The 110,522-nt window shown below is 62.5% G+C and carries 114 protein-coding genes and 2 tRNA genes (2 of these 116 running past the window's edge); 73 read left to right on the forward strand and 43 right to left on the reverse strand.

What is annotated here, in order from left to right; all coding sequences use genetic code 11:
- The 6 genes from purL to purC form a co-directional block, all read right to left on the reverse strand.
- On the reverse strand, positions 1–1,436 hold the 5' portion of the coding sequence (gene purL, locus ACX3P0_RS07585; protein ID WP_459087870.1) for a phosphoribosylformylglycinamidine synthase subunit PurL. The gene continues 790 nt to the left of window position 1, outside the view; only the first 1,436 of its 2,226 coding nucleotides appear in the window; it begins with the start codon at positions 1,434–1,436; its stop codon lies beyond the left edge, outside the window.
- Between the two features lie 115 nt (positions 1,437–1,551).
- A complete protein-coding gene (locus ACX3P0_RS07590; protein ID WP_459087681.1) occupies positions 1,552–2,082 on the reverse strand; it encodes a hypothetical protein in 531 nt (176 codons plus the stop codon).
- 194 nt (positions 2,083–2,276) lie between these two features.
- Positions 2,277–2,693, reverse strand: a complete 417-nt coding sequence (locus ACX3P0_RS07595; protein ID WP_459087683.1) for a hypothetical protein — start codon at positions 2,691–2,693, stop codon at positions 2,277–2,279.
- Between the two features lie 43 nt (positions 2,694–2,736).
- Positions 2,737–3,405, reverse strand: coding sequence for a phosphoribosylformylglycinamidine synthase subunit PurQ (gene purQ / locus ACX3P0_RS07600; protein WP_459087685.1), 669 nt, complete (start codon positions 3,403–3,405; stop codon positions 2,737–2,739).
- A gap of 1 nt (position 3,406) precedes the next feature.
- On the reverse strand, positions 3,407–3,649 hold the full coding sequence (gene purS / locus ACX3P0_RS07605) for a phosphoribosylformylglycinamidine synthase subunit PurS (RefSeq protein WP_459079768.1): 243 nt from the start codon (positions 3,647–3,649) through the stop codon (positions 3,407–3,409).
- Between the two features lie 37 nt (positions 3,650–3,686).
- A complete protein-coding gene (gene purC, locus ACX3P0_RS07610; protein ID WP_459079769.1) occupies positions 3,687–4,481 on the reverse strand; it encodes a phosphoribosylaminoimidazolesuccinocarboxamide synthase in 795 nt (264 codons plus the stop codon).
- A gap of 257 nt (positions 4,482–4,738) precedes the next feature.
- Here purC and ACX3P0_RS07615 point away from each other — a divergent pair, with 257 nt between their 5' ends.
- Positions 4,739–5,059, forward strand: a complete 321-nt coding sequence (locus ACX3P0_RS07615; RefSeq protein WP_459079770.1) for a DUF1476 domain-containing protein — start codon at positions 4,739–4,741, stop codon at positions 5,057–5,059.
- A 114-nt stretch (positions 5,060–5,173) separates the two neighbouring features.
- On the forward strand, positions 5,174–5,947 hold the full coding sequence (locus ACX3P0_RS07620) for an HpcH/HpaI aldolase family protein (protein WP_459087686.1): 774 nt from the start codon (positions 5,174–5,176) through the stop codon (positions 5,945–5,947).
- A gap of 217 nt (positions 5,948–6,164) precedes the next feature.
- Here ACX3P0_RS07620 and ACX3P0_RS07625 read toward each other — a convergent pair whose 3' ends face one another.
- Positions 6,165–6,713, reverse strand: coding sequence for an RBBP9/YdeN family alpha/beta hydrolase (locus tag ACX3P0_RS07625; RefSeq protein WP_459087688.1), 549 nt, complete (start codon positions 6,711–6,713; stop codon positions 6,165–6,167).
- Positions 6,710–6,961, reverse strand: coding sequence for a hypothetical protein (locus tag ACX3P0_RS07630; protein WP_459087690.1), 252 nt, complete (start codon positions 6,959–6,961; stop codon positions 6,710–6,712). The genes ACX3P0_RS07625 and ACX3P0_RS07630 overlap by 4 nt, the downstream gene beginning before the upstream one ends.
- Between ACX3P0_RS07630 and ACX3P0_RS07635 the strand changes: the two genes are divergently transcribed.
- A complete protein-coding gene (locus ACX3P0_RS07635; RefSeq protein WP_459087691.1) occupies positions 6,960–7,775 on the forward strand; it encodes a VOC family protein in 816 nt (271 codons plus the stop codon). The genes ACX3P0_RS07630 and ACX3P0_RS07635 overlap by 2 nt on opposite strands.
- Positions 7,776–7,854: 79 nt before the next feature.
- Here the strand turns inward: ACX3P0_RS07635 and purB are convergent, their stop codons facing one another.
- A complete protein-coding gene (purB, locus tag ACX3P0_RS07640) occupies positions 7,855–9,162 on the reverse strand; it encodes an adenylosuccinate lyase (protein ID WP_459087692.1) in 1,308 nt (435 codons plus the stop codon).
- A gap of 60 nt (positions 9,163–9,222) precedes the next feature.
- Positions 9,223–9,711, reverse strand: a complete 489-nt coding sequence (locus ACX3P0_RS07645) for a hypothetical protein (RefSeq protein WP_459087694.1) — start codon at positions 9,709–9,711, stop codon at positions 9,223–9,225.
- 125 nt (positions 9,712–9,836) lie between these two features.
- On the opposite strand from ACX3P0_RS07645, the gene ACX3P0_RS07650 reads away from it, so the two are divergent.
- Positions 9,837–10,094 (forward strand): DUF2171 domain-containing protein, encoded by a 258-nt coding sequence (locus ACX3P0_RS07650; RefSeq protein ID WP_459087696.1) that lies wholly within the window; start codon positions 9,837–9,839, stop codon positions 10,092–10,094.
- Between the two features lie 10 nt (positions 10,095–10,104).
- On the opposite strand, the gene ACX3P0_RS07655 is transcribed toward ACX3P0_RS07650, so the two are convergent.
- Both ACX3P0_RS07655 and ACX3P0_RS07660 read right to left on the reverse strand, forming a co-directional pair.
- Positions 10,105–11,136, reverse strand: coding sequence for a P1 family peptidase (locus ACX3P0_RS07655; RefSeq protein ID WP_459087697.1), 1,032 nt, complete (start codon positions 11,134–11,136; stop codon positions 10,105–10,107).
- Positions 11,136–12,209 (reverse strand): ABC transporter substrate-binding protein, encoded by a 1,074-nt coding sequence (locus ACX3P0_RS07660; protein WP_459087699.1) that lies wholly within the window; start codon positions 12,207–12,209, stop codon positions 11,136–11,138. The genes ACX3P0_RS07655 and ACX3P0_RS07660 overlap by 1 nt, the downstream gene beginning before the upstream one ends.
- 200 nt (positions 12,210–12,409) lie before the next feature.
- On the opposite strand from ACX3P0_RS07660, the gene ACX3P0_RS07665 reads away from it, so the two are divergent.
- From ACX3P0_RS07665 to ACX3P0_RS07695, 7 genes are all read left to right on the forward strand, one after another.
- Positions 12,410–12,904, forward strand: coding sequence for a flavin reductase (locus ACX3P0_RS07665; protein ID WP_459087700.1), 495 nt, complete (start codon positions 12,410–12,412; stop codon positions 12,902–12,904).
- Between the two features lie 20 nt (positions 12,905–12,924).
- Positions 12,925–13,854 (forward strand): AAA family ATPase, encoded by a 930-nt coding sequence (locus tag ACX3P0_RS07670; protein ID WP_459079780.1) that lies wholly within the window; start codon positions 12,925–12,927, stop codon positions 13,852–13,854.
- 2 nt (positions 13,855–13,856) lie between these two features.
- Positions 13,857–15,101 carry a vWA domain-containing protein gene (locus ACX3P0_RS07675; RefSeq protein ID WP_459087702.1) on the forward strand — a complete coding sequence of 415 codons (1,245 nt, stop codon included), beginning with the start codon at positions 13,857–13,859 and terminating at the stop codon, positions 15,099–15,101.
- Positions 15,102–15,119: 18 nt separating this feature from the next.
- Positions 15,120–15,452 (forward strand): XdhC family protein, encoded by a 333-nt coding sequence (locus ACX3P0_RS07680; protein WP_459079782.1) that lies wholly within the window; start codon positions 15,120–15,122, stop codon positions 15,450–15,452.
- 137 nt (positions 15,453–15,589) lie between these two features.
- Entirely contained in the window at positions 15,590–16,306 is a 717-nt protein-coding gene (locus ACX3P0_RS07685) for an XdhC family protein (RefSeq protein WP_459087704.1), read from the forward strand.
- Positions 16,303–17,916: an NTP transferase domain-containing protein gene (locus tag ACX3P0_RS07690; protein WP_459087706.1), complete on the forward strand. Its 1,614-nt coding sequence runs from the start codon at positions 16,303–16,305 to the stop codon at positions 17,914–17,916. The genes ACX3P0_RS07685 and ACX3P0_RS07690 overlap by 4 nt, the downstream gene beginning before the upstream one ends.
- Positions 17,916–18,827, forward strand: a complete 912-nt coding sequence (locus tag ACX3P0_RS07695) for an alpha/beta hydrolase family protein (protein WP_459087708.1) — start codon at positions 17,916–17,918, stop codon at positions 18,825–18,827. Before ACX3P0_RS07690 ends, ACX3P0_RS07695 begins: the two co-directional genes overlap by 1 nt.
- Positions 18,828–18,830: 3 nt before the next feature.
- Here the strand turns inward: ACX3P0_RS07695 and ACX3P0_RS07700 are convergent, their stop codons facing one another.
- A complete protein-coding gene (locus ACX3P0_RS07700) occupies positions 18,831–19,862 on the reverse strand; it encodes a DUF1176 domain-containing protein (protein WP_459087710.1) in 1,032 nt (343 codons plus the stop codon).
- Between the two features lie 47 nt (positions 19,863–19,909).
- Here ACX3P0_RS07700 and ACX3P0_RS07705 point away from each other — a divergent pair, with 47 nt between their 5' ends.
- Entirely contained in the window at positions 19,910–20,497 is a 588-nt protein-coding gene (locus ACX3P0_RS07705) for a DUF1993 domain-containing protein (RefSeq protein ID WP_459087711.1), read from the forward strand.
- Between the two features lie 7 nt (positions 20,498–20,504).
- Here ACX3P0_RS07705 and ACX3P0_RS07710 read toward each other — a convergent pair whose 3' ends face one another.
- Entirely contained in the window at positions 20,505–20,669 is a 165-nt protein-coding gene (locus tag ACX3P0_RS07710) for a hypothetical protein (RefSeq protein WP_459079787.1), read from the reverse strand.
- A 233-nt stretch (positions 20,670–20,902) separates the two neighbouring features.
- Between ACX3P0_RS07710 and ACX3P0_RS07715 the strand changes: the two genes are divergently transcribed.
- The 6 genes from ACX3P0_RS07715 to ACX3P0_RS07740 all read left to right on the forward strand — a co-directional run bounded on the left by ACX3P0_RS07715 (position 20,903) and on the right by ACX3P0_RS07740 (position 25,165).
- Complete coding sequence (locus ACX3P0_RS07715; RefSeq protein ID WP_459087713.1) at positions 20,903–21,364, forward strand: hypothetical protein; 462 nt, start codon at positions 20,903–20,905, stop codon at positions 21,362–21,364.
- Between the two features lie 239 nt (positions 21,365–21,603).
- Positions 21,604–21,852, forward strand: a complete 249-nt coding sequence (locus ACX3P0_RS07720) for a ParB N-terminal domain-containing protein (protein WP_459087715.1) — start codon at positions 21,604–21,606, stop codon at positions 21,850–21,852.
- Positions 21,853–21,879: 27 nt separating this feature from the next.
- Positions 21,880–22,257 carry a fluoride efflux transporter CrcB gene (gene crcB / locus ACX3P0_RS07725; protein WP_459087717.1) on the forward strand — a complete coding sequence of 126 codons (378 nt, stop codon included), beginning with the start codon at positions 21,880–21,882 and terminating at the stop codon, positions 22,255–22,257.
- A 37-nt stretch (positions 22,258–22,294) separates the two neighbouring features.
- The gene (locus tag ACX3P0_RS07730) at positions 22,295–23,281 is read left to right on the forward strand and encodes an RluA family pseudouridine synthase (RefSeq protein ID WP_459087719.1); all 987 of its coding nucleotides are present in this window, start codon (positions 22,295–22,297) and stop codon (positions 23,279–23,281) included.
- A 138-nt stretch (positions 23,282–23,419) separates the two neighbouring features.
- On the forward strand, positions 23,420–24,346 hold the full coding sequence (locus ACX3P0_RS07735; protein WP_459087720.1) for a DMT family transporter: 927 nt from the start codon (positions 23,420–23,422) through the stop codon (positions 24,344–24,346).
- A gap of 27 nt (positions 24,347–24,373) precedes the next feature.
- On the forward strand, positions 24,374–25,165 hold the full coding sequence (locus ACX3P0_RS07740) for an ATP12 family chaperone protein (protein WP_459087722.1): 792 nt from the start codon (positions 24,374–24,376) through the stop codon (positions 25,163–25,165).
- Between the two features lie 79 nt (positions 25,166–25,244).
- On the opposite strand, the gene glnA is transcribed toward ACX3P0_RS07740, so the two are convergent.
- Together glnA and ACX3P0_RS07750 are read right to left on the reverse strand one after the other, a co-directional pair.
- Entirely contained in the window at positions 25,245–26,654 is a 1,410-nt protein-coding gene (glnA, locus tag ACX3P0_RS07745; RefSeq protein ID WP_459079794.1) for a type I glutamate--ammonia ligase, read from the reverse strand.
- Positions 26,655–26,699: 45 nt separating this feature from the next.
- Positions 26,700–27,038, reverse strand: coding sequence for a P-II family nitrogen regulator (locus ACX3P0_RS07750; RefSeq protein WP_459079795.1), 339 nt, complete (start codon positions 27,036–27,038; stop codon positions 26,700–26,702).
- Positions 27,039–27,375: 337 nt separating this feature from the next.
- Between ACX3P0_RS07750 and ACX3P0_RS07755 the strand changes: the two genes are divergently transcribed.
- Entirely contained in the window at positions 27,376–28,896 is a 1,521-nt protein-coding gene (locus ACX3P0_RS07755; RefSeq protein WP_459087723.1) for an NAD(P)H-hydrate dehydratase, read from the forward strand.
- 64 nt (positions 28,897–28,960) lie between these two features.
- A complete protein-coding gene (locus tag ACX3P0_RS07760) occupies positions 28,961–31,867 on the forward strand; it encodes a valine--tRNA ligase (protein ID WP_459087725.1) in 2,907 nt (968 codons plus the stop codon).
- 158 nt (positions 31,868–32,025) lie between these two features.
- Here ACX3P0_RS07760 and ACX3P0_RS07765 read toward each other — a convergent pair whose 3' ends face one another.
- Positions 32,026–32,241 carry a hypothetical protein gene (locus ACX3P0_RS07765; protein WP_459087727.1) on the reverse strand — a complete coding sequence of 72 codons (216 nt, stop codon included), beginning with the start codon at positions 32,239–32,241 and terminating at the stop codon, positions 32,026–32,028.
- Between the two features lie 69 nt (positions 32,242–32,310).
- Here ACX3P0_RS07765 and ACX3P0_RS07770 point away from each other — a divergent pair, with 69 nt between their 5' ends.
- Together ACX3P0_RS07770 and ACX3P0_RS07775 are read left to right on the forward strand one after the other, a co-directional pair.
- Positions 32,311–33,528 carry an outer membrane protein transport protein gene (locus tag ACX3P0_RS07770; protein ID WP_459087729.1) on the forward strand — a complete coding sequence of 406 codons (1,218 nt, stop codon included), beginning with the start codon at positions 32,311–32,313 and terminating at the stop codon, positions 33,526–33,528.
- Positions 33,529–34,020: 492 nt separating this feature from the next.
- The gene (locus ACX3P0_RS07775; RefSeq protein ID WP_459079845.1) at positions 34,021–34,842 is read left to right on the forward strand and encodes a tetratricopeptide repeat protein; all 822 of its coding nucleotides are present in this window, start codon (positions 34,021–34,023) and stop codon (positions 34,840–34,842) included.
- 36 nt (positions 34,843–34,878) lie between these two features.
- On the opposite strand, the gene ACX3P0_RS07780 is transcribed toward ACX3P0_RS07775, so the two are convergent.
- Positions 34,879–35,178: a hypothetical protein gene (locus ACX3P0_RS07780; protein ID WP_459087731.1), complete on the reverse strand. Its 300-nt coding sequence runs from the start codon at positions 35,176–35,178 to the stop codon at positions 34,879–34,881.
- 16 nt (positions 35,179–35,194) lie between these two features.
- Positions 35,195–35,989, reverse strand: a complete 795-nt coding sequence (gene xth, locus ACX3P0_RS07785) for an exodeoxyribonuclease III (RefSeq protein WP_459087733.1) — start codon at positions 35,987–35,989, stop codon at positions 35,195–35,197.
- Between the two features lie 127 nt (positions 35,990–36,116).
- Here xth and ACX3P0_RS07790 point away from each other — a divergent pair, with 127 nt between their 5' ends.
- The gene (locus ACX3P0_RS07790) at positions 36,117–37,601 is read left to right on the forward strand and encodes a nucleobase:cation symporter-2 family protein (protein WP_459087735.1); all 1,485 of its coding nucleotides are present in this window, start codon (positions 36,117–36,119) and stop codon (positions 37,599–37,601) included.
- Positions 37,602–37,763: 162 nt separating this feature from the next.
- On the opposite strand, the gene erpA is transcribed toward ACX3P0_RS07790, so the two are convergent.
- On the reverse strand, positions 37,764–38,111 hold the full coding sequence (gene erpA / locus ACX3P0_RS07795; RefSeq protein ID WP_459087737.1) for an iron-sulfur cluster insertion protein ErpA: 348 nt from the start codon (positions 38,109–38,111) through the stop codon (positions 37,764–37,766).
- A 101-nt stretch (positions 38,112–38,212) separates the two neighbouring features.
- Here erpA and ACX3P0_RS07800 point away from each other — a divergent pair, with 101 nt between their 5' ends.
- The 4 genes from ACX3P0_RS07800 to ACX3P0_RS07815 all read left to right on the forward strand — a co-directional run bounded on the left by ACX3P0_RS07800 (position 38,213) and on the right by ACX3P0_RS07815 (position 44,689).
- Positions 38,213–38,623: a cupin domain-containing protein gene (locus tag ACX3P0_RS07800; protein ID WP_459087738.1), complete on the forward strand. Its 411-nt coding sequence runs from the start codon at positions 38,213–38,215 to the stop codon at positions 38,621–38,623.
- A 20-nt stretch (positions 38,624–38,643) separates the two neighbouring features.
- On the forward strand, positions 38,644–39,867 hold the full coding sequence (locus ACX3P0_RS07805; RefSeq protein ID WP_459087739.1) for a deoxyguanosinetriphosphate triphosphohydrolase: 1,224 nt from the start codon (positions 38,644–38,646) through the stop codon (positions 39,865–39,867).
- 84 nt (positions 39,868–39,951) lie between these two features.
- Positions 39,952–41,709 (forward strand): arginine--tRNA ligase, encoded by a 1,758-nt coding sequence (argS, locus tag ACX3P0_RS07810; RefSeq protein WP_459087741.1) that lies wholly within the window; start codon positions 39,952–39,954, stop codon positions 41,707–41,709.
- Between the two features lie 103 nt (positions 41,710–41,812).
- Positions 41,813–44,689: an SPOR domain-containing protein gene (locus ACX3P0_RS07815; protein WP_459087743.1), complete on the forward strand. Its 2,877-nt coding sequence runs from the start codon at positions 41,813–41,815 to the stop codon at positions 44,687–44,689.
- 70 nt (positions 44,690–44,759) lie between these two features.
- Here ACX3P0_RS07815 and ACX3P0_RS07820 read toward each other — a convergent pair whose 3' ends face one another.
- The gene (locus ACX3P0_RS07820; RefSeq protein WP_459087745.1) at positions 44,760–45,677 is read right to left on the reverse strand and encodes an acetamidase/formamidase family protein; all 918 of its coding nucleotides are present in this window, start codon (positions 45,675–45,677) and stop codon (positions 44,760–44,762) included.
- A gap of 85 nt (positions 45,678–45,762) precedes the next feature.
- Between ACX3P0_RS07820 and nagZ the strand changes: the two genes are divergently transcribed.
- From nagZ to ACX3P0_RS07870, 10 genes are all read left to right on the forward strand, one after another.
- Positions 45,763–46,785, forward strand: a complete 1,023-nt coding sequence (gene nagZ / locus ACX3P0_RS07825) for a beta-N-acetylhexosaminidase (protein WP_459087747.1) — start codon at positions 45,763–45,765, stop codon at positions 46,783–46,785.
- A 58-nt stretch (positions 46,786–46,843) separates the two neighbouring features.
- Positions 46,844–47,638 (forward strand): segregation and condensation protein A, encoded by a 795-nt coding sequence (locus ACX3P0_RS07830; RefSeq protein WP_459087749.1) that lies wholly within the window; start codon positions 46,844–46,846, stop codon positions 47,636–47,638.
- Complete coding sequence (scpB, locus tag ACX3P0_RS07835; RefSeq protein ID WP_459087750.1) at positions 47,635–48,363, forward strand: SMC-Scp complex subunit ScpB; 729 nt, start codon at positions 47,635–47,637, stop codon at positions 48,361–48,363. The genes ACX3P0_RS07830 and scpB overlap by 4 nt, the downstream gene beginning before the upstream one ends.
- A 166-nt stretch (positions 48,364–48,529) precedes the next feature.
- A complete protein-coding gene (locus ACX3P0_RS07840) occupies positions 48,530–48,769 on the forward strand; it encodes a twin-arginine translocase TatA/TatE family subunit (protein WP_459079809.1) in 240 nt (79 codons plus the stop codon).
- A gap of 32 nt (positions 48,770–48,801) precedes the next feature.
- On the forward strand, positions 48,802–49,545 hold the full coding sequence (gene tatB / locus ACX3P0_RS07845) for a Sec-independent protein translocase protein TatB (protein ID WP_459087752.1): 744 nt from the start codon (positions 48,802–48,804) through the stop codon (positions 49,543–49,545).
- Between the two features lie 44 nt (positions 49,546–49,589).
- Entirely contained in the window at positions 49,590–50,414 is an 825-nt protein-coding gene (gene tatC / locus ACX3P0_RS07850; RefSeq protein WP_459079848.1) for a twin-arginine translocase subunit TatC, read from the forward strand.
- 342 nt (positions 50,415–50,756) lie between these two features.
- Positions 50,757–52,343: a serine--tRNA ligase gene (gene serS / locus ACX3P0_RS07855; RefSeq protein WP_459087754.1), complete on the forward strand. Its 1,587-nt coding sequence runs from the start codon at positions 50,757–50,759 to the stop codon at positions 52,341–52,343.
- Positions 52,343–53,107 carry a 5'/3'-nucleotidase SurE gene (gene surE / locus ACX3P0_RS07860; protein ID WP_459087756.1) on the forward strand — a complete coding sequence of 255 codons (765 nt, stop codon included), beginning with the start codon at positions 52,343–52,345 and terminating at the stop codon, positions 53,105–53,107. Before serS ends, surE begins: the two co-directional genes overlap by 1 nt.
- Positions 53,108–53,110: 3 nt before the next feature.
- A complete protein-coding gene (locus ACX3P0_RS07865) occupies positions 53,111–53,764 on the forward strand; it encodes a protein-L-isoaspartate(D-aspartate) O-methyltransferase (protein ID WP_459079812.1) in 654 nt (217 codons plus the stop codon).
- Positions 53,765–53,860: 96 nt separating this feature from the next.
- Positions 53,861–55,372 (forward strand): peptidoglycan DD-metalloendopeptidase family protein, encoded by a 1,512-nt coding sequence (locus ACX3P0_RS07870; RefSeq protein ID WP_459087758.1) that lies wholly within the window; start codon positions 53,861–53,863, stop codon positions 55,370–55,372.
- 98 nt (positions 55,373–55,470) lie between these two features.
- Here ACX3P0_RS07870 and ACX3P0_RS07875 read toward each other — a convergent pair whose 3' ends face one another.
- Positions 55,471–56,340: an ATP-binding protein gene (locus tag ACX3P0_RS07875; protein ID WP_459087759.1), complete on the reverse strand. Its 870-nt coding sequence runs from the start codon at positions 56,338–56,340 to the stop codon at positions 55,471–55,473.
- Positions 56,341–56,513: 173 nt separating this feature from the next.
- On the opposite strand from ACX3P0_RS07875, the gene yajC reads away from it, so the two are divergent.
- The 4 genes from yajC to ACX3P0_RS07895 all read left to right on the forward strand — a co-directional run bounded on the left by yajC (position 56,514) and on the right by ACX3P0_RS07895 (position 60,935).
- A complete protein-coding gene (gene yajC / locus ACX3P0_RS07880; RefSeq protein WP_459079815.1) occupies positions 56,514–56,855 on the forward strand; it encodes a preprotein translocase subunit YajC in 342 nt (113 codons plus the stop codon).
- A gap of 150 nt (positions 56,856–57,005) precedes the next feature.
- Positions 57,006–59,543 carry a protein translocase subunit SecDF gene (gene secDF / locus ACX3P0_RS07885; RefSeq protein WP_459087761.1) on the forward strand — a complete coding sequence of 846 codons (2,538 nt, stop codon included), beginning with the start codon at positions 57,006–57,008 and terminating at the stop codon, positions 59,541–59,543.
- A complete protein-coding gene (locus ACX3P0_RS07890) occupies positions 59,543–59,932 on the forward strand; it encodes an Mth938-like domain-containing protein (RefSeq protein ID WP_459079817.1) in 390 nt (129 codons plus the stop codon). The genes secDF and ACX3P0_RS07890 overlap by 1 nt, the downstream gene beginning before the upstream one ends.
- Before the next feature lie 163 nt (positions 59,933–60,095).
- Positions 60,096–60,935: a phytoene/squalene synthase family protein gene (locus tag ACX3P0_RS07895; protein ID WP_459087762.1), complete on the forward strand. Its 840-nt coding sequence runs from the start codon at positions 60,096–60,098 to the stop codon at positions 60,933–60,935.
- A 4-nt stretch (positions 60,936–60,939) separates the two neighbouring features.
- Here ACX3P0_RS07895 and trmFO read toward each other — a convergent pair whose 3' ends face one another.
- From trmFO to ACX3P0_RS07910, 3 genes are all read right to left on the reverse strand, one after another.
- On the reverse strand, positions 60,940–62,370 hold the full coding sequence (trmFO, locus tag ACX3P0_RS07900; protein ID WP_459087764.1) for a methylenetetrahydrofolate--tRNA-(uracil(54)-C(5))-methyltransferase (FADH(2)-oxidizing) TrmFO: 1,431 nt from the start codon (positions 62,368–62,370) through the stop codon (positions 60,940–60,942).
- 368 nt (positions 62,371–62,738) lie between these two features.
- Positions 62,739–62,879, reverse strand: a complete 141-nt coding sequence (locus ACX3P0_RS07905) for a DUF1127 domain-containing protein (protein ID WP_459079820.1) — start codon at positions 62,877–62,879, stop codon at positions 62,739–62,741.
- A gap of 45 nt (positions 62,880–62,924) precedes the next feature.
- Positions 62,925–63,065, reverse strand: a complete 141-nt coding sequence (locus tag ACX3P0_RS07910; RefSeq protein WP_459079821.1) for a DUF1127 domain-containing protein — start codon at positions 63,063–63,065, stop codon at positions 62,925–62,927.
- 236 nt (positions 63,066–63,301) lie between these two features.
- Between ACX3P0_RS07910 and ACX3P0_RS07915 the strand changes: the two genes are divergently transcribed.
- Together ACX3P0_RS07915 and ACX3P0_RS07920 are read left to right on the forward strand one after the other, a co-directional pair.
- Positions 63,302–64,420, forward strand: a complete 1,119-nt coding sequence (locus ACX3P0_RS07915) for a DUF2157 domain-containing protein (protein WP_459087765.1) — start codon at positions 63,302–63,304, stop codon at positions 64,418–64,420.
- Positions 64,417–65,004 (forward strand): GDYXXLXY domain-containing protein, encoded by a 588-nt coding sequence (locus ACX3P0_RS07920; protein WP_459087766.1) that lies wholly within the window; start codon positions 64,417–64,419, stop codon positions 65,002–65,004. Before ACX3P0_RS07915 ends, ACX3P0_RS07920 begins: the two co-directional genes overlap by 4 nt.
- 124 nt (positions 65,005–65,128) lie before the next feature.
- Here ACX3P0_RS07920 and ACX3P0_RS07925 read toward each other — a convergent pair.
- A tRNA-Leu gene (locus ACX3P0_RS07925) sits at positions 65,129–65,213 on the reverse strand.
- Positions 65,214–65,545: 332 nt separating this feature from the next.
- Between ACX3P0_RS07925 and tig the strand changes: the two genes are divergently transcribed.
- From tig to ACX3P0_RS07940, 3 genes are all read left to right on the forward strand, one after another.
- A complete protein-coding gene (gene tig / locus ACX3P0_RS07930; RefSeq protein WP_459087768.1) occupies positions 65,546–67,021 on the forward strand; it encodes a trigger factor in 1,476 nt (491 codons plus the stop codon).
- A gap of 148 nt (positions 67,022–67,169) precedes the next feature.
- Positions 67,170–69,419, forward strand: a complete 2,250-nt coding sequence (gene parC, locus ACX3P0_RS07935) for a DNA topoisomerase IV subunit A (RefSeq protein WP_459087770.1) — start codon at positions 67,170–67,172, stop codon at positions 69,417–69,419.
- Positions 69,420–69,553: 134 nt separating this feature from the next.
- On the forward strand, positions 69,554–70,759 hold the full coding sequence (locus ACX3P0_RS07940) for an AI-2E family transporter (RefSeq protein WP_459087772.1): 1,206 nt from the start codon (positions 69,554–69,556) through the stop codon (positions 70,757–70,759).
- Here the strand turns inward: ACX3P0_RS07940 and ACX3P0_RS07945 are convergent.
- The 3 genes from ACX3P0_RS07945 to ACX3P0_RS07955 form a co-directional block, all read right to left on the reverse strand.
- Positions 70,747–71,670 (reverse strand): DMT family transporter, encoded by a 924-nt coding sequence (locus ACX3P0_RS07945; RefSeq protein ID WP_459087871.1) that lies wholly within the window; start codon positions 71,668–71,670, stop codon positions 70,747–70,749. The two genes, ACX3P0_RS07940 and ACX3P0_RS07945, sit on opposite strands and share 13 nt — an antisense overlap.
- A 29-nt stretch (positions 71,671–71,699) precedes the next feature.
- Entirely contained in the window at positions 71,700–72,455 is a 756-nt protein-coding gene (locus tag ACX3P0_RS07950; RefSeq protein WP_459078576.1) for an arginyltransferase, read from the reverse strand.
- A 143-nt stretch (positions 72,456–72,598) separates the two neighbouring features.
- Positions 72,599–73,069 (reverse strand): RDD family protein, encoded by a 471-nt coding sequence (locus ACX3P0_RS07955; protein WP_459078577.1) that lies wholly within the window; start codon positions 73,067–73,069, stop codon positions 72,599–72,601.
- A gap of 143 nt (positions 73,070–73,212) precedes the next feature.
- On the opposite strand from ACX3P0_RS07955, the gene ACX3P0_RS07960 reads away from it, so the two are divergent.
- Positions 73,213–73,446, forward strand: a complete 234-nt coding sequence (locus ACX3P0_RS07960; protein WP_459087774.1) for a DUF982 domain-containing protein — start codon at positions 73,213–73,215, stop codon at positions 73,444–73,446.
- Positions 73,447–73,518: 72 nt separating this feature from the next.
- Here the strand turns inward: ACX3P0_RS07960 and ACX3P0_RS07965 are convergent, their stop codons facing one another.
- The 5 genes from ACX3P0_RS07965 to hemB form a co-directional block, all read right to left on the reverse strand.
- Positions 73,519–73,668 carry a hypothetical protein gene (locus ACX3P0_RS07965; RefSeq protein WP_459078579.1) on the reverse strand — a complete coding sequence of 50 codons (150 nt, stop codon included), beginning with the start codon at positions 73,666–73,668 and terminating at the stop codon, positions 73,519–73,521.
- 76 nt (positions 73,669–73,744) lie between these two features.
- Positions 73,745–74,116 carry a DUF423 domain-containing protein gene (locus ACX3P0_RS07970; protein WP_459087872.1) on the reverse strand — a complete coding sequence of 124 codons (372 nt, stop codon included), beginning with the start codon at positions 74,114–74,116 and terminating at the stop codon, positions 73,745–73,747.
- Complete coding sequence (locus ACX3P0_RS07975) at positions 74,116–75,366, reverse strand: MFS transporter (protein WP_459087776.1); 1,251 nt, start codon at positions 75,364–75,366, stop codon at positions 74,116–74,118. Before ACX3P0_RS07975 ends, ACX3P0_RS07970 begins: the two co-directional genes overlap by 1 nt.
- A gap of 22 nt (positions 75,367–75,388) precedes the next feature.
- The gene (locus tag ACX3P0_RS07980) at positions 75,389–76,426 is read right to left on the reverse strand and encodes an aldo/keto reductase (protein WP_459087778.1); all 1,038 of its coding nucleotides are present in this window, start codon (positions 76,424–76,426) and stop codon (positions 75,389–75,391) included.
- Positions 76,427–76,538: 112 nt separating this feature from the next.
- On the reverse strand, positions 76,539–77,570 hold the full coding sequence (hemB, locus tag ACX3P0_RS07985; protein WP_459087780.1) for a porphobilinogen synthase: 1,032 nt from the start codon (positions 77,568–77,570) through the stop codon (positions 76,539–76,541).
- A gap of 196 nt (positions 77,571–77,766) precedes the next feature.
- Here hemB and ACX3P0_RS07990 point away from each other — a divergent pair, with 196 nt between their 5' ends.
- The 4 genes from ACX3P0_RS07990 (at position 77,767) to ACX3P0_RS08005 (ending at position 81,605) form a co-directional block, all read left to right on the forward strand.
- The gene (locus tag ACX3P0_RS07990) at positions 77,767–78,810 is read left to right on the forward strand and encodes an enoyl-CoA hydratase/isomerase family protein (RefSeq protein ID WP_459087782.1); all 1,044 of its coding nucleotides are present in this window, start codon (positions 77,767–77,769) and stop codon (positions 78,808–78,810) included.
- Between the two features lie 20 nt (positions 78,811–78,830).
- On the forward strand, positions 78,831–79,229 hold the full coding sequence (locus ACX3P0_RS07995; protein ID WP_459078790.1) for a DUF6163 family protein: 399 nt from the start codon (positions 78,831–78,833) through the stop codon (positions 79,227–79,229).
- A 242-nt stretch (positions 79,230–79,471) separates the two neighbouring features.
- Entirely contained in the window at positions 79,472–79,987 is a 516-nt protein-coding gene (gene ldtR, locus ACX3P0_RS08000) for a transcriptional regulator LdtR (protein ID WP_459078584.1), read from the forward strand.
- A 364-nt stretch (positions 79,988–80,351) separates the two neighbouring features.
- Positions 80,352–81,605 (forward strand): L,D-transpeptidase family protein, encoded by a 1,254-nt coding sequence (locus ACX3P0_RS08005; protein WP_459087784.1) that lies wholly within the window; start codon positions 80,352–80,354, stop codon positions 81,603–81,605.
- Between the two features lie 67 nt (positions 81,606–81,672).
- Here the strand turns inward: ACX3P0_RS08005 and ACX3P0_RS08010 are convergent, their stop codons facing one another.
- Complete coding sequence (locus ACX3P0_RS08010; RefSeq protein WP_459087786.1) at positions 81,673–82,857, reverse strand: GAF domain-containing sensor histidine kinase; 1,185 nt, start codon at positions 82,855–82,857, stop codon at positions 81,673–81,675.
- A 229-nt stretch (positions 82,858–83,086) separates the two neighbouring features.
- Between ACX3P0_RS08010 and glyA the strand changes: the two genes are divergently transcribed.
- The 10 genes from glyA to ACX3P0_RS08060 all read left to right on the forward strand — a co-directional run bounded on the left by glyA (position 83,087) and on the right by ACX3P0_RS08060 (position 92,046).
- Positions 83,087–84,397, forward strand: a complete 1,311-nt coding sequence (glyA, locus tag ACX3P0_RS08015; protein WP_459087787.1) for a serine hydroxymethyltransferase — start codon at positions 83,087–83,089, stop codon at positions 84,395–84,397.
- A 126-nt stretch (positions 84,398–84,523) separates the two neighbouring features.
- On the forward strand, positions 84,524–84,988 hold the full coding sequence (gene nrdR / locus ACX3P0_RS08020) for a transcriptional regulator NrdR (RefSeq protein WP_459078588.1): 465 nt from the start codon (positions 84,524–84,526) through the stop codon (positions 84,986–84,988).
- Positions 84,989–84,991: 3 nt separating this feature from the next.
- Positions 84,992–86,116: a bifunctional diaminohydroxyphosphoribosylaminopyrimidine deaminase/5-amino-6-(5-phosphoribosylamino)uracil reductase RibD gene (gene ribD / locus ACX3P0_RS08025; protein WP_459087788.1), complete on the forward strand. Its 1,125-nt coding sequence runs from the start codon at positions 84,992–84,994 to the stop codon at positions 86,114–86,116.
- Positions 86,116–86,733, forward strand: coding sequence for a riboflavin synthase (locus tag ACX3P0_RS08030; protein ID WP_459087789.1), 618 nt, complete (start codon positions 86,116–86,118; stop codon positions 86,731–86,733). Before ribD ends, ACX3P0_RS08030 begins: the two co-directional genes overlap by 1 nt.
- Positions 86,734–86,801: 68 nt before the next feature.
- The gene (locus tag ACX3P0_RS08035; protein ID WP_459087790.1) at positions 86,802–87,062 is read left to right on the forward strand and encodes a CopG family ribbon-helix-helix protein; all 261 of its coding nucleotides are present in this window, start codon (positions 86,802–86,804) and stop codon (positions 87,060–87,062) included.
- Positions 87,062–87,337: a type II toxin-antitoxin system RelE/ParE family toxin gene (locus tag ACX3P0_RS08040; protein WP_459087791.1), complete on the forward strand. Its 276-nt coding sequence runs from the start codon at positions 87,062–87,064 to the stop codon at positions 87,335–87,337. The genes ACX3P0_RS08035 and ACX3P0_RS08040 overlap by 1 nt, the downstream gene beginning before the upstream one ends.
- Positions 87,338–87,409: 72 nt before the next feature.
- Positions 87,410–87,904, forward strand: coding sequence for a 6,7-dimethyl-8-ribityllumazine synthase (locus tag ACX3P0_RS08045; protein WP_459087792.1), 495 nt, complete (start codon positions 87,410–87,412; stop codon positions 87,902–87,904).
- Positions 87,901–88,398, forward strand: a complete 498-nt coding sequence (gene nusB, locus ACX3P0_RS08050) for a transcription antitermination factor NusB (RefSeq protein WP_459078594.1) — start codon at positions 87,901–87,903, stop codon at positions 88,396–88,398. The genes ACX3P0_RS08045 and nusB overlap by 4 nt, the downstream gene beginning before the upstream one ends.
- Positions 88,399–88,415: 17 nt before the next feature.
- Positions 88,416–89,621, forward strand: a complete 1,206-nt coding sequence (locus tag ACX3P0_RS08055) for an MFS transporter (protein WP_459087873.1) — start codon at positions 88,416–88,418, stop codon at positions 89,619–89,621.
- 268 nt (positions 89,622–89,889) lie between these two features.
- On the forward strand, positions 89,890–92,046 hold the full coding sequence (locus ACX3P0_RS08060; RefSeq protein ID WP_459078595.1) for a sodium-translocating pyrophosphatase: 2,157 nt from the start codon (positions 89,890–89,892) through the stop codon (positions 92,044–92,046).
- Between the two features lie 103 nt (positions 92,047–92,149).
- Here ACX3P0_RS08060 and ACX3P0_RS08065 read toward each other — a convergent pair whose 3' ends face one another.
- Positions 92,150–92,695, reverse strand: coding sequence for an outer membrane protein assembly factor BamE (locus tag ACX3P0_RS08065; RefSeq protein ID WP_459078596.1), 546 nt, complete (start codon positions 92,693–92,695; stop codon positions 92,150–92,152).
- Between the two features lie 114 nt (positions 92,696–92,809).
- Here ACX3P0_RS08065 and ACX3P0_RS08070 point away from each other — a divergent pair, with 114 nt between their 5' ends.
- From ACX3P0_RS08070 to ACX3P0_RS08110, 9 genes are all read left to right on the forward strand, one after another.
- Positions 92,810–93,352, forward strand: coding sequence for a ubiquinol-cytochrome C chaperone family protein (locus ACX3P0_RS08070; protein WP_459087793.1), 543 nt, complete (start codon positions 92,810–92,812; stop codon positions 93,350–93,352).
- A 12-nt stretch (positions 93,353–93,364) separates the two neighbouring features.
- A complete protein-coding gene (locus ACX3P0_RS08075; protein ID WP_459087794.1) occupies positions 93,365–93,916 on the forward strand; it encodes a YceD family protein in 552 nt (183 codons plus the stop codon).
- 101 nt (positions 93,917–94,017) lie between these two features.
- Positions 94,018–95,088, forward strand: coding sequence for a phosphate acyltransferase PlsX (gene plsX, locus ACX3P0_RS08080; RefSeq protein WP_459087795.1), 1,071 nt, complete (start codon positions 94,018–94,020; stop codon positions 95,086–95,088).
- A 9-nt stretch (positions 95,089–95,097) separates the two neighbouring features.
- On the forward strand, positions 95,098–96,069 hold the full coding sequence (locus ACX3P0_RS08085; RefSeq protein WP_459087796.1) for a beta-ketoacyl-ACP synthase III: 972 nt from the start codon (positions 95,098–95,100) through the stop codon (positions 96,067–96,069).
- Positions 96,070–96,171: 102 nt separating this feature from the next.
- Positions 96,172–96,495: an integration host factor subunit alpha gene (locus ACX3P0_RS08090; protein ID WP_459078601.1), complete on the forward strand. Its 324-nt coding sequence runs from the start codon at positions 96,172–96,174 to the stop codon at positions 96,493–96,495.
- Positions 96,496–96,623: 128 nt separating this feature from the next.
- A complete protein-coding gene (locus ACX3P0_RS08095) occupies positions 96,624–97,166 on the forward strand; it encodes a MerR family transcriptional regulator (RefSeq protein ID WP_459078602.1) in 543 nt (180 codons plus the stop codon).
- Positions 97,167–97,307: 141 nt separating this feature from the next.
- Entirely contained in the window at positions 97,308–97,610 is a 303-nt protein-coding gene (locus tag ACX3P0_RS08100; RefSeq protein WP_459087797.1) for a hypothetical protein, read from the forward strand.
- A 209-nt stretch (positions 97,611–97,819) separates the two neighbouring features.
- The gene (gene purU / locus ACX3P0_RS08105; RefSeq protein ID WP_459078604.1) at positions 97,820–98,671 is read left to right on the forward strand and encodes a formyltetrahydrofolate deformylase; all 852 of its coding nucleotides are present in this window, start codon (positions 97,820–97,822) and stop codon (positions 98,669–98,671) included.
- A gap of 220 nt (positions 98,672–98,891) precedes the next feature.
- Positions 98,892–98,968, forward strand: a tRNA-Pro gene (locus ACX3P0_RS08110).
- Between the two features lie 51 nt (positions 98,969–99,019).
- On the opposite strand, the gene ACX3P0_RS08115 is transcribed toward ACX3P0_RS08110, so the two are convergent.
- The 4 genes from ACX3P0_RS08115 to ACX3P0_RS08130 all read right to left on the reverse strand — a co-directional run bounded on the left by ACX3P0_RS08115 (position 99,020) and on the right by ACX3P0_RS08130 (position 103,646).
- The gene (locus ACX3P0_RS08115) at positions 99,020–100,288 is read right to left on the reverse strand and encodes an O-antigen ligase family protein (protein WP_459087798.1); all 1,269 of its coding nucleotides are present in this window, start codon (positions 100,286–100,288) and stop codon (positions 99,020–99,022) included.
- Positions 100,285–101,820, reverse strand: a complete 1,536-nt coding sequence (locus ACX3P0_RS08120; protein ID WP_459087799.1) for an undecaprenyl-phosphate glucose phosphotransferase — start codon at positions 101,818–101,820, stop codon at positions 100,285–100,287. Before ACX3P0_RS08120 ends, ACX3P0_RS08115 begins: the two co-directional genes overlap by 4 nt.
- 101 nt (positions 101,821–101,921) lie before the next feature.
- Positions 101,922–103,070 carry a glycosyltransferase gene (locus ACX3P0_RS08125; protein WP_459087800.1) on the reverse strand — a complete coding sequence of 383 codons (1,149 nt, stop codon included), beginning with the start codon at positions 103,068–103,070 and terminating at the stop codon, positions 101,922–101,924.
- A 12-nt stretch (positions 103,071–103,082) separates the two neighbouring features.
- Complete coding sequence (locus ACX3P0_RS08130) at positions 103,083–103,646, reverse strand: polysaccharide biosynthesis/export family protein (protein WP_459078608.1); 564 nt, start codon at positions 103,644–103,646, stop codon at positions 103,083–103,085.
- 252 nt (positions 103,647–103,898) lie between these two features.
- Here ACX3P0_RS08130 and ACX3P0_RS08135 point away from each other — a divergent pair, with 252 nt between their 5' ends.
- Positions 103,899–106,157: a GumC family protein gene (locus tag ACX3P0_RS08135; protein WP_459087801.1), complete on the forward strand. Its 2,259-nt coding sequence runs from the start codon at positions 103,899–103,901 to the stop codon at positions 106,155–106,157.
- On the opposite strand, the gene ACX3P0_RS08140 is transcribed toward ACX3P0_RS08135, so the two are convergent.
- Entirely contained in the window at positions 106,154–107,362 is a 1,209-nt protein-coding gene (locus ACX3P0_RS08140) for a GNAT family N-acetyltransferase (RefSeq protein WP_459087802.1), read from the reverse strand. The two genes, ACX3P0_RS08135 and ACX3P0_RS08140, sit on opposite strands and share 4 nt — an antisense overlap.
- Before the next feature lie 74 nt (positions 107,363–107,436).
- Between ACX3P0_RS08140 and ACX3P0_RS08145 the strand changes: the two genes are divergently transcribed.
- A complete protein-coding gene (locus ACX3P0_RS08145) occupies positions 107,437–108,495 on the forward strand; it encodes a polysaccharide deacetylase family protein (RefSeq protein WP_459087803.1) in 1,059 nt (352 codons plus the stop codon).
- Here ACX3P0_RS08145 and ACX3P0_RS08150 read toward each other — a convergent pair.
- Complete coding sequence (locus ACX3P0_RS08150; protein WP_459087804.1) at positions 108,492–108,707, reverse strand: DUF2842 domain-containing protein; 216 nt, start codon at positions 108,705–108,707, stop codon at positions 108,492–108,494. The two genes, ACX3P0_RS08145 and ACX3P0_RS08150, sit on opposite strands and share 4 nt — an antisense overlap.
- Before the next feature lie 257 nt (positions 108,708–108,964).
- Between ACX3P0_RS08150 and ACX3P0_RS08155 the strand changes: the two genes are divergently transcribed.
- Complete coding sequence (locus ACX3P0_RS08155) at positions 108,965–110,056, forward strand: COX15/CtaA family protein (RefSeq protein WP_459087805.1); 1,092 nt, start codon at positions 108,965–108,967, stop codon at positions 110,054–110,056.
- Here ACX3P0_RS08155 and ACX3P0_RS08160 read toward each other — a convergent pair.
- Positions 110,046–110,522 carry the 3' portion of an aminoglycoside phosphotransferase family protein gene (locus ACX3P0_RS08160; RefSeq protein ID WP_459087874.1) on the reverse strand. It continues 366 nt past the right edge of the window, so only the last 477 of its 843 coding nucleotides appear in the window; its start codon lies off the right edge, out of view; the stop codon is at positions 110,046–110,048. The genes ACX3P0_RS08155 and ACX3P0_RS08160 overlap by 11 nt on opposite strands.

Raw genomic sequence — 110,522 nt, forward strand, 5'->3', positions numbered from 1 at the left:
CAGCATTCGGCCACCGCCTGCTTGCCGCCCTCAAACGGATCAGCCTCGCAATAGCGCGGCGTCACGTCGGAGGAGAAGGCCAGCGCCTTGGTCTGATGGCCCTCGACGCGCACCACGCCGGCGTCGCCGCCCGGCAGTTGCAGCGAATTGCCCTGGATCAGCGTGTCGTACTGCTCCCACACCCAGCGCCGCGAGGAGAGGTCCGGTCCGTTCAGCATTTTCAGCAGCGCGTCGGCAATGTCGGCCTGCGGAATGTCGTCAGCGGGGAGGGCGGCTGGCTTCTTCGGTTCGACCCATGGCCGGTCGTATTCGGGGGCCTTGTCGCCCAGATCCTTGATCGGCAGGTTCGCGACTTCATCGCCCTGATGCGTGACCCGAAAACGCAGATCGTCGGTGGTCTTGCCGACGATGGCGAAGTCCAGCCCCCATTTGACGAAGATCGCCTTGGCTTGCGCTTCCTTTTCGGGACGCAGCACCATCAGCATGCGTTCCTGGCTTTCGGAAAGCATCATCTCGTAGGCGGTCATGCGCTCTTCGCGCACCGGTACGGTGTCGAGATCGAGCAGGATACCGAGATCGCCTTTGGCCCCCATCTCCACCGCCGAGCAGGTCAGGCCGGCTGCCCCCATGTCCTGGATGGCGATGACCGCCCCCGACGCCATCAGTTCGAGGCTGGCTTCCAGCAGGCATTTTTCGGTGAAGGGATCGCCGACCTGCACGGTCGGGCGCTTCTCGTCGATCTTGTCGTCGAATTCGGCCGAAGCCATGGTCGCGCCGCCGACGCCGTCGCGGCCGGTTTTGGCGCCGAGATAGACCACCGGCAGGCCGACGCCCTTGGCTTCCGACAGGAAGATGGCGTTGGTCTTGGCGAGACCGGCCGCAAAGGCGTTGACCAAAATATTGCCGTTGTAGCGCGCGTCGAAATTGACCTCGCCGCCGACCGTCGGCACGCCAAACGCATTGCCGTAGCCGCCGACGCCGGAAACGACGCCCGCCACCAGATGTTTCGTCTTGGGATGATCGGGCTCACCAAAGCGCAGCGCGTTCATCGCCGCAATCGGCCGCGCGCCCATGGTGAACACGTCGCGCAAGATGCCGCCGACCCCGGTCGCCGCCCCCTGATAGGGCTCGATATAGGAGGGGTGGTTGTGGCTCTCCATCTTGAAGACGACGCAGTCACCGTCGCCGATATCGACCACGCCGGCATTCTCGCCCGGCCCCTGAATGACCACGTCGCCGGTGGTGGGCAGCGTGCGCAGCCATTTCTTGGATGATTTGTAGGAACAGTGCTCGTTCCACATGGCCGAAAAAATGCCAAGCTCGGTGTAGGTCGGCTCGCGTCCGACCAGATCGAGGATGCGCTGGTATTCGTCGGGTTTCAGCCCGTGCGCGGCGATCAGTTCGGGGGTGATCGGGAGAGTATTGGAAATCGTCATCGCAAGGGTCGCGTCCAGCTTGTGTGTCCGCGTCCTCATAGCGTATGCGCCGGGCGGATACACCCCCGATGGCTGGAGAAATGACTGAAACCGACCCGCAGGGGCGTTTGTCCCGTCATGTATTCCGGTGCATCCAGACGCCGAAGCACGCCAGATAGAAATAGGCGAAAAACTCCACCACTTCTTCCGTGCCCATCACGCCGTACCTTTCGCTGATCTCCGCGCTGATGAGGAGCAGGGCCGAAATCCAGATCGGCCAGAACACATGGATTCTCTGGATCGAGAACACGGCGAAAAAGTGCCGTCGTCTGATGAACAGCGCGATGGCCGCTATGGTCAAGAATAGCCCTATGGTAACGTTTTTCCATTGCTGATCGGGAAAGCACATGCCGCCATCGTAGAATGAACTGTCGCAGCGTGGTGTTTCGCGCACGATCGCGCTCGCCAAAACCAGGGCGATTGGAATGCACATCGTGCCGATCGGGTCGTTGGAACGTGCCGCGCGAAAGACGAACAACGCTGCCGCCGACGTCAGTGCGACCATCTCAAGCGTCTCGACCGGGCCGTTCTCGCTGAAAACGGTGGCGATGAGTTCAGGGTAAGGCTGATACCACCATCCGATCAGCAATCCGACGCCGAACAGCATTGCCCCGGCGGTCAGCCACGGCACAGCTTTCGGATGAATGGTCTGTTTGGACGCCACTTGCAAACCCTAACCAGCAAACCCCGATACAGATTTGCACTCAACAGCGTTGATTCGGGAAGTCGGCAAACGCCTTTTACGCTGGTAAAGCTGTTGCGGGCCGGTGCGCCGAAAGCATCAGGCCCGTGCGGAAAGAGCTATACGGCCGCACCGCAGTCACTGCTGCCGCTCTGCCAGCGGGCGATGTCGGAGCCGATGCGCCCGCCCAGCGGCTCGCTCATCAAGGGGCCGAACACCTCGACGCGGCTCGAACTACCGGTAGCCTGCACCACCAGCAGCGGCTTTCCGCCATAATGCTTGGCCGGCACCAGCAGGAAGCGCGGCGTGCCGCCGAAATTGTTCAGTTCGTTGGCCATGCTGTAGGCCTTGAAGGCGGGGTCCTTCGAGGCGATCCAACATCGGTGCGCGGCAATCGCCACCTGTTCCATGGCTTTCAGCGATGCGCTTTTGCCCGAACTGGCCGCAGGCGCCTTGGTGCCCGATTGGCACGAGGCCAGCGCCAGGCCGGCAACAGCCAGGAGCGCGGCGCGGGCGATGGCTGAAAGTGTATTCATGCGTCCGTACCGTCTCTTGAAGGGATGAATAGGGGCGATGCGGTCAGGCGGCGATGCCAAGCGCGCTTTCAAACAGCGCGCGTCCGTCCGAACCGCCATGGGCCGCCTCGATCAGGTTTTCCGGATGCGGCATCAGGCCAAGCACGTTGCCGCGCGCATTGACGATGCCGGCAATGTCGTTGATCGAGCCATTGGGGTTGGTGCCTTGCGCATAGCGGAACACCACCTGGCCTTCGCCTTCGATGCGGGCAAGCGTCTCGGCATCAGTGAAATAATTGCCGTCGTGATGCGCGACCGGGCAAGAGATGACCTGGCCCGGCTGGTAGTTGCGGGTAAAGGCGGTGTTGGCGTTGGCGATTTGCAGCTTCACCTGCCGGCAGACGAATTTAAGTGAGGCGTTGCGCATTAGCGCTCCGGGCAGCAGGCCGGCTTCGACCAGGATCTGGAAGCCATTGCAGACGCCGATGACCATGACGCCCTTGGCAGCCTTTTCGGCGACGGCCTTGAGCACCGGCATGCGCGCCGCAATCGCCCCGCAGCGCAAATAGTCGCCATAGGAGAAGCCGCCGGGAATGGCGATGAGGTCGACATCGGGAATTTCCGTGTCGGTCTGCCACACGGTGAGCGGCGGCGTGCCGGAAATCTTGGTCAGCGCCGCGATCAGGTCGCGGTCGCGGTTGAGGCCAGGGAGGAGGACAACGGCTGATTTCACCTCAGGCGATCTCCACCGCGTAATTCTCGATCACCGTATTGGCCAGCAGCTTGTCGCACATGGCTTTCAGGTCGGCTTCGGCCTTGGCCTTGTCGGTGGCGGCAAGCTCGAGGTCGAACACTTTGCCCTGCCGGACCTGGCCGACGCCGTCGAAGCCGAGACCGGACAGGGCATGCTCGATCGCCTTGCCTTGCGGGTCCAGCACGCCATTCTTGAGGGTTACGGTGACGCGGGCTTTTATCACTTGACGCGGTGCTCCTGCATTTTACGCGCAAAAATTATCAGTGCGGCTTGCCTTTCGGGCCGTCGGTCGAGGCGACCAGCACCGGCCCGCTCGGGCGCGGCGGCTCGTTCTCGTTCATGATGCCGAGGCGGCGCGCCACTTCCTGATAGGCTTCGACCAGCCCGCCCATGTCGCGGCGGAAGCGGTCCTTGTCGAGCTTGTCCTGCGTCGCCACGTCCCACAACCGGGCGCTGTCGGGCGAAATCTCGTCGGCCACGACGATGCGCATCATGTCGCCCTCGAACAGGCGGCCGCATTCGATCTTGAAATCGACGAGCTGGATGCCGACGCCCATGAACAGGCCGGAAAGGAAGTCGTTGACGCGGATGGCCAACGCCATGATGTCGTCCAGTTCCTGCGGCGAGGCCCAGCCGAAGGCGGTGATGTGCTCTTCGGAGACCATCGGGTCGTCCAGCGCATCGGCCTTGTAGTAGAACTCGATGATCGAGCGCGGCAGCACGGTGCCTTCCTCGATGCCCAGCCGCTTGGCCAGCGAGCCGGCGGCAACGTTGCGCACCACGACTTCCAGCGGGATGATCTCGACTTCCTTGATCAGCTGCTCGCGCATGTTGAGCCGGCGGATGAAGTGGGTCGGGATGCCCATGCGGTTGAGATGGTTGAAGATGTGCTCTGAGATGCGGTTGTTGAGCACGCCCTTGCCGTCGACGATTTCGTGCTTCTTGGCATTGAAGGCGGTCGCATCGTCCTTGAAGAACTGGATAAGGGTTCCCGGCTCCGGCCCTTCATAGAGGATCTTGGCCTTGCCTTCATAAATGCGGCGGCGATTTTTCATATGAATTTTCTCTGAAATCTGAGCGGGCACTCGGCAATCTGCGTAGCGCCCTGCATGAACTAAGGCTGCGGCGGAAAGTTTCAATCCGGGGTCTATCGCAAACGCGCCGTTTGCTCAATCGGCAAATCCGCTCGACCACCGCTTTCACGGCTTCTTGCTGACGGAACATATTGACCGATCGTTGCCCTTTTGGTTTGTGCATAAGGTACACATATCTATCGTCATCGAATCGGCATTTTGACCCGGAGGGCCACCCCATGAGCAACATGAAAGACCGTCAGGAAGGGTTCGAGCGCAAGTTCGCGCTGGACGAGGAGCAGAAATTCCGCGCCGTAGCACGCCGCAACAAGTTGCTTGGCCTGTGGGCCGCCGAAAAGCTCGGCAAGAGCGGGGCCGATGCTGATGCCTATGCCAAGGAAGTGATCAATTCCGACTTCGAGGAAGCCGGCGACCATGACGTGTTTCGCAAGGTCCGCAAGGATTTCGATGCAGCCGGCGTCGAACAGTCCGACCATCAGATCCGCCGTACCATGGACGAACTGATGGCAACCGCTGCCGAGCAGGTCAAGAACAGCTAAGGCCGCATAAGGCGCAATCGCTGGACCAATCGACCGTCCGCTTCTCGCGGACGGTTTTCTTTGCCTTTCCAGCGGTTTCCGGGTGATGCTGGAATCGATGAGCGAGGAATTGTCATGTCCCTGAAGGCCCGTCTGTCTGCCGATGAAACGCTATGCACGGCCTGGTCGGGCGTGCCGGATGCCTTGACGGTCGAGATCGTCGCCAGGCAAGGCTTCGATGCGGTCACGCTCGACATGCAGCATGGCGGCCACGGCGAGGACAGCGTCTTGCGCTGCATCGCGCCCATCCAGGCGGCAGGCAAGCCGGCGCTGGTGCGCATTCCCGTCGGCCGCTTCGACATGGCCAGCCGTGCGCTCGATTCCGGGGCCGAGGCGGTGATTGCGCCGATGGTGAATTCGGTCGCCGATGCTAAAGCCTTCGCGACGGCGATGAAATATCCGCCGCTTGGGCAGCGTTCGTGGGGGCCGACCTATGCCTTCCCGCGCCACGGCAAGGGAAGCCAAGCCGAATGGCTGCATGAAAGCAACCAGCGTACGCTGGCCTTCGCCATGATCGAGACCCGCGCGGCGCTGGATGCGCTCGACGGTATCCTCGACGTGCCCGGCATAGACGGGATTTTCGTCGGCCCCTCCGATTTCTCCATCGCCTGGACGAATGGCGGCCAGGTCGATTCGACGCTTGAGGACATGATGGGGGCGGTGCAGTCCATTGTCGAACGCACCCGCAAGGCCGACAAATACGCCGCGATCTACATCATGGACCCGGCGATTGCGGGACGCATGGTGAAGATGGGCTACCGGCTGCTTGCCTTCGGTTCCGAACACAGCCTGATCGCGGCCGGCGCGAAAAGCGCGCTCGCCAACGTGAGAGCGTCTATCGACGCGTAGTTCGTTGAGCGCGTGATGTTGCGCGCGCGCTCCGGCCAACACCCCTCATCCGCCGCCTGCGGCGCCACCTTCTCCCACAAGGGGAGAAGGAATAGAATCGCGCGCCAGTCTTGCCTTCTCCCCTTGTGGGGCCCGAAGGGCAGGCGAGGCCCGTGACTCGCCCAGGGTGGTGGATCGACGCGTAGCGGCGAGACGGATGAGGGGTGTTGGCTGAACCCTAAAGCTTGCTCAGAAAGCTGGCGAAGGTCATCGACCCTTCCGGCCATGGTCCGTGGCCGGAATCGGCGTTGATGTGGCCGGCTTCGCCCGCGTCGATCAGCAGCGATCCCCATGTTGAAGCAAGGTTTTCCGCTACGTCGAAGGCGCAGAACGGATCGTTGCGGCTGGCGATCAGCATGGATGGAAACGGCAGTTTTTCGAGCGGATAGGGGCCGAAGGTCATCAAATGCTTTGGCCGAAGTTTCGGATTGGCGACATCGGGGACCGCCACCAGGAATGCGCCAGCGATCGGCTTCACAAATTCCGGAATGGCCTGGATCACCGCCGGCACGCCAAGCGAGTGGGCGATGAGGACGACTGGCTTTTCCGCGGCGTTCACCGCCTTCGCCACATTGGCCACCCAGTCCGCGCGCACCGGCTTCGACCATTCGGCCTGTTCCACGCGCCGCGCGCTCGACAACCTGCCTTCCCAGCGGGTCTGCCAGTGGTCGGGGCCGGAATTAGTATAGCCCGGCACGATGAGGATATCTGCGTCCTTGACTTTCATGCTGCGCATGTAGCGAGCCACGCCGCCGCTTGCAACGGGCGAGGCACCAGCGTCGGTACTGAATTGTGAACACCATGTTCGATTTTTGCTGTCTTGTGTGAACGATGGCGATCACCGATCTTCAGGCAGACAAACGAGCGCTCGTTGCCAACGACGACAATGCGTTCGACACGACGAACAACCCCCGGCAGCGCCGGCTTTCCGATCACGGAAGCATAAGCGGGTGCCGCGCCAATGGAGCCTGACATGGACAAACTGCCTTTCGCCGCCACGACCCCGGTGAGCGTTTCACGCGTCGGCCTGAAAGCCCGCGACGCGGACGCGCTCGCCGCCTACTACCGCAGCGTCGTCGGTCTGCAGGAACTTTCCCGCGACGCCGGGTCTATCACGCTGGGCGCGGCCAACCGGCCGTTGCTGGTCATTGAAAACGACCCCGCCGCCAAGCCGGACGATCCGCGCAGCGCCGGCCTGTTCCACACCGCGTTCCTGCTGCCGGAGCGTGCCGATCTCGGCCGCTGGATCAACCAAGCCATCGCGGAAAAAATCCAGATCGAGGGCGCCTCGGACCATATCGTCAGCGAAGCGCTCTATTTGACCGACCCCGAAGGCAACGGCATCGAAATTTACGTCGACCGACCGCATGAAAGCTGGAAATGGACCGACGGGCAGGTCGCCATGGCGACCGACCGCATGGATATTCCGGGCGTCGTCGGCTCGGTCCCCGCCGGCGATGCCGGCTGGCAGGGCGCACCGGAAAACACGGTGGTTGGCCATGTGCATCTGCGCGTCGGCGACCCGCGCGCGGCGGAAAAATGGTGGCACGAGCAGTTCAACTTCGACACGGCGGCGAAATACGGCTCGCAGGCGGTGTTCCTGTCCTCGGGTGGTTATCATCACCACATCGGCGCCAACACCTGGCACAGCGCCGGCGCAGGACCGCGCGATGCAGGCCGAACCGGCCTGTCATGGGTCGAGATGCGCTCGGCCAACGCGACAAGCGCATCGACGTACCAGGACCCTTGGGGCATGGTTATTCGCACGGTGCCGGACAAGGTGGCTTGAGGTTTTACTCAAGCTGAATTTCCTGAGCCGGTTTTGCTGCCTTTGATGCCGCGACGCTTCCACCAAATGCGACGGAGGGCTACGCTTCCCCGAACACCCGCTTGAAAATCGTATCGACATGCTTGGTGTGATAGCCGAGGTCGAATTTCTCGCGGAGGTTGGCTTCGGGCAGGGCGGCCGTCACTTCCTTGTCGGCCAGCAGTTCCTCAAGGAAATCAGCGCCGTGCTCCCATACCTTCATGGCGTTGCGCTGCACCAGCCGGTAGGAATCCTCGCGGGAAACGCCGGCCTGCGTCAGCGCCAACAGCACGCGCTGCGAATGCACGAGGCCGCGGAACTTGTTCATGTTCTTCAGCATGTTGTCGGGATAGACCAGCAGTTTGTCGATGACGCTGGTCATCCGCGCCAGCGCGAAATCGAGCGTCACCGTCGCGTCCGGTCCGATCATGCGCTCGACCGAGGAATGCGAAATGTCGCGCTCGTGCCACAGCGCCACGTTTTCCATGGCCGGCAGGGCATAGGAGCGCACCATGCGGGCGAGGCCGGTCAGGTTTTCGGTCAGCACCGGGTTGCGCTTGTGCGGCATGGCCGACGAGCCTTTCTGGCCCGGCGCGAAATACTCTTCCGCCTCCAGCACCTCGGTACGTTGCAAATGGCGAACTTCGATGGAAAGCCGCTCGATGGAGGAGGCGATGACGCCGAGCGTGGCGAAGAACATGGCGTGGCGGTCGCGTGGGATCACCTGCGTCGATACCGGCTCCGGCTTCAGCCCAAGCTTGGCCGCGACATGCTCTTCGACATAGGGATCGATATTGGCGAAGGTGCCGACAGCCCCGGAAATCGCGCAGGTGGCGATGTCTTCGCGCGCGTGCACCAGCCGCTCACGGGCGCGGGAAAATTCCACATAGGCTTGCGCCAGTTTCACGCCGAAGGTGGTGGGCTCGGCATGAATGCCGTGGCTGCGGCCGATGGTGACGGTATCCTTGTGCTCGAAGGCGCGCCGCTTCAGCGCTGCCAGCAGGCCGTCGATGTCGGCCAGCAGCAGGTCGGCGGCCCGCGTCATCTGCACGGCGAGGCAAGTGTCGAGCACATCCGACGAGGTCATGCCCTGGTGGATGAAGCGCGAATCCGGCCCGACGAATTCGGCCAGATGCGTCAGGAAGGCGATGACGTCATGCTTGGTGACGCTTTCGATCTCGTCGATGCGCGCCACGTCGAAGGTGGCGGCATTGCCCTTTTCCCAGATGGTTTTGGCCGCTTCCTTGGGGATCACGCCCAGTTCGGCCAATGCGTCGCAGGCATGCGCCTCAATCTCGAACCAGATGCGGAAGCGCGTTTCCGGCGACCAGATGGCGACCATTTCGGGCCGCGAATAGCGAGGGATCATGGCGGGCGTGTCCTTGGTGGAGGGATCGTGGCCGCGTCCTATCAGAGGGGAGCAAAATGCTCAACGCGGCTGGCGCGCAAACCAGATGCCCGCCGCAAAAAGCGCGACGAAACCGACGGGGAAATACAGGCGAACGCCCAGGACAGCGAATTGAGCCGCTGCCGCCACGGCTGTGAATACCATCTCCAGGAACCAGACGAAGGAAAGCGTCGGCGCATGCCATTCGGCATAATAGAGGCGGTATTGCAGGGCATACAGGCCGCAGGTAATGGCCACGGTGCAGATCAGCAGCGACAGGAATGCTGCCGCGAAGGCGGTCTCGCTGCCTCTGCCGGCAGAGATCAGTCGTGCAAAAAACAGGCCGAATGGGAAGGCGAGCGCCCCGCCAGCCGCAAACAACAGCGCGAGAAAGCGGATACTCGCCAATGTCTGCCAGTCGTCCATCAGCAGGACGGTCAACGCGCTGGCGCCCATCGCGGCCGCCCATAGCACCGCGCCGAACAAGGCTGTGGAAAGCGAGGGCAGCGCCCGCCCTATCGCTGTTCGCAAGCGGCCGCGCCTGCCAGGCGCAAGGCGGGCTTCCCCGGCGGATCGAACTAGCGGTTCCACACTATTTCCATGCATCCAATTCCAGCATCATCCGTTGACTTGCGGAATTCCAACGGAGAACCATCATGACCGATACATCGAAAATCCGCGAGCATATGGAAGTAATCGGCGCCGACGGCGTCCATGTCGGCACCGTGGACCATATCGAGGGCGACAGGATCAAGCTGACGCGGCAAGACAGCGGGCAGGGCAGTCACAAGGGCCATCACCACTATATTCCAGCCAGTCTGATCGCAGAAGTCGAGGGCGACAAGGTACGCCTTTCTGCCAATTCCGATGTCGTGGCGAACGAGTTCGAGGAAGAAAAATCCGACCGGACCTGATCGGCCACGCTCACCGCGACGACCACACCGCAAACAAATCGTTTTCATCGGCCGTTGCGGAAAATACGCCGCGGCTGATGGCGCGCGCCATCGTGGCTCCGGCCTGCGCATAGAGGTCAATGGCATCGTTTTCCGATAGCACGATGCCGCTTTTGCCTGTCGCCAGCGCAAAGACCAGGTCGCCGTCGAACGGCGTGTGCGTTGGCCAGATGGCGCGCACGAACCCGTCATGGGCTGCCATGGCCAGCCGCTTGGCCGCCGCCTTGCTCAGCACGGCATCGGTGGCGATGACGGCAATCGTGGTATTGGCGCCCGATTGCGTCCCGGCTTGTGTGGTATCCCAGAATCGCTTGTCGCGGAATTTCAGGATCACGTTTTTCGCATCGTCAGGCATCGGCGACGGGTAGGAAAGCCCGCCGAATTCGGTGCCGATCTCAAAGGGCGCGGCCCAGAAATGCCGTGTTTTGCCGACCGTGACCGAGCCGACCGGGTTGACCGCGACCAGCGCCCCGATGGTAACACCGCCGGCAAGCACACTCGAAGCCGAACCCAGCCCGCCCTTGAGGCCGGCCGTCAGCGCGCCGGTGCCGGCACCCGCTGTTCCGATAGCAAAATCCGTGCTTGCATTGCACGCGGCCTCATACCCCAATTCGCGATAGGGCGGGTAGCGGCCCCATTCCTTGTCGCCGCCATTCTTGAGGTCGAACAGGATCGCCGCCGGCACGATCGGCACGCGAAAGCCGCCGACCTCGAAACCTACTCCCCGCTCGCGCAACCGCGCCTGAGCGCCCGACGCGGCATCGAGCCCGAATGCCGAACCGCCCGACAGCACGACGGCATGGATTGCCTCGACCGTGTTGTGCGGCTCCAACAGATCGGTTTCGCGCGTGCCCGGCGCGCCGCCCAGCACCTGAACGCCGGCCGTGGCCGGTTCGTCGCACAAAATGACGGTAACGCCCGACTTTAGCCGCTCATTGGAAGCGTTGCCGACCTGCAGGCCGGCAACGTCGGTTATGAGATTTCTGGGGCCGGCCCGAACCATCAGTTTGCCTCCACCGGCACGAAGCGCGTCCCGTCGAAGCGGAACAGCCGATAGGGGTTCTGCGACAGGTCGCCTTTTTCATTAAAGCGGATCGGCCCGATGGCGGTCGAAAAGTCCTGGCTGCCCAGCAAATCGGTGATTTTTCTGGCCGAGCCTTGCGCCGCTGCATCCGCCGCCACGGCGATCTGCACCGCGGCATAAGCCGGCAGCACGTAGCCTTCCGGGATAATATCGGCGGCGGCGAACGCGTCCAGCACGGGTTTGTCGGCCATTTCCGCCCATTCGGGCGGCGCGATCATCAGCGTGCCGGGCGCATAGGGCAAATCGTCGTGGTCGGCGCGCAGCGCCTCCGCGCCGGCGAACACTATGTTGGCGTCAAGCTTGGCTGCGTCGCGGCCCATCACCGCCACATCGGAGCCGTCGCCGCCGACGAACACGCGCGTCGCGCCCGCTTTCTTCAGCCGTCCGATCAACCCGATCTGGTTGTCCATCTGCGGTCGGAAATTATCCATGAACACCGGCTTCAGCGCGGCCTGTTCGGCAACGGCGCGCACCGTTTCGGCCAGTTCGCGGCCATAGATGGTGCCGTCATCGACGATGGCGAACAGTTCGCCGCTCCAAAATTTTGTCAGGAGTGCGGCAGTGGCGTTGCGCTCGTCGTCGCCCCGAGGCCCGAGCCGGAACACCGGCCAGCCGGTTTTTTCACGCCCATCGGTCAGGCTGTCGGTGCGCACGCCGACCGTGATGACCGGTATGCCGGCGTCCTTCAGCACGGGCAGGGCCGCTTCGATGGCTTCCGTGCACAGGAAGCCGACGACGACGCCGACCTTGGCCGCAACGAATTTTTTGGCGGCGTCCGTTCCGCCATCCGCCGAGCAGGCGGTATCGGCAACGGTAAGCGAAGCGCCGTTCGCCTTGGCTGCCAGCGTCGCTCCGGCCACGACCTGTTGGCCAAGCGGCGCGGATGAACCGGAAATTGGAGCGGCCACGCCGATGGCGAGCGGCTCAGCCTGCGCGCCCGCTGTCAGCAAAAATCCGGCTATGACAGCCAATGTGGGGATCGTTAATCGCATCCGGGTGTAAAAACCCTTTTCGCACCGGTGTTCATCCGCCTCGCCGCTTCATGCCGATAGCTGAATTCCGATCCAGCCCTAAAGGCTGGCTCGCCCTCGTGCAACACGGCAATGTTGCTTTACCATATGCGCAGTTTGCTTGCCGCCCGCGCCATCCGTCCATATATAGCGGTAGGGTTCGTGGCCTTGGGTAATTGTTGATGCTGAAAAAGAATGACATAGGGCCGCAGGCTTATCGCGACGCAATGAGCCTGTTTGCCGGCCACGTCCACATTGTGACGACCGATGGCCCGGCCGGAAAGCGCGGCACCACGGTGATCGCCGCCTGCTCGGTATCGGATGCGCCGCCGGCCATCCTTGTCTGCCTGAACCGCGAGAATGCCAAAAACGAGTTGTTCGTGCAGAACGGTTGCTTCGCGCTCAACACCTTGTCCTCGCACCACAAGGCGCTGTCGGTCGGCTTTTCGGGCATTACCGGCCTGTCGATGGAAGAGCGCTTCGCGCTCGGCAAATGGGACACCATTTCGACCGGCGTGCCCACCCTGGCTGACGCACTTGTCGCGTTCGACTGCGAAGTGATCGACACCAAGGACCTGGCGACTCATCGTGTGCTTTTTGGCAAGGTGACAGGCCTGCGCACCGGGGATAACCTCAAGCCGCTGATCTATCATGGCCGGGACTATCACGTCCTGTAGGACGGCGTCCGGGAGAAGAAATGACTGAATCCAGACCGCGTGGCGTACCGCAGTCGATCGACGAAACGCTCGCTCTTTTGACCGGCGCGGATTATGTGGCGGACCGCTCGCTGGCGACCGTTTTGTTCCTGTCGCTGCGCATGAAGCGGCCGCTATTTCTCGAAGGCGAGGCCGGCGTCGGCAAGACCGAGATCGCCAAGGTGCTGGCGCAGGCGCTTGGCCGCCGGCTGATTCGCCTGCAATGCTATGAAGGCCTCGACATCTCGTCGGCGGTCTATGAGTGGAACTACGCCGCGCAGATGATCGAGATTCGCATGGAGGAGGCCTCCGGCAAGGTCGAACGCTCGGCCATGGAACGCAATGTCTTTTCCGAAAAATACCTGATTCGCCGCCCCGTGCTGGATGCGCTGACCGGCAAGGCGGGCGAGGCGCCTGTCTTCCTCATCGACGAACTCGACCGCACCGATGAAGCCTTCGAGGCGTTTCTTCTGGAAATCCTATCCGATTTCCAGGTCACGGTGCCGGAACTGGGTACGATCAAGGCCGAAGAACCGCCCATCGTCATCATCACCACCAACCGCACCCGCGAAATCCACGACGCGCTGAAGCGCCGCTGCCTCTACCATTGGGTCGATTATCCCGACGCCCAGCGCGAACTGGAAATCGTGCGCACCAAGGTGCCGCAGGCCAACAGCCGGCTTTCGGCCGAAGTGGTTTCCTTCGTCCAGCGCTTGCGCCAGATCGACCTGTTCAAGGTGCCCGGCGTTGCCGAAACCATCGACTGGGCCGGCGCGCTGACCGAACTCGACAAGATCGCGCTCGACCCCGAAACCGTTTCCGACACGATCGGCGTGCTCTTGAAATACCAGGACGACATCGCCCGCATCGGACAAGGCGAAGGCCGGCGCATCCTCGACGAGGTCAAGGCCGAGCTTGCAGCGGCGGAATAGCCATGGCCGTGCAGGATCTTGATCCAAAGCAAGCCGCCCCCGACGGCCGCATCGCCGACAACATCGTCTATTTCGCGCGAGCGTTGCGCAAGGCCGGCATGCGGGTCGGCCCGGCTTCGGTCAAGGACGCCATCGAGGCGGTGCTGGCCGCCGGCATCGGCTCACGCGACGATTTCTACTGGACGCTGCACGCCGTGTTGGTGTCCCGCCACGAGGACCACGCCACCTTCGACGAGGCGTTTCGCCTGTACTGGAAGTCGCGAGAATTGATAGAAAAGATGCTGGCGATGTTTTCGCCAGTCGCTCCTGACAACCGCGAGCAGGTCAAGCCGCGCGCGGCGGAAAACCGCGTCAGCCAGGCGCTGTTCGAGGGCCATCAGAAGAATCAGCCCATTCGCGAAGTGCCCGAAATCGAGGTCGATGCGCGGCTGACTTTCTCCGGTAATGAGGTTTTGCGGGGCAAGGATTTCGCTCAGATGGATGCCGCCGAAATGGCGCAAGCCAGGAAGGCGATCTCGCAACTGCGCCTGCCGTTCGATCTGGTCGCGACGCGGCGTTTCAAGCCCGATCCGCATGGCCGCCGCATCGATCCGCGCGCCATGATGCGGGCGTCCGCGCGCACCGGCGGCGAACTGATCCTGCCGAAATTCCGCTCGGTGCGCGAGGTGCATCCGCCGCTGGTCGTGCTGGCCGATATTTCCGGCTCGATGAGTCAGTACACCCGCATCTTCCTGCATTTCCTGCATGCGCTGACCGAAAAGCGCCGGCGCGTCCATACCTTCGTCTTCGGCACGCGGTTGACCAATTTGACCCGCCAGATGCGCCACCGCGATCCCGACGACGCGCTGGCCGATTGTTCCGCGACGGTCAAGGACTGGTCGGGCGGCACCCGCATCGGTGACACGCTTTACGAGTTCAACCGGCTGTGGTCGCGCCGCGTGCTGGGGCAGGGCGCGGTGGTTCTGCTCATTACGGACGGGCTGGAGCGCGACGATGTCGGCGGCCTGTCGGAGGAGATGGAGCGCCTGCAAAAATCTTGCCGGCGGCTGATCTGGCTCAACCCGTTGCTGCGTTTTGACGGGTTCGAGCCAAAGGCGCGCGGCGTGCGCGCCATGCTGCCGCATGTCGACGAGTTCCGTTCGGTGCATAATCTCGATGCGCTGGCCGATCTGTGCGCCTCGCTGGACAAGAAGTCGGCGCGCTCCGTCGATCCGCGCCGCTGGATGGATACGAAGCGCGTCGCATAATTTTTGGAGTAGAAAAATATGGAAAACGCCCTGGATGAAGCCCGCGATCCGCTGGTGATCGCGGAAGGCTGGATGAACGCCGGCAAGCAGGTCGCCGTCGCCACCGTGGTGCAGACCTGGGGTTCCGCCCCACGCCCGGTCGGCTCCCATCTGGTCATCGACGCCGAAGGCAATTTCGAAGGCTCCGTCTCCGGCGGCTGCGTCGAGGGCGCGGTGGTGACGGAGGCGATGGAAGTGCTGGAAAGCGGCAAGCCGCGCATGCTGGAATTCGGCGTAGCCGACGAAACCGCCATCCAGGTCGGCTTGTCGTGCGGGGGAACGATCAAGGTTTATGTGGAGCGGGTGGGATGAGCAAAATGCGGGAGGGCGGACTGCAAATCGCGATATTCTGCGCTTCCGGTGCTCACGTACCCGAATGTACGCTCCGCTCCGGTTCTCGAATCTCCCGATTCTCGCCATGCCCTGACGTATTTTGAAATGGTGCCAAGATGGATATTTCCAAGCTGAAAACCCTCAACGCCGAGCGCCGATCCCGTCGCGCGGTCATGCTGGTTACCGACCTTGACGAGGGCAGCGACCGGATCGTGCACGAGGCCGACGCCATCGAAGGCGAGCTTGGCGAGGCCGTAAAAAAAGCGTTCCAGAGCGGCAAGTCGGGCACGGTCGAAGCCGACGGCAAAACCTATTTCCTCAATGCCCATTTGCCGCATGCGCGCCTGGTCATCATCGGCGCGGTGCATATCAGCCAGGCGCTGGCGCCGATGGCCAAGATCGCCGGTTATCCGGTGGAAATCATCGATCCGCGCACCGCCTTCGCCAGCCCGGAACGGTTTCCCGATATCACGCTGCATGCCGAATGGCCGCAGGATGTGCTGAAGCACAGGCCGCTCGACACCTTCACCGGACTGATTCTCGTTACGCACGATCCGAAGATCGACGATTTCGCGCTGAAGGCCGGGCTTGATGCCGGCTGCTTCTACATCGGTGCGCTTGGCAGCCGCAAGACGCACGCCAAGCGTGTCGTGCGCATGCTGGCGATGGGTGCCACGCCCGAACAGATCGAGCGCATCCACGCCCCGATCGGCCTCGATATCGGTGCGGCCAGCCCGGCTGAAATCGCGGTTGCCGTGCTGGCGCAGGCGATCCGGGCGCTGCGCACGCGCGGCCTCGACGGGCAGCGGCCGGCGAAGGGAGAGGCGGCATGAAATTCGGGCCGGTTGCCATCGGCGAGGCGGAAGGCTCGATCCTCGCGCATTCCACGGTTGCCGGCGAAAAGCGCTTCCGCAAGGCGCATCTCCTGACGGGCGAGGATGTCGAAATCCTGCGCGCAGCCGGCTTCGACGAAATCACCGTCGCCATTCTCGATGACAACGACGTCGAGGAGAACGCCGCCGCTGCCCACATTGCCGAGGCGTTGCGCTTTTCCGGGGCGACAGCCAAGCCGGCCGCCACCGGCCGCGTCAACATTTTTGCCGATGGCGACGGGGTCTTTACCGTCGACAGGGCGCTGGTCGATGCCGTCAACCGCGTCGATCCCGATGTGACGCTGGCGACGCTGGCCGAATTTGCGCCGGTGGTCGAGGGCCAGATGGTGGCGACGGTTAAGATCATCCCCTTTGCCGTCGCAAGACCGGTCATCGACACTATCCTCGATTTGGCCGGCAGCCGGCAGGCTTTTGCCGTCCACGCCTACAAGCCATTCTCCGTTGGCATCGTGCAGACCATGCTGCCCAGCCTCAAGATGAGCGTGCTCGACAAGACGCTGCGCGTGACCGAGGAGCGGCTGGCGCGCTCCGGCAGCACCGTTCTGGCCGAAATGCGCACGCCGCATGTCGCTGCCGACGTGGAAAAGGCCATCCGGGAACTCAGCCCCCAAAGCGACATGGTGCTGGTGTTCGGCGCTTCCGCCATGAGCGATCCCGACGACGACGTCATTCCCGCGGCCATCAAGGCCTCTGGCGGCCATGTCTATCGCTCGGGCATGCCGGTCGATCCGGGCAATCTGTTCGTGCTGGGCGAGCGCGACGGCAAGCCGGTGCTGGGCGCGCCGGGCTGTGCGCGCAGCCCCAAGGCCAACGGCTTCGACTGGGTGCTGGACCGCCTGATTTCCGGTATCGGCGTCACCGCCGACGATATTGCCGGCATGGGCGTCGGCGGGCTTTTGATGGAAATCCCGACCCGCCCGCAGCCGCGCGAACCGCTGCCGGTGCCGTTGCACCCGCAAGTGCCCGTGGTGCTGCTCGCCGCCGGGCGCTCCAGCCGCATGGGCGGGCCAAACAAGCTTCTGGCCTCTTTCGACGGCAAGCCGCTGATCCGCCGCGCAGCCGAATGCGCGCTGGCCTCGAAGGCGGCGGGGGCCATCGTCGTCACCGGTCACCAGCATGAGCGGGTGGAGGAAGCACTGGCGGGGCTGGACCTGACCTTCGCCGCCAATCTCGATTTCGCCAGTGGCCTGTCGTCGTCGCTGAAGGCCGGCATCGCCAGGGTTTCGGGCGAGGCAGCGGGCGCCATGATCCTGCTTGGCGACATGCCGGGCGTCTCGACCGCTGACCTCGACCGGCTGATCGAGGCGTTTCGCGCCGCTCAGGGAAAATCGGTGGTGCGCGCCACGCATGAAGGCCATCGCGGCAACCCGGTCATCCTGCCGCGCTCGCTGTTTGCGGCGGTCGCGCATCTGGAAGGCGACACCGGCGCGCGCCATCTGGTCGAGGCCGAAGGACTGGACGTGATCGACGTGGAGATCGGCGCGGCGGCGTCGGTGGATGTGGATACGCCGGATGCGCTCAGCCGCGCCGGTGGGGTGTTGCAGGGGTGATGGTGGTTTTGCCGAAGGTTTTCGCTCGACGAAGGATCGTGGCGGCGGCCATTTCTACGCTGCTAGCCTTATCGCCGGCAGCCGCATCTGCCGAAACCTTGACCCTCAAACCCTACAAGGACGCCCTGTTCGCCTATCCGGCCGAATTGTCGAATGGCGACGGCGGCAAGTACCGCGTCATCGACTATCGCGAATTGCGCGATATCAACGCCCGCGATCAAGTCCCCGAGCGCCGGGTCCAGGCGAAATATGTCACGACCTCCGTCCGCTCGGTCCAGCAGGATCTCGTCCTCAACACCGATGCCGGCGCCATCCATCATGTCGCGGTTGGCAAGACCGCCGGTGCCGGCGTCATCGTGCTTTACCTGCACGGGCAGGGCGGCTCGCGAAAACAGGGCGTTGATGACTTCACCTTCGGCGGCAATTTCAACCGCATCAAGAACCTGATGGCGGCAAATAACGGCCTCTATTTGTCGCCCGATTTTTCCGATTTCGGCGACAAGGGGGCGGCGCAGGTGGCCGCCTTGATCGGCCACTACGCCGACCAATCGCCGGGCGCAAAAATCGTCGTCGCCTGCGGCTCGATGGGCGGCGCGCTATGCTGGAAGCTTGCCGGACGCAAGGATACCGGCAACCGCATCGGCGGGCTGATGCTGCTGGGTTCGCTATGGGACGAAGGCTTCTTCGCCAGCCCCGCCTTCAAGCGCAAGGTGCCGGTTTTCTTCGGACAGGGCAGCAAGGACCCGGTTTTCCCGGTCGAAAACCAGGAAGCCTTCTTTCGCTCGATCCTCGCCAGATCGAAGAATTATCCGGCGCGTTTCGTGCGCTTTGAAACCGGCACGCATGGCACGCCGATCCGCATGACCGACTGGCGCGAAACGCTCAACTGGATACTGTCGGCTGCTCCCTGAAGATCACGGCGCTGTATTGTAGTCGAGCACCGACTGCGGGTTGATCTCGCCGTCATAGGACGCATCCACGTCGAATTGCACCAGCGAGAATTGACCGTGGCGAAACAGCCAGACGCCCGACGTTCCCGCATCGCCCACGCCGCGCCATTTGGCGTGCGAGGTGATCGACTGGGTGCCATCGTCATAGCTTGAATTGACGAGTTGTTCGTCGGTCTGGTAGCCGATGATGCTGACAGCCTCGACCTTTTCCTGGTTGTCGGCGTTTTCGTAGCGGATATCGAGTTCGGGCGTGGCGAATTGCACCTGCCGCAGCGCGTCGGCGTCGGGCGACAGATAGTAGACCGCGCTCTCATTATACGCGCCCGCCGAGCAGAAGAAGCGGAACAGCCGCGCCGCCTTTTCGCCGCCATCGGTGCCGGAATAGTGGATGACATGCTCCTCCGGCTCGCCCCGCGCCTCGCCGCCGGGAAGCGTCGGGTCGCATTGCGCGCCATAGCCGGCGGCGAAAAGCGCCTTGGCCTTTTCCAGCATCGCGTCGCTTTTTGGCGGCGGCGGTCCGTCGCCGCAGCTTGCCGGCACGGCCTGTTCGAAGGCTTCGGTGGAGGGTTTCAGTTCGCCCTTTTCGATATGGATGGGGTTGAAAGGCGGTTCCTGGATTTGCCCGTTGACCTGCCGCAGCGTGTAGCAACCGGCAAAGACTTTTTCGCTGCCGTCCGTGGTAACGGCGCGGATCGCCACCGGCACCGTGAAGTAGATGCTGCCGGCCGCCCCTTCGCTGGCCTCGCCGCCGGTTTCGACATCGACATGATCGGTGCCCTCGAAGCCCTTGACGAAGGCGTCGAAATCCTTGGCCGGCTTGGCCTCTCCGAAATAATCCCAGGCGCGCGCATATTCGTGGCGGTTGACCGCATTGTAGAGTGATTTCATGACGGCTTGCGCGCTTGAGCGATCATCCAGATAGGTAGGTTCAGCCGAAAAGGCGGGCGCACCTGCCAGTGCGCAAAAAATGGCTGCGGCGAATGGGGCTTTTCTCATCGCGAATCTCCGCTCGACTCGGGCGTGATCGTAACAGGGATTGCGGCATGCCCGTGGCGCTTGAAAAATCGCTGGCGAAGGCGCTACCTCGCAACACGGTAATTCTAACCGTTTCAGGAGAAATCAACGTGTCCATTTCCATGTACGAGGCATCCGTGCCTGTGTTTTCCGCTCGCTTGAAGGCGCTGTCCGGCGTGCTTGCGGCGGCCGAGAAAAATGCCGCCGAGCGCAAGATCGATCCGCAGGTGTTCGTGACGGCACGGCTGGCGCCAGATATGTATGCGCTGGCCAGGCAGGTGCAGATCGCCACCGATCACGCCAAGGGTGCCCCCTCGCGCCTGGCTGGGCGCGAGGTGCCGAAATATGACGACGACGAGGCCAGCTTCGCCGAGCTTCAGGCCCGCATCGACAAGACGCTCGCCTATCTGGCGACGTTTTCCGCAGCGGAATTCGAAGGCTCTGACGACCGGACGGTCCAGATCAGGCTTGGCGGCAACGACATGGCATTGAGCGGTTTGCGCTATCTGCTCGATGTCGCCATGCCGAATTTCTATTTCCACGTCACCACCGCCTACAACATCCTGCGCCACAATGGCGTGCCGCTGGGCAAGGCCGTGTTCCTGCGGGGCCATTGATACGATCTCAGCGCATCGCCACCTGGCGGGCGATGCGCGGGAAATCGGCCGGCTTGACGGCAGGGTCGGTGCGCTCCGCATGGCTCATGGCATGAAGGAGCGCCAGCGAGGATCGGTAGTGTGCCTGTTCCGGCAGACGGGGGCGGGAAAACAATTCGGTCAAGAACCCCATGGTCAGGCTCCTTTGTTGTTCCTCCCGCAAAACGGATACCGCTGAATCGTGACAATTGTGCGGTGCAATATTCCGTGTGCCGTCCTGCAATTGCCTAAATTTCGAGCGACCCCCGGAAAGTAATTTTAACCTACGGCGCTTAGTGTGTGACCAGGGCGCATCGGTGTCGTGCGTCGCTGAAAAAGAGCGGGAGGCGGGAAATCGCCAGCGGGGTCAACAGGAATTTCGCGGCTGTGCTCGACGATCTTTTCGCCGCGCCCGAGCCGGTGGAAGATCGGGGGCGCAAGCCGTCCATCCCCTTCGACTATCTGGCTGTGGCCGAGGAGCTTCATTCCGGCCGCATCAAAGTATCGGGCGAGGCATTCGGAGCCGAACAGCGCGAGTACCGGGAGGCGACGCTCGATCCCGCATCGGAATTCGCCGAGATTCTCGACCAGGCCGAACGCGCCGCAGCCGCGCTGGAGGCCGAGCAGACGCTGCCGCCGGCGGACCCGGTGTCGATTGCCGCCGAATTGCGGCTGGATGCCACGTCGACTGTCGCCGATTTCAGCCGTCTTCGCCGCACCTTCGCCTTCTCCAACCACCCGGACCGGGTGGCCCCGCATTTGCGCCAGCGCGCCATCGAGCGGATGCAGATCGCCAACATGTTGATCGACGATGCACGGCGCAAAGCGCTGGCTGCCACGAAACGCTAAGAGTCTATTCGTTAACTCGCCCAGCCGGCCACCTGACGCAACTTTCTGCGCTTCCGGTGCTCACGTACTGTAGTACGCTCCGCTCCGGTTCTCGAAAGTCACGCCATATGACTCGGCTGGACGAGTTATCAAACAGACTCTAAATCTCCGATCAGATGGAGCGGTGCCGGTATCGGCGCTTGGCCTGCCCCGCGAAACGCTCTATCCAGATGGGAGAAATCTCATTTGCCGGAGCGGCCATGCTGAGAGCGGAAAAGGTCAAGGTCGACGACATCTATGTGCCGACCGCGCGCAGGAAGACGTTGCACCCCGAAACGGTGCGGCATCTGGCCGAGGATATCCTGGAAAACGGCATGAAGATGCCGATCCAGGTGCGCCATGACGGCAAGCGCCACATTCTGGTCGAGGGTCTGCATCGGCTGGAAGCGGCGAAGTGGCTGGGCGAAACCACCATCGACGCTTATCTTGTGCAGGCCAAGCGGCACTGAGTTTTTTGCCTCATCAGGATTATCGAGATGGTCCACCTCCTCCTTGTTGCCGCTGGCGGTGCAATCGGCGCCGGCCTTCGCCATCTGGCTAATCTCGGCACACTGCGCCTTGTCGGTCCGAATTTTCCATGGGGCACGATGGCCATCAACATCGTTGGCTCGTTTGTCATGGGCTTGTTCATTGCCCTTCTCGGGCGGCGGTTCGGCGGCTCCAACGAATTGCGCATGTTCGTCGCTACCGGCATATTGGGTGGCTTCACCACCTTCTCGTCATTCTCGCTCGATTTCGCCACGTTGTGGGAGCGCGGCACGCCGCTTCCGGCAATGGGCTATGCGCTCGCCAGCGTCATCGGTGCGATCGTTGCGGTGTTTCTGGGACTTTGGCTCGCAAGAACCGTTTCTTAGTGCTATCCCCGCGCTTCGAAACGAGTAGAAGAAGCAAATGGCAGGCGTTGAACAGATAACGGTGGAAGCCGGCGAGGCGGGCATGCGGCTCGATCGTTGGTTCAAGACCCATTTTCCGGGGCTCGGCTTCGGTCATTTGCAAAAGCTGCTGCGCTCCGGCCAGATCCGCGTCGATGGTGGCCGGGTCAAGGCCGACACGCGCATCGAGCCCGGCCAGCAGGTGCGCATTCCGCCGCTGGAAGTCGACAAGAAGGGCGGCGTCGGCGAACACCTCACCGGCCATTCGATCCGCAATCAAGACGATGGCGACGTTCTCTCCAAGATGCTGATCTATGAGGATGAAAAGGTTTTCGTCTTCAACAAGCCGCCGGGCCTGGCCGTGCAGGGCGGTTCCGGCGTTACCCGCAATGTCGATGACATGCTGGAGGCATGGCGCAGCAAGAAGGGCGAAAAGCCGCGCCTCGTCCATCGGCTCGACCGCGACACGTCCGGCGTGCTGGTGATTGCCCGCACGCGGCTTGCCGCCATGAAGCTTGCCGAGGCTTTTCGCGCGCGGGAGACCGAGAAAACGTATTGGGCGCTGGTCAAGGGCGTGCCGCCCAAGCGCGAAGACAAGATTTCCACCTGGCTGATCAAGGAGCCGACGCCGGAAGGCGACCGCGTGCGCGTCGCGAAACATGGCGAAAAGGGTGCCGATCACGCGGTGTCCTACTACCGCATCATCGAACAGGCGGCGCAGGCGCTGACCTGGCTGGAGATGCAGCCGCATACCGGCCGCACCCATCAGCTGCGCGTCCATGCCGCTTATCTGGGTTGTCCCATCATCGGCGATCCGAAATATTTCGAGGCCGACACCAACTGGGATTTTCCAGGCGGCATGCAGAACCGCCTGCATCTGCACGCGCGCCGCATCCGCATTCCGCACCCCGACAAGGGCGTCATCGACGTCACCGCGCCGATGCCGCAGCATATGCGCCAGAGCTGGAACCTGATCGGCTTCGACGATGCGAGCGCCGAGGACTGATCCCGGTTCAGATAAGATCACGCTTCGAGTGAGAAAATTGAATTTGAGCGTGGTTCCCAAACGTGGGAACCGCTTTTCAGGCGGCGTTCAAATGAAGCGATCGGTTCCGCTTCCGTCGAATGGAACAGGTGTGAAATCATGAGCAGCACAACCGGGGTGTTGGACCGCCGCGATGCGGTCGATACGGCCGCCGCCCTCATCATGATCGGCCTGACCTTCTCCTGGGGGCTGAACTACGTCGCGGCCAAGCTTTCCTACACCGGCTTCGACCCGGTCTTCTTGTCGATTGCTCGCTCGGTCATCGGCGGCGGCCTTGTCTTTGTCTGGTGCCGCTGGCGCGGCATCGTCCTGTTCAGGCGGGACGGTACGCTGTGGGCCGGCGTGCTTGTCGGCGCACTGTTCGGGCTGGAATTCCTGTTTCTCTATATCGGGCTGGAGCGCACCACGGTCGTGCGCAATACGCTGCTGGTCAACGCAATGCCGTTCTGGATGCTGCTTGGCGGGCATTTTCTGCTCGGCGAACATTTTACCGCGAAAAAACTCTTCGGCCTGCTTCTGGCCTTTGCCGGCCTCGTCGTCGTCTTTTCCGACAAGATCGGTGGCGGCGGTGGCGACGCCACGCTGGTCGGCGACCTCTTGAGCCTTGCCGCCGGCATTTTATGGGCGCTGTCGAACATCGTCATCAAGCGTTCGAAAAAACTGGAACAGTCGAGCGCCGAAAAATTGCTCCTCTACCAACTGGCAGGCGCCGCCGTGATCGGCATGCTGGTGCTGCCGTTTTCCGGGCCTGCCATTCGCGACCTGACGATCGTGCCGGTGTTGGCGCTGGCGTTCCAGGGCATCTACATCGTCGCCTTCACCTATGTGCTGTGGTTCTGGCTGCTGCGGCGCTATCCCGCATCCGGCCTGACCAGCTTTGCTTTTCTAAGCCCGGCCTTCGGCGTATTGTGCGGCGCGGTGTTCCTCGGAGAACCGCTGACGGCACGGATATTCCTGGCGCTGGCCCTGATCGCCGCCGGGCTTATCATCGTCAACCGCCCGGTACGCCGGACAATTCCGCTATGATAGCAATTCCGACCTGTTGAGGCCGCTATGCGCGACATTCTGAACGATCTTGAAGCCGGAAAATTCCTGTCCGATCCGGACCCGGTGCGCCGCGCGCAAATCCAGATGAAGACGCACCTGCCCAGGCGCTTTTACAAGACCGCTTCGGTGGCGCCGGTGGACGACGGCTTTGCCGTCCATCTCGACGGCAAGCCGGTGCGCACGCCGACCAGGGCGCTGCTGGCGGTGCCGACCGAAAAGGCGGCGGGCCTCGTCGCGGAAGAATTTTCCGCGCAGGTCGACGTCATCGACCCGGTCAAAATGCCGGTGATGCGGCTGGTCAACACGGCGCTGGACGGTGTCGTCAACGACCCGCAGGCGGTGCTGGAAGACATTTTGCGCTTCGCGGCGAGCGACATGCTGTTCTATCGGGCCGATGCGCCGCAAGGGCTGGTGGAGCGGGAGAATGAGCATTGGGACCCGGTGCTCGACTGGGTGCGGGCCACGCTCGGCGCTCGGTTCAACCTCGCTGAAGGCGTCACCCATGTCGACCAGCCGCGCGAATCGATCGCGGTGCTTGGCGTCCATCTCGCGCAGCGCGCCGAGCCGCTGCGGCTGGCGGCACTCCATCTGATGACATCGCTGACCGGCTCGGCGCTTCTGGCACTGGCGGTCGATTTCGGTGAACTTGATGCCGATGCGGTATGGCTTGCTGCCCATGTCGACGAGGACTGGCAGATCGATCAATGGGGCCAGGACGCCGAAGCCGTCGCCCGCCGCAACGCCCGCCACCGCGATTTCCTGGCCGCCGTAGCGCTGCTCGAGGCGCTGCGCGATTGACAGTTCGGCCCTTGCCGTAACGAACAAGAAAAGACCCCGGCGTTGGTTTCCCCGGGGTCTTTTTATTGGGTCGAAAAAATCAGACCGAATAATACATGTCGAATTCGACCGGGTGCGGCGTCATTTCAAAGCGCATCACTTCGGCCATCTTCAGTTCGATATAGCTGTCGATCTGGTCGTCGTCGAACACACCGCCGGCTTTCAGGAAGCCGCGATCCTTGTCGAGGCTCTGCAGCGCTTCGCGCAGCGAACCGCACACGGTCGGGATCTTTTTCAGTTCTTTCGGCGGCAGGTCGTACAGGTCCTTGTCCATCGGCTGGCCGGGGTGGATCTTGTTCTTGATGCCGTCGAGACCGGCCATCAGCAGGGCCGAGAAGGCGAGGTAGGGATTCGCGCCCGGATCGGGGAAACGGACTTCGAGGCGCTTTGCTTTCGGCGAGGTGCCGAACGGGATGCGGCAGGAGGCCGAGCGGTTGCGCGCCGAATAAGCCAGCAGCACCGGCGCTTCATAGCCCGGCACCAGCCGCTTGTAGGAATTGGTCAGCGGGTTGGTGAAGGCGTTGATCGCCTTGGCGTGCTTGATGACGCCGCCGATGAAGAACAGGCAGGTTTCCGACAACCCGGCATATTCGTTGCCGGCAAACGTCGGCTTGCCGCCCTTCCAGATCGACATGTTGACGTGCATGCCCGAGCCGTTGTCGCCAAAAATCGGCTTCGGCATGAAGGTCGCCGTCTTGCCATAGGCGTTGGCGACCTGGTGCACGACATATTTGTAGATCAGGATCTTGTCGGCGTTGCGCACCAGCGTGTCGAACTTGATGCCGAGTTCGTGCTGGGCGGCGGCAACCTCGTGATGGTGCTTTTCGACGTGAACGCCCATCTCCTGCATCACGGTGAGCATTTCCGAGCGCATGTCCTGGCACGAATCGACAGGCGGAACCGGAAAATAGCCGCCCTTGACGCGCGGACGGTGGCCCAGATTGCCGGTTTCGTAGTCGGTGTCGTCGTTCGAAGGCAGTTCCGAGGAGTCCAGCTTGAAGCCGGTATTGTAGGGATCGCACTTGTACTTCACGTCGTCGAAGATGAAGAACTCGGCTTCCGGTCCGATATAGATGGTGTCGCCGATGCCCTCGGCCTTCATATAGGCTTCCGCCTTCTTGGCGATGCCGCGCGGGTCGCGGTTATAGGCCTCGCCGGAGATCGGATCGAGGATGTCGCACAGGATAACCATGGTCGACTGCGCGAAGAACGGGTCCATATGGACCGATTCCGGGTCGGGCATCAGTACCATGTCGCTTTCGTTGATGGCCTTCCAGCCCTGGATGGAGGAGCCGTCGAACATGACGCCATCGGCGAAGGTGTCTTCCTCGATCTCTCCGATGTCCATGGTTACATGGTGCAGTTTGCCCTTGGGGTCGGTGAAGCGCAGGTCGACGAATTTAACGTCGTTGTCCTTGATCTGCTTCATGATGTCGGCGGCTGTCGTCATGTTCTGTTTTTCCTGTAATGACGTTTGAAACTTGATCGGAACGGCTCAGACGGCGTCCATGCCGGTTTCGCCGGTGCGGATGCGCACCACTTCCTCGATGTTGGAAACGAAAATCTTGCCGTCGCCGATGCGCCCGGTCTGTGCGGCCTTGCGGATGGCTTCCACGGCGGCCTCGACGGAATCGTCGCCCAGCACCAGTTCGATCTTCACCTTGGGCAGGAAGTCGACGACATATTCCGCGCCGCGATAAAGCTCGGTGTGGCCCTTCTGGCGCCCGAAACCCTTGGCCTCGGTGACGGTGATGCCTTGCAGACCGGCTTCCTGAAGGGCCTCCTTCACTTCGTCCAGCTTGAACGGCTTGATGATCGCTTCGATTTTCTTCATGCCTGAGGCCTCCAGTTCGAAATGACGGGTTTTGCCCCGCTTGCCCAGTTAAAGCAGGAACCGTGCCAGTTGTGCTAAGCGGGTTGCGCTGCGGGGATTTTCTGGACACGCACCGCTTCCGTGAGGGATTTTACGCCAAGAGAGCCGAAGACGCGAGCAGCGCGCCGGGCGCCCATAATTTCGCCTGCCTATTATTTGTGCAGGAAGCCTGTTTCGCGGGCGTTTTCGAACCTGCGACCCCGTCGTCCCGAACGACATGTGCTTCCAGGATCGTTGCCGGGTCGTTGCCTCCGGCCGAAAACTGGTCGATGTACGCTTGAGAAGAAACGGATCGCCCATGCACATTGAACTTCTTACCCCCGCCGAAATGGCAGGCGCCGACCGGCTGGCAATTGAATGCGGCCCGCTCGACGGCATCGGCCTGATGCGCCGTGCCGGCGAGGCGGTCGCCTGCGTAGTGCTGGCGCGGTATCCGGCGGCAAGGCGCGTGCATGTTCTGTGCGGCCCGGGCAACAACGGCGGCGACGGCTATGTGGTCGCGCGGCTTTTGCGCGAGAGCGGCGTCGACGTGTGCGTATGGGCATCCGGCACGCCGAAGCCGGGCAGCGATGCGGCACTTGCCGCAGCCGAATGCCCGGTCGTTCCCAGGCCGCTGGCCGAATTTGATGGGCAGGCGGGTTCGCTCGTCGTCGATGCACTCTACGGTGCAGGACTATCAAAGCCCATGGCCGGCGATGCCGCTCGCGCCGTTGAAGTCACAACGGCGCGGAGACTGCCGGTCATCGCTGTCGATCTGCCGTCCGGCATTTCCGGCGAGAGAGGCAGGGTTTTGGGAAGCGCCTTTCGCGCGGAAATTACGGTAACGTTCGCGCGCAAGAAGCCCGGCCACCTGCTGTTGCCGGGCCGCGAATGCTGCGGCGAGACCGTGCTGGCCGACATCGGCATCGCTGACGCCATCATCGAGCAACTTGCCGCCAAAACCTTCGAGAACACGCCGGCTTTGTGGCAGCCCGATTTCCCGGTGCCGGCCGTCGATACGCATAAATACAAGCGCGGCCATGTCGGCGTCTTTTCCGGCGGGCCATCAGCGACGGGTGCGGCACGGCTCTCCGCGCTCGCTGCCGCGCGCAGTGGGGCAGGGGCGGTCACCGTGCTTTCGCCGGCCAACGCCATGCAGGTCAACGCGGCGCACCTGATCTCGATCATGCTGCGCAAAGTCGGCGATACCGTCGATCTCACTGCCTATCTCGATGACAAGCGCCCGTCCGCTTTCGTGCTCGGCCCCGGTTTCGGTGTTGGCGAAAAGGCGCAAAAGTTCGTGCTAGCCGTGCTGGGCGACGGGCAAGGGCGAGAAAATGGCGTCGAAGGGCTGGTCCTTGATGCTGACGGCATCACCTCCTTTCGCGATGCGCCCGCCTCGCTTTTCATCACCGCTGGGGCAAAAGGCGCGCCAGCGCTGGTGATGACGCCGCATGAGGGCGAATTTTCACGCCTCTTTTCCAACCTTGCCGGCGATGAAAGCCTATCCAAGCTGGAAAAAGCCCGAAAAGCCGCCCAGCGCGCGCATGCCGTCATCGTCTACAAGGGTGCCGATACGGTGATCGCCGCCCCCGACGGCCGCGCCGCCATCAACGCCAACGGCGCACCCTGGCTGGCGACCGCAGGCTCCGGCGATGTGCTGGCCGGGCTCATCGCAGGCCTGCTGGCGCAAGGCATGCCGGCCTTCGAGGCAGCGTGTGCCGCGGTATGGCTGCATGCCGAAGCCGGCCGCCGCTTCGGGCCGGGCCTGATCGCTGAGGATTTGCCTTTGGCGCTGCTGCCGGTATTGCGGGAACTTGTAGGCGCGTCTCGCGGTTGACTTGGCCACGGCCTTCCGATTTACCGTGACCTCAAAATCCCCGACAGCGCGGACACCTTATCCCATGCTTGAAAAAACCTACGACGCCAAAGCCGTCGAGCCGAAAATCGCCAAAATATGGGAAGAGGCCGATGCTTTCCGGGCCGGCGCGGGTGCGGAAGAGGGCGCCGAGCCCTTCACCATCGTCATCCCGCCGCCCAACGTCACCGGCTCGCTGCATATGGGCCATGCGCTCAACAACACGCTGCAGGACATTCTGGTGCGTTTCGAGCGCATGCGCGGCAAGAACGTCTTGTGGCAGCCGGGCATGGACCATGCCGGCATCGCGACGCAGATGGTGGTCGAGCGCAAGCTGGCGGAAAAAAACATCCGCCGTCGCGACCTTTCCCGCGAAGAATTCATCGATAAGGTCTGGGAGTGGAAGGCCGAGTCCGGCGGTGCGATCTTCAACCAGTTGAAGCGCCTGGGCGCTTCCGCCGACTGGTCACGCGAACGCTTCACCATGGACGAGGGCCTGTCCAAGGCCGTTCTGGAAGTGTTCGTAACGCTCTACAAGGAAGGGCTGATCTATCGCGGCAAGCGGCTGGTCAACTGGGACCCCAAGTTCGAGACGGCCATTTCCGACCTCGAAGTGGAGAACCGCGAAGTCGATGGCCATATGTGGCACTTCAAGTACCCGCTGGCCGGCGGCGAAACCTATACCTATGTCGAAAAGGATGCCGACGGCAGCGTCACCTTCCAGGAGGAGCGCAACTACATTTCCATCGCCACGACCCGGCCCGAGACCATGCTGGGCGACGGCGCGGTCGCGGTCCATCCGTCGGACGAACGCTACCAAGCCATCGTCGGCAAGCTGTGCGAAATCCCCGTCGGCCCGAAAGAGCATCGGCGGCTCATCCCGATCATCACCGACGAGTATCCGGACCCCACCTTTGGCTCCGGCGCGGTCAAGATTACCGGCGCGCATGACTTCAACGACTACCAGGTCGCTCGTCGCAACAAGATCCCGCTCTACCGGCTGATGAATACCGTCGCCGCGATGCGCGACGACGGCGAGCCCTATGCCGCATGTGCTGCCCTTGCAGCCGAGATCGTCCGCACCGGCGAACTGCCGAACGAATCCGATGTGGATGCGATCAATCTGGTGCCGGACGAGTATCGCGGTCTCGACCGCTACGAGGCTCGTAAGCGCATCGTTGAGGCCATCGACGCCGACGGCCTGGCCGTGACCGTCAAGGATGCGGACGGCAACGACGTCCCCCATGTCGAGAACAGGAAGATCATGCAGCCCTTCGGCGACCGGTCTGGCGTGGTCATCGAGCCGATGCTGACCGACCAATGGTTCGCTGACGCCAAGACGCTCGCCCAGCCGGCGATTGCCTCGGTGCGCGAGGGCCGCACCAATTTTGTCCCGAAGAACTGGGACAAAACCTATTTCCAGTGGATGGAAAACATCGAGCCGTGGTGCATCTCGCGCCAACTCTGGTGGGGTCATCAGATTCCGGCCTGGTACGGGCCGGATGGCGCGATCTTTGTCGAAAAGACCGAGGAGGCGGCGCTTGAAGCCGCGATCCAGCATTATCTGGCGCATGAAGGACCGTGGAAGGCCTGGGTCGAGGAAAAGCTCGAGAATTTCGAACCGGGCGACATCCTGACCCGCGACGAAGACGTGCTCGATACGTGGTTTTCTTCCGCCCTGTGGCCATTCTCGACACTTGGCTGGCCCGACAAGACGCCGGAACTGAAGACCTATTACCAGACCGATGTACTGGTCACCGGCTTCGATCTGATCTTCTTCTGGGTCGCCCGCATGATGATGATGGGCCTGCATTTCATGGACGAGGAGCCGTTCCATACGGTCTACATGCATGCGCTGGTGCGCGATAAGACCGGCGCGAAAATGTCGAAGTCGAAGGGCAACGTCATCGATCCGCTCGATCTCATCGATGAGTATGGCGCGGATGCGCTGCGTTTCACGCTGGCGATCATGGCGGCGCAAGGGCGCGACGTGAAGCTCGATCCGGCCCGCATCGCCGGCTACCGGAATTTCGGCACCAAGCTGTGGAACGCCACTCGCTTTGCCGAGATGAACGAAGTCGCGAGAAACGACGATTTCTGGCTGAACGATGCCAAGCTGGCGGTCAACCGCTGGATCCTGACCGAACTGACGCGCGCGGCACATGCCATCACCGAGGGCATCACCACCTATCGCTTCAACGAGGCGGCAAGTACGGCCTATCGCTTTGTCTGGAATACGGTCTGCGACTGGTATCTGGAACTGTTGAAGCCGGTGTTCATGGGCGACGACGAGGCCGCGAAAGCCGAAAGCCGCGCCTGCGTCGCCTTTGTGCTGGACGAGATCTACAAGCTGCTGCACCCGTTCATGCCGTTCATGACGGAGGAGCTTTGGGCCGAAACGGCGGGCGAGAGCGGCGAACGGCAATCGCTGCTGTGCCATGCGGCATGGCCGTCGCCGGATTTCGAGGATGCCGAGGCTGCAAGCGACATCAACTGGCTGATCGACCTGGTCACCGGCATTCGCTCGGTGCGCTCGGAAATGAACGTGCCGCCGGCGGCCATTGCGCCGCTTGTCGTCATCGGAGCCAGCGACGTCACCCGGCAGCGGCTTGAACGGCACGACTCGGCGATCAAGCGGCTGGCCCGCATCGGCGAGGTTTCGCTGGCCGCGACCGCGCCGAAGGGATCGGCCCAGATCGTGCTCAACGAGGCGACCATCTGCCTGCCGCTCGGCAGCCTGATCGACACCGCCGCCGAGGCCGCTCGTCTGCAAAAGGAACTGGCCAAGGCCACCGAAGAGATCGCACGCCTGCACAAGAAGCTGTCGAACGACAAATTCGTCGCCAACGCGCCGGAAGACGTGGTTGCCGTCGAGCGTGAAAAGCTGGCCGAATACCGCGAGACGCAGGAAAAGCTTTCGACCGCCCTGGCGCGGGTCCGCGACGCCGGCTGAGATCGGCATGGCGTTTCCCGTCTCCGCGGCGCGTCGCCGCTAGGCGGGAGCACGCGGCTTTCAGGCGCAGAAGACTCGGTGGTGATTCTAGCTGCATGCGGCGGTCGGTTACCGCCCTGAAGCGGTTTCCCGGCTTGGCAAACATTCATGCCGTTGCGTCAGCTTTGACGTAAGCGGAAAAATCTGCCGTATTGTTGCCGTAATGTAACAAACCCGGGTTTTTCCGGTAAAAGCCGGCGATTCTGGCTGTTTTTTGCAACCGTCGCGCTGTTTTCGCCAAAATCGGCATCCGCATCACAGCTTTTTGATGATTTTCGACGGGCGTCCGAATCCTGGTTCGGTTGGCGAAGGTGCGCGCGGATGCACAGTTCCAAATCGTTATTGCTCCGTTAACCAGAAGCCGCTCTATTTTTTAATCAGTTACTTTTCGGGGAGACTGGTTAATGAACAATTCGCGTTTGAAGGCGCTCTTTGGCGTCAGTGTCCTGTCGCTGGCAATGGGCGGAACAGCCTATGCGGGCGGCTTCGCGCGTGGCACCGCCGACACCGACCTCATCTACGAGGACGGCAATTTCAACATGCGCTCCGGCGTGACCTATGTGTCCCCGCGCCGCGAATTCAGCGGGAACCCGAACCCGACTCTCGTCGGCACCAGCTATACCGAGGATTACGTCATTCCCTCGGCGGCGATCAAACTCAACCTGACCGATAATCTTCGCTGTGTCGGAACGATGGTCCAGAACAATGGCGGTTCGACCAGGTACGATGCGCCGACAGTCAGCGGCAAGATTCTGGAAGAGTTCACCACCTACGAGACGGCGGCAACCTGCGGCGTCAGCTTCAATGCGGGGCAGGGCAAATTCTGGCTGCTCGGTGGCGGCTATGTCGAGACGTTCGGCTATCACCGCGAGAATTTCTACGGCCCGCTCGGCGGCGCGAAGCTCGATCTCGATGGCCGCAAGTTCGGCTACCGTATCGGCGCCGCGTACGAGATTCCGGAAATCGCGCTGCGCGGTCAGATCATGTATCGCTCCGGCACCAGCTATGGCGCCGATGGCATGATTTCGGCTCCGGCCGGCGTTCTTGCAGCCGCTACGGCGGGCACGCCGTTGGCCGCGCAATTCAACCAGATCGTCGGCCTGTACGGCCCGACCTTCCAGGTTCCGGTTGACGCGCTCGGCGTCGGCCGCCTGCCGCAGAGCGTCGACCTCAAGTTCCAGACCGGCATCGCGCCTGGCTGGCTGGCTTTCGGCTCCCTCAGATGGACCGATTGGAGCCGCACCACCACGCTTGACGTGCGCGCCGCCGCAACGGGCACGCCGATAACCGTCGACAAGTTCTACTGGAAGGACGGCTGGACCGTCACCGGCGGCGTCGGCCACTCGTTCAACGACACCGTTTCGGGGCTGGTCAGCCTGACCTGGGATCGCGGCGTGGGCACCGGGTGGGACCTGATGAGCGACACCTACACCGTCGCCACCGGCGTCTCGCTGAAGGATGTGCTGGGCGGCGAGCTGCGCGGCGGCGTCGGCTACACCTACATCTCGTCGGCGGCTGAAACCAAATATGGCGCGAACCCCGACATTACCGATTTAGGCGATCAGTCGGTCAAGGCCGGCCATGCCTTCGCTTTGAACCTCGGTTACAGCGTCAAGTGGTAAGGGATTCAATCTGCTAGCAAAAAGGCCGGGCGCGTCCCGGCCTTTTTTGTGTCCGCGTGCCGGAATTATCGGCGCGACGCGGCTTCGATCGGCAGTGGGGACACAGAATTGTGATGTTTCCGCAACAGTGGGTAACCATCCAGCCGGCTGCCGCCGGGCGGAGTCGAATTTGCCCATTTCCCGCCATAAACCCGGAGCACCTCGAATGTGTCTCGGGACACGCGCCATCCAGGCGGGGCGAGGAGATGGGCCGCATCGTCGGCGGCAGGGACCAGAATGCACGCACCAGCGACTGTCAGGATCGAATTGCCATGCTGTGCGGCACGCACGCACGCAGGTCGTACTTTGAACGAAATGCCGGTTCAGGGTGTCGCCAGAGGTCTTCCGGCCATGGCCGCGCGATCCGTCCTGTCACGCATCATCCGTATGCACGCTAAAAGGCAGGGCCGCGTGATGACGGCAGGAGACGCCAAATCGGGTGTGCACAGGTTCATGCAGGTGTCCGGGTTCACGAGGTCATTGGTTTTTTCCGCGCTTGTCGCCGGCGCGACGCTTGGCGCGGTCGGCAGCGCCGCGGCCTTCGACGACAAGGTTTTCGACGACAAGACCGGCGTGAAGCCTGAATCCAGCCCTTGGGCGGTCTTCCAGTTCGGCTTTTCCGCTTACAAGAGCGGCCACAAGGAACAGGCGGTCGAGGCCTACAAATATGCGGCCGAAAACGGCCAGATCGGCGCGACCTGGAAACTTGCCCGCATGTATGCGCAGGGCGATGGCGTGGCGCAGGACGACTACGCCGCCTACAAATTCTTCAGCGAAATCGTCGATCAGGACGTCGAGCCGGGCTCGCCGGAGGAAAGCTACGTCTCCGATGCGCTCGTAGCCCTTGGCGGCTATTCGATGAACGGCATCCCCGGTACGCCGGTCAAGCCGGATTCGGTTGCCGCGCAGGAATATTACATGCGCGCCGCCGCCAACTACCGCAATCCCGATGCCCAGTATGAAATGGGCAAGATGTTCCTGAAGGGTGAAGGCGGCGTCAAGGCAAGCGTCAAGCAGGCGGGACGCTGGTTCCAGCTTGCCGCCGAAAAAGGCCATGCCGGCGCGCAGGCGACGCTGGGCAATCTGCTGTTCCAGAGCGGCAAGCTGGTGCGCGGGCTGACCATGATGACGGTGGCGCTGGCGCGCGCGGCGCCCGGTGACCTGCCGTGGATTCGCGGCATGCAGGAAGAGGCCTTCGCCGTCGCGCCCGAAGCCGACCGCCGCACCGCCATTTCGCTGGCCGACGGCATCCTCACCAAGGGCACAAGCCAGTAGGCTCGTCGGGTCCGCTCACGCAGGCCCGCCGACCGATCAGTTTGCGGCTGGTTCGGCCGGCTTTTCTCCGGGTTGGGCAGGCTCCGGCGCGGGTTTTTCCTTGCCCTGCAGTGCGTCGTAATTGCCTGGCACACAGCCCTCCTGCAGCTTCGTCCATGATGTGTTGTTGAGCACGATTTCGCAGCGCGCGAGACGATCCTTGCCGGAAACGCTCAGGCAAGCTGTCTGTCCGATCGCGAAGGATTGGCCGTTGGCCAGGCACTCCGGCGCGGCAGAGGCGGGCGCGGGTGCCAGAAATACCGCCGCCAGCGGCCAGAATGCGACGGCGGCCCGCATCAATTTCGGCCCCGAATCATGGCGCCGACAGCGCCAGTTCGATGGCGACCGGCACATGGTCCGACGGCTTTTCCCAAGCGCGGACGTGCTTTTCGATGTCGGCGGATGAAAACCGGTTGGCGGCTTCCGGCGACAACAGCAGATGGTCGATGCGGATGCCGTTGTTCTTCTGCCACGCACCCGCCTGATAATCCCAGAACGTATAGACGTCGGCCGCGTCGGTGGTGGCGCGCACGGCCTCGGTGAAGCCGAGATTGATCAACCGTCGGAACGCCTGCCGCGTCTGCGGCTGGAACAGTGCGTCGCCCAGCCAGTTTTCGGGATGTTTCGCGTCGATGGGTTCGGAGATGACGTTGTAGTCGCCGGCCAGCACCAGCGCCTCTTCCAGTTCCAGGCGCTGCGCCGCCCAGCGCTCCAGCCGCGCCATCCATGACAGCTTGTAGGGGAATTTGCGCTCGTCCTCGATGGGATTGCCGTTCGGCAGATAGAGCGAGACGACGCGCAGCGCGCCCTTGGTCGTGGAAAAGACGCCTTCGATAAAACGCGCCTGCTCGTCCGTTTCGTCGCCGGGCAGGCCGCGATTGACCTCGTCGAAGGGCAACTTCGACAGGATCGCGACGCCGTTAAAACCCTTCTGCCCGTGCGTCTCGACATTGTAGCCCAGCGCCTCGATCTCGCCGCGCGGGAACTGCTCGTCGACGGACTTGATCTCCTGCAGGCACACGATGTCGGGTGCGCTCTCCGTGAGCCAATGGGTGAGATTGCCGATGCGCGCCCTGACGCCGTTGATGTTCCAGGTAACGATCTTCATGAAAAACACGCGACATTTTCAAAGAGTTCTTGATGGCGTTTTGGCCGGTTACGAACGATCCTGCACCATTGCTCCGGGAGAGGAAACCCGATTCTATTCGGATGGAGCGAAAAAGGGAGGGACTTGAATGTCTTCTACGACGCATCCCGTCAACGAGATGCTGCCGGCGCCACGCCTGTTTGCGCTTGGCCTGCAGCACGTCCTTGTCATGTATGCCGGCGCCATCGCCGTCCCGCTCATCATCGGCCGCGCGCTCCAGCTTGAACCCGCCGATGTGGCGTTCCTGATTTCCGCCGACCTGTTCGTCTGCGGCATCGCCTCGATCCTGCAATCGATGGGGGCTACGCAATGGTTCGGCATCAAGCTGCCGGTGATGATGGGCGTCACCTTCGCCGCCGTCGGGCCGATGGTATCGATGGCGGTGGCGCATCCGGGCACCGAGGGCGCGCGCATGATCTTTGGCGCGATCATCGGAGCGGGCATCGTCACCGTGCTGATCGCGCCATTCATGAGCCGCCTGCTCAGGCTGTTTCCGCCGGTGGTCACCGGCACAATCATTTTGGTCATCGGCGTGTCGCTGATGAAGATCGGCATAAGCTGGATATTCGGCCTGCCGGTCGGCCCGACCGCGCCGAAAATCGTCAATCCCGAATATGCCGCATGGCTGAAGGCGATCACCGACGCCACCCATGCCGCGAATTCGGGCATGCCGCTCGCGCCCTCGGGTCTTTCTCTTGCGCCGAGCGTGCCCAATCCGGCCTATGCGCCATTGTCCCACATCGTCCTGTCGCTGGTCGTTCTCGGCGTCATCGTCTGTGTCGCGCGCTACACCAAGGGCTTCCTCAGCAACGTCGCGGTGCTGATCGGCATCATCGTCGGCGGCGTCATCGCCGCTTCGCTCGGTATGATGCATTTCGAAAAGGTGGCGAATGCGGCCTGGCTTGCCCCGATCTTGCCGTTTCATTTCGGCGCTCCGATCTTCGATCCCGTTCTCATCCTCACCATGGTTCTGGTGATGATCGTGGTGATGATCGAATCGACCGGTATGTTCCTGGCGCTGGGCGAGATGACCGACGTGAAGGTGACGCAGCCGATGCTTTCGTCCGGCTTGCGCATGGACGGCCTCGGCACGCTGCTCGGCGGCATCTTCAACACCTTCCCCTATACCAGCTTCTCGCAGAATGTCGGGCTGGTCGGTGTAACCGGCATCCGCAGCCGCTTCGTCTGCGTCGCCGGCGGGGCCATCATGGTGGTGCTCGGCCTCATCCCCAAGATGGGCGCGCTGGTCGAAGCCTTGCCGACGGTGGTTCTGGGCGGGGCGGGCATCGTCATGTTCGGCATGGTCGCGGCAACCGGCATCCGCATCCTTGCCGCCGTCGACTTCAAGGAAAACCGCAACAATCTGTTCCTGGTCGCCATCGCGCTCGGTTTCGGCATGATCCCGGTCGTCGCCCCGGACTTCCACATGTGGCTGCCCAAGTCGATCGGGCCGCTGGTGGACTCAGGCATCCTGCTGGCATCGGTCGCAGCCGTTCTGCTCAACCTCGTCTTCAACGGCGCGAGCGGCGAGGCGGACGACCTGCGCAAGGCCGCGATGTCGGCGGAAGTTTGAGCGACAAAGAAAAAGGACCGCTCGAACGGCCCTTCAACCTCCGTCATGCTCGGGCTTGTCCCGAGCATCTGTGCACATCGGAGTTATTCGCGCAGCGTTGTAGATCCTCGGGACAGGCCCGAGGATGACGACGGGTGCGGCTGCGTTACCCGTGAAAAAGAATCAGAGAGAAAAGCTGGTGCCGCAGCCGCAGGAGGCGACGGCATTGGGGTTCTTGATCTGGAACGACTGGCCCATCAAATCGTCGACGAAATCGATAACCGAGCCGCCCAGATAGACCACGGACATATCGTCGATCAGCACGGTCGCGCCGTCTTTTTCGAGCACGATATCGTCGTCATTGCGCCCTTCGACTAGGTCGAATTTGTAGGAAAAGCCCGAACAGCCGCCACCCTCGACGGCAACCCGCAACGCGGTCTTGCCCGGATCGGCGGCGACGATCTTGGCGATGCGCTTAAAGGCGGCGTCGGTAACGTCGATCTTCATGCTAGTCTTTGCATCAGCGCCCATGGGCGTCACCTTGCTTTCGGTTATTCATGATAGGTATGAAGCGCGAGGGGCCAAGTCAACTGGCAGCACGATGCCAAACGCGTGCTGCGACTGGAGGCACGATGGAAACGCTGTCGGAAAGAGATGTTCTGGTGCTGGCGCGCGGCGAGGGCCGAGCCTACGAATGCGGTGCCATGCGGGCGGTGTTCAAGGCCGACGAAGGCGAGACGGGTGAACGCTATTCCGTTTCCGAATGGTGGCTGCAGCCGGGCTGCACGGGGCCGGGCGCCCACAGCCATGAGGCGAATGACGAGATATTCTATGTTCTGGAGGGTAGGGCAGCCATCCTCACGGGCGAGACATGGGTCGAGGCTTCCGCCGGCGCGTTCGTGCGCATTCCGGCGGGCGTCGTCCACGATTTCCGCAATACGACGGATGAACCGGTAGGCCTGTTCAATGTCTTCCTGCCGGGTGGGTTCGAGCGCCAAATGCCGAAAATCGTCGAGTGGTTTGCTGAACGCGGCACTGAATGAGGCGAACTGAATGAGGCACGATGACTGACGAGAATGCGAAGCTTGGCGATATCGGCTTCGGCTACCGGCCGCGCGCCGCCTACGCCACCGATCCCGCGCGCTCGCGCGGCCGGCTGTTTCCCGAGCCGGAAAGCCCGACCCGCACGCCCTTCCAGCGCGACCGCGACCGTATCGTCCATTCCACCGCCTTTCGCCGGCTGAAGCACAAAACGCAGGTATTCGTGGCCCATGAGGGCGACCATTACCGCACGCGGCTGACGCATTCGATCGAGGTGGCGCAGATCGCGCGCGCGCTGTCTCGCGCGCTGCGCGGCGACGAGGATCTGACCGAGGCGGTGGCGTTGGTCCATGATTTCGGCCACACGCCCTTTGGCCACACGGGCGAGGACGCGCTGAACGGGAAGATGGCGCTATGGGGGGGCTTCGATCACAATGCCCAGTCGTTGCGCATCGTAACCAGGTTGGAGCATCGCTACGCCGAATTCGACGGCTTGAACCTTTGCTGGGAAACGCTGGAGGGGCTGGTCAAGCACAACGGGCCGCTGGCCGATGCCAAGGGGCAGGGGCTGGATGGGCCGATCCCGCCCACCATCCGCGCCTATAACGAATTGCACGACCTCGAACTCGATCGCTATGCCGGCATTGAGGCGCAATGCGCGGCGATTGCCGACGACATCGCCTACAACACCCACGACATCGACGACGGCTTGCGCTCCGGCCTGCTGAAGCTGGAGATGCTGGAGGAGCTTGCGTTGCCGGGTTCGATCCTCAAAGCCGTGCGCGAGCGTTACCCGACGCTCGACAAGGTCCGCACCGGCCACGAACTGATGCGCCGCCAGATCACCCGCATGGTCGAGGACGTGATCGTCACGACCCATGAAAATCTTGCGCGAATCAACCCGCAAAGTGCGAACGACGTCCGCGGAGCCGGGGAAACGATGGTGCGGTTTTCATCGGAAATGGCGGTCGCCGAGAAGGAACTGAAGGCGTTTTTGTACCAGCATCTCTACCGCCATGAAAAAGTGATGCGGGTGCGCGAAGACGCCGAGCGGATCGTCAACGACCTGTTCGATGTCTATTTCGCCGATCCTCGCGCCATGCCCGACGGCTGGCGCGAAGGGCTGGACCGCGCCGAGGACCGCATCAAGGCGCGCCATGTCGCCGATTTCCTAGCCGGAATGACCGACACTTATGCCATCAGGGAACACCAGCGCTTGTTTGACCATACGCCGGATTTGCGTTAGCGCTGCCCGAAAATCACGTTTGACGTGAGTTTCAATTTTCCTGAAAATTCGTCGCACTTTCCGGCGCATTTACGAAAGCCTGCCATGAACATCTTCGCCGACTTCACCGCGCGGATCATCAAGACCGTCGAAGCGCTTGATCTGAAAGACAAGGACGGCGCTTCACCCGACCTGTCGCGCATCGCCGTCGAGCCGCCGCGCGATGCCACCCATGGCGACCTGGCGACCAATGCGGCGATGGTGCTGGCCAAGCCGACCGGGCAGAACCCGCGCGCGCTGGCCGAAAAGCTCGCGGAAATGCTGCGTGCCGACGCCGATGTCGCCGCCGTCGAAGTGGCCGGCCCCGGCTTCGTCAACCTGCGGCTGCGCGACGGCTTCTGGCAGGCGCATCTGACCAGCCTGCTCGGCGCGGGCAAGGATTACGGTCGCTCGACTGTCGGGCAGGGCCGCAAGGTCAATGTCGAATATGTTTCGGCAAACCCGACCGGGCCGATGCATGTCGGCCATACCCGCGGCGCGGTGGTCGGCGATGTGCTGGCCAATCTGATGGCGTTTGCCGGCTACGGCGTCACCAAGGAATATATCATCAACGACGCCGGCTCGCAGATCGACGTTCTGGCGCGCTCCGTGCTGCTGCGCTATCGCGAGGCGCTGGGCGAGGAAATCGGCGAAATCCCGGCGGGGCTTTATCCGGGCGACTATCTCGTCCCGGTCGGACAGGCGCTTGCCGCCGAATTCGACAATAAGCTGCTGCAGATGCCGGAAGACGAGGCCTTGGCCATCATCAAGGATCGCACGATCGACGCCATGATGGCGATGATCAAGGAGGATCTGGCACTCTTGAACGTGCATCACGACGTGTTCTTCTCGGAGCGCACGCTGCACGCCGAAAACGCGAAAAGGATTCGCTCGGCGATCAACGACCTGACCCTGAAAGGGCACATCTACAAGGGCACGCTGCCGCCGCCCAAGGGCGAGAAGCCGGACGACTGGGAAGACCGCGAGCAGACGCTGTTCCGTTCCACGGCTGTCGGCGACGACCTCGACCGCGCGCTGATCAAGTCCGATGGCTCCTTCACCTATTTCGCCGCCGACGTCGCCTATCTCAAGGACAAGGTGGATCGCGGCTTCGTCGACCTGATCTATGTGCTGGGCGCGGACCATGGCGGCTACGTCAAGCGGCTGGAGGCGCTGGCGCGCGCCGTTGCCGGCGACCGCGTCAAGCTGACCGTGCTGCTGTGCCAACTGGTAAAATTGTTCCGCGACGGCGAGCCGGTGCGCATGTCCAAGCGCTCGGGCGATTTCATCACGCTGCGCGAAGTGGTGGAGGAGGTCGGCCGCGACCCGATCCGCTTCATGATGCTCTATCGCAAGAACGACGCGCCGATCGATTTCGATTTCGCCAAGGTCACCGAACAGTCCAAGGACAATCCGGTATTTTACGTGCAATACGCCTCGGCGCGCTGCCATTCGGTGTTCCGGCAGGCGGGCGAGCAGTTGGGCGAGGCGCATTTCGACCGGACGGAGCTGGCTGCATTGAGCGCCAGCCTCACCGACGAGGGCGAGCTTGGCTTGATCCGAAAGCTGGCCGAATATCCGCGCCTGATCGAGTCCGCCGCTCTCGCGCTTGAGCCGCACAGGCTGGCTTTTTACCTCTACGATCTCGCCAGCGCCTTCCATGGGGCCTGGAATAGGGGTAGTGAGAACCCGGACTTACGGTTTGTTAAGGTTAACGACCGACAATTGACGCTTGCCAGGCTGGGTCTGGTGCAGGCCGTTTCGGATGTTCTTACGTCCGGCTTGGCGTTGATCGGGGCGGAAGCGCCTACCGAAATGCGTTAGGCATAGCTAAAACACCTGTCACCTTTTGCCCACATTGCGCTGGTAGTGGCCAACCTTGCGCGACGTCCATGGCGTCCGACTGTGTATGAGTTCGGGAACAAAGATGGCAGACAGAACCCCGCTGAAAACCGCCGACCGCAACGCGATCTCCTCCGACGCGATCTCCCCCAACGCGATCTCCGATGATGATCCGTTCGCGGAACTGACCAGGATCATGGGTTTCGACCCGCGCGAGCCGGTAAAGTCGCAGGCCGCGCCCGATCCCGTCATGGGCGACGATTTCGACATCGACCTCGAAAAGGAGTTGATGGGCGAGTTCAGCATGGAAGCCGATGCCGGCCACGATGCAGCGCAGGCGCCGGAACCCGCCGCCGAACCGGTGTACGACGCCCACGAACTGGATATGGACGATGCGGTTGCCGTGTCCATGCAGGATTTTGCGCCGGATGCGGCATACGCTGCCGAGCCCGAGTTGGAAGAACTGGACATGTATCCCGAACCGGACCCCGAACTGGATATGGATCCTGATTTCGGCGAGGCGGTGGCGCAGTCTTTCCAGGTCGAAGCGGAACCCGATACCCATTCGCCGACACAGGACCCTGCCGCCGAAGACGAATTTGCGCCGGCTCCCATAGTCGCGGCGGATCAGGATTTCGACGCGCAGTTCGCGGAAGCCCTGGCCGACGTCGACATGGATTTCGATGCCCGTGCCGAGCCGGTCGTTCACGCGCCGGAAGTAGTTCCCGCCGAGCCGGAATATCCGGTGATCGAGGCGACCTCTTTCGAGGATGAAGCCGAAGCCGAAATCGAAGCCTGGCAAGAGCCCGCACCGGCCGTTTCGGTGGCCGCGCCCGTCGAGGATCGCTTTGTGGCGCAGGCAGCGCAGGAGCCGGAAGCCGCAGCTGAGATCGCCGAAGCGCTGGCTCCCGCCGCGCAGGAGCGAAGCCTGGAAGACGAACTGAACGCGCTGCTGGGCAATATGGGCGCTCGTGTCGCCAAGTCCACGACGGAAGGCGCGACGATGTCGCGCTCATGGGCCTCGATGTCCTCGATGGCGGGTTCCTCGATTGCGGGTTCTTCGATTCTGGGCGCAAGTCACCCGGGCGCAGCCGATCCCTTTGCGGTCGCCGCCGCCGGTTACGGCGCGTCGCAGCCAGTCGAAACGCCTCATGTGCCGGACAATTTACAGGAGCATGACGGCGGGGCCGATCTCGACGCGATGCTGCTGCATGAACTGGCGAACTCGGACATGACGGACGAGGAAGAGCATTCGGCAGCGGCTGAGCAGCCTTCCGCGCCACAGGAAACGCCTGCCATGCCGCTCGCCTGGAATGTCCAGACGCCCGTTGCGGCCGAGCCGCCTGTCGCGCCGGCCTGGCAGGCCGAACCGGAGGCCGAACCCGTGCTGGACGAGCAACCGGTCGCGGCTTCCTTCAACGAAATGCCCGACGTCGAAACCATCGATGTGCCGGAACGCGTCGTTGCTCTGGCGGACGATCTCGACATTCCGGAGCTTGCCTTCGAACAGGACCGGCCGGCCTCGGCTTCCTTCGACGACCTCGACGTGGAATTCGCCGGCATGCTCGGCGATTTGAACGCCGCCGAGGCCGATCCTGTCCCGTCCCGCGCCGCCACCTATGACGACGAGCCCTATCAGGCCGGCTTCAGTCGAGGCGACAGTCGCGCTTATGCCACGTCGTCCCCGGCTTCGGCGCCGACTCCGGCTTTCGCAGCGGAGCCATATAACGCCGCCGCTTCCTATAATGCGGCTACCGTACAAATGGATTCCGGTTTCGGTGCGCCGCATGACGGCAGGCCTTTTGCGCCGGCAGAGACTTTTGCTCCCGACGGGCTGGATTACGATCCCGAACTCGACAACGAAATGGCCATTCCGGGCATGGCGGCGGCAGAAATGGCGTCAGCGCCGCGCCGGCGCGGCCTGTTCATCGCGGCGGCCGTCGGCGCTGTCGCGATCGTCGGCGGCATTGGCGCGTTCGCGCTCTCGCCGGGAGGCAGCAGCGGTTCGGACGTTCCCGTCATCGTCAAGGCCGACAATACGCCGATCAAGGTCAAGCCGGAAAATCCCGGCGGCACCGTGGTGCCGAACCAGGACAACAAGGTCTATGAAGTGGTCGCCAAGGGCGGCCAGCCCGAAGCGCCATCGCAGGAGAAACTGGTTGCGGCGGCCCAAGACCCGGTGGACGTGAATGCGGCTGCCCCGCAGAACCGCGTCATCGACCTGTCGTCGACGCCGGACGAAACGGCCGACGCATCCGGCGATGCCGCTCCGACCGCCAAATCGGAAGACCGCATCGTTCAGGACGCGCAGCCGGAAAGTTCGGCCACGAGCAATCAGGATGTCGCCCTGGTCACGCCGCGCAAGGTCCGCACGATGATCGTGAAGCCCGACGGTACGCTGGCGCCGCGTGAAGATCCAACGCCGGCACCCGCGATTGAAGCCAGCGAGCCGATGGACCCCGCGCCGCAGCGCGTCGCCAGTGCGCCCGTCCAGGCCGACGACCTGACCGGCACCATTGCGGCCAATGACGAGACGGCTTCCGCGGCACTCGAAAGCGGATCCGCCCTCAAGCCGGTTGCCAAGGCCGATACGCAGTCCGCGACGACGCCCGCCACCGTGGCGGCCGCGCCGCAGCGGCCTTCCGAACAGCCCGTCAACATCGTCGGCGAGGTCAAGCCCGACCAGGTTGCCTCGATCAGCCCGACAGCGGCTGCTTCCGGTTCGTGGTCGATGCAGATCGCTTCGCAGCCGAACGAGGAAAGCGCGCAGGCTTCCTACAAGGCTCTGGCCAGCCGCTATGCCAGCGTGCTTGACGGTCACCAGGCCAACATCGTCAAGGCCGAGATTGCCGGCAAGGGCACATTCTACCGCGTGCGCATACCGGCCAATTCGCGCAACGACGCCATCAACCTTTGCGAAAACTACAAGGCGGCCGGCGGCAACTGCTTCGTATCGAAATGATCGGCTGAATTCGAAAAAACCGGCGCGGCTCCAAAAAGCTGCGCCGGTTTTGTTATGAAGGTCGTGCGCTTTAAGCTTTGCGCTTCTTCAGCCATTTCTTGTCGATGCGGCAGACCATGGTGTAGGCCGGATCGTAGACGTTGCCGACGTCGTAGCGCACGACCTGTCCCATCAGATGGCTGGCAGCGGCAGCACTCAGGCCATAATCGCTGGTCAGCCAGTTGAACATGTCGGTCGTGGCATGCTGCAGCGCCTGGTCGAGTGGCCTTGCATTGCCGACGGAGAAGATGGCGGTGGCGTTTTCGCCGCGCGGCCAGACCAGATTGCGGTTCTTTTCGACGCTCAGGCGTATCTCGACCTCGAAACAGGTTTCGATGCCGGTGCCGACAATTTCGCCGTCGCCTTGCACCGCATGGCAATCTCCAAGGAAGAACAGCGCGCCGGGCGCAGCGACAGGCAACCACACGGTCGTGCCGAGGCCGAAGCCACGGTAATCCATATTGCCGCCGTTTTCGGCGCTGGTCGCGGTGGAAAAAGCCTGCCCCATGGACGGCGCGACTCCAAAGCAGCCGATCATCGGCTCAAGCGGCAACACGAAATCCTCGAGACCCGGCACGGCGGGGTCCGGCGTCGTCGTCAGCGCCTGCAGGTCGATCCGCCAGTTTGTCATGTCGCGCGGCGGCAGGTGGCGCACGATTTCGGGATCGACGACATTTTCGGCGAGGGCGGCGCGGGTCCAGCCGGTGGCGCGGATCGGCGTCATGCGCAGGATTTCGACCTTGAGCGCATCGCCGGGCTCGGCCTCTGCAACGAAGATCGGACCGTTCATCGGGTTGGGCTCGGAGGCGCGCCGAACGCCATCCTTGTCGAAGCCATGGGCGTCGATCGTTTCGGTAACGACCGTATCGCCCGAAGCGATTTTCAGGGCTGCGGGCAGGGTACCCAGTACATTGGACCAGGCGGTGGCGGTAAAGCGATGCGTTGTCATGGCGAAGGCGTAACCCAACGCCGCCATCGCGGCAAGCGGCCTTCGATGCGATTCCCTTTCGTGCCGCGACGCTCTAAACTCACGCATGACCGAATCAAAATCCATGATCCTCGGCTGTGCCGGGAAATCCCTCAGCCGCGAAGAAATCCGCTTCTATCGCGGCGAATGCCCGTGGGGCTTCATCCTGTTTGCCCGCAATATCAGCGAGCCGGAACAGATCCGCGATCTGGTCGCCTCGATGCGCGACTGCATCGGCCGCCCCGACGCACCGGTGTTCATCGACCAGGAAGGGGGCAGGGTGCAGCGCCTGCGCCCGCCGCTCGCGCCGAATTATCCGGCCGGCGCCGCCCTTGGCGCGCTGTGGCGCGACGATCATGACGAAGGCTGCCGCGCCGCGTGGCTGCTCGGCCGGCTGCATGCCTTCGACCTTGCGCGCTACGGCCTGACCGCCGATTGCCTGCCGGTGCTCGACGTGCCGATCGAGGGCGCCAGCGACGTCATCGGCGCGCGCGCCTATGGCAAGGAGCCGAAGAGCGTTACCGAGCTTGGCCGCGCCTCCGCCGAAGGGCTGATGGCGGGCGGCGTGCTGCCGGTGATGAAGCATATTCCGGGCCACGGCCGGGCGTTTGCCGACACGCATTTCGAATTGCCGACCGTCGATGCCTCGCTGGACGACCTTCGCCGGCATGATTTCGAGCCGTTCCGCCAGCTTGCCCATCTGCCGGCGGCGATGACCGCGCATGTCATTTTCAGCGCCATCGATCCCAATAACCCGGCGACAACCTCCGGCAAGGTCATCGAAGAGGTCATCCGGCGCGAAATCGGCTTCGACGGGCTTTTGATCAGCGACGACACCTCGATGAAGGCACTTTCTGGGGATTTCCCGACAAAGGCGGCCTCGATCCTTGCGGCGGGCTGCGATCTGGTCCTTCACTGCAACGGCGTTTTCGAGGAAATGATGGGTATCGCCTCACGCACCACCGGGCTGGAAGGCACGGCGCTGGCGCGGGCGGAACGGGCACTGGCCGTCATCAACAAAGGCGACGACACGAACGAGGCCGATGTCCGCGACGAATTCTCGACCTATTTCGAGGCGGTGGTAGCCTAGGAGAAAGCAGACGGCAGTGGCGCAAACAGGGACAGCACGGCCCGGCAAATCTGCTCCGATGGATGCCATCTGGACGGAGAGCGAAGAATCGCGCCTGACCGGCGATCCCTCGCTGGTGGTCGATGTCGCCGGTTTCGAAGGCCCGCTCGACCTGTTGCTGCACCTTGCCCGCACCCAGAAGGTCGACCTGTCGCGCATTTCCATTCTGGCGCTGGCGGAACAATATCTGGTCTTCATCGACCAGGCGAGGGCGGTGCGGCTGGAGCTTGCAGCCGATTATCTGGTGATGGCGGCGTGGCTCGCCTTTCTCAAATCGAAGCTTCTGCTCCCGAAACTTCCCGGCGATGAGGGCGAAAGCGGCGAGGAACTGGCGGCGGTGCTGCAGTTTCGCCTGAAGCGGCTGGAAGCCATGCGTGATGCCGCCGCCCGGCTGGTCAACCGCAACCGGCTTGGCCGCGACGTGTTTGCGCGCGGCATGCCCGAAATGGTCATCGTCGAGAAGCGCAACGCTTTTACCGCCTCGCTCTACGATCTCCTGACGGCCTATGCCATCCAGCGCCAGAAACAGGCGATCACCAATGTCCGTATCGCCCGGCGCGGCGTGTGGTCGCTGAAGGAAGCGCGCGACATTCTCTCGCGCCTGATCGGCAATCTGAGCGACTGGACCGATCTCGACAAATATCTGATCGAATATCTGGCAAGCCCGCAGGACAGGCGCACGGCGACGGCGAGCTCGTTTGCCGCCTCGCTGGAACTGGTGCGCGAGGGCAAGCTGGAGGTGCGCCAGCACGAGGCGTTCGCGCCCATCTATCTGCGCGGGCGCGCGCCGCGAGGGGCCGAGGTGGCGACATGAGCGAGAGCAGCGGCGCATCCGTCATTCCGTTCAAGGCCGGCGACGAAGGCGGCAAGAACCCGATGGAGCGGCTGCATCTGGCCGAGGCCGTGCGCATGGCCGAGGCCATCGTCTTCGCCAGCGCCGAGCCGGTCAGCGCAAAGCAGCTTGCGGCACGGCTGCCGGACGGCATCGACATTCCAGCCGCCATGGCCGAATTGCAGCAGATCTATGCGCGGCGCGGCGTAAATCTGGTGCGGGTGGGCGACGCCTGGGCGTTCCGCACCGCCGGCGACCTCGCCTTCCTGATGAGCCGCGACACGGTGCAGCAGCGCAAGCTTTCGCGCGCCGCGCTCGAAGTTCTAGCCATCATCGCCTATCACCAGCCGGTGACGCGCGCCGAGATCGAGGACATTCGCGGCGTCGAAACCTCCAAGGGCACGCTCGATACGCTGCTGGAGACGGAATGGGTGCGCATGCGCGGGCGTCGCAAGACGCCGGGCCGTCCCGTCACCTACGGCACCACCGACGCCTTCCTCGACCACTTCGCGCTGGAGGAAATCCGCGATCTGCCCGGCATGGAGGAGTTGAAAGGCGCTGGCCTGCTATCCGGCCGCATGCCTTCCAGTTTCTCGATCCCGCTGCCGCCCGCCGACCTCGACGAGCTTCAGGAGGACGAGGACGCGCTGACCGACATCGACCTGGAGGAACTCGGTCTTTTGACGCCGCGCGTCACCGAAGACTGAGCCGCTGGCGGACTTGGCGCCGGGCAGGGCGCATTCGCCGCTGTGGGGAACGACAAAAGCGCGTGACATGCGCAATTCATCCGCTAAGACTGTCGCACCTGCGTTTGAAACCGAACGCGAAAACACATAGATCATCCCTACGGGAAACATTCGAGAGAGAGTAGCAATGGGTTCGTTTTCGATTTGGCACTGGATGATCGTCCTTGTGATCGTCCTGCTCGTGTTCGGCCGCGGCAAGATTCCGGAGCTGATGGGCGACATGGCCAAAGGCATCAAGAGCTTCAAGAAGGGCATGGCCGACGACGACGTCGCCGAGGACAAGCGCCCCGCCGAGGACAAGCGCACCGTCGAGCATCGCGCCGACGAGACGGTTGCCGCCGCCAAGGAAAAGGCCGGCAAGAGCTGAGCACCCTCGGCGTCTGACCGGATTGAAGTGCCATGTTTGAAGTCGGCTGGAGCGAAATGCTGGTGATTGCGGTCGTCATGATCGTAATCGTCGGGCCCAAGGATTTGCCTGCGATGCTGCGTACCTTCGGCCGCACGGTCGCGAAGCTGCGCGGCATGGCGGGCGATTTCCAGAAGCAGTTCAACGATGCGTTGAAGGAAGCCGAACTCGACGACGTCAAGAAGTCGGTGGATTCGCTGCGCGGCCTCAATCCGATGACGGAAATCAGGAAGCAGCTCAATCCGTTCGAAAAGGCTGCGGCCGACGTGCGTGCCGGCGTCGACAATGTGATGAAGCCGAAACCTGCCGCCGACCCGTCGGCTCCTGCCGCCGCCGAGGCGACCCCCGCCGAACCGCTCAAGAACGGTGCGACGGAACTGCCCGGCTCCGGCGCACCGGCCTCGACGCCGGCATTCCCGGCAATGACCGATTCGTCCGTCGTGGCGGAAGCGGTCACCAATCCGGTAAAAAAGACGGCTCCGAAAAAGACGGTAAAGGCTGTAGCGCCGAAAGCCGCGATACCGGAAGCGGCAAAAGCCGCGCCCGCCAAATGGACGCCTGCCAAAGCCTCGCCCGCGAAGGTTTCGCCCGTGAAGGTTGCCGTCAAGGTGGCCCCGGCGGCTGAAAAGCCCGCCTCAACGAACACGAAGTTGGCTGAAAAGCCCGTCCCAACGAACAAGAAGGTGGCTGAAAAGCCTGCCGCAACGAAGAAAAAGACGGCAGGAACCACCAAGTGAGCGTTGACGAAAAGGACGAAATCGAGAAATCCTCCGCTCCGCTCATGGAGCATCTCATCGAATTGCGCCGGCGGCTGATCTGGTCGATCGGCGGCTTCTTCGCGGCCTTTCTGGTCTGTTTCTTCTTTGCCAAGAAACTGTTCAACCTGCTGGTCGTCCCGTTCAAATGGGCGACGCAGTGGGCGGGGCTCGACCCGCACAAGGTCGAGCTGATCTACACGGCGCCGCAGGAATTCTTCTTCACCCAGATCAAGCTCGCCATGTTCGGCGGCATGGTCATCGCCTTTCCATTGATCGCCACGCAAATCTACAAATTCATCGCGCCCGGCCTCTACAAGAACGAACGCCACGCGTTCTTGCCGTTCCTGATCGCCTCGCCGGTGCTGTTTCTGCTGGGGGCGTCGCTGGTCTATTTCTTCTTCACGCCGATGGTGATGTGGTTCTTCCTCGCCATGCAGCAGGCCGGCACCGACGACCAGGTGCAGATTTCGCTGCTGCCAAAGGTGTCGGAATATCTAAGCCTCATCATGACGCTGATCTTCTCCTTTGGACTGGTGTTCCAGCTGCCGGTGGTCACCAGCCTGATGGTGCGCGTGGGCATGCTGTCGTCCAAGGCGCTGGCCGACAAGCGCAAATGGGCCATCGTCATCGCCTTCGTCGTCGCCGCCGTGCTGACCCCGCCCGATCCGATGAGCCAGATCGGCCTGGCGCTGCCGACTATCCTTCTTTACGAGGTCTCCATCTGGCTGGCGCGGATGATCGAAAAGACGCGTGAGAAAGAGAAGGTGGCAAAGGAAGCCAAGGAAGCGGCCGAAGAAGCCGCCGAAAAGGCCGCTGCCGAGGCAAAGGCCGAAACGCCTTCGGAGTAGAGCGCCTCGGGCGCTCTCGCTTGCGACACCCCTCATCCGTCTCGGCTTCGCCGATCCACCTTCTCCCACAAGGGGAGAAGGCAAGAGCACGGCACCGGCATTCTGCCAATCAACAGCGTCGGTGATTTGCGGTACGGGCGACGCAGGGCTTGCCTTCTCCCCTTGTGGGAGAAGGTGGATCGACGCGAAGCGGCGAGACGGATGAGGGGTGTTCGCCGAAGCGCGCCTTCGAAAATAAATCTACCCACACCTTCCTGCCCGAAAGGCAGCGTGGCGGCGAGGAGGCTTGCATCGGTCAAGGATGCGGTTTACCCCGTTTTCGCCCACGAAGGACGATTTCAAATGCTCGATATCAAATGGATTCGCGACAACCCGAAGGTTTTGGTCGAGGCGCTGGAAAAGCGCTTTTGGTCGACGGGCGATGCGCAATCGACGGTCGATGACCTGATCGCAAAAGACGAGGCGCGGCGCGAGCATCTGACCAGGCTGCAATCCAGCCAGGAACGCCGCAACGCCGCCTCGAAAGAGATCGGCAACGCCATGCGCAATGGCGATGCGGCCCTTGCCGAAAAGCTGAAAAGCGAGGTCGGCGAGATTAAGGAGTTCATCCAGAACGGCGAGGCGCGGGAGCGCGAACTCGACAAGGCGTTGAACGACGCGCTGGCGGTGCTGCCTAATGTGCCGCTGGAAGAAGTGCCGGTCGGCAAGGACGAGCACGCCAATGTCGAACGCCGCCGCTTCGGCGACGACCTGATCGCAAAGCGCCAGCCCCGCATGGGCAACAAGCCGAAGGAGCATTTCGAGCTCGGCGAGGCGCTCGGCATGATGGATTTCGAGCGCGCGGCAAAGCTGTCCGGCTCGCGCTTCACCGTGCTGAAGGGCCAGTTGGCGCGGCTGGAACGCGCCATCGGCCAGTTCATGCTCGATCTGCACACGACCGAGCACGGTTATCAGGAAGTGCAAGTGCCGTTGATGGTGCGGGAGGAGGCACTTTTTGGTACGGGGCAATTGCCGAAGTTCCGCGAGGATCTCTATCCCGTTCTAAATCGTTACGAGCAGCTTAAAGTCGAGAACAGAGCTCTAGGGTTTTCTATGGAAGCTTTCGCACAGGAAAACACATGGCTTGCGGAGTTTACCAGAAATTTTGACGTTGAAATGCGGAAGAAAATATCGGCTGAACTCGATGTGAGGTGGACTTCAAAATTGTTCGAATCACTATCTATTCATTTTGGCGGTTCTGCAAAGAGATTCCATGAATTTGAAACTAAATTTAGAAGCATTGCGGGTGAGCTAAGTGACTTGGTAGCACGCGGGGAAACTGGGGCCATGCTTATCCCCACCGCCGAAGTTCCCCTCACCAACCTTGTACGCGAGGAAATCACCGCGCATGAAAAGCTGCCGCTGCGCATGACCGCGCTCACCCCGTGCTTCCGCTCGGAAGCCGGATCGGCGGGGCGCGACACGCGCGGCATGCTGCGCCAGCACCAATTCTACAAGGTCGAACTGGTGTCGATCACCGATGCGGAAAGCTCGATCGCCGAGCATGAGCGCATGACCGAATGCGCCGAAGCGGTGCTGAAAAAGCTCGAACTGCCGTTCCGCACTATGACGCTGTGCACCGGCGATATGGGTTTCGGCGCGAAGAAAACATACGACATCGAGGTGTGGCTGCCGGGCCAGAACGCCTATCGCGAAATCTCGTCCTGCTCGGTCTGCGGCGATTTTCAGGCCCGCCGCATGGACGCCCGCTACAAGGTCAAGGACGAGAAGGCGACGCGCTTCGTCCACACGCTGAACGGTTCCGGCACGGCGGTCGGCCGCGCGCTGATCGCGGTGATGGAAAATTACCAGAACGAGGATGGCAGCGTAACCATTCCTGAAGCGCTGCGGCCCTACATGGGCGGCGTTGAACGAATCGAATCGAAATAATGCGCATTCTCCTCGTAAACGACGACGGCATCCACGATGCCGGCCTTGCCTGCCTGGAGCGGATCGCGCGCACGCTTTCCGACGACGTCTGGGTGGTGGCGCCGGAGACGGACCAGTCCGGCTACGCGCATTCGCTGTCGATCTCGGAGCCGCTGCGCTTGCGCAAGATCGGCGAGAAGCGGTTCGCGGTGCGCGGCACGCCGACCGATTGCGTCATCATGGGCGCGCGGAAAATCCTGCCGGGCCTGCCCGACCTCATTTTATCGGGCGTCAATTCCGGCGCCAATGTTGCCGACGACGTGACCTATTCGGGAACGGTGGCTGGCGCGATGGAAGGCGCCTTGCTCGGAATCCGCTCGATCGCCATCAGCCAGGCCTATGACTATTCCGGCGAAGATCGCGTCGTGCCTTATGAGACCGCCGAGGCGCTGGCCCCGGCGCTGCTGAAGAAGCTGGTTGTCATGCCGCTGCCGGCAGGCGTGCTGCTCAACGTCAATTTTCCGAACTGTGCGCCGGCCGAAATTGCCGGCACGGTTGTCGCCACGCAAGGCAAGATGGTCCATTCGCTGTCGGTCGAGGAGCGCCGCGATGGACGCGGCCTGCCTTATTACTGGCTGCGTTTCGGCCGCGAAGCGGGCGAGGGCAAGAGCGGGACCGACGTTCACGCGATGGACAACCGGCTGGTCGCGGTAACGCCGCTGCATCTCGACCTGACGGCCCACGAGGTGCGCGATCAACTGGCCAAAGCGATTGGCGGAGAATAGCCCATGACCCTGGCCACCGACGAGCGTGAGGGATTTGCGGCTTTCCTGCTGCGGCTGCGCGGCAAGGGAACGGTGCCGAAGGCGATGATCGCCGCGTTCGAGGCGACGCCGCGGCGCAACTTCATCGACGGTCATTTTCACGCCGTCGCCTGGTCGGACAGGACTTTGCCGATCGAGTGCGGGGAGGCGATCGAGGGCGCGGACTTGCAGGCCGCCGTCATCGCCGCCCTTGCCATCGAACCGGGCAACCGCGTGCTCGAGATCGGCACCGGTTCGGGATACACGGCCGCCGTCATGGCCAGGCTTGCCGGCCGCGTCGTCACCATCGAGCGTTACAAGACGCTGGTCGACCTGGCGCGGCAGCGCTTCGAGGCGCTCGGCATAACCAACGCCATCGCCCGCCAGGCGGATGGTTCCAACGGACTGGTCAATGAAGGGCCTTTCGACCGGATCGTCGTGTGGGCGGCTTTTGAAAGCCTGCCGCGTTTCCTGCTCGACCAGCTGTCGAGCGGCGGCATCGTCATCGCGCCCATCGGCCCGGAGGAGAGCGAGCAGGTTCTGGCCAAGCTGATCAAGGTCGGCAGCCGGTTCGAGCGCGAGGACATCGGCACGGTGCGGCTCCAGCCCATGCTGGCGGGCATGGCGGCTGTTCTTTAATAAAATTAGCCTCGGATTCGACGGGCTTAACCCGCCAGTAACATTAACGCGCTTTAATCATGCACAGTTGGTACCGGGTATGTGTGGGTTATCGCGATGCAACTCAGCGTTTTGAAGACAAATAGCCGCAATCTGGCGCGTGGCTGCGCCGTCCTGATGGTCGCGGGCTTCGCCTCGGCGTGCAGTTCGCAGGTCGCCCGCTTCGGCGATAGCCTCGACAGCGTCGCAACGGCCTCGACGTCGAACCAGCGCTCCATCATCGGCCAGGAGTCTCAGCCGTTCCCCGGCGACACAATGGCCGCCGCGCCGATCCAGCCGGTCAGCCGCGAAGCGCCGGTAGGGCGTTCAGGCCTGCCCCCGGTTTCGCAGGCGCAAGCTGCCCCCGCATTGGCAGCACCCGCCGCGCAGCCGGTCCGCACCGCAGCCGTTGAAACAGAACCCCGCATCGACCGCACGTTAAAGACGGGAACCGTCAACAAGCCGTTCCAGCAAGTGCAGGCCGACGCGCCGCGGTTGAGCGACAACAAGCCAAGGCAGGAGGCGACCGAAATCGTCGTCGAGAGCGGCCAGACGATTTCGGGCCTGTCCCGCCGCTATGGCGTACCTGCCGACGCCATCATGAAAGTCAACGGGCTGAGCGAGGCCAACGGCCTCAAGACCGGCAGCAAGATCGTCATTCCGGCCTATGGCTACAAGGTCAAGGGGCAGTCGAATGCGCCGGCCATCGCAAACGCCCAGCCGCTGAACGAGAACAAGCGCGCGCCGGCGACGCCTGCCTCGGAAAAGGTTGCGGTTCTGCCCCAGCCGCCGAAGCAGAAGGCCGACAAGCCGCAGGCTCCGGTCGATGCAAACGATCCATTCATCGTCTCCAGCAACGCAAAACCCGCTTCGACCGCGCCGAAGAAGGGCGCGCTGCCTGGCACCTATACGGTACAGTCCGGCGATACGCTGTCGGCGATCTCGCGACGGACCGGAATCAGCACCGCCTCGCTCAAGCAGGCGAACGGCATGACCGACGGCGCGCTGCGGATCGGCCAGACGCTCAAGATTCCAGGCGGCACCGCTGATGCGGTAGCCAGCGCCAAGCCAAATGCGGTCGATCCGGTCAAGACGGCGTCGACGCCGAAGGCCACCAAGGCGACGCCGACCGAAACGCTGGCGTCCTATACGCCGCCGAAAAAAAACCAGGTGATCCAGCAGGCGGAAGCCTCCGACGTCGATGCACCGGATTCGACCGGCATCAGCAAGATGCGCTGGCCCGTTCGCGGCCGCGTCATCTCCGCGTTCGGCAGCGCCGGCAAGGAAGGCGACGGCATCGACATTTCCGTGCCGAAAGGCACGCCGGTCAAGGCCGCGGAAAACGGTGTGGTCATCTATGCCGGCAATGGCTTGAAGGAATTCGGCAATACCGTTCTGGTGCGCCACGAGGACGGGTTGGTCACGGTTTACGGCCACGCCAGCGAGCTTCAGGTCACGCGGGGCCAGAAGGTCAAGCGCGGACAGGAAATCGCGCTCTCCGGCATGAGCGGCGTCACCGATTCGCCCAAGCTTCACTTCGAGGTGCGCAAGAATTCCGCGCCGGTCGATCCCAGGAAATTCCTCGAATAGAGAACGATCGCTGGCCGTCTGTCCTCCAGTCCGGCCCGCCATCCAGGCCCGTTCCGCAAGGAGCGGGCCTTTTTCTTATTGAGGATCAGTTTGAGGCATCAGTCCCTGAGCGGCTGGCCTAGTCGCCCCGCCAGATCCTGCGTAAACTGCCACGCGACGCGGCCCGAGCGGCTACCGCGTGTCGTTGCCCATTCGAGCGCTTGCGCGCGCAAGGCGTCGGCATCTATTTCCAGGCCATAGTGCCCGATATAACCGTCGACCATCGCCAGATAGTCGTCCTGCGAGCATTTGTGGAAACCCAGCCACAGGCCGAAGCGATCCGACAACGATACTTTCTCCTCGACGGCTTCGCCCGGATTGATGGCGGTCGAGCGCTCATTGTCGATCATGTCGCGGGGTAAGAGATGCCGGCGGTTCGACGTGGCATAGAAGATGACATTGTCGGGTCGACCCTCGACGCCGCCTTCCAGTGCCGCTTTCAGCGACTTGTAGGACGTGTCGTCATGATCGAACGACAGGTCGTCGCAAAACAGGATGAAACGGTAGGGGGCAGCCTTCAGCCGCATCATCAGCCGGGGCAGCGTGTCTATGTCCTCGCGGTGGATTTCGATCAGCTTGAGGTTCTGCTTGTCCTGGGCGTTGATCTCGGCATGCACCGCCTTGACCAGCGAGGATTTGCCCATGCCGCGCGTACCCCAAAGCAGCACGTTGTTGGCCGCGTAGCCTTTGGCGAAGCGTTCGGTGTTGTCCACGAGAATGTCGCGAACCCGGTCGACGCCGCGGATCAGGCCGATCTCGACGCGATTGACTTTGTGTACCGGCTCCAGATAGCCGGGATCGGCCTGCCAGACGAAGCAATCGGCAACAGCAAGGTCGGTTTGTGGCGCAGCGGCCGGCGCGAGACGGGCAACAGCCTCGATCAGGCGGTCGAGTTTCGTATTCAAGGCTTCGAGGGCATTGTCGGTCATAGGGTCACTTTACGTTCGTATTGGCGGCGCATGACCCTCTAACACGGGCGAACAGGCCAGAAAAGCTGCGGATTCGGCCGGCGATACAGTTGCATTGACAACTTTACCGACTATATTCCGGCCAACTTTGTGGGCCGCTTTGCGGCCTTTCTTTCTAATCCAGGAGTTCCTCGATGTTTGTAACACCGGCATATGCCCAAGGCTTCGGCGGCGCCTCTCCGGACATGCTCATCAGCATCTTGCCGTTCGTGCTGATCTTCGTAATCATGTATTTTCTGATCATCCGCCCGCAGCGCACGCAGATGAAAAAGCGCGCCGAACTGCTGTCGGCGATCCGGCGTGGCGATACGGTCGTCACCGGCGGCGGTTTTGTCGGCAAGGTGACCAAGGTCATCGACGACAACGAACTCGAGGTCGATCTAGGCAACGGCACCAAGGTGACTGCGCTGCGTTCGACCATTGCCGACGTGCGCGTCAAGGGTGAGCCTGTGGCGAACCAGAACGCCAAGAAGTAACCGTATCTAGAGCATCGGACCGAAAAGGGTTACGGTTTTCGGATTATTCCGATGCTCAAACAAAGTGTTAGAGCGTCCTTTGTGCCTCCCAAAGGAGGCACTGCGCTCTAAGGCGGATAGCCGCTTGCACGCCTGAACGGACAACGAACAATGCTGCATTTTTCGCGCTGGAAAACCATCGGTATCTGGGCAGTTGTCCTGCTTGGCGTGCTGTTTGCCGCTCCCAACCTCTTCCCGCAGTCGGTGCTGAATTCGCTGCCCAACTGGCTGCCGAAGAAGCAGGTGACGCTCGGCCTCGATTTGCAGGGCGGTTCGCACATCCTGCTCAAGATGGACCCGAACGATCTGGTCAAGGAGCGCCTGGTGTCGGCGCGCGACGAAATCCGCACCGCCTTGCGCGACGCTAAGGTCGGCTATACCGGCCTTAGCGGGTCGGGAAGGTCGGTGCAGGTCCGCATCCGCGATGCCAGCCAGATTGATGCTGCCAAGGAAGCGTTGAAGACGCTGACGACGCCGGTAGCCGCCGGCCTGCTCACCGGTGGTTCGGTCCAGGAATTGGAGATGGACGAGCCCGAGCCGGGGTTGTTGCGGTTCACGGTCACCGATGCCGGCATCCAGTATCGTACGTCGACGGCGATTGCCCAATCGATCGAAGTCGTCAGCCGCCGCGTCAATGAGCTTGGCACCACGGAACCGATCGTCCAGCGCCAGGGCTCCGACCGCATTCTCGTTCAGGTGCCGGGGCTTCAGGATCCACAGCGGCTGAAGGATATTCTGGGCCAGACCGCCAAATTGACCTTCCAGATGGTCGATCAGTCGGTGCCGGTGCAGGATGCGCTCGACGGTCGTCCGCCGGCGGGTTCGACGATCATGTATTCCAAGGACGAGCCACCGGTTCCTTATCTGATCGAGAACCGCGTCATCGTTTCCGGCGAGAACCTTGTCGATGCGCAGGCGACTTTCGACCAGCGCACCAATGAGCCGGTCGTGTCGTTCCGTTTCGATTCAAAGGGCGCAACCCGCTTCGGCCAGGCCACGCAGCAGAATGTCGGCAAGCTGTTCGCCATTATCCTCGACGATCATGTGATTTCGGCGCCACGCATCAACGAGCCGATTTTGGGCGGATCGGGCCAGATTTCCGGCAATTTCACCGCCCAGAGCGCCAACGACCTCGCGGTTCTGCTACGCGCCGGCGCGCTTCCGGCAACGTTGACGGTGATCGAGGAGCGCACGGTCGGTCCAGGCCTTGGCCAGGATTCGATCAGGGCCGGCAAGATGTCGGCGCTGATCGGCTCGATCCTCGTCGTCGTCTTCATGGTCGCAGCCTACGGGTTCCTTGGCTGGATCGCCAACGTCGCCCTGATCTTCAATCTGGCGCTGATCGTCGCCGTGCTGACGATCATGGGCTCGACGCTGACGCTTCCGGGCATCGCCGGTATCGTTCTGACGGTCGGCATGGCGGTGGATTCCAACGTTCTGATCTACGAGCGCATCCGCGAGGAACGGCGATCAGGGCGTTCGGTGCTTCAATCGGTCGATATCGGGTTCCAGAAGGCGCTCGCGACGATCCTCGACTCCAACATTACCACGCTCATCGCGGCCATCGTCCTGTTCTTCCTGGGCTCCGGCCCGGTGCGCGGCTTCGCGATCACGCTGGCTGTCGGCATCATCACCACCATCTTCACGGCCTTCACCCTGACGCGCTGGCTGGCTGCCGAATGGATCCGCCGCTCTCGCCCGAAGGAACTGCCGAGGGGCTATGTGCGGCTCGTGCCGGAAGTGACGCATATCCGCTTCATGCAGGTTCGCCTGCAGGTCTTCATCGTTTCCATCTGCCTGTGCGTTGCTTCCATCGGCCTGCTCTTCACCCACGGGCTGAATTTCGGCATCGATTTCACCGGCGGGACCTTGATGGAGGTGCGGGCCAAAACGGGTAATGCCGATGTCGGCGATATCCGCTCGCGCCTTTCTGAGGCCGGCATCAAGGAAATACAGGTGCAGAGCTTCGGCACCGAGACGGACGCACTCATCCGTATCGGCGCGAAATCCGACGCCGGCGGCAATTCCGTGGTGACCACGGCGCAGCAGTCGCTTTCCTCCACCTACGACATTCGTCGCACCGAACTTGTCGGCCCCACCGTGTCCAGCGAACTAGCCTGGGCGGCTATCATCGGCGTGCTGGCGGCGATGGGCGCGATCCTGATCTATGTCTGGATACGGTTTGAATGGCAGTTCGCCATCGGTTCTATCGTGGCTACGATCAACGACATTATCCTGACGCTGGGGTTCCTTTCCGTGACGGGGCTGCAATTCGACCTGACGACGGTCGCCGCGATCCTGACTATCGTTGGTTACTCCCTCAACGATACCGTCGTCATCTACGACCGCGTTCGCGAAAACTTGCGGAAGTTCAAGAGAATGCCGCTCGGTCAGTTGCTGGATCTGTCGGATAACGAGATGCTGGCCCGCACGACGATGACGTCGGTGACCACCTTCCTCGCGCTGCTTGCGCTGTTCCTGCTGGGTGGCGAGGTCATTCGTTCCTTTGTCGCGTCGATGCTGTTCGGCGTGTTCATCGGCACCTTCTCGTCGATCTTCATCGCAGCACCGATCCTCATCGTGTTCCATCTGCGCCCGACTGCCGGGCCTGTGGCGGGAGATGCAGCGCAGCAACTGCCCGCCAAGTAATGGGGCAGGGCATCATCATCCGCGAGGCGTTTTTTCCGGGGCGCGCGCCGATAGAAGCCTATGGCAATGGCGGCTTCCGCTTTGCCGACATGTCGCATCGCGGCTCGCTCCTGTGCCTGCCTTCCGGCATTCACGGCTGGGAGCCGGCCGATGCGGCGGCACTGACGGTAGGCGATTTCGAAAAGCTCTTTGCCGAGGCCGGACAGGTGGAAATCCTGCTGGTCGGCTGCGGTACGGATTTGCGGCGGCTGCCGGCTTCTTTGCATAAGGCGTTGAAGGACGCCGGCATTGCCAGCGATCCGATGTCGACGGGAGCGGCGGTGCGGACCTACAACGTGCTGCTGGCCGAAGAACGCGCTGTGGCGGCGGCGCTGATCGCCGTTGACTAGAGCGCTTCATGGCTAGATGGGATCATTCTGCCGGGCCGCTTCGAGCCAAATCCTTCGGTCTTCGTCTCGACCGCACCCCAGTGCGGCCATCGACAAAGCCCTCGACCTTGTCTCGAACCATCGCCGGCAGAATGTTTCCATCAAACCATGAAGCGCTCTAAGGATGGACGCCGCCGCGAAAATCATCATGGATACGGTGCGGGCCGCCGACCATGACCGCTATCTGGCCGCGCTCTATGCGCCGGCCGACAAGCGCGATGCGCTGTTTTCGCTTTATGCTTTCAACGCCGAGATCGCCAGCGTGCGCGATCGCATCCACGAGCCGCTGCCCGGCGAAGTGCGGTTGCAATGGTGGCGTGACATCATTGCCGCCGATGATACGGCTGCTGTCGGCCATCCGCTGGCCGATGCGCTGAAGCGCACGATTGCAGCATATGATTTGCCCAAACAGGCCTTCGACAACTATCTGGAGGCGCGGATCTTCGATCTCTACGACGATCCGATGCCGTCGCGTACCGATCTCGAAGGCTATTGCGGCGAGACGGCCTCGGCGCTGATCCAGCTTGCCGCCATGGCGCTGGACAGCGAGGCCGCACCCGCCTTTGCCGAACTGGCGGGCAGGGCCGGCTGCGCGCAGGCCATGACCGGCCTGCTTCTGCTGTTGCCGCTGCATCGTGCGCGCAGGCAATGTTTTATCCCCGCCGATATCCTGGCTGCCGTCGGTACATCTCGCGAGGAATTTCTGGCTGGCGATTTGGGCGGCGAGCGCGCCGTTGCGGCGATGATCGCGCTGGCGCGGGAGCATTTTTCGGCGTTCAAAACCGGTGCCGTGGCGCTGCCTTCCTCGCTGCGGGCAGCATTCCTGCCGCTGGCTCTGTCCGGAGCCTATCTGGACAGGATGGAAAGCGCGCGCGTGACGCCGCTGCGCGAAACGGTCCGCCTGTCCGGTCTGCGCCGGCACTGGCTGCTGTATCGTCGTGCGAGCCGAGGCTGGGGCGGCTAAACGCCTATTCCGCCGCTTCGGAGTGCGCCATTCCCAACCATTGCCGGCAATCGGCCAGAGCGCGGGCGCTAATCGCCTGCTTCTTGGCCACCGTCTTTTCCTTGCCGCGCAGGCGCTTGCCTTCGATTTTCGGCGCTTCCATGGGCGGGAACAGGCCGAAATTGACGTTCATCGGCTGGAACGAGCGCTTTCCGGGCTCTTCGTCGGAAACGATATGCCCGCCGGTAATATGGTTGAGCAGCGCGCCGAACGCGGTTGTGACCGGCGGCGTCGAGGCGTGCACGCCCAGCCGCTCGGCGGCGGCGAAGCGCCCGGCCAGCAGGCCGATGGCTGCACTTTCCACATAGCCTTCGCAACCGGTGATCTGGCCGGCAAAGCGCAGGCCCGGCCGGCTCCTCAGCTGCAGCGACGCATCAAGCAGCGTCGGCGAATTGATATAGGTGTTGCGGTGCAGGCCGCCGAGGCGCGCGAACTCCGCGTTCTCAAGCCCCGGGATGGTGCGGAAGACGCGGACCTGCCCGGCATGCTTCAGCTTGGTCTGGAAACCGACCATATTGTAGAGCGTGCCCAGCGCATTGTCCTGCCGCAACTGCACGACGGCATAGGCCTTCACGTCGGGGTTGTGCGCATTGGTCAGGCCCATCGGCTTCATCGGTCCGTGGCGCAGCGTCTCCGCGCCGCGTTCCGCCATGATTTCGATGGGCAGGCAGCCGTCGAAATAGGGCGTGCCTTCCCATTGCTTGAACTCGGTCTTTTCGCCCTCGACCAGCGCCTGCACGAAGGCTTCGTACTGGGCCTTGTCCATCGGGCAGTTGATGTAGTCCTTGCCGGTGCCGCCGGGGCCGACCTTGTCGTAGCGCGACTGGAACCAGCAAATATTCATGTCGATCGAGTCGAAATGAACGATCGGGGCGATGGCGTCGAAGAAGGCGAGCGCATCGGCGCCCGTGGTTTCAGCTATAGCCTGCGCGAGCGAAGGGGCGGTGAGCGGTCCCGTGGCGATGATCGCCTGATCCCAGTCCTGCGGCGGCAGGCCGGCGATTTCCTCGCGCTGGATGGTGATGAGCGGATGGGCCTCGAGCTTTTCGGTGACGGCCTGCGAAAACCCGTCGCGATCGACCGCGAGCGCGCCGCCCGCCGGCACCTGATGCGCATCGGCGGCAGCCATGATCAGCGATCCGGCCAGCCGCATTTCGGCATGCAGAAGGCCAACAGCATTGGATTGCGCATCGTCGGAGCGGAATGAATTGGAGCAGACAAGCTCGGCCAGCCCGTCGGTCTTGTGCGCGTCGGTGCCGCGAACGGGCCGCATCTCGTGCAGGACGACCGGCACGCCGGCCTGCGCCGCCTGCCATGCCGCTTCCGAGCCGGCGAGACCGCCGCCAATGACGTGAATGGGGACGTGAATGGGGACGTAAACTGGTTTGATGCTCATGAGGATGCGAGATAGTCGCTTGGCCGGATGATTGCAATCGACACCGCTATCGGCAGCGTGGAAGTGATGAGGATGGGAAAAAAGCCGTCCAAAACGACAACACCCGCCGGGGGAGGACCGGCGGGTGTCGTTTTGTTGGCCAACCCTCGGGAGGAGGTGAAGGTCGGCCATATTCGCCATAGCCGGGGAGGAGGTCGGCATTGACGAAATTCTGCGTCGCCGTTTTAAGGGGGCGAGACCCTTGGGAAACAACGCCCGCCGCGGGAGGAGGTGCGGCGGGCGCCGTTTGGGTGGACAGCCTCTGGGAGGAGGATGAGGCTGGCCGTATTCGTCAGGGTCGGGGAGGAGGTCGACCCTGGCGAAATTCGTTAAACTGCCTTGCGGGCGATGGCAGCGATCTCACCACGGTTGATGCCGAGGTCGGAAAGCTGGCGGTTGGAAAGGCGACCCAACTCGTTCACCGTGTCGCGGTAAGCGCGCCAGTTACGATAGTTGCGGAGCAGGTTCATCGGAATTCTCTTTTCGAGGTGTGGACCGTTATCGGTCCGAAAAAATTAGATCGACCGGCGTGCGACGAACTGGATGTCGCTACGGCTGATGCCGAGGTCGGTCAGTTCGCGGTTGCTCAGGCGGTTCAGCTCGGTAACGGTTTCCCGGTAGCGGCGCCAGTTGCGGTAGTTGCGGATCAAGTTCATGATATCTCTCGTTTCGTCTTTCGTTCGGACCATTCCGTCTTGTGTACGAAGCATAGATAGGCTTACCCAAATCGATTTGGAAGTGCCATTGGTGCATAGCAGCAATGCATTTGTGCAATGCAACATGGCAATTGAATCACAGTACCGACACAAATCGGCCAGAATCAGAAAACGACGTAACGTCAATCGTTTGTGCGGATTGTTTGATAAGCTGATGAATTGGAAGGGAAAGCCGTATGGCAGGCTATTCGGTGCGCGTCAGGCAGGATATCGCCCGCTGGGTTCAATCGGGACTTATCGATGTGCCGACCGCCGATGCCCTGGCCCGCGACGTTGAGGACAACGCGCGTCGTTCGCTGAGCTTCGGTTCCATCCTGGCGATGCTGGCGGCGCTGCTGTTCGGCGCGGCGATCCTGATTTTCATTGCGGCCAACTGGGAAGCTTTTCCGCGCATCGTGCGCGTCGGGCTGCTTTTCGCCCTTCTCCTTGGCGGCTATGTCGGCGGCGCGGTGCTGAAGACGCGCAAGCACGCTGCACTGGGGGAGGCACTCTGGATCGTTGCGGCTGCGGCGTTTGGCGGCTCCATTGCCCTGATTGGCCAGATGTACCACCTGCCGGGCGACGAATCCTCGGCCATGGCCGTTTGGGGAGCCGGCACGGCGCTGGCCGCCCTGGCGCTCCGCTCCAACGCGCTGACTGTAGCGGCGGTTGGAATTGTCGATGCGTGGTTCGTCTATTCGATCGTGGGCAGCTTCGATTTGTGCCGCAGCCTTCAAATCCCGCATTTCTTCGTGCTTGTCTCGATCGTCCTGTTCGCCCTGTCGTTCTGGACACGCAGCCAGCCGGCTCGTCACCTCATTATCCTGTCGCTGATATTTTATGCCGCCACGCTCGCCATCGATCACGACATGATCGGCATAGCGGCAACGTTGGCGGTGGCCAGCGCCGGTATTTTTGCCGTTGCGTCGCTTGCCCCGGAGCAGGTCGATAAGATCGTCCAGTTGGGCGGGCGGCTGCCGCTGCATGCGCTGATCGGCTTTCTTACCGGCATGGCGATGATACAGATCGACCTGATCGAAGATGGCGGCTTTGCCGGTTCCGCCGCCATCGTGCTTGCCGGCATCGCTGCGGCAATCGTGCTGGCAGGGCGCGATAGCCGAGCCGTGCGCTGGCTCGCCTATCTGGCGTTCGCACTGGAACTGTGCCTGATCTACGCGGTCACCATGGAAACGATGCTGGGCACGGCCGGCTTCTTCCTTGCCGCCGCCGTCATCCTGGCTGTCCTGGCCTTCGCCATCATCCAGATCGAGAAGCGCATGAAAAGAGCGCCTTCCATCAAGGGAGCCGTCGCATGATGACCGGGAAAAGACTGATTGTGTCGGCTCTGGTGCTGGCGCTCGCCCAGATCGGGTTTTTGAGCTGGATCATCGCCGGGCGGGCGGCGATCCTGCGCAATGGCACGGAGGTGCTGCTCAAGGTCGAGCCAGTGGACCCGCGCGACCTTCTGCGCGGCGACTTCATCAATCTGGGTTACGAGATTTCCCGCATTCCGGTGAAACTGATCGCCAATGCGCCCACCGGTGGATATGTGAGCCACGATGGCTCGATTGTCGTCCGGCTGAAGAAGGATGCCAACGGCTTTTGGCATCCAACCGCAGCGTGGCTCGACAAGGCTCCGGATGCGGCCGCGCCGGGCGAGGCGGACATTGCCGGAAACCTGTCCTCCGGCTGGGATATTGCGTCAAACCCGGATGCGACCGTCTCGCCCGATTACGGCATCGAGCGCTTCTATCTGCCGGAAGGCGAGGGGATGGCTATCCAGAACGACATGCGTGTCCGCCCCTTCGCCATCAAAGTGGCGCTCGCCAAGGATGGCACAGCCCAGATCAAGGCGCTGATGGACGGCGACAAGACACTGTTTGAAGAACCGCTTTATTGAGCGTCGGAGCGACGGCCAGAAAAGGAGTCGAACCCATCGGGTTCGCAAGGGCGACGGCCCGTCGGCCGTTCAGGCCGCCCCATCGGAGGCGTGAGCGAAGCGAACTGCCGTGAGATAAAGAAGTTGGTGCGGATGAGAGGACTCGAACCTCCACGCCTTTCGGCACTGGAACCTAAATCCAGGGCGTCTACCAGTTCCGCCACATCCGCATTGCCCGCCAATCCCATGATGACATCATTCTGTCAATGTCGCGTTGAAAATGGTCGCACGGGTCGAAATGCGAAGACGGTTGAAAATTAGCCCCGCCTGTGACAAAAGGCGTGTCGAATGTGACGGGACGCGACGATCCGCTTCTGCAGGATGTGAAAGAAGTAGGAAACACAAAGGCTTATTCACATTTTGAAGCGCATCTGGGGTAATTTGAGCCGCTTGTGGTCGAATTGTCCTGTTCCGCAACGAAAGCCACTCCCGGCGAGACTTTACCAGGCTGCGTATGGCACGGGCCGTACAGCGCCTCATTGGCGAAAACAAAGGTTTGATGATGCAGGTCACCGAAACGCTCAATTCCGGCCTCAAGCGCGAGATCAAGGTCGTCGTGCCGGCCAGCGACATGGAAGCCAAGCTGAATGCCCGGCTTTCGGACGCCCAGGGCAAGGCCCGCATCAACGGCTTCCGCCCCGGCAAGGTGCCGGTCAATCATCTGCGCAAAGTGTACGGCAAGTCGTTCATGGCCGAGGTGGTCAACGAAATCCTCAACGATTCGCGCACCATCATCACCGGTCGCGGCGAGAAGGCGGCGATGCAGCCCGAGGTCATCATGACCGAGGACGAGAAGGAAGCCGAAAAAATCCTGGCCGGCGGTTCCGACTTCGAGTTCAAGCTGAACTATGAAGTCATTCCGGCAATCGAGATCAAGGAATTCTCCGACATCAAGGTCGAGCGCCCGGTCTATGACGTACCGGAGAGCGAGATCGACGAGCAGGTCAAGCGCGTCGCCGAATCGACCCGCTCCTACGAGCCCAAGACCGGCAAGGCAGACGACGGCGACCGCGTCACCATCGACTATGTCGGCAAGATCGGCGGCGAGGCCTTTGACGGCGGCGCCGGCAACGACCAGCCGCTGGTGCTCGGTTCCAAGGAATTCATCCCCGGTTTCGAGGAACAGCTTGTTGGCGCCAAGGCCGGCGACGAAAAGCTGGTCACCGTGACGTTCCCGGAAAACTACCAGGCAGCCCATCTTGCCAGCAAGGAAGCGACCTTCGAAGTAACCGTCAAGGGCGTGGAGAAGCCGGGCGCGCTGGAAATCAGCGACGAGACGGCCAAGAGCCTCGGCCTGGAATCGCTTGAAAAGCTGCGCGAGATCGTGCGCGGCCAGATCGAGAACCAGTTCGGTTCGATGACCCGCCAGAAGGTCAAGCGCCAGCTTCTCGACCAGTTGGACAGCGCTTACTCGTTCGAGGCGCCGTCGAAGCTTGTCGAAGCCGAGTTCAACAACATCTGGGCGCAGGTCAACCGCGATCTGGAAGCGGCCGGCCGCACCTTCGTTGACGAAGAGACGACGGAAGAAGAGGCGCGCGTTGAATATCTGCGCCTGGCCGAGCGCCGCGTGCGCCTTGGCCTGGTTCTGGCCGAGATCGGCGAAAAGGCCGGCGTTACCGTCTCCGACGAGGAGTTGCAGCGCGGCCTGTTCGAGCAGGTGCGTCGTTTCCCGGGCGACCAGCAGCAGCAGGTGTTCGAGTTCTACCGCAGCAACCCGGAAGCGGTGAACACGCTGCGCGCGCCGATGTTCGAGGAGAAGGTGGTCGACCACCTGCTCAGCCAGGTCGCCGTCACCGACAAGAAGGTGTCCAAGGAAGAGCTGATGGCCGACGACGAGGAAGTCGAGACCAAGGCCAAGCCGGCCAAGAAGGCCGCCGCCAAGAAGACGGAAGCCAAGGCTGCCGACGAAGCCGGCGCCGACGAGCCGAAGAAGAAGGCAGCGCCGAAGAAAAAGGCAGCCGCCAAGGACGCCGAATAAGTTTTTCGGCGCTTCGCTCCCGCTGGCGCGGGGCCAAAAACTCCAAACCGAACCCCGCCTTTCCGGCGGGGTTTTTGTTTTGCGCTTGTGCTTGACGATTTCCGTCTTCGCCCTTGCCGCGAATCAGTGGCTCGGTTAGGTCAAACCCATGGGAAAAGGGCATTTGCCGCCTGCGGGTGGCGGCGATCATATTGAACCGGTCGATCTGAAGAAGGCGCTGGAAGAGCGCTATCTGGCCTATGCGCTGTCGACCATCATGCACCGCGCGCTGCCGGACGTGCGCGACGGGCTGAAGCCGGTGCATCGACGCATCATGCATGCCATGCGGCTGTTGCGTTTGAACCCCGATCAGGGCTTTGCCAAATGCGCCCGCATCGTCGGCGAGGTGATGGGCAAGTTCCACCCGCATGGCGACCAGTCGATCTACGACGCGCTGGTGCGGCTGGCGCAGAGTTTTTCCGTGCGTTATCCGCTGGTCGACGGGCAGGGCAATTTCGGCAATATCGACGGCGATAACGCCGCCGCCATGCGCTACACCGAAGCGCGCATGACCGAGGTGGCAACGCTGCTGCTGGAAGGCATCACCGAGGATGCCGTCGATTTCCGCCCGACCTACAATGAGGAGGACGAAGAGCCGATCGTCCTGCCCGGCGCGTTCCCGAACCTGCTGGCCAACGGCTCGTCCGGCATCGCGGTCGGCATGGCGACTTCGATCCCGCCGCACAACGCCGCCGAGCTGTGCGACGCCGCCCTGCACTTGATCGAAAATCCGGGCGCGTCGATCGAAAAGCTGATGGAATTCGTGCAGGGACCGGATTTCCCGACCGGCGGCATCATCGTCGACAGCCGCGCCTCCATCCTCGAAGCCTATGAGACAGGACGCGGCGGTTTTCGCGTGCGCGCCAAATGGCATCAGGAAGACCAGGGCAGGGGAACGTGGACGATCGTCGTCACCGAAATTCCCTATGGCGTCCAGAAGGCCCGGCTGATCGAGAAAGCCGCCGAACTGCTGATGGCGCGCAAGCTGCCGCTTTTGGAAGACATTCGCGACGAGAGCGCCGAAGACGTCCGCGTCGTGCTGGTGCCGAAGAGCCGCGCCGTCGATCCCGGCCTCTTGATGGAATCGCTGTTCAAGCTGACCGAGCTTGAAAGCCGCTTTCCGCTCAATCTCAACGTCTTGTCGCGCGGCAAGGTGCCGAACGTTTTGTCGCTGAAGGCCGTGCTGCAGGAATGGCTGGAGCACCGCCGCGAGGTGCTGCTGCGCCGTTCGCGTCATCGCCTCGGCGAAATCGAGCGGCGGCTGGAAATCCTTGCCGGCTACCTCATCGCCTATCTGAACATCGACGAGGTGATCCGCATCATCCGCGAGGAGGACGAGCCGAAGCAGGTGATGATGGCCCGCTGGTCGCTCACCGACACGCAAGCCGAGGCCATCCTCAACATGCGCCTGCGCGCCTTGCGCAAGCTGGAAGAATTCGAAATCCGCAAGGAATTCGACGGGCTGTCGGCGGAAAAGAGCCAGATCGAGGCGCTGCTGGCATCCGGGACCAAGCAATGGGCGACGATCCGCTGGGAGATTGGCGAGGTCCGCAAGAAATACGGTCCCGAGACGGAGATCGGCAAGCGCCGCACCCAGTTCGCGGACGCGCCCGAGCACAATCTGGACGACATCGCCCACGCCATGATCGAGCGCGAGCCGGTAACGGTCGTCGTTTCCGAAAAAGGCTGGCTGCGGGCGATGAAGGGGCATATGGCCGATTATGCGTCGCTGACCTTCAAGGAAGGCGATGCGCTCAAGCTGGCGTTCCACGCGCAGACCACCGACAAGATCCTCGTCTTCACCACCGGCGGCAAATTCTACACCATCGGCGCGGATCGCCTGCCGGGTGGCCGTGGCCATGGCGAACCGATCCGCATCATCGTCGACATGGAAAACGATCAGGATATCGTCACGGCTTTCATCCATGAGCCGAAGCGCAAGCTGCTGCTGGCGTCACATCAGGGCTATGGCTTTGTCGTGCCGGAGGATGACGTCGTCGCCAACACCCGCAAGGGCAGGCAGGTGATGAACGTCAAATCACCCGACGAAGCCCAGCGGTGTCTGGTTGTAGAGGGTGATCACGCGGCGATCGTCGGCGAAAACCGCAAGATGCTGGTCTTCGGGCTGGCCGAAATCCCCGAGATGACGCGCGGCAAGGGCGTGCGCCTTCAGAAATACAAGGATGGCGGCATCCTCGACATCAAGACCTTCGCGCTGGAGAGCGGCCTGTCGTGGCAGGATTCGGCCGACCGCACCTTCGTCAAGTCGAAAGAGGAACTGATCGAATGGACCGGCGCCCGCGCTTCGGCAGGCCGCATGGTGCCGAAAGGTTTTCCGCGCACGGGCAAATTCGGCTAAGCCGGACATAGCTTCATTCTTTGCATGACCGTGTGTGCAAGATCGTTTGGCATGCAGTCACGTTTACTGCACTATTGTCGCCGATAGTGCAGATGGCGCACACGAGGTGCCGTCCTCATTGAGGTGCAAGGCGTTTGAAGGAACCGGAGATCAGGAAAGCACCTAAGCAACTACGCCTGTTCGGTGCTGCCGCGCCCTTGCGCTCGGCGGTCATTCCACCGCTGTCGGCGGCGCGATGGCTGCTGGTGCTGGTGTTTGCGGCCGGCGTTTATTTCTTTCACGGGTTCCTTGTCCCGGTGTTGGCGGCGCTGGTTATCGCGTTTGCCAGTTGGCCGCTCTACCGGCGCCTGCTCGGTGCCGTCGGCGATAACCGCACCGTCGCCGCGACACTGGCCATCCTGTTCATCCTGGCATTTCTGGTGGTGCCGATCTCGCTTGCCGGCAGTTACGCCATCCATGAGGTGCGCGAATGGGTGACATGGGCGATCCAGACCAACCACGATGGCGCGCCGACGCCGCAGTGGATCGCCACCTTGCCGGTGGTCGGCGAGTGGCTGGACGAGCAATGGACGCAGGCCATCAGCCATCCGGGCGGTGTCGGCGAACTGATCCAATTAGTCAGCGGCGCCAATATCGGCAGCATCTATCGCGGCGTTCTGGCGGCGGGCGGCAGCGCGTTCGGCCTGCTTTTGACCATGCTGTTCATGCTGATCGCCCTGTTCTTCGCCTATCGCGACGGCGAGGCTTTCGCCGGGCAGATCGACCGGCTGGGCGAGCGTATCCTGCCGGCGCGGTGGGAGCGGATTTCGCGCGTGGTACCAGCGACGATCTCGTCCACGGTGACCGGCATGACCATCATCGCCATCGGCGAGGGCGTGGTGCTGGGCACGGCCTACTGGCTGGCCGGCGTGCCTTCGCCCGTGACGCTCGGCGCGCTTACCGGCGTCATGGCGCTCATTCCGGGCGGCGCGCCGCTGTCCTTCACGCTTGTTTCGATCTACCTGGCCGCCAGCGGCTCCATGTTCGCAGGGGTGGCCCTGTTCGTGTGGGGCGCGGTGGAACTGTTCATCGTCGACAAGACGCTGCGGCCCAAGCTGGTAGGCGGCCCGATCAAGCTGCCGTTCCTGCCGACGTTTTTCGGTTTGATCGGAGGCGTCAAGACGATGGGCTTTCTTGGCCTGTTCATCGGCCCGGTGCTGATGGCGCTGCTGGTGGCGATCTGGCGGGAATGGCTGCATGAGACCGAGGTGGCCGACGCAGTAGCCGCCATCGACGAGGCACCGCTGGAAATCGACGCGGTCGTGGAGACCACGCCGGAAAAGACGCCTCAGGCAGGTTGACGCAGCGGGCCGCCGGTACGGCGCTTGTGGCCCTGGTACAACTGCCACATCGAATGGAACACGAGCGCAACGATCAGGATCGCGCCGCCGATGAGGCTGTTTCGCGCCGGCATCTCGGAAAACACCACCCACACCCACACCGGGGCGAGCACGGTTTCCAACAGATAGAACATCGCGACTTCCGGCCCGGCAATGTATTTTGGCGCGGTTGCGAGGCAGAAGAACGAAATCGGCATGATGACGAGGCCGTCGAGGATCGCCCACCAGGGCGTTTCGATCATGTAGCCGGCGTTCCAGACGACGAACATGGCGGTAATGCAGGGAGCGACCCCGCCCACCAAGGCGGCAAGACCCATATCCTTGCCGCTGGCCCGGGTGATGGTGATCGCGCTGGAAAGCAGGAGCGCCGTGGAAAGCCCCATCAGGTCGCCGAAAACATGGCCGCTGCCGAGCGATCCGCCGACGATGACGCCGACGCCGACCACCATGACCGCCATCGTTGCGAAAGTCGCCGGGCTCGGGCGCTCCTTCAGGAAAAGCCAGGAAAGCAGCGCCGTGAACATGGGGTTGAAGGCGAGGATGAAGACCAGATTGGCCGTCAGCGTATTGAAGATGCCGAGGACGAAGGTGACTGAGCCGAGGCCATAGAGCGCCGACACGACCAGGCCTGCGCGCCCCGGGATGAGGCGTGGAGCCGTGGCGGGTGCCGCCATCCGCCAGATTGCCCATACGATCAGCGCTGCGATGAAGGTCGTGCCCGAGCGCACCATCAGGATGGACCACGTCTCGCCCTCAGCCAGCCGGATCAGCGGGATGTCGATGGTAAGCGCCATGCCACCGATCGCGGCAATCAGGAGACCCTTGGAATGACTGATCTGGGGGGTGGACAGGGCGATGCTCCGTTGTTCGATCCAACGGCAGCTTCATGGCGGGCCAGTTGTCAGATGTCGCCTGTGTAGCGCTCCCAGCCCTTCGGGCCAAGATGCTCCTGCGGCATGAATCGCATCTTATAATTCATCTTGCGCGAGCCGTTGACCCAGTAGCCGAGATAGACGTGGGGCAAGCCCATCGCCTTGGCGCGGGCGATATGGTCGAGGATCATGAAGGTGCCGAGGGAGCGGTCGGTGAGTTCGGGGTCGAAATAGGAATAGACCATGGAAAGCCCATCCGCCATCTTGTCGGTCAGCGCGACGGCGATCAACTCGCCCCGGCCCTTGCCAGTGATGAAGGTGTCGGGGCCGCGCCGGCGATATTCGATGACCTTGGTGTCGACATGGGTGTCCTCGACCATCATGGCGTAGTCGAGCACCGTCATGTCCGACATGCCGCCGCGGCGATGGCGAGCGTCGAGATAGGTGCGGAAAAGCGAATACTGCTCGGTGGACGGTTCGGCGTCGTGCATGGCGCCGACGAGGTCGGCATTGTGGTGCATCACGCGCCTCATGCTGCGCCCTGCAGAAAACTCCTGCGCGAGGATGCGGACCGAAACGCAGGCACGGCAAGTCTCGCAGGCTGGCCGGTAGGCGATGTTCTGCGACCGGCGGAAGCCGCCTTGCGTCAGGAGATCGTTCATCTCCGGCGCCTTGTCCCCGACCAGATGCGTGAACACCTTGCGCTCGAACTGGCCCTCCAGATAAGGGCACGGCGATGGCGCGGTCAGGAAGAACTGCGGCGACTGTGTCGGTTGGTGCGTCATCGAATGTGAAAACGGCTCCCGCGAATCGCCCTACCTTTGGGCCGGGCGACGAAAATTTCAACTGGATTGTGTATAAACCGCCGCGCCGGGCCTTCGAAAATGGCCGATCAAGCCCCCGATCAAGCCCCCGATCAAGCCCCCGATCAAGCCCTTGTGCGCGTCACCACTGTGCCAAGCAAAAGGTCGTGCAACGTGCGCTTGCGGTCCGAAAACAGCGATACCAACAGCACCAGCGGCGTCAAGATGACGTTGCCAGCCCAAAACAGCACCGAATGCACCACCGCCGTCATGCCGTCGATCGGCCTGCCGTCGAGGCGGTCGAGGCGGATGCCCATCATCTTCATGCCGGTCGTGGCCTGATCGGCGCTGCCCAGCGTATTCCAGATGTAGAGCACGGCAACGGCAGGCACGAGCACGGAAAACAGCATCCAGCCAAGCCCGAGCGTCAGTATGCCGAGCAAGAAGACGATGATGGCAACCGGAATGGTGAGCACGGCCACGATCAGATAGTCGATCATCACGGCCAGGATGCGCCGCGTGCGCACGCCGTCATAGAGCCGGGCATCGTCCAGCCGGGTCGTCAGGATTTCACCATCGAGCACGCGTGCGTTCATTTCGTTCCTCTTAAAGCACCTTGGAAACGGGCCTCGATGATCCAGATGGGGTGCCGAAAGACGAAATCAAGATTTTCGTCCTCGCTTATTGGTTGTGAACGGGGTAAGAGCGCCCCATGGAAAACAATCGGTTTGAGACCCCCGTGACCGTTAAGGCGGACGCGGAGGGAAAGGTTTTGCTTTTGCGATCGGCTAAAGACGCTTCGGATTTTCTTCTGAGCAACTGGCCCGGCAAGCGAAGCCCGAAGCACCGGGCGGCCCTTCAGGCTTGCCACGACGCGATTGCAGGCGACAAGCCTGCGATGACCGCCAGGCGGGCATTCGTCGCTGCCGCACGCGAAGTCGATGTGTTCGTGAACGACAAGGCGTCTGCCTGAACCATCCGGCCCTAGCGCCTCGCTTGTTTGAGGGCGCTTGGGCGACTTGATGATGCAGGCGACGTGGTTCCGCTACTCCGCAGCGTCGTCTTCGCTGCTGCCTTCCGGCTTTTCGCCGCGCTCTTTGGCGGCTGCTTTTGCCGCAAGCTTTTCAGCCTTTTTCGCAGCCTTCTGCCGGTCGCGTTCCTTGCGCTCTTGGTCGTAATTCGGTGGTCGCGCCATATCGATTCCTTTCTTCGTCTATGTTCTTTGCGTAGTTGTATCGGCGTGAAAATACAACAGCGCTTGCGGCAAGGATTCAGGGCTTTGACCGTACCAGCGCCGATGCGGCAAGCGCCAGCCACCCTGCCAGAAGCAGCGTGCCGCCGATGGGTGCGGCCATCGGAAAGAGCCGGGACGCCAGAAAATCACGGGCGAGAAGATCGCCGCTGAAGACGACGAGCCCGGCCAGCAGGATGAAGGCGCCGGCACGCAGCACGCGGTTGCCGCCGATCAGGCCGACGGCGAGAAACACCGGTGCGTGCATCAGCAGGAAGGAGGCGGCGGTTCCGGTGAACGCGCCGCCCCGATGCGCCGCAGCAGCCGAAAGTGCTACGCCTGCCGCCCCGCATAGGCCGCCGGCAAAAACCAGGATGCGCCCGGTGCGGGCAGGAGGCTCGTTCGGATTCATCATGGATTTCCTACCGTTGCGATTCGCGCGCGGCGCGTCTGGATCAGCCAGTTATAAGCAGCGCCGAAAGCCATCAGCACGCAGGTGAAAAGGAACACGGCCGGCATGCCGAAACGGCCGCCGACAAAGCCGCCCGTAAGCGGACCGACGACCTGCCCGGCATACTGGGCGGATATGGAAAGCCCGAGCACGCTGCCGCCGACCCCATCCGGCACGTTGTGGCGGATGACGGCGGTGATGCACGGCAACAGTCCGCCCAGCGCCAGCCCCATCAGGAAGCGCAGGCCGATCAATTGCCAGGCTTGCGTCACGAAAGCCTGGGGAATCAGCAGCACGGCCGAGACGGCCAGCGCGCCGGTAATCACGTTCCAGTGACCGATCCGGTCGGCAAGCTTGCCGAGCCGTGAGGCCGACAGGATCGAGCCAAGTGCGGCCGCCGACATGACGACGCCCGAGATCAGCGTCACTCGGCTCTGATCCTCGATCAACTGGCCGACATAGACGGTGATGATCGGCTCGATCGACATGGTGGCGAACATCAACAGCATGCCCGTGAAAAGCATCGCGACGACCGGCCCCTTGTCGGGAATGCGCGACCAGCCGCTCGTTTTTTTCTCCCTTGGCGCGCCGGAAGCCGTGCTGCCGCGACGCGGGTCTTCCTTGATGAGGAAGGTGGTGGCAAGGAATGAGACGAAAATGACAGCGCCGGCCAGAAGAAACGTGTTGCGGATGCCGATCAACGGCGGCAGCGCGCCGCCGACCAGCGGACCGACCAGATTCCCGGCCATGATGCCGGCCGACAGCGTGCCGAGCGCCCAGCCAGAACGGTCCTTGGGCGTCTGCATCGCGACCAGGATCATCGAACCCGAGGAGTAGCCGCCGGCAAAACCGATCAGCACCCGCAGTAGCACCAGTTGCCAGATGTCCTGCGCCATGCCCGTCAGCGACATGGCCACCGCCATGCCGAGACTGGCGCGCACCAGCATCGCCTTGCGGCCGTAGCGATCGCCGAGCCGTCCCCACAAGGGAGCCACCAGCGCCGCCGCGAAGAAAGTCGCGCCATAGGCGATGCCCGACCATTGCACGATGGCCGCGTGGCCAGTCACGCCCAACTCTTCCACATAGAGTGGCAGGAACGGCAACAGCAGCGTCATCGCCACGATGGTCGTGAACGAGCCCAGCAGGGCCACGATCAGGTTTCGCCGCCAATGCGGGTTACCCGCCTCGCTCGCTTCGTCGGGCAGGGTCATCGGGCGGTTTGCGCGAAGCGCGTCACGCGCGGTCGAGCACGAGATCGGCCGGGCCGAAGCTGCGATGCGCGGTCGCCTGCTGGTGCCAGTAGGGATAAAGCACAGGCGGGCGGCTGACGGCATCGAGCCGCACCCGCTCCTCGACGCTCAGCACCAACGAGGCGGCGGCGATGTTGTCCTTGAACTGCGCCTCGTTGCGTCCGCCGATGACCAGCGAAGTGACCGCAGGACGCGCAAGCAGCCAGGCAAGCGCCACCTGCGCCGCAGAAACGCCGCGCGCTTTGCCGATTTCGTTCAGCACATCCACGATCGACCACAGCCGGTCCACGTCGCGGATCGGCGGTTCGGACCAACCGGCGAGTTGTCGCGCGGTTGCCTGATCTTGCGTATATTTGCCGGAAAGCAGGCCGCCGGCCAGCGGGCTCCAAACCAGAACGCCAAGGCCCTGGTCGACCGAGATCGGCAACAATTCGTATTCGGCCTCGCGCGCCTCCAGCGTGTAGTGAATCTGCTGGGTGACGAAGCGCGGGTTGTGGTTGCGCTCGGCGATGCCCAGCGCCTTCATGATGTGCCAGCCGGAATAATTGGAGCAGCCGACATAGCGAACCTTGCCTTGGGCGACGAGCGTGTCGAGCGCGGCCATCGTCTCCTCGAGCGGCGTCTTGCCGTCCCATTCATGCAGGAAATAGACGTCGATGACATCGGTTTTCAGCCGCTTGAGGCTGCGCTCGCACTCGCGGATGAGATGATAGCGCGACAGGCCCTCGTCATTGGGGCCGGTGCCGACCTTCATGCGCGCCTTGGTGGCGATCAGAACGTCGTTCTTGCGCTTGCCGCCCAGCGCGTCGCCGATGATCTCTTCCGACAGGCCGCTCGAATAGACGTTGGCCGTGTCGATCAGATTGATGCCGGCATCGAGGCAAAGGTCGATCTGCCGACGAGCCTCCGTGAGGTCGGTCTTGCCGGCAGCCGCGAACTTGCCGCCGCCGCCAAAGGTCATGGTGCCCATGGTAAGCGTCGAAATCTTCAGGCCGGAACGGCCAAGCGTGCGGTAGTCCATCTCAAGTCCTCGCATTCGTCGGTGAATGGCGCAGCTTAGTGCGGCGTGATTGACATTTGTAGGACAATTGTCGCGCTCGCCGTAAGGTCAGCGCGCTGGCCAGAATAGAACGTCAACCCTTCAGCATCTGCGCCACCTCGGGGGCGAAGTAGGTCAGGATGCCGTCGCAGCCGGCCCGCTTGAAGCACAGCAGCGATTCCAGCATGGCCTTTTCGCCGTCGATCCAGCCATTGGCGCCAGCGGCCTTGATCATCGAATATTCGCCCGACACCTGATAGGCGAAAGTGGGCATCTGGAATTCGTCCTTCAGCCGGCGGACGATGTCGAGATAGGGCAGGCCGGGCTTGACCATGAGCATGTCCGCGCCCTCGGCCAGATCCTGCTCGGCCTCGCGCACCGCCTCGTCGGAATTGGCATGGTCGAGATAATAGGTCTTCTTGTCGCCCTGCAGCAGGCCGGCGGTGCCGATGGCGTCGCGATAGGGGCCGTAGAATGCCGAATGGAATTTCGTCGCGTAGGACATGATCGCCACGTCGGAAAAGCCGCTGGCGTCGAGCGCGTCGCGGATCGCGCCGATGCGGCCGTCCATCATGTCCGATGGTGCGATGATGTCGGAACCGGCCGCAGCTTGCAGAACGGCGGCGGCGGTTACCTGCTCGACGGTCTCGTCGTTGACGATGATGCCGTCGCGCAAGATGCCGTCATGGCCGTGGCTGGTGAACGGGTCCAGCGCGGCATCGGTGATGACGCCGATCTCGGGCACCGCATGTTTGATGGCGCGAGTCGCCCGGTTGATGAGATTGTCCGGGTCCAGGATCGCCGAGCCGGTCTGGTCGCGCTGCTTCATCTCGACATTGGGGAAGCTGGCGATGGCCGGAATGCCGAGCTTTGCCGCGTGCTCGACCTCCTTGACCGCGAGATCGACGGACAGGCGGAAGACGCCGGGCATGGCGGCGATCGGTTCGCGCACATTGACGCCGTCGATGAGGAAGATCGGCCAGATCAGATCGTCGACCGTCAAATGATTTTCCTGGACGAGGCGTCTCGACCACGGTGCCTTGCGCATGCGGCGCAGACGGCGAGAATTGGTGATCTCGTCGACGCTGCGCGCGCCGGCCGGTTTTGTGGGGGTGAACTTGTTCATGGTGAAATCTCCGAACGGCGCGGCTTTTATCACGAGGCCGTCGCCAAGACCAATGCGATACAATTGTGCCAGCGCGTCGGGCGATAAGGGGTGGACTGCGCAACGCAAGGCCGGATGGCACGCCCGACAGCATTGACGCGCCCGTGCGCCACCCTTTAGCACTTCCAAGAGGGTTGTTTGAAAGGATTCTTGGCGGATGGATTTTGGTGGCGGCGACGAAATCCGTTTCGAGCATATCGGCCGTGCCGGTGTGGCGACGCTGACGCGGCCGCAGGCGCTCAATGCGCTGACGCTGAAAATGGTCAAGGCGCTGGCCAAGGCGCTGCACGCGTGGGAACGCGACAAGAGCATCGATGTCGTTTTGGTCAAGGCCGAGGGCAGGGCGTTTTGCGCCGGTGGCGATATCGTTCAGGTCTATAATGCCGGCCGCGCCGGAAACCCGCTCGTTGACTTCTTTGCCGACGAGTACAGGCTGAATGCCCAGATATCGCGCTTCAAAAAGCCTTATGTGGCCCTGATCGACGGCATCGTCATGGGCGGCGGCGTCGGCATTTCGGCACATGGCTCGCACCGGGTGATGACGGAAAATGCCCAGTTCGCCATGCCGGAGGTCGGCATCGGCTTCTTCCCCGATGTCGGCGCCAGCCATGTGCTGCCCGATCTCGGCGGCAGTTTCGGTTTCTATCTGGGTTTGACGGGCGCCCGCATCAAGCAGGGCGACGCGCTATGGTCGGGGTTGGCCACGCATACCATCAAGGCGGTGGACCAGGCCGGCTTCATCCAGAGGCTGACCGAGGTTGGCGAGCCGGAATCCGTGCTGCGCGGTTGTTTCTTTTCGGCCAGGCGCGAAACCGACCGCCCGACGCTGGAGGCGATTGCCCGGCACTTTTCGCAGCCTTCGCTGATGGATATCGTCGGCAGCCTTGAGCGGGAAGCTGCCGATGACGCGTTTGCCGCCGCCACGCTGGCGACGATCAAGACGCGCTCGCCGACCAGCCTGAAGATCGCCTGGCGCGAAATTTCGGCCGGCCAGACGCTTTCGATGGATGAGTGCATGCGCATGGAATTCCGCATTCTCAACCGGATGCTGGCCGGTCACGATTTCTACGAGGGCGTGCGCGCAGCCCTGATCGACAAGGATGGCAAGCCGAAATGGCATCCGGCCAGCCTGGATGGTGTTTCGCAGTCTGCCGTGGATGCCTATTTCGCGCCATTGGGCGAGCGGGAACTGGTGCTGTGAGCAATACGGCTTCTGGACGCCTGGTATTGAGCCCGTCATTGGCCGAAAGTGCTTTTGCCTGGTTCCATCGGATCGTCGCGGCCTACTGCCTGCTGTTCGGCATCTTGTACTGGGTGCGGTTGATTGGCTTTTATCATGCGCCCTTGTGGCGCTTCGACCTGATGCCCCTCCATTGGCAGGTTGCCGCGACGCTCTTGGCCGTGTTTTTCCCGTTTGCCGCGGCCGGATTGTGGATGCTGGCGTCGTGGGGGCCGGTCATCTGGTTTATCTGCGCCGTGACCGAAACCGTCATGTATGCCGGCTTTCCCGAATTGTTCGGAACGCAGAAGCTGACGCTTGCCTCGCACGCGGCGGTGGCCTTGCTCTACATCGCCTTCCGCGTGGTCATCCATGTGCAGAGGCGGCAGCCTGCCCAATAGGGCCAAGAGGAAATGCCGCGCGACCGGCGGCACAGGCAATTTCGGCCCCCGAATCCCGGTCGCTAAATATTTAGGTTAATAGTCCTCGCGCGGGTGACCGTTCATTAAGCCTCTTATCAAGGTAGCTGCCGGTAAGCTCTTGTTAGCCTTGGCGTTTAAGTCGAATTTTATGAGTATTCGATAGTGTCGCAATCAAGGTGAAGAACAAAAAATCACCAGGCGACAAACGAGAGGCAAAGACAATGATCAATTCGCGTCCTGCGGCCAAGACCGCACCCGTAGCCGACGAAAGCCGCGAGGCAATCCGTTCGCTCTATATGGAATCGCTGCAGTTGGTGGAGCGTCTGCACCGCCGCCTGCTCGACGTTATCAAGGATGAATTCGACCGCAACGGCCGTTCCGACATCAACGCCATCCAGGCGCTGCTGCTCTTCAACATCGGCAATTCGGAGCTGACCGCCGGCGAACTGCGTTCGCGTGGCTACTATCTCGGCTCCAACGTCTCCTACAATCTGAAGAAGCTGGTCGACCTGGGCTTCATCAACCACCAGCGCTCGCGCATCGACCGCCGTTCGGTCCGCGTCAGCCTGACCGAGAAGGGCGCCGAGGTGGCGGAAGTGGTTGCCGGACTCTATGATCGCCATGTCGGCTCGATCGAGCAGGTAGGCGGCATCAACACCGACGAATTCCAGCAGATGAACCGCGCTTTGCAGCGTCTGGACCGCTTCTGGAACGACACCATCGCCTATCGCATGTGATCGGCCGGCGCGTTGCCGCCGTGTGTCTGGAAAATACGGGCCGCAAGCCGGTCCGCGCCATAACGCCAAGTACGAGCCGGTGCACAAAAGGCACTGGCCCGTACTTTGTTGACCGGCGTCTCCTGCGCAACGCCTGCAACGCCACGTTGCCGCCATATTCGGGTGAGAGCGAGAATGCAGGCATGTCGGCGAAAGCGCGGTGCTGCCTGGAACCCGCAATGCCGGCGAACGTTGATGCCGGACCGGGAGCATGGTTGGCGGATTATTAAGACTGTCGACCGAAAATAGAGGCAAGTCAGCCCTATCGCCGAATGGTTTTGCAGATCGAACCTTCAAAACAGTACCGAGATTGTCTGGAACGTCCATGATCACCAGCCGCCGCTTTTTTCTTTCCGGGGCCTCCGCGCTCGCTGCCACCCTTGTCGCTGGAGGGGCCAGGGCCCAGGACGTCGTTCAGGACATCCTGAAAACCGCCGGTCAGGGCAATTGGGACGATACGTTCGACGCGCGTGTCAGCAACGGCGCCAAGGTCGCCTCGACGCTGCCGATTTTCAGCCCGCAGACGGTTGCTTTCACCGAACAGGCGATTGCGCAATATCAGGGCATTGTCGGCCAGGGCGGTTGGGGGCAGGTTCCCGATACGAAAAAGCTCAAGCTTGGCGTGATCGACCCCGACGTCGTGCCGCTGCGCAAGCGGTTGATGGTTTCGGGAGATTTGCCGCAGAGCGCCGGCTTGTCGCAGTCGTTCGATTCCTATGTCGACGCGTCGGTCAAACGCTTCCAGTTGCGCCACGGATTGCCGTCGGATGGCGTACTTGGTAAGTTTTCCTACGCGGCCATGAATGTGGCGGCCCAGACGCGCCTTGGCCAGCTTGAAACCAATCTTGTGCGGTTGCGCGAAAAGGTCGGCACGCTTGGCGACCGCTACGTGCTCGTCAATATTCCGGCCGCGCAGATCGAGGCGGTGGAGAACGGCCGCGTCGTGCTCCGCCACACCGCGATTGTCGGCAAGATCGACCGGCAGACCCCGATCGTCAATTCCAAGATCAACGAGATCATCGTCAATCCGTACTGGACTTCGCCGGTGTCGATCGTGCGCCGGGATATCATTCCCTTGATGCGCAAGAACCCGAATTATCTGAAGGACAGCCACATTCGCCTGTTCGCGCCCGACGGCACCGAGGTCGATCCGCTGAATGTCGACTGGTCTACGGAAGAGGCAACCAAATATCGCTTCCGCCAGGACCCGGGCAGCAACAACGCCATGGCGTCGGTGAAGATCAATTTCCCGAGCCCCGACGGCGTCTACATGCACGACACGCCGCAGCAGAGCCTGTTCAACAATCTGATGCGCTTCGATTCGTCCGGCTGCGTGCGCGTGCAGAACGTGCGCGATCTCGTAACCTGGATCCTGCGCGATACGCCAGGCTGGGATCGCCAGCATTTCGAGGCCGCCATCAAGACCGGCGAGAACCAGCCTGTCGTCGTGACCAATCCCGTCCCGGTGCATTTCCTTTACGTGTCGGCCTGGTCGACGGGCGAGGGGGTCGTGCAGTTCCGCGACGACGTCTATGGCTGGGACGGCGCCCAGGAATTGCAGATCACCTCGGCGCTTTGATCCGTTTCACTTTGAAAAAAAAGGCCGCTTGCGAAAGCGGTCTTTCTTATTGCGCGTAGGGAATCGGTTACGCGGAATGCAGGGGCATCCTGAAGGTGAAGCGGGTTTCTTGCCTATTGGACAGCGCCGTCAGCGTGCCGCCATGGGCGCGTGCGATTTCCGAGGCGATGTAGAGGCCGAGCCCCAGGCCTTGCTGGCTTGGCCGGACGGTTCCGCGAAAGAACGGCTTGAACAGATTGTCGAGCATGGTGGCGGGAATAGGCTCGCCAGCGTTCGAAACCCACAGTTCGAAATATCCGTCACGGGTGAGGGCGCCCGTCCTGACCGGCGCGCTGCTGTCGCCATAGACCAGCGCATTCGCGAGAAGATTGGAAAACAGCTGTCCAAGCCGTGCGTGATCGACCTCGATGGGGTCGGTCAGCGAAAAGTCAGCCTGTATTTCGCGCCCCGGCTCGATGGAGCGGATTTCGCCAAGAACCTGTTCCAGCACGTCCTGGACGGGTAGCAGGGTTCTGCTGGTGTCGAGCGTGACGCCGCCGCCAAGGCGCGCGCGGGCAAAGTCAAGCACATTGTCGATCAGGCCGCGCATGCGCACGACGCTACCTTGCATCAAATCCAGAATTTTTCGGGATTTGGCGTCGAGCGGCATGTGCAACAGCATCTTTGCGCCTGAATCTATCGATGAGACCGGATTGCGCAGGTCATGGCCGAGCACCGCGATGAACTGATCGCGCAGTTCCGACAGTTCGCGTTCGTGCGCCAAATCGGCCTTCACCGTCATCAGTTGTTCCCTGATATCGAGGTGGGAGGCGATGAGTTCGGCGAAAAGCGTGAACATGCCGATGGTTTCGGGATTGTTCAGGTTTGCGGGGTGAGGTCCCATTGCGCAGAGCGTCCCGAAAAACCGGCCGTCGCGGCGGATGATCGGTATCGAGATGTAGCTTTTCAACTGCCACGCCGCCATGCCGGGATGGCTGGAATAGGTTTCGTGCTCGGCAGCGTTGCTGATGACGATCGGCGCGCGGCTCTCGCGAATATCGTTGCAGATGGTCGCCTCGACCTTCAATTCGCTGCCCGGCGCGAGCCCGAAATCGAGACTGTCCAGAACCTTGCAGGCGATCCAGCGGCTCTCCGTCACCCGCGCGACGGCCGCGAAGCCCATGCCTGTGGTGCGACAAACCACGTCGAGAATGGTCGATACAGCGTCGATGCTATCGATCGTATCGATATCCGCCTGGAAATCATGAGGCATTAAGGACTGCTCCAAACCGTGATGCCGGTTCCGAAGCCCTCATATAGACCGGAATCAGCGATCTGCCAGACGGACGCTTTCTGGCTCTTGCTGTGCTCGAAACGCATTCAATGGCGGAACTGCGGCGTTTGGCGCATTTCGGCTAGCAGACTTCGCGTGGCACACGTGGCAAGCCGCCCCCAACTGTGTTAATTGCGGCGCACTATTGGACAGCGAGGAATTCCAAGACATGGTCATTGCATCGGCAGCCCAGACACGCGACGCCTTTTTCGAAACCCCTCTTGCCGATGTCGATCCCGAAATTTTCGGCTCCATCCGCAACGAACTCGGCCGCCAGCGCCACGAGATCGAACTGATCGCCTCTGAAAACATCGTCTCGCGCGCCGTGCTCGAGGCGCAAGGCTCGATCATGACCAACAAATATGCCGAAGGCTATCCGGGCAAGCGCTATTATGGCGGTTGTCAGTTCGTCGACGTGGCGGAAGAACTCGCCATCGAGCGCGCCAAAAAGCTGTTCGGCTGCAATTTCGCCAACGTCCAGCCCAATTCCGGTAGCCAGATGAACCAGGCGGTGTTCCTGGCCTTGCTGCAGCCCGGCGACACCTTCATGGGCCTCGACCTCAATTCGGGCGGGCATCTGACGCACGGGTCGCCGGTCAACATGAGCGGCAAGTGGTTCAAGGTCGTCTCTTACGGCGTGCGCCCCGACGATCATCTGCTCGACATGGACGCCATCGAGAAGCTGGCGCATGAGACCAAGCCGAAGCTGATCCTGGCCGGCGGCACCGCCTATTCGCGCGTCTGGGATTGGAAGCGTTTTCGCGAGATCGCCGACGCGGTCGGCGCTTACCTGATGGTCGACATGGCCCACATCGCGGGCCTCGTTGCCGGTGGCGTGCACCCGTCGCCGCTGCCGCACGCCCATGTCGTCACCACCACGACGCACAAGTCGCTGCGCGGCCCGCGCGGTGGCATGATCCTGTGCAACGATGAAGCCATCGCCAAGAAGATGAATTCGGCGGTGTTTCCGGGTCTTCAGGGCGGTCCGCTGATGCACGTCATCGCCGCCAAGGCGATTGCGCTGGGCGAAGCGCTGAAGCCGGAATTCAAGCTTTACGCGCAAAACGTCGCGGCCAACGCCAAGACCCTGGCCGCGAGCCTGAAAGATACCGGCCTCGACATCGTTTCCGGCGGCACCGACAACCATCTGATGCTGGTCGACCTGCGTCCCAAGAACGCCACTGGCAAGCGCGCCGAGCAGGCGTTGGGCCGCGCCAACATCACCTGCAACAAGAATGGCATTCCCTTCGACCCGGAAAAGCCGTTCGTCACGTCGGGCGTTCGCCTCGGCACGCCGGCCGGCACCACGCGCGGCTTCGGCGAGGCCGAATTCCGCGAGATCGGCCATCTGATTGCCGAGGTTCTCGACGGCTTGAAAGCGGCCAATTCCGATGAGGGCAACGCGGCGGTCGAGGCTGCAGTCAAAAAGAAGGTCGTCGCGTTGACGGACCGTTTCCCGATGTATTCGTATCTCGGCTGAACATCGTCATAGAAATTGTCGCGCGGCCTCGCTATCTCCTGATGGCGAGGCCGTCTGCATGTTTGCAGGCGCGCTGAAAGGCTTTAAGCCTTCTCCATAGTCAGAATCGCGAGGCCCCATCCGACCATGCGCTGCCCTTATTGCCAGTCCGAAGATACACAGGTGAAGGATTCGCGGCCCGCCGAGGACGGGTCGGCGATCCGCAGGCGGCGTGTCTGCCCCGATTGCGGCGGGCGCTTCACCACCTTTGAGCGGGTACAGCTTCGCGACCTCGTGGTCGTGAAGAAGTCGGGGCGAAAAGTGCCGTTCGATCGTGACAAATTGTTGCGCTCGGTCGAGATCGCGGTGCGCAAGCGCAATGTCGATCCCGAACGCATCGACCGCGCCGTCACCGGCATCGTGCGCCAGCTGGAAAGCTCCGGCGAGACGGAAGTGGCTTCCGGCGAGGTGGGGCGTTTGGTGATGGAAGCGCTGAAATCGCTCGACGATGTCGCTTATGTGCGTTTTGCCTCGGTTTATCGCAACTTCCGCGAAGCCAAGGATTTCCACGACGTGCTGGGCGAACTGAAGGGCGACGAGGACGCCGGCTGAAGGATGGCCGAAGCAGGCAAGCCAACACAGGAAGACACGGATCGCCGCTACATGGCGGCGGCGCTGCGGCTATCGCGCAGGAACGCCGGGCGTACCGCGACCAACCCGTCCGTCGGCACCCTGATCGTGCGCGACGACGGCGCCGGACCGATGATCGTCGGAACCGGCGTGACCGCCATTGGCGGCCGGCCGCATGCCGAAGCGGAAGCCTTGGCCGAGGCCGGCGACCTAGCGCGCGGCGCCACCGCCTATGTCACGCTTGAACCCTGCGCGCATCATGGCCGTACGCCGCCTTGCGCCAATGCGCTCGTCAATGCCGGCATCGCCCGTGTCGTTGGTGCCGCCAGCGACCCCGATCCGCGCGTTTCGGGAAAGGGCTATGCCATCCTGCGCGCCGCCGGCATCAAGGTGACGGAGAAGGTGCTGGCTTCCCAAGCTGCCGACCAGATGGCCGGCTATCTGATTCGATCTCTCAAGAAGCGGCCGGAAGTTACTCTGAAGATTGCGCTTTCCAGCGACGGCAAGATCGGCTTGCGGGGCCAAGGTCAGGTGACTGTCACCGGCGAGATCGCGCGCCGCGAAGTGCAGATGATGCGCACGCAAGCCGATGCCATCCTCATCGGCATCGGCACGGCGCTGGAAGACGACCCGGCGCTGACCGTGCGGCTGCCGGGGCTGGAGAACCGATCGCCGGTGCGCATCGTGCTCGATCGCCAAATCAGGCTGCCTGAAACCTCGAAACTGGTCGCCGGCGCCAACCGTGTGCCGCTTTATGTCGCCATATCGCAAGACGCTGAAGCGGGTCGCAAGACCGCGCTGGAGCGGCGCGGCGTGCGGTTCATCGGCACCGACACGCATGACGATTGCATCGCCTTGCCGGAATTGATGGAGGATCTGGCGGCGCTGGGCATGCTGAGCGTTCTGGTTGAAGGGGGGGCTGCGACAGCCAGGGCTTTTCTCGACGAGGATCTGGTCGACCGCATCGTGCTGTTTCAGGGCGTGGACGAGATCGGTGCAGAAGGTATCGCCTCGCCCATCGACGCCGGCCACATACCGACCGGCTTTCGCAAATCGCGAGACATGCGTTTTGGCGACGATAGTTGCGCCGAATGGATAAGGGCTCTTTGATGTTTACTGGAATTGTCACTGACGTCGGCACCATTGCCATGGTCAAACCGTTGAAGCAGGGCATCGGCCTGCGCATCGACACCGCTTATGAGCCGCAAACGATCGCCATCGGGGCTTCCATCGCCTGCGGCGGGGTCTGCCTGACGGTCACTGCGCTGCCGGAACAAGGCTCCAACGCGCGCTGGTTCGAGGTCGAGGCATGGGAGGAAGTGCTGCGGCTGACGACCGCCTCGGAATGGAAAGCCGGCTCTCGCGTCAATCTGGAACGGGCGCTGAAGATCGGCGACGAGTTGGGCGGCCATATCGTTTCCGGCCATGTCGACGGCATGGCGACCATCGTTGCGCGCAAGGACGAGGGCGACGCCGTGCGCTTCACGCTGGAAGCGCCGCGCGAACTGGCGAAATTCATCGCGCCGAAAGGCTCCGTAGCGCTCGACGGCACCTCGCTGACCGTCAATAAGGTCGATGGTGTGCGCTTCGACGTGCTGTTGATCCACCATTCGCTGACCGTGACCACCTGGGGCGAACGCGCGGTCGGCGACCGGGTCAATCTCGAGATCGACACCATGGCCCGCTACGCCGCGCGGCTGGCTGATGCGGCGCGAGAAGGGCTGTAGGGACGGGATGGAGAGTCGACTTAATCAACTTTAATCGGTATGATTGAGCCTGATTAGGGAACGTTCCCATGGAAACCAGAGTGATTACCGCGCACGTTCCGCTACCGCTGGCGGACAAGGTCGACCAGATGGCGGCGCGGCTGGATCGCCCGCGCGGCTGGATCGTCAAGCAGGCGCTTGCCGCCTGGGTCGAACAGGAAGAGGAGCGGCGACGTCTCACCCTCGAAGCCCTGGCTGATGTGGATCGTGGCCGTGTCGTCGATCACCAGTTGGTAAAGGCATGGGCCGAAAGTCTGGGCACGGACACACCGTTGCCGGCCCCGCGATAATGCAACTGGAGTGGACCGGTCGGGCGCTTGCCGATCTGGTCCGGCTCCACGATTTTCTCAGCCCGCTGAATGCACAGGCGGCGGCGCGTGTCGTTCAATCCTTGACGGCTGCGCCTGAACGTCTTCTTCAGTATCCGCGTATCGGCGAGCGATTGGAGGAATTCGCACCACGCGAGGTTCGTCACATAATCGCCGGCAATTACGAGATTCGATACGAGGTAGTGAACTCGGCAATCTATGTGCTGAGTTTGTGGCATGTACGGGAGGATCGGTAGTAGGCCAAACCAATCTTCCGCTTGCGAATGCTGCGCCTTCGGCCTAAGTCACGCGCTCTCTGGAGAGCATTCATGGCTGGTACATCCCAACACGGCAAGGCGTTCATCCGCCCGAAGAAGAAGGCGCACCTGCTCATCGTCGAGGCGCGCTTCCACGACGATCTGGCCAACGCCTTGCTCGACGGCGCGGTCGAAGCGTTGAAGGAAGCGGGAGCGACCTACGATGTCGTCACCGTTCCGGGTTCGCTGGAAATCCCCGCCGTCATCACCTTTGCGCTGGACGGTGCTGCCGAAGGCGGAACTGCCTATGACGGGTTCGTAGCGCTGGGCACGGTCGTTCGCGGCGACACCTATCATTTCGAGATCGTCGCCAATGAATCCAGCCGCGCCCTCATGGACCTTTCCATCCAGGAGGCGGTGGCCATCGGCAACGGCATCCTGACCACGGAAAACGACGAGCAGGCATGGACGCGCGCCAAGCGCAGCGAAGGCGACAAGGGCGGCTTTGCGGCCCGTGCCGCACTGACCATGATCGCGCTCAAGGAGCGTTTCGGAGCGGACGCGTGAGCGAACCCATAGCGCCAGGACCTGTCATCCGAACCGCCAACAAGCGCGGTGCCGCCCGCCTTGCCGCCGTGCAGGCGCTGTACCAGATGGACGTTGCCGGCAGCGGCGTATTCGAGATCACCGCCGAATACGAAGCGTTCCGGCTCGGCAAGGAAGTGGACGGCGCGCTCTACCTTGAAGCCGACGCCCAGTGGTTCCGCGCCATTCTTTCCGGCGTCGTCGAAAACCAGAAGACCGTCGATCCGATCATCCGGCAGGCGCTGACCGAGGATTGGCCGCTTTCGCGCCTCGATTCGACCTTGCGGGCCATTTTGCGCGCCGGCGTCTTCGAACTGATGAAGCGCGCTGACGTGCCGGTTGCCGTCATCGTCTCCGAATATGTCGACATCGCCAAGGCGTTCTACACCGAAGACGAGCCGAAGCTGGTCAATGCGGTGCTGGATCGCGTGTCGCGCCGGGTGCGCGGCGAGGGGCGGGGCAAGGACGCCCTTTGAGTGCCTCCGGCCAGGATATGACTGCCGCCCTCAACCAGGGCGATGCGCGCCGCACGGCCATTGTCCTGTCCGCGGCGCAGGCCGTGCTCGGCTCGGCCGGTCCGATCTGTTTTGCGCTTGGCGCGCTGGCCGGCTACTTCATGCTCGGCACGGACAAATCGCTGGCGACCGCGCCGCTCACCGGCTACAGCGTCGGCCTGGCGGTCGGCGCCTTGCCGGCAGCCGCCATCATCCGCCGGCTCGGCCATCGCGACGGCTTCATGACGGGGTCCGGCGTTGCAGCGCTCGGCGGGCTGATCGCGGCGATCGCGCTTTTCCAGTCCAGCTTCTGGCTGTTCGCCTTTGGCCTCGCGGTCGTTGGCGTCGGCAACGCTTTCGTCCAGCAGTTTCGCTTCGCCGCCGCCGACAATGCGCCGCCGGAATTCAAGGCGCGCGCCATTTCGCTGGTGCTGGCGGGCGGCATCGTCACCGCGGTGCTGGGGCCGCAGACCGTCATCTTCACGCACGATCTTCTGGCTCCCGTGCCGTTCGCCGGGTCTTTCGTCGCCCTCATCGGCTTGTCGGCAATAGGCGGAGCGATCCTGTTTTTCCTGCCCGCCCGCACGCGGATCAAGACGGAGCAGGAGACCGGAGACACCGGACGGCCGCTGATCGAGATCATCTCGCAGCCGCGCTACGCGGTGGCGCTTTTGTGCGCCGTCGGCTCCTATTCCATGATGACCTTCGTCATGACCGGAGCGCCGCTGGCTATGGTCGGCTGCGGCTTCTCGTCGGATCAGGCGACCCTTGGCATCTCATGGCATGTGATGGCCATGTTCGCACCGAGCTTTTTCACCGGCCGGCTCATTCACCGCTTTGGCGCGACGGCCATCGTCACCTCGGGCTTCGCGTTGCTGATCGCCTGTTCGGCAGTGGCCTTGTCCGGCATCCATCTTTGGCAATTCTGGACGGCGCTGGTCCTGCTTGGCCTCGGCTGGAACTTCGCCTTCATCGGCGCGACCTCGATCGTCGCGTCCTGCTACCGCTCCGAGGAGAAGGGCAAGGCGCAGGGCTTTCATGACTTCGTGCTGTTCTCTTCCGTCGCCTTTGCATCGCTGATGTCGGGTGCGGTCTATAACGCCTGGGGCTGGGAAATGCTGGCCGTGATCGTGCTGCCTGTCGCCGGACTTTGCCTTGCGCTGCTGGCGGCGCAGCGCCTGATGAGCCGCCGCCAGACTGCCTGAGCGGGGCATATCCGTCCCCGCCGGCCCGAATCGCAGCACCTCCCGAAAGGCTTTAAATCGATATAAGCAAGCGCCCGTTTTTCCGGCGCTGCCGCTTGCGCTCGATTCCGGTGGAAACCCGGTGAAAACCGAACAATATCTTGACGTTCGCGAATGAACCTGTTCGCATGTGTGTCGATACGGCGCGCCTGTGGAAAGCGCACCCATCGGGGTCCCAACGTCCGGGGAGGGGTTCTTCCGGACCATCAATCGAGGAATAGATCTGGCTATGACTATGCTTTACGTCGTCATTGCCTGCGGCTTGCTTTCGATCCTTTACGCCATCTGGGCGACACAGTCGGTTCTCGCGGCCGACCAGGGCAATGCACGCATGCAGGAAATTTCCGCGGCTATCCGCGAAGGTGCGCAGGCCTATCTTGCGCGTCAGTACACCACCATCGCCATTGTCGGCGTGGTCGTGCTGCTGCTTGCCTGGTGGCTGCTGTCGGGCATAGCCGCAATCGGCTTCCTGATCGGCGCGGTGCTGTCCGGCCTTGCCGGCTTCATCGGCATGCATGTCTCGGTGCGCGCCAATGTGCGTACCGCGCAGGCCGCTTCCAACAGCCTTGCCGCCGGCCTCGACATCGCCTTCAAGTCGGGCGCCATCACCGGCATGCTGGTGGCTGGTCTCGCCCTGCTCGGCGTCTCCGTCTACTACTGGGTGCTGACCGGTCCGGCGGGCTACGCCATTGTCGATAACCAGATTCCACGTCCAGTCATCGACGCGCTCGTCGCTCTCGGCTTCGGCGCATCGCTGATCTCGATCTTCGCCCGTCTCGGCGGCGGTATCTTCACCAAGGGTGCGGATGTCGGCGGCGATCTCGTCGGCAAGGTCGAGGCCGGTATCCCGGAAGACGACCCACGCAACCCGGCCACCATCGCCGACAATGTCGGCGACAATGTCGGCGACTGCGCCGGCATGGCCGCCGATTTGTTTGAAACCTATGCGGTGACCGTGGTCGCCACCATGGTGCTGGGCGCGATCTTCTTCTCCGGCAATCCGCTTCTGTCGGAAGTTCTGCTCTATCCGCTCGCCATTTGCGGCGCATGCATCCTCACGTCGATCATCGGCACCTTTTTCGTCAAGCTCGGCTCCAACGGCTCGATCATGGGTGCGCTTTACAAGGGCCTGATCGTCACCGGCATCCTGTCGGTGGTTGGGCTAGGTGCCGCCACCTCGCTGACCATCGGCTGGGGCGACGTCGGCACCGCCAACGACATGATGGTCACCGGCCAGAACCTGTTCATCTGCGGCCTCATCGGCTTGTTGGTGACGGGCCTGATAGTGGTCATCACGGAGTACTACACCGCCACCAACAAGCGTCCGGTCAACTCGATCGCCCAGGCGTCGGTTACCGGCCACGGCACCAACGTCATTCAGGGGCTTGCTGTCTCGCTGGAATCGACGGCACTGCCGGCCATCGTCATCATCGGCGGCATCATCTCGACCTACCAGCTTGCCGGCCTGTTCGGCACGGCGATCGCCGTCACCACCATGCTCGGTCTTGCCGGCATGATCGTGGCGCTCGATGCCTTCGGTCCGGTCACCGACAATGCCGGTGGCATCGCTGAAATGGCTGGCCTGCCGAAAGAAGTGCGCCAGTCCACCGACGCGCTCGATGCGGTCGGCAACACCACCAAGGCCGTCACCAAGGGCTACGCCATCGGCTCGGCCGGCCTCGGTGCGCTGGTGCTGTTTGCAGCCTACGCCAACGATTTGAAGTTCTTTGCCGCCAATGGTGACAAATTCCCCTACTTCAAGGACATGGGCGAGGTCTCCTTCGACCTGTCCAACCCCTATGTCGTCGCCGGCCTGATCTTCGGCGGTCTCATCCCGTACCTGTTCGGCGGCATCGCCATGACGGCGGTGGGCCGCGCAGCCGGCGCCATCGTCGAAGAGGTGCGCAAGCAATTCCGCGAGGATCCGGGCATCATGGCCGGAACGTCCAAGCCGAACTATGCGCGCGCGGTCGACCTGCTCACCAAGGCGGCGATCAAGGAGATGATCATCCCGTCGCTGTTGCCGGTGCTGGCGCCGCTCGTCGTCTATTTCGGCGTGCTGTTGATCTCCGGCTCCAAGGCCTCGGCCTTTGCGGCGCTCGGTGCCTCTCTGCTCGGCGTTATCGTCAACGGCCTGTTCGTCGCCATCTCGATGACATCCGGCGGCGGCGCATGGGACAATGCCAAAAAGTCGTTCGAAGACGGGTTTACCGACAAGGACGGCGTCAAGCACCTGAAGGGCTCGGACGCGCACAAGGCGTCCGTGACCGGCGATACGGTCGGCGATCCCTACAAGGACACGGCTGGCCCTGCGGTGAACCCGGCGATCAAGATCACCAACATCGTCGCCCTGCTCTTGCTGGCGGTTCTGGCGCACGCCGCCTGATCCGGTCGAGTATGAATCAAAAGCCCCGCGGGAGCGATCCTGCGGGGCTTTTGCTATTGTGGTTGAAAAAAAAGTGGGACTGAACGTCGTCGTCAGCGGCGGCCTACATGCCGCCATTGCCGATCATGTCGCCGGCGCCGGCCGGCGTCAGCTTGCCGGCACCCTGGATGACTTGCGCCAGGAAGTTCTGGTCCTTGCCGCCCGTTGGGGTGGTGCGTGAGACGAAATCGAACACCTTGCCGTCCTTGAGGCCGTAATTGGCGATCTGGGAAACGCGTCCGTCCTTGCCGAAATAGACGGCCAGCACTTTCTGGTCGACAAGCTTCGGCTTGGCAAAGGCGACGGAGCGCCTGCGCGTCTGCGAAATGTAGTAAAACACCTCATTGTCGAAGGTAGCGGTCGTCGACGGGCTGCCAAGTGCCAGCAACACCTGCTCACGGCTGGAGCCGACCGGGACGAGGTCCAGCGATTGCTGGTCGACGATATAACCCTGGGTCAGCGTTTCGCCGGGAGTGAGGTCGCCGAATGTCTTGGACGTGTTGCAGGCAGACAGCACTGAGGCGGCCACCAGCATCGAGAGCAATCCAAAGGATTTCGGCGAGAATGCCGAGCCTTGCGAACCTACCGGCTTGAATTTATGCGGGCGCAATAACAACTCCATCAGATCGGCCGGCTTGCACGGCGCGGCAAAACCGGTAAACCAGCTTAGCTGCCGATGCAACAACGCCACCCCAACAAACAGCCTCCGGGAGACTGCTCCTCCATGTTCAAGCGTCTGTTTGGCCGCGAAAGCCAAGCCAACCGTGCTATCACCGAGGCGCTCTACGAGGTAATCGTGGCAGCGGCGCGGCAGAAGCCGTTTTATTCCGATTGGAACGTCCCGGACACGCCGATGGGCCGCTTCGAGATGCTGTCTCTGCATATGTTTCTGTTTCAGCACCGGCTGCACGGCGAGCAGGGTGCGTCGCAGGCGATTGCGCAGGTGCTGATCGACGAGTTCTTCATGGATATGGAGCATTCGCTGCGGGAACTGGGCATCAGCGACGTCGGCGTTCCCAAGCGCATGAAGAAACTGGCCAAGATGTATTACGGCCGGACCGCCGCCTATGCCGATTCGCTGGAACGCGGCGATGGTGCGTCGCTGGCGGCGGCGCTGACGCGAAATGTCACGCCGGACAAGGAAAACTGGGCGCAGGCCGAGCGCCTCGCCGCCTATGCCATGCGCGCGCAAAAGGACCTGGCCGCGCAAGCCTCCGACGCTATCTGTTCGGGAAAGCTTTCCTTTCCGGTTGCGCAGGCTGCGTGAAGGAGCGTTGAAATGAGCGATGCAGCCCCCAAAAGCCCGGTTTCCTTCGGCGTTCATGTCGCTCGTCTGTCGCAAAAGGGCGTGCGGGTGGTTGTCGAGGCCGATCCGGCCCAGCGCGCCGAACTGGCGGCGGAGCATGGGTTATTGTCGGTGGAGGCATGGCGCGCCGATTTGCAGGTCGTGCCGTGGAAACGCAACGGCATCCGGATCGCCGGCCGCGTCGAAGCCGACATCACACAGGCCTGCGTAGTCACGCTTGAACCGGTGGCTGCCCATATCAACGAACCGGTGGAAGGGCTTTTTCTGCCGCAGGATTCCAAGCTTGCCCGCCATGGCTTCGATGACGGGGGAGAGATCCTGATCGATGCCGATGGCCCCGACAGTCCGGAAACGTTTTCCGGCGATACGGTGGATGTGGGTGCGCTGGCGGAGCAACTCTTCGGGCTGGCGATCGACCCGTATCCGCGCAAGACCGGCGTGGCGTTGGACGCCGGCGGCGATGAAGGCCAGAAGGAAGAAAACGAATTCCAGCAAAAGCTCCGCTCGCTGCTCGGAAAATCCTGAAACCTTGGCGAACATGGATAATGCCGGTTGTGCGGCAGCGCAAAACCGCTATTTTCGCCGAACCGCCGCGAGAGCCGAGGCAAATGTGAGATGAATATCGAGTGATCAGGATTTCTATCGATGCCATGGGCGGCGATCATGGGCCGGACGTGGTCATACCGGCCCTGATGACGGTCGCCAGCCGACGCGCCGATATCCGTTTCGTCATCTATGGACGGGAAGAAATCGTGCGGCCGATCCTGGCTCGATACCCGAAGCTGGCCGAGGTCAGCGAACTTGTCCATTGCGAGGTCGCGGTCCGCATGGACGACAAGCCCAGCCAGGCCTTGCGCAACGGGCGCTGGAAATCGTCGATGTGGAAGGCGATCGAGGCGGTCAAGAACGACACGGCGGACGTCTGCATTTCCGCCGGCAATACCGGCGCGCTGATGGCGATGTCGAAGTTCTGCCTGCGCACCATGGCGACCATAGACCGGCCGGCTATCGCTGCGATCTGGCCGACGCTGCGCGGCGAAACCGTGGTGCTGGATGTCGGCGCAACCATCGGGGCGGACGCCCACCAACTCATCGATTTCGCCATTTTGGGCAACGGCATGGCGCGCTCGGTCTTCGGCATCGAACGCCCGACCGTTGGGCTGCTCAATGTCGGCGTGGAAGAGATCAAGGGGCAGGAAGAGGTCAAGGAAGCCGGGCGCATGCTGCGCGAGGCCAACATGGCGTCCATGGACTATCGCGGCTTCGTCGAGGGCAACGATATCGGCAAGGGCGTGGTGGATGTCGTGGTCACCGAGGGCTTTTCCGGCAATATCGCGCTGAAGACGGCCGAAGGCACGGCGCGGCAGTTTGCCCAATATCTGCGCGAAGCGATGAGCCGCACGCTGATGGCGCGGATCGGCTATATCTTCGCCCGTGGCGCCTTCAACCGCTTGCGTGAAAAGCTGGATGTCGGCCGCTCCAATGGCGGCGTTTTCCTCGGCTTGAACGGCATTGTGGTGAAAAGCCATGGCGGGGCCGATTCGAACGGATTCGCGGCCGCGGTCGAACTTGGCTACGATATGGTGCGCAACCGGCTTCTCGACCGAATCGAAGCCGATCTCGACCTGTTCCATGCGCGCAATCCGCATGCCGGAGCGCTCAAGAGAGCGGGTGGTACCACCGACGAGAAAGAATAGGAAAAGCCTTTGATCAGATCGCTTGTGCGCGGCTCGGGTGCGGCTTTGCCACGCCGCATCATGAAGAATGCCGATTTCGAAGGCATGGTCGAGACGTCCGACGAATGGATCGCGCAGCGCACCGGCATCCGCCAGCGCTACATCGCAGCCGACGACGAGACGACGGCTTCGCTGGGCGAGGCGGCCGCGCGCGCGGCTCTCGATGCGGCCGGGTTGACCCCCGACGACATCGACCTGATCGTGCTGGCGACATCGACGCCGAACAATACCTTTCCCGCGACCGCCGTGGAAATCCAGAACCGGCTCGGCATGCGTCACGGTTTTGCCTTCGACATGCAGGCGGTATGCTCGGGCTTCGTCTATGCCGTGAGCACGGCTGACCTCTACATTCGCGGCGGCATGGCCAAGCGCGTGCTGGTGATCGGCTCGGAGACCTTTTCGCGTATTCTCGACTGGAGCGACCGCTCCACCTGCGTCCTGTTCGGCGACGGCGCCGGCGCGCTGGTGCTGGAGGCAGGCGAAGGGCAGGGCACCATTGCCGATCGCGGCGTGCTGGCGGCGAGCCTGCGCTCCGACGGCATCCACAAGGACAAGCTCTATGTCGACGGCGGACCGTCGACGACGGGCACGGTCGGCCATCTGAGGATGGAAGGCCGGGAAGTCTTCAAGCACGCGGTCGGCATGATAACCGACGTGATCGAGGCGACGTTCTCGCAAGCCGGCATTACGGCTGACGACCTGGATTGGTTCGTGCCGCATCAGGCCAATAAACGAATTATTGACGCTTCCGCCAAGAAGCTTGGGATTGCCGACGAAAAAGTGGTTGTGACGGTCGATCTGCACGGTAATACGTCGGCGGCATCGGTTCCGCTGGCGCTTTCGGTGGCCGTCGGCGATGGCCGCATCAAGAAGGGCGATCTCGTCCTGCTTGAAGCGATGGGCGGCGGCTTTACATGGGGCGCGGTGCTGGTTCGCTGGTGAGGTGGAGAACCCGTGGGTTCGGTCCTTGACCTTGCCGGATCAATTACTTACGCTCTAGCGTTGCCAAGATGAATTTTATTTTTAAGCGGATGGGACGGTTGCATGGGGGGAAAGACACTTACGCGCGCCGACCTAGCTGAAGCCGTATATCGCAAGGTCGGATTATCGCGCACCGAATCGGCGGAACTGGTTGAGGCAGTGCTGGACGAGATTTGCGAGGCGATCATACGCGGCGAGACGGTAAAATTGTCGTCTTTCGCCACGTTTCACGTCCGTTCGAAGAACGAACGCATCGGCCGCAATCCAAAGACCGGCGAGGAAGTGCCGATCCTGCCGCGCCGGGTCATGACCTTCAAGGCCTCCAACGTGCTGAAGAGCCGTATCTTGCGCTCGCATCAAAACAGCAAGGCCAAGAACGAGAAATAGCGGACTGCGCGGTTGAAAACAGGCCGCGCAACGAATGCCAGGCTTGAATGTTGCCGCGTAAACCGCTGAAATAAGGCTCGATTCGGCCACGACGAGCCGTATCGCCGTCCAGCGTGAGGATTTCGCCCATGGACAAGAGCCCCGATGCCTTCCGCACCATCAGCGAGGTCGCCGAAGACCTCGACCTGCCGCAGCATGTGCTGCGCTTCTGGGAAACGCGTTTTACGCAGATCAAGCCTATGAAGCGCGGCGGCGGCCGCCGCTACTACCGGCCGCAGGATGTCGAACTGATCAAGGGCATCCGCACCATGCTTTACGATCAGGGCTATACCATCAAGGGCGTGCAGAAACTGCTGCGCGAAAACGGCAACCAGTTCCTCGTCGCCATCGGCAATGGCGATATGGCCGCCGTCGAGGCGATTTCGCAGCGCAAGCTGGCCGATGCAGCACCCTTGACGCCGGCGGCACAGCCGCGCGGAACCGATGAGGAGATGCTCGTCGGTCAGCCACGGGTAAAGCCGAGTAGGCGCTTTTTCGGCCTCGGCAAGGGCGAGGAGGATGGCCCGGTCCAGTCCGACGCCACCAAACTTTCGCGCGACAACCGCGCGCTGCTGCAGGAAGCGCTGTTCGACCTGCTGGAGTGCAAGCGTCTGCTCGACCAGGTGCGCTGAGGCCGGATATTGCCGGCTACCACGCGGAGCGGTGGGCGCTTCCGCGTCACCCGCGACTGTGCCCGTTTTTCCGACAATTGCTCCAAGGAACAATCGGCCATCGGGGCCGTTTATCTCCCTTCTGGCAAAGAAGGAAATCCCATGGCATCGTTCTCGAATATGACCGACATCGACCTCGACAGGCAGATTGCGTCGCTTTCGAAGGAACTGGCGGCGTTGAAGAAGACCGCTTCGAAGCGCGGCGCCGCTTATTACGAGGACGGTCGCGATGCGGCCTGGGAGACGTATTCGGATCTGGCCGAGCGCATCGGCGAGCACCTGCCCTCTCTGCGCAAGCGCGCAAGGGCGATTGAGGATAGCGCCCGCGACCATCCCGCCACGGCCGCTGCCGTCGGTCTGGTGGTGGTCGGGCTGGTGGCCGCGATGCTGTTTAGCCGCCGCTGAGCGTTTCCGCAGCCCGCCTCGGCGACAGGGAATAAAAAGGTGCGCTCTTGAGCGCGCCTTTTTCGTGGATAACCAGGGCTTGTTCTGTCAGGGCAGTCAAAATAACGGTTTGTGGATGTCGGTTTCAGGCGAACATCGTTATGTCTGAGTGCCTATTACAGCACTGAAGACCGGCCAGATTCTCGAACTCAAATTCGGACGCCTATCCCATGAACGACAGAGCCTTCATCCTGACTCTCAACTGCGTCGACCAGTCCGGCATCGTTGCCGCCGTTACGACGGAATTGGCCGCGATCGGCGCGAACATCCTGGAAAGCAACCAGTACTGGGACCACCAGACCGGCCAGTTCTTCATGCGCATCCAGTTTTCGGCCGATGCCGCCAAGACCGTCGACGACATCACGCGCTCGATCAAGCCGGCCGTCGACCGCTTCGGCATCAAGACCACGATCACCGACAAGGCCCGCAAGCCGAAGATCATCATCATGGTCTCAAAGTTCGATCATGCGCTGCTGCACCTGCTTTACCAGGTCAAGGTCGGCTGGCTGAACGCCGATGTGGTGGCCATCGTCTCGAATCATGAGGACAGCCGCGCCACCGCCGAACTGGAAGGCGTGCCGTATCATTTCTGGAAGGCGACCAAGGACAACAAGCCCGAACTCGACGAGAAACTGTTAAAGTTGGTGCGCGACACGGATGCCGATCTGGTGGTGCTCGCCCGCTACATGCAGGTGTTGTCCGACAACGTTTCCAAGCGGCTTTACGGCAAGATCATCAACATCCACCACTCGTTCCTGCCGTCCTTCAAGGGCGCCAAGCCTTACCATCAGGCCTATGAGCGCGGCGTCAAGCTGATCGGCGCCACCGCGCATTACGTGACCGCCGACCTGGATGAAGGTCCGATCGTCGAGCAGGAGACGGAGCGGGTGACGCATGCGATGAACGCCGACGATTTCGTCGCCGCCGGCCGCGATATCGAGAGCCGCGTACTGGCGCGCGCCGTTAAATACCACGTCGAGGCCCGCGTGATGCTGAACGGACACAAGACCGTCGTTTTCTGACCTTTTTTCGCAATTTTTCACTCGACAGCCCGCCAGCGCGTTTTGCACCGGCGGGCTGTTTGCGTTTAGGCTTGGCAGCAGGCCAGCGTAAACTTGGGCGACCGATCATCCCCGCATGACGGCAGCCTGAGCATCCAGTCCGGCCAAGGCCGATCTTTCACGGGATCGAGCTGAATTGGGTTGACCCGCACGCGGTAATCACGATACATCGCGACCGGTCCGGAGTGTAGCGCAGCCCGGTAGCGCACTTGACTGGGGGTCAAGGGGTCGTCGGTTCGAATCCGGCCACTCCGACCATTTGACGACAAGGACTTGCCCCCAAAGTCCGATCACCGCTTTTCAGATTTTTCAGCCATGGCCTTTAGCCAGAATACGGCCGGTGTTCAGGCTTGGCGAAAGCTCGCGCTGATGCCGATACTCCAGCGCGATAGCCCCCCACACCAGGCCGAGCAGCAGATAGAGATGCCGCCAGTGGTCGATGTCGATGACGGTGCCAAGGGCGATGTTGCCGATGAAGGCCACATAGGCGCATAGCAGATAGGGTTGCCACGGCCGGTCGCGCAGCAGGATGCGGAACCCTGCCGCGATGGTCCACAGCGTCAGCGTCAGGAACGAGGCGAACCCCAGCCAGCCATAGTCCAGCAGCGCTTTCAGCCAGATGTCGTGGGTGTCCTCACCGAAGATGGTGCCGAAGACGAGCGGGCCGATGCCGAACGGATGCTCCATCGCCATCTGGAAGCCGATCGCATAGCGGGCGAAGCGGCCGAGGCGCGCCGTATCGTAGCTTTGCTCCAGATGCGCGCGGTTGGAAAACATTTCCGATACGCCCGGCAATTGCAGCAGCACGATCATCGCCAGGATCAGCAACGAGATCACAGCTACGCCCATGACCACGACGCGCAGCCGGAACGCGCCGCTGGTGCTCTGCAGGAAAAGCGCCCCGGTGAGCAGGACGGCCGAGACGGCGAACATGCCCCATGCGCCGCGCGAGAAGGAAAAGAAGATGCCGGCGCTGATGATCAAAAGCGGCATGGCGACGAGCGGCATGCGCGAGACGGGCCCGGTGAGCAGTCGGTAGAGCAGGTAGATGCCGGGCAGGACGAGGAACGGCCCGAACACGTTCGGGTCCTGGAATGCACCGGCGGCGCGGTCGTATTTGGTGAACATCTCCGCGCCCGGAAAGGCGTGGAAATAGCCGGCGATGCCGAGGATCGAGGTTATCACCGCCGACGCCACATAGGCCTGGAAGACCAACCGGTAGAGATCGGGGCGCGCTTCGGTGACGGCGGCGAAGAAGACCGCGGTGAAGGCCAGAAATAGCGAGACGGCCAGGTAGAGTGGCGTCGAGGCGAGATCGGCCATTTGCGTCATGGAGATCATGCCGCCGATGTTCATCGTCACCAGCAGCACCAGCAGGGGCAGGGCGGCGCGCGAAATGCGCAGGCCAAACAGCGCCCACGCCGCAATCAGGCCGGCCATGTAGAGGTCGTAGGGCGCCGGTTCGTGAATGACGAAGCCCGACAGGAAAATACCGATGAAGACGGCCCCGGCGGAAATCAGCGCGATCAGCTTGGCGTTGACCGCCGCCGGCGAAAGTTCGTGCGCGATGGCGCTCAATACGCGTTTTCCGTGTTGAGCAGTCGGATAGGCGTGAGGAAAAGGATCCTGAGATCGAACAGCAGCGACCAGTTCTCAATATAGTACAGGTCGTATTCGGTGCGCTTGCGGATCTTTTCGTTGGTATCCATTTCGCCGCGCCAGCCATTGATCTGCGCCCAGCCGGTAACGCCTGGCTTGACCCGGTGGCGGGCGAAATAACCGTCGACCACTTCGTTGTAGAGCAGGTTGTGCGACTGGGCCGCAATCGCGTGCGGGCGCGGCCCGATCAGCGACAGCGAGCCGAACAGCGCGTTGAAAAACTGCGGCAGTTCGTCGATCGACGTCTTGCGGATGAAGCGGCCGACGCGGGTAACGCGCGGGTCGTTCTTCGTCACCGCCTGCTTGGCGCTCGGGTCCGCCTGTTCGACATACATGGAGCGGAATTTGTAGACTTCGATCACTTCGTTGTTGAAACCGTGCCGCTTCTGGCGAAACAGCACCGGCCCCTTGCTGTCCAGCTTGATGGCGATGGCCGTGGCCAGCATGATCGGCGAGAAGACGACGATGCCGAAAATGGAAAAGAAGATGTCGAAGGCGCGCTTGGCGACCGAGTCCCAATCGTTGATCGGCTTGTCGAAAATATCCAGCATCGGCACCGAGCCGATGTAGGAATAGGAGCGCGGCCGAAATTGCAGCGCGTTGGAATGCGCGGAAAGGCGAATGTCGACCGGCAGCACCCACAGCTTCTTGAGAAGCTGCAGGACCCGCGTTTCGGCGGTGAGCGGCAGCGACACGATCATCATGTCGATGCGCGCGATGCGGGCAAAGGCGATCAGCTCCGAAATGGTGCCGAGTTTCGGGTAGCCGGCGACGATCGGCGGCGAGCGGGTGTCGTCGCGGTCATCGAAGATGCCGCAGATGCGGATATCGTTATAGGGCTGCTGCTCGACGGAGCGGATCAGGAGTTCGGCGGACTTGCCGCCGCCAACGATAACGGCCCGCCGCTCCATGCGCCCGTCGCGCGCCCAGCGCCGGATGAGCTTCGACAAGAGCAGGCGCAGGCTGCAGATCAGCACGAAGCCGACCGCGAACCAGATGCCGAACAGCAGGCGCGAGAAGCTCTCCGATGTTTTTATCAGGAAAGCGACCAAAGCCATGAGCGCGAAGCTCGCGGCCCATGTCAGCGCGACACGTCCCAGGCTGCGGAGCGGCCGCATCAGCGCAGCGATCTGGTAGCAATCGCTGATCTCCAGCAGCACGACTGTCAGAAGCGAGGTGGCGGCGATGGCCAGCGGATATTGCCATGCAAGATGGGTAAAAAAGCCGAGATAGAAAAAATAGACGGTCAGGCCGGACAGGAACAGCAGGCCGAATTCGACAAGCCGCAACACGCCGCTGACCATCACCGGGGACATGGTATCGCGCCGGTACTGCGAGGCGACCTGACTGGCGACGGCGTTCAGGCCGAGCGGCTTGCTGGCGTCCAGCGGCCCCTCGAATTTGCGCACCGCGTCTTGTGAGAAGCGGCTAGCGGGATCTATTTCATTCATCAAATTGTGCTGCGCGGCCTGTGTGCGTTCCGCACGACGGTATCAAAGGACAGCTAAGAAACGGTTGAAGGAACCGGTCGCTTTGGAGCTTCTTGCCACGCTCACTTCGACTTTGCGGGATTGTCCTGAAGGGCGAGAAGATACGCTTTCTCGATCTCGGCGGCCATAACATCGGCTCCAAAGCGCGCCTTCAGTTGGGTCAGGTCGGGCATTTCTGCCTTGAAGGCAGCGAGATCGGCGAGCGCGCCGCACAGCTTTTCCGCGAGTTGCCGGGCATCCGGTTCGATCAGGGCAGGGGAGTCCGCGCCGAAAATCTCCGGAATCCCGCCGACGGCGGTGGCGATCATAGGCTTGCCGGCGGCTAGCGCTTCCAGGACGATGTAGGGCATGGCTTCCGCCCGCGAAGGCACGACGACGAGCCTTGCCAGCGCAAACGCCTCGCGCGCCCGCATCGGCGCAAGGAAGCGAATGCGGTCCTCCAGGCCGAGCCGTCTGGCTTGCGCCCTGTAGCGCGGCAGGCCGTCGCCATCGCCTACCATGACGGAGGCGAGGCTGCGGCCAAGCCGCTTTTCGGCCTGTGCCACCGCGTCGATGAAGATGTCCGGTCCCTTCAGGTCGCGCATCATGCCGATATAGAGCAGGTCCGCGGCGTCGGCATCCGTCTCGACGGGTTCGAACTCGGCCGCGCGCAGGCCGTTATAGACGAGGCGGTTGGGTACCGGCGGTTCGCCGATCTTCTCGCGATAGGCGCGTCGCTCATAGTCGGAAACGAACAGCAGCGTGTCGGTAAACCGGCTCATCAGCCGCTCGATGGTGAAGAACAGCCTTCCCGTCAGCGTGTCGGCGGCATAATGCAGGCTGCCGCCATGCGGCGAATAAAGGCGGGCTACGCGATACCTGAAAACCCGCAACAGTGAGCCGAACATGCGCGCATAAGTTCCGCCCTTGGCGCCGTGCCCGTGAAGCACGTCCGGCTGCAATTTCTTGACGATTTTGTAGGTGCGCCACGCCGAGGCGATGTCGCCCGGCCCGATATGGCGCTGCATGGGCGTACGGTGGACGCCAAGCACCAACTGCCCATGCATCTGTGCGAACAGGCGCTCCTCAAGTTCGCCGCCGGTGCTTGAATCGCAAACGATGCCAACATCGTGCCCTGCGGCAATCTGTGCCTCGGCCAGATCGCGCACATGTCGGAAAATGCCTCCGACCGGCGATCGAAAGCAGTGAACGATCCGAAGTTTTTCCCTCACTTCGTCAAGACATCAAAAGAGGCGTTCGCGAACATAGACGGTGTCGCCCGGCAGCAGCGGATCGGTTGTCGTGACCCGTCCGGTCATCACCTTGCCGTTGACGTCGCGCGTGATGTCGACACTCTCCTGGTTGGCGCGGGCTGAATAGCCGCCCGCAATGGCCACGGCCTTTTGCACCGTCAGGCCCGGAACATAGGAATACTGGCCGGCCGCGCCGACTTCGCCCATGACGAAGATCGGCCGGTAGCGGTCGATCTCGACCGATACGTCCGGATCGCGCAGATAACCCTGGCGAAGCTTGGCTGCAATCTCGCCTTCAAGCTGCTGGGCCGTATGGCCGCGCGCCGGGATCGCCCCGACAAGCGGGAAGGACAGATAGCCGGACTGGTCGACGCTGTATGTATTGGTCAGGCCTTCCTGCTCGAACACGGTCACGCGGATGCGGTCGCCGGCACCGAGGCGGTAGGGCTCGTCCAGGATCTTGTGAAACGCGGCCGGGGCAGGCTTGTAGCTGGTGCAGCCGGCAAGCACGGACACGGCAAGCAGCGCGCAAAATAGGGGGCCAGTGCTTTTCATCGCGGAGCATATACCTTCGACTGGCCCGGCCGACGCCGCCAGACTTCAAGAGTCGACGCCTGTTATCGTCCGGTTAGGGTTAATGGGCGGTAAAGGTACGCCGATCACGAGCGTTGGCGGGCAGGGACGCCGTCGCATGCTGTGGGTTATTCTTCCGTCTGTCGAAGCGGAGGGCGCGTGGCCTGCTTCTTAACGGGTGAGTTACCATAGTTGTTTACGCTGTATCCGTTCCAGTGTCGGAGTATGGATGCAATGTCAGGCGCTCAATCCGCAGCGGCAGATATCGATGTCGATCTAGGAAAGCTCTTTGCCAGTCTTGGCAGGAACTGGATGCGTATCGTCGTCGTCGCGCTGGTCGTGACGGGGGCCGCTTTCGCTCTCGCTTCGCTGGCGACGCCTTTATACAAGGCGCAGACGAAGCTGCTGATCGAGACGCGGGAATCCGTCTATACGAGGCCGGAAAACAACAACGACGCCGACAAGCCCATCCTCGATGCCGAAGGCATCGCCAGCCAGGTAGAGGTGATTTCATCCACCGACATCCTCAAGCGGGTGGCCACCAAGCTGGACCTGTCGCGGCTGCCGGAATTCGATGAAGCGGCGGACATGGGAACGCTGGGCCGGCTTCTGGTCATTGCCGGCCTGAAGACCGACCCGAACGAGATTCCGCCGGACGAGCGCGTGCTGAAAGCCATGCGCGAAAAGCTGAACGTCTATCCGGTCGAAAAATCGCGCGTCATCGTCATCGAATTCTCGTCCGAGGACGCCAAACTTGCGGCGGCGATCCCCAACGCCATCGCCGAGGCCTATATATCGGTCCAGGGCGACGCCAAGATCGAATCGAACTCAGCGGCGACGGATTGGCTGGCGCCTGAAATCAGCGACCTGTCCAAGCGGGTGAAGGATGCCGAGGCCAAGGTCGCCGACTTCCGCGCCCAGTCCGGCCTGCTGATGGGGGGCAACAATTCCGTGCTGGCCACCCAGCAGCTTTCCGAACTGTCGAGTGAATTGTCGCGGGTGCGGGCCAATCGTGCTTCTGCCGAGGCGACGGCCGAAAGCGTGCGCAACGCCTTGCGTGGCGGTGGCTCGCTGGATGCCTTCCCGGAAGTGCTGTCGTCCAGCCTGATCCAGCGGCTGCGCGAGCAGCAGGTGCAGCTCAAGTCCAATATCGCCGATCTCTCGACCACGCTGCTCGACAACCATCCGCGCATCCGTGCGCTGAAATCGCAACTGACCGACCTGGACAGCCAGATACGCAACGAGGCGCAAAAGGTGCTGAAGGGGCTGACGACCGAGGCGCAGACCGCGCAGATGCGGGAGAACCAGCTTGTAGCCGACCTCAACAAGCTGAAGGCCGAATCGGCCCGCGCCGGCGACCAGCAGGTGGAATTGAACGCGCTGGAGCGTCAGGCCAACGCGCAGCGCCAGTTGCTGGAATCCTACATGACGCGGTTCCGCGAGGCTTCCTCGCGCAACGATCGCAACTATCTGCCGGTCGATGCCCGCGTCTTCTCGCAGGCGGTTGCGCCCTCCGAGTCGTATTTCCCCAAAATGGTGCCGATCCTCGGCGCTGCCTTTACCGCCTCGTTGCTGGTCATGGCCATCGTGACGCTGCTGCAGGAACTGTTTTCCGGTCGCGCCATGCGCCCGGCGGCAGGTTCGCGGCTGGAGCGCATAGAGCAGGTCGCGATGCCGGCGGTGGCAAATGTGGCGGACGCCGACAAACTCGAACGCGTGCCGGCAGCCGAAGCGCCCGCACCCATAGTGGCGGAGCCACTCGCATGGCCACCCGAGTGGCAGGAACCCGAGCCCGAAGAGGCCGCGCGGCAAGAGGTTGGGCTGGAAGAAAATGAGCCGGAAGATTTGTGGGACGAACCCATCCGCTCCAGCCTGGGCGAAATCGATATCGAAAAGGCTGCCGAACAGGTGATAGCGAGCGGGGCCGCACGGGCCATCTTCGTCTCGCCGGAAGGCGATGAGGCGGCCGCAAGCTCCGTGCTGGTGGCGCGGGAGGTGGCGGATGCGGGCCTGCGCGTGCTGCTGTTGGACATGACGGCGTCCGGGGCTGCGTCTCGGCCGATGCTGGATAGCGGCCTGCTGGCCGGCATCACCAACCTGCTCGCCTCCGAAGCGCAGTTCAGCGATGTCATTCATGCCGATCACTATTCGGATTGCCATGTAATTCCCGTCGGTACGGCCGACCCGGTGCGCGCCATGCGCGCCGCCGACCGCCTGCCGATCATCATGCAATCGCTGACGACGGCCTATGATCTGGTGGTGGTCGAATGCGGGCCGGCCGACGCGCAAGGCATAAGCCGCCTCGTCGGCGACGGCACGCAGGTTCTGCTCAGCATGATCGAGCCGAGCGACGAGGTGGCGCAGGCCGCAGCAGAGTTGATCGAAAACGGCTATCCGGGTCTGACGCTGGTTACGCCCGCCGGGCATGACACGCCGGGACGCCCTGTGCCGGGTGAGCGCGTTCGGTCGGCTGCGTGGGGCGCTACGGCCTAACCTTCGCTATCCGCACTTGCCTTTCCAGCGCTCTTGCGACGCAAAAACTTGCCCAGCCGCCAAAGCGTCGGGCTGCCCTTGATGGATGCTTTCAGGCGCGATTTCTGGCGAAGCGCCTGCCCAAGCAGACGGCCTTTCAACGTCAGCGGCAGCAGGACATCGAACTGCCGCACTTCGATGTCGCACCAGAGGCGCTTGTAGGGCTCGTCGCCAACCGAAAAATCGTAGATGCCGAAGCCCTGCCGGCAAGCATCCTGGATGTTCTCGTAGAACAGGAAATCGCCCGGACTGGCAGAGGCGAGATCGTCTTCCTCTATCGCGCCGAACTCGCAGATCAGGCGCTTGCCGCAAACGCTGGAACCCGTTACCGCGCGCAGCTTGCCGGCGACTTCCAGCCCGTGCAGGACGAAGCGCGGCGGCTGTTGCGCTAGAGCGTGCTCAAACAGCGCATGAAAGAATTGCCGTATTTCCGGCTCAGCAAAGACATTGGCGATGCCCATCTGGCTGAACCGACGCGCCTTCATCGCGAAAAACGCGTCGAGCAGCGCATGCGTTTCGCCCGGCGTTTTCGCCTCGATGCGCCGGTATGGGCCGACTGCCTCGAATTTCCGGATCTGCGAGCGGTGCTTCTTGCGCTTTCGCTTGCCGCTCGAACGGTCGAGTAAATTATCGAACCTTCCGTCGAGGTCGACCGCCAGCGCCGGATCGGGGCTCGGGAAATGGGCGAGAAGCGCCAATGGATTGGGCACGCCGTCCAGATCGGGCGAAAGTCGCTCGAGGGCAACGAGATCGATGTCGGGGCGGGCTTTTCGCACGGTTTCGAAAAGGGTTCGAAAATCCTGCGCACCGGCCATAGCAGCCCAGTTATGGTCCATCGCGGGGAAGTTGCCGTTGGCGTGCCGCCCGCCCATGAAACGGGCTACGCGGAAGGGGCCGGAGCGCGTTATTTCCAGGGCCAGCGAGAAGACCGGTCGCTCTCCTGCCCGCAACTCGGCGATCACGACATCGGGCCGCATCGCGGACGCCCATTGTCTTACCCAGTCGCCGCTCTGCGCAGGCGCGGCAAGCGCCTCCCGGCAAAAGCCGGCATAGGCGGCAAGGCCCTCGGGGCCGCAAACAGATGCTTTCTGCATGGCTGACGCCGCTTGCGAAGTCTCTGCTTCGTCAGGACACTTGCGCTCAAAAGACACGGTAGCGTCAACCATCCTTCAATTCTTAAAGTGTATTTGGGAGTGTCACGAACTTCAAAATCGCGATACTAGGTGCAAAAGGTGAACGAATGATCGACGGGGGCGAAGCGATCCGGAAACTGGCCCTGAATGTGGCCAGGTATTCCGGCCTTGCTCCGCTGGCGAAACCCTTCATCGGCGGCATCGGCGCCATTTTGATGCTTCACCGCGTTACCGCTTCCCCGGAAAAGCCGAACGGCATCAACCGCCACCTCAACATCGCCCCCGATTTTCTGGACGCCGTGATCGCCGATATGAAGACGGCCGGCTACACGTTCGTCACGATGGACGAGGCGATCGAGCGCATCCGTGCTGGAGGCGGGCAAGGGCAGTTCGCGACGATTACCGCCGACGACGGCTACCGCGACAACATCACCGAAGCTTTGCCTGTGCTGGAAAAGCACAATGTGCCGATAACCATCTACATCGCGCCGGGCCTGATCGACGGCGTCACCAATTTGTGGTGGGACGTGCTTGAAGACATCGTCGATGCGGGCCGGGCCCTGTCCATTCAAACGAAGGCCGGGCCGTTCACGCTGGATTGTTCGACGCCCGCCTCACGGTTCGAGGCCAACAAACGCCTGCACGATCATTTCGCTACGCAAGTGCCTGAAGAAGATCAGAACGCGTTGCTGCGCGAACTGGCGAGCGCCAGCGGCGTCGATGCGGATGCGCTGCGTCGCGCTACGTTGATGAACTGGGATGAGATCCGTGCCGCCGCGGCGCATCCGCTGGTGACGATCGGCGCCCATACGACGAACCATCACAACCTGAAGCGGCTGTCCGAGCCATGCGCGCGCCGCGAGATCGAGGACGTGCGGCGCATCCTGAAAATGCAGTTGGGGCAAACGCCGCGCCATCTCGCCTATCCATACGGCTACGCCAGCGCAGTCGGTGGCCGCGAAGTGGGCATGGCCAATGCTGCTGGCTACGCATCGGCGGTCACGACGCGGCATGGCGTGCTGCGCGCACAACACGCCAATTTCCTGCACGCGCTGCCGCGCATCTCCGTCAACGGGCGCTACCAGAGCATTGCCCATATCCGCACCATGCTATCCGGCGTAACGACGCCGCTCGCCAATGCGGGCAGAATGGTGGTGACGGTTTAGGTCTTGCGGCGAGGTTCCAGGATCAGCCATTTGATGATGCCCATGGCGGGCAGGATCCACAAAAGGCCGCTGAACAGGAAGAACAGAAAATGCACCCACGGGCCGGACTCCGCGAGTTGGGCCACGGCGACGATGGTGGCGACCAGCGCATAGACGATGACCAGCGCTACCAGCAGCACGGTTCCGATCAGCTTTTTCAGGCGAATGGGCATGTCAGGCCTCTTTAGATCGCCGTGCGACCTTTCGGACGCACAAAGGACGATCTAACTCTTTGGGTGAGCATCGGAATAACCCGAAAACCGGATTCCACTTTTCGGGCCGATGCTTTAAAGCGTATCGCATAAGGCTTGCCGCCCGGCCGCGCAACCCGCGAAAGCCGGCGCGACGGCGTGCCGCGCCGGCTGGGCTTGTCAGCGCCGGCGCGATGGTCCACCACTCCCGCGATTTCGATCTGTCCGGGAAAAAGCCCATGGCTGCCTTCGCCGTTGCCGCGCCTGTCGTGAACAGGGAGCGCGTTTTGCGCAACCGCGCCGCCGTGCGCTGGTGGCTCTATGCCGTGCTGGCGGTTCTATTCGCGCTGGTGATCGTCGGCGGGGCCACGCGCATGACCAATTCCGGCCTGTCGATCACCGAATGGAAGCCCATCCATGGCGTCATCCCGCCGCTCAACGATGCCGAGTGGCAGGAGGAATTTCAGAAATACCAGCAAATCCCCCAATACGCCGAACTGAACCAGGACATGACGGTGGAAGCGTTCAAGACCATCTTCTGGTGGGAGTGGGCGCACCGTCTGCTGGCGCGGGGCGTCGGCTTCGTCTTCGCCCTGCCGCTGGTGTTTTTTTGGGCAACCGGCCGGATCGAGCGGCGGCTGACGCCGAAGCTTGTCGGCATCCTGGCGCTCGGTGGCCTGCAAGGCGCGATCGGCTGGTGGATGGTCACTTCGGGTCTGGTTGATCGGGTCTCCGTCAGCCAGTACCGGTTGGCGACGCACCTGACCATCGCGGCGCTGATCTTCACCGCCACGATGCTCGTCGCGCGCGGTCTCGCGCCGCATTCCCGGCCCTCCGCCTCGCGTCCGACCCAACGGCTGGCAGGCATCATAGTGCTTCTGGTTCTGATCCAGCTTTATCTCGGCGGGCTGGTCGCCGGCCTCCATGCCGGCCTCAGCTACAATACCTGGCCGTTGATGGACGGGCGGCTGATCCCCGGCGACCTGTTCATCATGGAGCCGGCCTGGCGCAATCTGTTCGAAAGCCCGAAAACCGTGCAGTTCATCCACCGGGTTGGCGCTTATGTCGTCTTTCTCGTAGCGCTTTGGCACATGATCGCCACGCTGCGCCGTGAACAGGGCACCACCCATGCCCGCCGCGCCGCCGTTTTGTTCCTGCTTGTAACGATGCAGGCCGTGCTTGGCATCGGCACGCTTGTCATGCACGTACCGTTGGACATGGCGTTGACGCATCAGGCCTTCGCGCTGGTGGTGCTGGGCTTCGCTGCCGCACATTGGCGCGGTACGAAGGGCGCCTATCCGCTGCCGGGCGAAGCCGCGCTCAGAAACTGAGGCGAACGCTGCGGACTGCCGCCGCAACAGCCAGTTCGCGGCTCTCGTCGGTGGCGTTGCCGTCCTCGCCGTGCCACGCCGCCGACAGGCAGCCATAGGCGAAGGCGTGGTCGAGCACGCGGCGCGGGTCTTGCTCCAATGTGGCTGAAAAGGTTTGCGCGAGCCGGGCGATCCGTTCCGGGTCGAGGCAAAGCGCGTCGCGGTCGAGCGGATTGTAGAAGAAATTGGCGGCGTCGAAGCCGGGATCGCCCAGCACGCCCTTGGGATCGATGGCCAGCCAGCCGCGCTGGCCATGCACGATATTGTCGTGATGCAAATCGCCATGCAGCGGGCGCACGTCCCGCGCGTCGTCCAGCAGCGCGTCGGCAACCGTTGCGCCTTGCATGTAAAGCAGACTTTGTGCCGGGGCGCTTGCCGTTCCAGCACGGCTGAATAGGCCGGCAAAGCGTTCCCGAAGCGGCTGGAG

The organism is Mesorhizobium sp. A556, from assembly GCF_054489545.1.

What these genes read in the sequence shown, in the direction of transcription:
- ACX3P0_RS07590 (WP_459087681.1), bottom strand. Translation starts at nt 2,082, where the DNA reads ATGCTGTTCGGCGTCGGATTGCTGATCGGATGGTGGTATCAGCCTTAC.
- ACX3P0_RS07595 (WP_459087683.1), bottom strand. Translation starts at nt 2,693, where the DNA reads ATGAATACACTTTCAGCCATCGCCCGCGCCGCGCTCCTGGCTGTTGCC.
- purC (WP_459079769.1), bottom strand. Translation starts at nt 4,481, where the DNA reads ATGAAAAATCGCCGCCGCATTTATGAAGGCAAGGCCAAGATCCTCTAT.
- ACX3P0_RS07615 (WP_459079770.1), top strand. Translation starts at nt 4,739, where the DNA reads ATGAGCAACATGAAAGACCGTCAGGAAGGGTTCGAGCGCAAGTTCGCG.
- ACX3P0_RS07620 (WP_459087686.1), top strand. Translation starts at nt 5,174, where the DNA reads ATGTCCCTGAAGGCCCGTCTGTCTGCCGATGAAACGCTATGCACGGCC.
- ACX3P0_RS07625 (WP_459087688.1), bottom strand. Translation starts at nt 6,713, where the DNA reads ATGAAAGTCAAGGACGCAGATATCCTCATCGTGCCGGGCTATACTAAT.
- ACX3P0_RS07635 (WP_459087691.1), top strand. Translation starts at nt 6,960, where the DNA reads ATGGACAAACTGCCTTTCGCCGCCACGACCCCGGTGAGCGTTTCACGC.
- ACX3P0_RS07630 (WP_459087690.1), bottom strand. Translation starts at nt 6,961, where the DNA reads ATGTCAGGCTCCATTGGCGCGGCACCCGCTTATGCTTCCGTGATCGGA.
- purB (WP_459087692.1), bottom strand. Translation starts at nt 9,162, where the DNA reads ATGATCCCTCGCTATTCGCGGCCCGAAATGGTCGCCATCTGGTCGCCG.
- ACX3P0_RS07650 (WP_459087696.1), top strand. Translation starts at nt 9,837, where the DNA reads ATGACCGATACATCGAAAATCCGCGAGCATATGGAAGTAATCGGCGCC.
- ACX3P0_RS07655 (WP_459087697.1), bottom strand. Translation starts at nt 11,136, where the DNA reads ATGGTTCGGGCCGGCCCCAGAAATCTCATAACCGACGTTGCCGGCCTG.
- ACX3P0_RS07660 (WP_459087699.1), bottom strand. Translation starts at nt 12,209, where the DNA reads ATGCGATTAACGATCCCCACATTGGCTGTCATAGCCGGATTTTTGCTG.
- ACX3P0_RS07665 (WP_459087700.1), top strand. Translation starts at nt 12,410, where the DNA reads ATGCTGAAAAAGAATGACATAGGGCCGCAGGCTTATCGCGACGCAATG.
- ACX3P0_RS07670 (WP_459079780.1), top strand. Translation starts at nt 12,925, where the DNA reads ATGACTGAATCCAGACCGCGTGGCGTACCGCAGTCGATCGACGAAACG.
- ACX3P0_RS07675 (WP_459087702.1), top strand. Translation starts at nt 13,857, where the DNA reads ATGGCCGTGCAGGATCTTGATCCAAAGCAAGCCGCCCCCGACGGCCGC.
- ACX3P0_RS07680 (WP_459079782.1), top strand. Translation starts at nt 15,120, where the DNA reads ATGGAAAACGCCCTGGATGAAGCCCGCGATCCGCTGGTGATCGCGGAA.
- ACX3P0_RS07685 (WP_459087704.1), top strand. Translation starts at nt 15,590, where the DNA reads ATGGATATTTCCAAGCTGAAAACCCTCAACGCCGAGCGCCGATCCCGT.
- ACX3P0_RS07690 (WP_459087706.1), top strand. Translation starts at nt 16,303, where the DNA reads ATGAAATTCGGGCCGGTTGCCATCGGCGAGGCGGAAGGCTCGATCCTC.
- ACX3P0_RS07695 (WP_459087708.1), top strand. Translation starts at nt 17,916, where the DNA reads ATGGTGGTTTTGCCGAAGGTTTTCGCTCGACGAAGGATCGTGGCGGCG.
- ACX3P0_RS07700 (WP_459087710.1), bottom strand. Translation starts at nt 19,862, where the DNA reads ATGAGAAAAGCCCCATTCGCCGCAGCCATTTTTTGCGCACTGGCAGGT.
- ACX3P0_RS07705 (WP_459087711.1), top strand. Translation starts at nt 19,910, where the DNA reads ATGCCCGTGGCGCTTGAAAAATCGCTGGCGAAGGCGCTACCTCGCAAC.
- ACX3P0_RS07710 (WP_459079787.1), bottom strand. Translation starts at nt 20,669, where the DNA reads ATGGGGTTCTTGACCGAATTGTTTTCCCGCCCCCGTCTGCCGGAACAG.
- ACX3P0_RS07720 (WP_459087715.1), top strand. Translation starts at nt 21,604, where the DNA reads ATGCTGAGAGCGGAAAAGGTCAAGGTCGACGACATCTATGTGCCGACC.
- crcB (WP_459087717.1), top strand. Translation starts at nt 21,880, where the DNA reads ATGGTCCACCTCCTCCTTGTTGCCGCTGGCGGTGCAATCGGCGCCGGC.
- ACX3P0_RS07730 (WP_459087719.1), top strand. Translation starts at nt 22,295, where the DNA reads ATGGCAGGCGTTGAACAGATAACGGTGGAAGCCGGCGAGGCGGGCATG.
- ACX3P0_RS07735 (WP_459087720.1), top strand. Translation starts at nt 23,420, where the DNA reads ATGAGCAGCACAACCGGGGTGTTGGACCGCCGCGATGCGGTCGATACG.
- ACX3P0_RS07740 (WP_459087722.1), top strand. Translation starts at nt 24,374, where the DNA reads ATGCGCGACATTCTGAACGATCTTGAAGCCGGAAAATTCCTGTCCGAT.
- glnA (WP_459079794.1), bottom strand. Translation starts at nt 26,654, where the DNA reads ATGACGACAGCCGCCGACATCATGAAGCAGATCAAGGACAACGACGTT.
- ACX3P0_RS07750 (WP_459079795.1), bottom strand. Translation starts at nt 27,038, where the DNA reads ATGAAGAAAATCGAAGCGATCATCAAGCCGTTCAAGCTGGACGAAGTG.
- ACX3P0_RS07755 (WP_459087723.1), top strand. Translation starts at nt 27,376, where the DNA reads ATGCACATTGAACTTCTTACCCCCGCCGAAATGGCAGGCGCCGACCGG.
- ACX3P0_RS07760 (WP_459087725.1), top strand. Translation starts at nt 28,961, where the DNA reads ATGCTTGAAAAAACCTACGACGCCAAAGCCGTCGAGCCGAAAATCGCC.
- ACX3P0_RS07770 (WP_459087729.1), top strand. Translation starts at nt 32,311, where the DNA reads ATGAACAATTCGCGTTTGAAGGCGCTCTTTGGCGTCAGTGTCCTGTCG.
- ACX3P0_RS07775 (WP_459079845.1), top strand. Translation starts at nt 34,021, where the DNA reads ATGCAGGTGTCCGGGTTCACGAGGTCATTGGTTTTTTCCGCGCTTGTC.
- ACX3P0_RS07780 (WP_459087731.1), bottom strand. Translation starts at nt 35,178, where the DNA reads ATGCGGGCCGCCGTCGCATTCTGGCCGCTGGCGGCGGTATTTCTGGCA.
- xth (WP_459087733.1), bottom strand. Translation starts at nt 35,989, where the DNA reads ATGAAGATCGTTACCTGGAACATCAACGGCGTCAGGGCGCGCATCGGC.
- ACX3P0_RS07790 (WP_459087735.1), top strand. Translation starts at nt 36,117, where the DNA reads ATGTCTTCTACGACGCATCCCGTCAACGAGATGCTGCCGGCGCCACGC.
- erpA (WP_459087737.1), bottom strand. Translation starts at nt 38,111, where the DNA reads ATGGGCGCTGATGCAAAGACTAGCATGAAGATCGACGTTACCGACGCC.
- ACX3P0_RS07800 (WP_459087738.1), top strand. Translation starts at nt 38,213, where the DNA reads ATGGAAACGCTGTCGGAAAGAGATGTTCTGGTGCTGGCGCGCGGCGAG.
- ACX3P0_RS07805 (WP_459087739.1), top strand. Translation starts at nt 38,644, where the DNA reads ATGACTGACGAGAATGCGAAGCTTGGCGATATCGGCTTCGGCTACCGG.
- argS (WP_459087741.1), top strand. Translation starts at nt 39,952, where the DNA reads ATGAACATCTTCGCCGACTTCACCGCGCGGATCATCAAGACCGTCGAA.
- ACX3P0_RS07815 (WP_459087743.1), top strand. Translation starts at nt 41,813, where the DNA reads ATGGCAGACAGAACCCCGCTGAAAACCGCCGACCGCAACGCGATCTCC.
- ACX3P0_RS07820 (WP_459087745.1), bottom strand. Translation starts at nt 45,677, where the DNA reads ATGACAACGCATCGCTTTACCGCCACCGCCTGGTCCAATGTACTGGGT.
- nagZ (WP_459087747.1), top strand. Translation starts at nt 45,763, where the DNA reads ATGACCGAATCAAAATCCATGATCCTCGGCTGTGCCGGGAAATCCCTC.
- ACX3P0_RS07830 (WP_459087749.1), top strand. Translation starts at nt 46,844, where the DNA reads ATGGATGCCATCTGGACGGAGAGCGAAGAATCGCGCCTGACCGGCGAT.
- scpB (WP_459087750.1), top strand. Translation starts at nt 47,635, where the DNA reads ATGAGCGAGAGCAGCGGCGCATCCGTCATTCCGTTCAAGGCCGGCGAC.
- ACX3P0_RS07840 (WP_459079809.1), top strand. Translation starts at nt 48,530, where the DNA reads ATGGGTTCGTTTTCGATTTGGCACTGGATGATCGTCCTTGTGATCGTC.
- tatB (WP_459087752.1), top strand. Translation starts at nt 48,802, where the DNA reads ATGTTTGAAGTCGGCTGGAGCGAAATGCTGGTGATTGCGGTCGTCATG.
- tatC (WP_459079848.1), top strand. Translation starts at nt 49,590, where the DNA reads ATGGAGCATCTCATCGAATTGCGCCGGCGGCTGATCTGGTCGATCGGC.
- serS (WP_459087754.1), top strand. Translation starts at nt 50,757, where the DNA reads ATGCTCGATATCAAATGGATTCGCGACAACCCGAAGGTTTTGGTCGAG.
- surE (WP_459087756.1), top strand. Translation starts at nt 52,343, where the DNA reads ATGCGCATTCTCCTCGTAAACGACGACGGCATCCACGATGCCGGCCTT.
- ACX3P0_RS07865 (WP_459079812.1), top strand. Translation starts at nt 53,111, where the DNA reads ATGACCCTGGCCACCGACGAGCGTGAGGGATTTGCGGCTTTCCTGCTG.
- ACX3P0_RS07870 (WP_459087758.1), top strand. Translation starts at nt 53,861, where the DNA reads ATGCAACTCAGCGTTTTGAAGACAAATAGCCGCAATCTGGCGCGTGGC.
- ACX3P0_RS07875 (WP_459087759.1), bottom strand. Translation starts at nt 56,340, where the DNA reads ATGACCGACAATGCCCTCGAAGCCTTGAATACGAAACTCGACCGCCTG.
- yajC (WP_459079815.1), top strand. Translation starts at nt 56,514, where the DNA reads ATGTTTGTAACACCGGCATATGCCCAAGGCTTCGGCGGCGCCTCTCCG.
- secDF (WP_459087761.1), top strand. Translation starts at nt 57,006, where the DNA reads ATGCTGCATTTTTCGCGCTGGAAAACCATCGGTATCTGGGCAGTTGTC.
- ACX3P0_RS07890 (WP_459079817.1), top strand. Translation starts at nt 59,543, where the DNA reads ATGGGGCAGGGCATCATCATCCGCGAGGCGTTTTTTCCGGGGCGCGCG.
- ACX3P0_RS07895 (WP_459087762.1), top strand. Translation starts at nt 60,096, where the DNA reads ATGGACGCCGCCGCGAAAATCATCATGGATACGGTGCGGGCCGCCGAC.
- trmFO (WP_459087764.1), bottom strand. Translation starts at nt 62,370, where the DNA reads ATGAGCATCAAACCAGTTTACGTCCCCATTCACGTCCCCATTCACGTC.
- ACX3P0_RS07905 (WP_459079820.1), bottom strand. Translation starts at nt 62,879, where the DNA reads ATGAACCTGCTCCGCAACTATCGTAACTGGCGCGCTTACCGCGACACG.
- ACX3P0_RS07910 (WP_459079821.1), bottom strand. Translation starts at nt 63,065, where the DNA reads ATGAACTTGATCCGCAACTACCGCAACTGGCGCCGCTACCGGGAAACC.
- ACX3P0_RS07915 (WP_459087765.1), top strand. Translation starts at nt 63,302, where the DNA reads ATGGCAGGCTATTCGGTGCGCGTCAGGCAGGATATCGCCCGCTGGGTT.
- ACX3P0_RS07920 (WP_459087766.1), top strand. Translation starts at nt 64,417, where the DNA reads ATGATGACCGGGAAAAGACTGATTGTGTCGGCTCTGGTGCTGGCGCTC.
- tig (WP_459087768.1), top strand. Translation starts at nt 65,546, where the DNA reads ATGCAGGTCACCGAAACGCTCAATTCCGGCCTCAAGCGCGAGATCAAG.
- parC (WP_459087770.1), top strand. Translation starts at nt 67,170, where the DNA reads ATGGGAAAAGGGCATTTGCCGCCTGCGGGTGGCGGCGATCATATTGAA.
- ACX3P0_RS07950 (WP_459078576.1), bottom strand. Translation starts at nt 72,455, where the DNA reads ATGACGCACCAACCGACACAGTCGCCGCAGTTCTTCCTGACCGCGCCA.
- ACX3P0_RS07955 (WP_459078577.1), bottom strand. Translation starts at nt 73,069, where the DNA reads ATGAACGCACGCGTGCTCGATGGTGAAATCCTGACGACCCGGCTGGAC.
- ACX3P0_RS07965 (WP_459078579.1), bottom strand. Translation starts at nt 73,668, where the DNA reads ATGGCGCGACCACCGAATTACGACCAAGAGCGCAAGGAACGCGACCGG.
- ACX3P0_RS07970 (WP_459087872.1), bottom strand. Translation starts at nt 74,116, where the DNA reads ATGAATCCGAACGAGCCTCCTGCCCGCACCGGGCGCATCCTGGTTTTT.
- ACX3P0_RS07975 (WP_459087776.1), bottom strand. Translation starts at nt 75,366, where the DNA reads ATGACCCTGCCCGACGAAGCGAGCGAGGCGGGTAACCCGCATTGGCGG.
- ACX3P0_RS07980 (WP_459087778.1), bottom strand. Translation starts at nt 76,426, where the DNA reads ATGGACTACCGCACGCTTGGCCGTTCCGGCCTGAAGATTTCGACGCTT.
- hemB (WP_459087780.1), bottom strand. Translation starts at nt 77,570, where the DNA reads ATGAACAAGTTCACCCCCACAAAACCGGCCGGCGCGCGCAGCGTCGAC.
- ACX3P0_RS07990 (WP_459087782.1), top strand. Translation starts at nt 77,767, where the DNA reads ATGGATTTTGGTGGCGGCGACGAAATCCGTTTCGAGCATATCGGCCGT.
- ldtR (WP_459078584.1), top strand. Translation starts at nt 79,472, where the DNA reads ATGATCAATTCGCGTCCTGCGGCCAAGACCGCACCCGTAGCCGACGAA.
- ACX3P0_RS08005 (WP_459087784.1), top strand. Translation starts at nt 80,352, where the DNA reads ATGATCACCAGCCGCCGCTTTTTTCTTTCCGGGGCCTCCGCGCTCGCT.
- ACX3P0_RS08010 (WP_459087786.1), bottom strand. Translation starts at nt 82,857, where the DNA reads ATGCCTCATGATTTCCAGGCGGATATCGATACGATCGATAGCATCGAC.
- glyA (WP_459087787.1), top strand. Translation starts at nt 83,087, where the DNA reads ATGGTCATTGCATCGGCAGCCCAGACACGCGACGCCTTTTTCGAAACC.
- nrdR (WP_459078588.1), top strand. Translation starts at nt 84,524, where the DNA reads ATGCGCTGCCCTTATTGCCAGTCCGAAGATACACAGGTGAAGGATTCG.
- ribD (WP_459087788.1), top strand. Translation starts at nt 84,992, where the DNA reads ATGGCCGAAGCAGGCAAGCCAACACAGGAAGACACGGATCGCCGCTAC.
- ACX3P0_RS08030 (WP_459087789.1), top strand. Translation starts at nt 86,116, where the DNA reads ATGTTTACTGGAATTGTCACTGACGTCGGCACCATTGCCATGGTCAAA.
- ACX3P0_RS08035 (WP_459087790.1), top strand. Translation starts at nt 86,802, where the DNA reads ATGGAAACCAGAGTGATTACCGCGCACGTTCCGCTACCGCTGGCGGAC.
- ACX3P0_RS08040 (WP_459087791.1), top strand. Translation starts at nt 87,062, where the DNA reads ATGCAACTGGAGTGGACCGGTCGGGCGCTTGCCGATCTGGTCCGGCTC.
- ACX3P0_RS08045 (WP_459087792.1), top strand. Translation starts at nt 87,410, where the DNA reads ATGGCTGGTACATCCCAACACGGCAAGGCGTTCATCCGCCCGAAGAAG.
- ACX3P0_RS08055 (WP_459087873.1), top strand. Translation starts at nt 88,416, where the DNA reads ATGACTGCCGCCCTCAACCAGGGCGATGCGCGCCGCACGGCCATTGTC.
- ACX3P0_RS08060 (WP_459078595.1), top strand. Translation starts at nt 89,890, where the DNA reads ATGACTATGCTTTACGTCGTCATTGCCTGCGGCTTGCTTTCGATCCTT.
- ACX3P0_RS08070 (WP_459087793.1), top strand. Translation starts at nt 92,810, where the DNA reads ATGTTCAAGCGTCTGTTTGGCCGCGAAAGCCAAGCCAACCGTGCTATC.
- ACX3P0_RS08075 (WP_459087794.1), top strand. Translation starts at nt 93,365, where the DNA reads ATGAGCGATGCAGCCCCCAAAAGCCCGGTTTCCTTCGGCGTTCATGTC.
- ACX3P0_RS08090 (WP_459078601.1), top strand. Translation starts at nt 96,172, where the DNA reads ATGGGGGGAAAGACACTTACGCGCGCCGACCTAGCTGAAGCCGTATAT.
- ACX3P0_RS08095 (WP_459078602.1), top strand. Translation starts at nt 96,624, where the DNA reads ATGGACAAGAGCCCCGATGCCTTCCGCACCATCAGCGAGGTCGCCGAA.
- ACX3P0_RS08100 (WP_459087797.1), top strand. Translation starts at nt 97,308, where the DNA reads ATGGCATCGTTCTCGAATATGACCGACATCGACCTCGACAGGCAGATT.
- purU (WP_459078604.1), top strand. Translation starts at nt 97,820, where the DNA reads ATGAACGACAGAGCCTTCATCCTGACTCTCAACTGCGTCGACCAGTCC.
- ACX3P0_RS08120 (WP_459087799.1), bottom strand. Translation starts at nt 101,820, where the DNA reads ATGAATGAAATAGATCCCGCTAGCCGCTTCTCACAAGACGCGGTGCGC.
- ACX3P0_RS08130 (WP_459078608.1), bottom strand. Translation starts at nt 103,646, where the DNA reads ATGAAAAGCACTGGCCCCCTATTTTGCGCGCTGCTTGCCGTGTCCGTG.
- ACX3P0_RS08135 (WP_459087801.1), top strand. Translation starts at nt 103,899, where the DNA reads ATGTCAGGCGCTCAATCCGCAGCGGCAGATATCGATGTCGATCTAGGA.
- ACX3P0_RS08140 (WP_459087802.1), bottom strand. Translation starts at nt 107,362, where the DNA reads ATGGTTGACGCTACCGTGTCTTTTGAGCGCAAGTGTCCTGACGAAGCA.
- ACX3P0_RS08145 (WP_459087803.1), top strand. Translation starts at nt 107,437, where the DNA reads ATGATCGACGGGGGCGAAGCGATCCGGAAACTGGCCCTGAATGTGGCC.
- ACX3P0_RS08150 (WP_459087804.1), bottom strand. Translation starts at nt 108,707, where the DNA reads ATGCCCATTCGCCTGAAAAAGCTGATCGGAACCGTGCTGCTGGTAGCG.
- ACX3P0_RS08155 (WP_459087805.1), top strand. Translation starts at nt 108,965, where the DNA reads ATGGCTGCCTTCGCCGTTGCCGCGCCTGTCGTGAACAGGGAGCGCGTT.